General features: G+C 61.3%; 107 protein-coding genes and 2 pseudogenes (2 of these 109 cut by a window edge). 48 read left to right on the plus strand and 61 right to left on the minus strand.

The window, feature by feature from the left end:
• The 6 genes from PKE98_RS09410 to PKE98_RS09435 all read right to left on the minus strand — a co-directional run.
• Window positions 1-893, minus strand: the 5' portion of a protein-coding gene (locus PKE98_RS09410) for an FUSC family protein (RefSeq protein WP_271195022.1). It extends 193 nt beyond the left edge of the window; 893 of the gene's 1,086 nt are visible here — the first part of the coding sequence; it begins with the start codon at window positions 891-893; its stop codon lies beyond the left edge, outside the window.
• A 20-nt stretch (window positions 894-913) separates the two neighbouring features.
• Complete coding sequence (locus PKE98_RS09415) at window positions 914-2,245, minus strand: deoxyguanosinetriphosphate triphosphohydrolase (RefSeq protein ID WP_271195023.1); 1,332 nt, start codon at window positions 2,243-2,245, stop codon at window positions 914-916.
• Window positions 2,246-2,482: 237 nt separating this feature from the next.
• Entirely contained in the window at window positions 2,483-3,646 is a 1,164-nt protein-coding gene (locus tag PKE98_RS09420; RefSeq protein WP_271195024.1) for an EAL domain-containing protein, read from the minus strand.
• A gap of 122 nt (window positions 3,647-3,768) precedes the next feature.
• Window positions 3,769-4,077, minus strand: coding sequence for a hypothetical protein (locus PKE98_RS09425; protein ID WP_271195025.1), 309 nt, complete (start codon window positions 4,075-4,077; stop codon window positions 3,769-3,771).
• Window positions 4,074-4,460 carry a phage holin family protein gene (locus tag PKE98_RS09430; protein ID WP_373877831.1) on the minus strand — a complete coding sequence of 129 codons (387 nt, stop codon included), beginning with the start codon at window positions 4,458-4,460 and terminating at the stop codon, window positions 4,074-4,076. Before PKE98_RS09430 ends, PKE98_RS09425 begins: the two co-directional genes overlap by 4 nt.
• Window positions 4,461-4,474: 14 nt before the next feature.
• A complete protein-coding gene (locus tag PKE98_RS09435) occupies window positions 4,475-4,789 on the minus strand; it encodes an ElaB/YgaM/YqjD family protein (RefSeq protein ID WP_271195027.1) in 315 nt (104 codons plus the stop codon).
• A 364-nt stretch (window positions 4,790-5,153) separates the two neighbouring features.
• Here PKE98_RS09435 and PKE98_RS09440 point away from each other — a divergent pair, with 364 nt between their 5' ends.
• Window positions 5,154-6,362, plus strand: a complete 1,209-nt coding sequence (locus PKE98_RS09440; protein ID WP_271195028.1) for an ammonium transporter — start codon at window positions 5,154-5,156, stop codon at window positions 6,360-6,362.
• 120 nt (window positions 6,363-6,482) lie between these two features.
• On the opposite strand, the gene PKE98_RS09445 is transcribed toward PKE98_RS09440, so the two are convergent.
• The 3 genes and pseudogenes from PKE98_RS09445 to PKE98_RS27065 form a co-directional block, all read right to left on the minus strand.
• Window positions 6,483-7,097, minus strand: a complete 615-nt coding sequence (locus PKE98_RS09445; protein ID WP_271195029.1) for a hypothetical protein — start codon at window positions 7,095-7,097, stop codon at window positions 6,483-6,485.
• Between the two features lie 7 nt (window positions 7,098-7,104).
• Complete coding sequence (locus PKE98_RS27060; protein ID WP_373877837.1) at window positions 7,105-7,935, minus strand: methyl-accepting chemotaxis protein; 831 nt, start codon at window positions 7,933-7,935, stop codon at window positions 7,105-7,107.
• Between the two features lie 27 nt (window positions 7,936-7,962).
• Window positions 7,963-8,739, minus strand: a pseudogene (locus tag PKE98_RS27065) (cache domain-containing protein); the annotation flags it as partial.
• Window positions 8,740-8,988: 249 nt separating this feature from the next.
• Here PKE98_RS27065 and PKE98_RS09455 point away from each other — a divergent pair.
• The 6 genes from PKE98_RS09455 to PKE98_RS09480 all read left to right on the plus strand — a co-directional run bounded on the left by PKE98_RS09455 (window position 8,989) and on the right by PKE98_RS09480 (window position 14,761).
• Window positions 8,989-9,819, plus strand: coding sequence for an undecaprenyl-diphosphate phosphatase (locus PKE98_RS09455; protein WP_271195031.1), 831 nt, complete (start codon window positions 8,989-8,991; stop codon window positions 9,817-9,819).
• Between the two features lie 17 nt (window positions 9,820-9,836).
• Entirely contained in the window at window positions 9,837-10,664 is an 828-nt protein-coding gene (locus PKE98_RS09460; protein WP_271195032.1) for a helix-turn-helix domain-containing protein, read from the plus strand.
• A gap of 91 nt (window positions 10,665-10,755) precedes the next feature.
• Window positions 10,756-12,165: an NAD(P)/FAD-dependent oxidoreductase gene (locus PKE98_RS09465; RefSeq protein WP_271195033.1), complete on the plus strand. Its 1,410-nt coding sequence runs from the start codon at window positions 10,756-10,758 to the stop codon at window positions 12,163-12,165.
• Between the two features lie 324 nt (window positions 12,166-12,489).
• Window positions 12,490-12,834 (plus strand): cupin domain-containing protein, encoded by a 345-nt coding sequence (locus PKE98_RS09470; RefSeq protein WP_271195034.1) that lies wholly within the window; start codon window positions 12,490-12,492, stop codon window positions 12,832-12,834.
• Window positions 12,835-12,884: 50 nt separating this feature from the next.
• Entirely contained in the window at window positions 12,885-13,958 is a 1,074-nt protein-coding gene (locus tag PKE98_RS09475) for a polyamine ABC transporter substrate-binding protein (RefSeq protein WP_271195035.1), read from the plus strand.
• A gap of 107 nt (window positions 13,959-14,065) precedes the next feature.
• Entirely contained in the window at window positions 14,066-14,761 is a 696-nt protein-coding gene (locus PKE98_RS09480; protein ID WP_271195036.1) for a DUF1294 domain-containing protein, read from the plus strand.
• A 74-nt stretch (window positions 14,762-14,835) separates the two neighbouring features.
• Here the strand turns inward: PKE98_RS09480 and PKE98_RS09485 are convergent, their stop codons facing one another.
• The 3 genes from PKE98_RS09485 to PKE98_RS09495 form a co-directional block, all read right to left on the minus strand.
• Complete coding sequence (locus tag PKE98_RS09485; protein ID WP_271195037.1) at window positions 14,836-15,585, minus strand: carbonic anhydrase; 750 nt, start codon at window positions 15,583-15,585, stop codon at window positions 14,836-14,838.
• A 118-nt stretch (window positions 15,586-15,703) separates the two neighbouring features.
• On the minus strand, window positions 15,704-16,063 hold the full coding sequence (locus PKE98_RS09490) for an MmcQ/YjbR family DNA-binding protein (RefSeq protein WP_271195038.1): 360 nt from the start codon (window positions 16,061-16,063) through the stop codon (window positions 15,704-15,706).
• A 28-nt stretch (window positions 16,064-16,091) separates the two neighbouring features.
• Window positions 16,092-17,000, minus strand: coding sequence for a LysR substrate-binding domain-containing protein (locus PKE98_RS09495; protein WP_271195039.1), 909 nt, complete (start codon window positions 16,998-17,000; stop codon window positions 16,092-16,094).
• 161 nt (window positions 17,001-17,161) lie between these two features.
• On the opposite strand from PKE98_RS09495, the gene PKE98_RS09500 reads away from it, so the two are divergent.
• On the plus strand, window positions 17,162-17,770 hold the full coding sequence (locus tag PKE98_RS09500; protein ID WP_271195040.1) for an FMN-dependent NADH-azoreductase: 609 nt from the start codon (window positions 17,162-17,164) through the stop codon (window positions 17,768-17,770).
• Between the two features lie 57 nt (window positions 17,771-17,827).
• Here the strand turns inward: PKE98_RS09500 and PKE98_RS09505 are convergent, their stop codons facing one another.
• On the minus strand, window positions 17,828-19,747 hold the full coding sequence (locus PKE98_RS09505) for an autotransporter domain-containing SGNH/GDSL hydrolase family protein (protein ID WP_271195041.1): 1,920 nt from the start codon (window positions 19,745-19,747) through the stop codon (window positions 17,828-17,830).
• 402 nt (window positions 19,748-20,149) lie between these two features.
• Here PKE98_RS09505 and PKE98_RS09510 point away from each other — a divergent pair, with 402 nt between their 5' ends.
• Window positions 20,150-21,100, plus strand: a complete 951-nt coding sequence (locus PKE98_RS09510; protein WP_271195211.1) for an alpha/beta hydrolase family protein — start codon at window positions 20,150-20,152, stop codon at window positions 21,098-21,100.
• A gap of 56 nt (window positions 21,101-21,156) precedes the next feature.
• Here the strand turns inward: PKE98_RS09510 and PKE98_RS09515 are convergent, their stop codons facing one another.
• The 8 genes from PKE98_RS09515 to PKE98_RS09550 form a co-directional block, all read right to left on the minus strand.
• A complete protein-coding gene (locus PKE98_RS09515) occupies window positions 21,157-22,335 on the minus strand; it encodes an MFS transporter (RefSeq protein ID WP_271195042.1) in 1,179 nt (392 codons plus the stop codon).
• 195 nt (window positions 22,336-22,530) lie between these two features.
• The gene (locus PKE98_RS09520) at window positions 22,531-24,117 is read right to left on the minus strand and encodes an ABC-F family ATPase (protein WP_271195043.1); all 1,587 of its coding nucleotides are present in this window, start codon (window positions 24,115-24,117) and stop codon (window positions 22,531-22,533) included.
• 254 nt (window positions 24,118-24,371) lie between these two features.
• The gene (locus PKE98_RS09525; protein WP_271195044.1) at window positions 24,372-24,833 is read right to left on the minus strand and encodes a YbaK/EbsC family protein; all 462 of its coding nucleotides are present in this window, start codon (window positions 24,831-24,833) and stop codon (window positions 24,372-24,374) included.
• Window positions 24,834-24,852: 19 nt separating this feature from the next.
• Window positions 24,853-25,329, minus strand: a complete 477-nt coding sequence (locus PKE98_RS09530; protein ID WP_271195045.1) for a helix-turn-helix domain-containing protein — start codon at window positions 25,327-25,329, stop codon at window positions 24,853-24,855.
• On the minus strand, window positions 25,326-25,652 hold the full coding sequence (locus tag PKE98_RS09535; RefSeq protein ID WP_271195046.1) for a type II toxin-antitoxin system HigB family toxin: 327 nt from the start codon (window positions 25,650-25,652) through the stop codon (window positions 25,326-25,328). The genes PKE98_RS09530 and PKE98_RS09535 overlap by 4 nt, the downstream gene beginning before the upstream one ends.
• A gap of 331 nt (window positions 25,653-25,983) precedes the next feature.
• Window positions 25,984-26,424: a hypothetical protein gene (locus PKE98_RS09540; protein WP_271195047.1), complete on the minus strand. Its 441-nt coding sequence runs from the start codon at window positions 26,422-26,424 to the stop codon at window positions 25,984-25,986.
• Window positions 26,421-26,753 (minus strand): hypothetical protein, encoded by a 333-nt coding sequence (locus tag PKE98_RS09545; protein ID WP_271195048.1) that lies wholly within the window; start codon window positions 26,751-26,753, stop codon window positions 26,421-26,423. Before PKE98_RS09545 ends, PKE98_RS09540 begins: the two co-directional genes overlap by 4 nt.
• 141 nt (window positions 26,754-26,894) lie before the next feature.
• Complete coding sequence (locus tag PKE98_RS09550) at window positions 26,895-27,155, minus strand: DUF3077 domain-containing protein (RefSeq protein WP_271195049.1); 261 nt, start codon at window positions 27,153-27,155, stop codon at window positions 26,895-26,897.
• Between the two features lie 416 nt (window positions 27,156-27,571).
• On the opposite strand from PKE98_RS09550, the gene PKE98_RS09555 reads away from it, so the two are divergent.
• From PKE98_RS09555 to PKE98_RS09600, 10 genes are all read left to right on the plus strand, one after another.
• Entirely contained in the window at window positions 27,572-28,810 is a 1,239-nt protein-coding gene (locus PKE98_RS09555) for a SpoIIE family protein phosphatase (RefSeq protein WP_271195212.1), read from the plus strand.
• Window positions 28,803-29,378, plus strand: coding sequence for a SiaB family protein kinase (locus PKE98_RS09560; protein WP_271195050.1), 576 nt, complete (start codon window positions 28,803-28,805; stop codon window positions 29,376-29,378). The genes PKE98_RS09555 and PKE98_RS09560 overlap by 8 nt, the downstream gene beginning before the upstream one ends.
• Before the next feature lie 19 nt (window positions 29,379-29,397).
• Complete coding sequence (locus PKE98_RS09565) at window positions 29,398-29,784, plus strand: DUF1987 domain-containing protein (RefSeq protein WP_309298748.1); 387 nt, start codon at window positions 29,398-29,400, stop codon at window positions 29,782-29,784.
• 16 nt (window positions 29,785-29,800) lie between these two features.
• The gene (locus PKE98_RS09570) at window positions 29,801-30,556 is read left to right on the plus strand and encodes a GGDEF domain-containing protein (RefSeq protein ID WP_271195052.1); all 756 of its coding nucleotides are present in this window, start codon (window positions 29,801-29,803) and stop codon (window positions 30,554-30,556) included.
• 145 nt (window positions 30,557-30,701) lie between these two features.
• Entirely contained in the window at window positions 30,702-31,733 is a 1,032-nt protein-coding gene (gene pstS, locus PKE98_RS09575; RefSeq protein ID WP_271195053.1) for a phosphate ABC transporter substrate-binding protein PstS, read from the plus strand.
• 83 nt (window positions 31,734-31,816) lie between these two features.
• Window positions 31,817-32,782 (plus strand): phosphate ABC transporter permease subunit PstC, encoded by a 966-nt coding sequence (pstC, locus tag PKE98_RS09580; protein ID WP_271195054.1) that lies wholly within the window; start codon window positions 31,817-31,819, stop codon window positions 32,780-32,782.
• Window positions 32,782-33,675, plus strand: coding sequence for a phosphate ABC transporter permease PstA (gene pstA, locus PKE98_RS09585; protein ID WP_271195055.1), 894 nt, complete (start codon window positions 32,782-32,784; stop codon window positions 33,673-33,675). Before pstC ends, pstA begins: the two co-directional genes overlap by 1 nt.
• 76 nt (window positions 33,676-33,751) lie before the next feature.
• Entirely contained in the window at window positions 33,752-34,513 is a 762-nt protein-coding gene (gene pstB, locus PKE98_RS09590) for a phosphate ABC transporter ATP-binding protein PstB (RefSeq protein WP_271195213.1), read from the plus strand.
• Between the two features lie 82 nt (window positions 34,514-34,595).
• Entirely contained in the window at window positions 34,596-35,297 is a 702-nt protein-coding gene (locus PKE98_RS09595) for a hypothetical protein (RefSeq protein ID WP_271195056.1), read from the plus strand.
• Window positions 35,294-35,890 (plus strand): hypothetical protein, encoded by a 597-nt coding sequence (locus PKE98_RS09600; RefSeq protein ID WP_271195057.1) that lies wholly within the window; start codon window positions 35,294-35,296, stop codon window positions 35,888-35,890. Before PKE98_RS09595 ends, PKE98_RS09600 begins: the two co-directional genes overlap by 4 nt.
• A gap of 121 nt (window positions 35,891-36,011) precedes the next feature.
• On the opposite strand, the gene PKE98_RS09605 is transcribed toward PKE98_RS09600, so the two are convergent.
• Window positions 36,012-36,941, minus strand: coding sequence for a LysR family transcriptional regulator (locus PKE98_RS09605; RefSeq protein WP_271195058.1), 930 nt, complete (start codon window positions 36,939-36,941; stop codon window positions 36,012-36,014).
• Between the two features lie 115 nt (window positions 36,942-37,056).
• Between PKE98_RS09605 and PKE98_RS09610 the strand changes: the two genes are divergently transcribed.
• Window positions 37,057-37,458: a RidA family protein gene (locus PKE98_RS09610; RefSeq protein ID WP_271195059.1), complete on the plus strand. Its 402-nt coding sequence runs from the start codon at window positions 37,057-37,059 to the stop codon at window positions 37,456-37,458.
• An 87-nt stretch (window positions 37,459-37,545) separates the two neighbouring features.
• Here PKE98_RS09610 and PKE98_RS09615 read toward each other — a convergent pair whose 3' ends face one another.
• Window positions 37,546-40,965 carry a PAS domain S-box protein gene (locus PKE98_RS09615; protein WP_373877832.1) on the minus strand — a complete coding sequence of 1,140 codons (3,420 nt, stop codon included), beginning with the start codon at window positions 40,963-40,965 and terminating at the stop codon, window positions 37,546-37,548.
• Between the two features lie 331 nt (window positions 40,966-41,296).
• The gene (gene aroA, locus PKE98_RS09620; RefSeq protein ID WP_271195060.1) at window positions 41,297-42,568 is read right to left on the minus strand and encodes a 3-phosphoshikimate 1-carboxyvinyltransferase; all 1,272 of its coding nucleotides are present in this window, start codon (window positions 42,566-42,568) and stop codon (window positions 41,297-41,299) included.
• A gap of 294 nt (window positions 42,569-42,862) precedes the next feature.
• Here aroA and PKE98_RS09625 point away from each other — a divergent pair, with 294 nt between their 5' ends.
• The gene (locus PKE98_RS09625; RefSeq protein WP_271195061.1) at window positions 42,863-43,744 is read left to right on the plus strand and encodes an alpha/beta fold hydrolase; all 882 of its coding nucleotides are present in this window, start codon (window positions 42,863-42,865) and stop codon (window positions 43,742-43,744) included.
• 126 nt (window positions 43,745-43,870) lie between these two features.
• Here PKE98_RS09625 and PKE98_RS09630 read toward each other — a convergent pair whose 3' ends face one another.
• Both PKE98_RS09630 and PKE98_RS09635 read right to left on the minus strand, forming a co-directional pair.
• On the minus strand, window positions 43,871-44,638 hold the full coding sequence (locus PKE98_RS09630; protein WP_271195062.1) for a sulfite exporter TauE/SafE family protein: 768 nt from the start codon (window positions 44,636-44,638) through the stop codon (window positions 43,871-43,873).
• 88 nt (window positions 44,639-44,726) lie between these two features.
• Window positions 44,727-44,957, minus strand: coding sequence for a hypothetical protein (locus PKE98_RS09635; protein ID WP_271195063.1), 231 nt, complete (start codon window positions 44,955-44,957; stop codon window positions 44,727-44,729).
• A gap of 357 nt (window positions 44,958-45,314) precedes the next feature.
• On the opposite strand from PKE98_RS09635, the gene PKE98_RS09640 reads away from it, so the two are divergent.
• Window positions 45,315-46,247 (plus strand): NADP-dependent oxidoreductase, encoded by a 933-nt coding sequence (locus PKE98_RS09640; protein ID WP_271195064.1) that lies wholly within the window; start codon window positions 45,315-45,317, stop codon window positions 46,245-46,247.
• On the opposite strand, the gene PKE98_RS09645 is transcribed toward PKE98_RS09640, so the two are convergent.
• A complete protein-coding gene (locus tag PKE98_RS09645; protein ID WP_271195065.1) occupies window positions 46,244-46,438 on the minus strand; it encodes a DUF2986 domain-containing protein in 195 nt (64 codons plus the stop codon). The two genes, PKE98_RS09640 and PKE98_RS09645, sit on opposite strands and share 4 nt — an antisense overlap.
• A gap of 34 nt (window positions 46,439-46,472) precedes the next feature.
• Window positions 46,473-47,093 (minus strand): LysE family translocator, encoded by a 621-nt coding sequence (locus PKE98_RS09650; protein ID WP_271195066.1) that lies wholly within the window; start codon window positions 47,091-47,093, stop codon window positions 46,473-46,475.
• A gap of 90 nt (window positions 47,094-47,183) precedes the next feature.
• Between PKE98_RS09650 and PKE98_RS09655 the strand changes: the two genes are divergently transcribed.
• On the plus strand, window positions 47,184-48,080 hold the full coding sequence (locus PKE98_RS09655) for a LysR family transcriptional regulator (protein ID WP_271195067.1): 897 nt from the start codon (window positions 47,184-47,186) through the stop codon (window positions 48,078-48,080).
• Here PKE98_RS09655 and PKE98_RS09660 read toward each other — a convergent pair.
• The 3 genes from PKE98_RS09660 to PKE98_RS09670 all read right to left on the minus strand — a co-directional run bounded on the left by PKE98_RS09660 (window position 48,077) and on the right by PKE98_RS09670 (window position 52,223).
• Window positions 48,077-49,510: an aldehyde dehydrogenase family protein gene (locus tag PKE98_RS09660; RefSeq protein WP_271195068.1), complete on the minus strand. Its 1,434-nt coding sequence runs from the start codon at window positions 49,508-49,510 to the stop codon at window positions 48,077-48,079. The two genes, PKE98_RS09655 and PKE98_RS09660, sit on opposite strands and share 4 nt — an antisense overlap.
• Window positions 49,507-50,700, minus strand: coding sequence for an iron-containing alcohol dehydrogenase (locus tag PKE98_RS09665; protein ID WP_271195069.1), 1,194 nt, complete (start codon window positions 50,698-50,700; stop codon window positions 49,507-49,509). Before PKE98_RS09665 ends, PKE98_RS09660 begins: the two co-directional genes overlap by 4 nt.
• A gap of 65 nt (window positions 50,701-50,765) precedes the next feature.
• The gene (locus tag PKE98_RS09670) at window positions 50,766-52,223 is read right to left on the minus strand and encodes an APC family permease (RefSeq protein WP_271195070.1); all 1,458 of its coding nucleotides are present in this window, start codon (window positions 52,221-52,223) and stop codon (window positions 50,766-50,768) included.
• A gap of 406 nt (window positions 52,224-52,629) precedes the next feature.
• Between PKE98_RS09670 and PKE98_RS09675 the strand changes: the two genes are divergently transcribed.
• Together PKE98_RS09675 and PKE98_RS09680 are read left to right on the plus strand one after the other, a co-directional pair.
• On the plus strand, window positions 52,630-52,899 hold the full coding sequence (locus tag PKE98_RS09675; protein ID WP_271195071.1) for a hypothetical protein: 270 nt from the start codon (window positions 52,630-52,632) through the stop codon (window positions 52,897-52,899).
• 71 nt (window positions 52,900-52,970) lie between these two features.
• A complete protein-coding gene (locus PKE98_RS09680; protein WP_271195072.1) occupies window positions 52,971-53,942 on the plus strand; it encodes an ATPase in 972 nt (323 codons plus the stop codon).
• Between the two features lie 11 nt (window positions 53,943-53,953).
• Here the strand turns inward: PKE98_RS09680 and PKE98_RS09685 are convergent, their stop codons facing one another.
• Window positions 53,954-54,394 carry an EF-hand domain-containing protein gene (locus PKE98_RS09685; RefSeq protein WP_271195073.1) on the minus strand — a complete coding sequence of 147 codons (441 nt, stop codon included), beginning with the start codon at window positions 54,392-54,394 and terminating at the stop codon, window positions 53,954-53,956.
• Between the two features lie 91 nt (window positions 54,395-54,485).
• Entirely contained in the window at window positions 54,486-55,397 is a 912-nt protein-coding gene (locus PKE98_RS09690) for a LysR family transcriptional regulator (protein WP_271195074.1), read from the minus strand.
• 205 nt (window positions 55,398-55,602) lie between these two features.
• Between PKE98_RS09690 and PKE98_RS09695 the strand changes: the two genes are divergently transcribed.
• On the plus strand, window positions 55,603-56,229 hold the full coding sequence (locus PKE98_RS09695; RefSeq protein WP_271195075.1) for a hydrolase: 627 nt from the start codon (window positions 55,603-55,605) through the stop codon (window positions 56,227-56,229).
• Between the two features lie 144 nt (window positions 56,230-56,373).
• Window positions 56,374-56,826 carry an L-alanine exporter AlaE gene (gene alaE / locus PKE98_RS09700; protein ID WP_271195076.1) on the plus strand — a complete coding sequence of 151 codons (453 nt, stop codon included), beginning with the start codon at window positions 56,374-56,376 and terminating at the stop codon, window positions 56,824-56,826.
• Between the two features lie 93 nt (window positions 56,827-56,919).
• On the opposite strand, the gene PKE98_RS27070 is transcribed toward alaE, so the two are convergent.
• The 7 genes and pseudogenes from PKE98_RS27070 to PKE98_RS09730 form a co-directional block, all read right to left on the minus strand.
• Window positions 56,920-57,762 carry a methyl-accepting chemotaxis protein gene (locus PKE98_RS27070; protein ID WP_373877838.1) on the minus strand — a complete coding sequence of 281 codons (843 nt, stop codon included), beginning with the start codon at window positions 57,760-57,762 and terminating at the stop codon, window positions 56,920-56,922.
• Window positions 57,763-57,825: 63 nt separating this feature from the next.
• Window positions 57,826-59,013 (minus strand): annotated as a pseudogene (locus PKE98_RS27075) (cache domain-containing protein); the annotation flags it as partial.
• Window positions 59,014-59,061: 48 nt separating this feature from the next.
• Window positions 59,062-59,448, minus strand: a complete 387-nt coding sequence (locus PKE98_RS09710) for an addiction module antidote protein (protein ID WP_271195078.1) — start codon at window positions 59,446-59,448, stop codon at window positions 59,062-59,064.
• Window position 59,449: 1 nt separating this feature from the next.
• A complete protein-coding gene (locus PKE98_RS09715) occupies window positions 59,450-59,752 on the minus strand; it encodes a type II toxin-antitoxin system RelE/ParE family toxin (protein WP_271195215.1) in 303 nt (100 codons plus the stop codon).
• A gap of 445 nt (window positions 59,753-60,197) precedes the next feature.
• Entirely contained in the window at window positions 60,198-60,899 is a 702-nt protein-coding gene (locus PKE98_RS09720; protein WP_271195079.1) for an SOS response-associated peptidase, read from the minus strand.
• 72 nt (window positions 60,900-60,971) lie between these two features.
• Window positions 60,972-61,283, minus strand: a complete 312-nt coding sequence (locus tag PKE98_RS09725; RefSeq protein WP_271195080.1) for a helix-turn-helix domain-containing protein — start codon at window positions 61,281-61,283, stop codon at window positions 60,972-60,974.
• The gene (locus tag PKE98_RS09730) at window positions 61,270-61,662 is read right to left on the minus strand and encodes a transcriptional regulator (protein ID WP_271195081.1); all 393 of its coding nucleotides are present in this window, start codon (window positions 61,660-61,662) and stop codon (window positions 61,270-61,272) included. Before PKE98_RS09730 ends, PKE98_RS09725 begins: the two co-directional genes overlap by 14 nt.
• Before the next feature lie 266 nt (window positions 61,663-61,928).
• Here PKE98_RS09730 and PKE98_RS09735 point away from each other — a divergent pair, with 266 nt between their 5' ends.
• From PKE98_RS09735 to PKE98_RS09745, 3 genes are all read left to right on the plus strand, one after another.
• Window positions 61,929-62,441 carry a sigma-70 family RNA polymerase sigma factor gene (locus PKE98_RS09735; protein ID WP_271195082.1) on the plus strand — a complete coding sequence of 171 codons (513 nt, stop codon included), beginning with the start codon at window positions 61,929-61,931 and terminating at the stop codon, window positions 62,439-62,441.
• A complete protein-coding gene (locus PKE98_RS09740; protein WP_271195083.1) occupies window positions 62,438-63,385 on the plus strand; it encodes a FecR domain-containing protein in 948 nt (315 codons plus the stop codon). Before PKE98_RS09735 ends, PKE98_RS09740 begins: the two co-directional genes overlap by 4 nt.
• A gap of 67 nt (window positions 63,386-63,452) precedes the next feature.
• On the plus strand, window positions 63,453-65,855 hold the full coding sequence (locus PKE98_RS09745) for a TonB-dependent receptor (RefSeq protein ID WP_271195084.1): 2,403 nt from the start codon (window positions 63,453-63,455) through the stop codon (window positions 65,853-65,855).
• Between the two features lie 112 nt (window positions 65,856-65,967).
• On the opposite strand, the gene PKE98_RS09750 is transcribed toward PKE98_RS09745, so the two are convergent.
• From PKE98_RS09750 to PKE98_RS09765, 4 genes are all read right to left on the minus strand, one after another.
• A complete protein-coding gene (locus PKE98_RS09750) occupies window positions 65,968-66,153 on the minus strand; it encodes a hypothetical protein (protein WP_271195085.1) in 186 nt (61 codons plus the stop codon).
• 195 nt (window positions 66,154-66,348) lie between these two features.
• Entirely contained in the window at window positions 66,349-67,731 is a 1,383-nt protein-coding gene (locus tag PKE98_RS09755) for a substrate-binding domain-containing protein (protein ID WP_271195086.1), read from the minus strand.
• Between the two features lie 125 nt (window positions 67,732-67,856).
• A complete protein-coding gene (locus PKE98_RS09760; protein WP_271195087.1) occupies window positions 67,857-68,591 on the minus strand; it encodes a TorF family putative porin in 735 nt (244 codons plus the stop codon).
• A gap of 226 nt (window positions 68,592-68,817) precedes the next feature.
• Window positions 68,818-70,563: an amidohydrolase gene (locus PKE98_RS09765; RefSeq protein ID WP_271195088.1), complete on the minus strand. Its 1,746-nt coding sequence runs from the start codon at window positions 70,561-70,563 to the stop codon at window positions 68,818-68,820.
• Window positions 70,564-70,668: 105 nt separating this feature from the next.
• Here PKE98_RS09765 and PKE98_RS09770 point away from each other — a divergent pair, with 105 nt between their 5' ends.
• On the plus strand, window positions 70,669-71,601 hold the full coding sequence (locus PKE98_RS09770) for a LysR family transcriptional regulator (RefSeq protein ID WP_271195089.1): 933 nt from the start codon (window positions 70,669-70,671) through the stop codon (window positions 71,599-71,601).
• A gap of 440 nt (window positions 71,602-72,041) precedes the next feature.
• On the opposite strand, the gene PKE98_RS09775 is transcribed toward PKE98_RS09770, so the two are convergent.
• The 3 genes from PKE98_RS09775 to PKE98_RS09785 form a co-directional block, all read right to left on the minus strand.
• Window positions 72,042-74,570, minus strand: coding sequence for a TonB-dependent receptor (locus PKE98_RS09775; protein WP_271195090.1), 2,529 nt, complete (start codon window positions 74,568-74,570; stop codon window positions 72,042-72,044).
• Window positions 74,571-74,684: 114 nt separating this feature from the next.
• Complete coding sequence (locus tag PKE98_RS09780) at window positions 74,685-75,644, minus strand: FecR family protein (RefSeq protein WP_271195091.1); 960 nt, start codon at window positions 75,642-75,644, stop codon at window positions 74,685-74,687.
• Complete coding sequence (locus tag PKE98_RS09785) at window positions 75,641-76,210, minus strand: RNA polymerase sigma factor (protein ID WP_271195092.1); 570 nt, start codon at window positions 76,208-76,210, stop codon at window positions 75,641-75,643. Before PKE98_RS09785 ends, PKE98_RS09780 begins: the two co-directional genes overlap by 4 nt.
• 181 nt (window positions 76,211-76,391) lie before the next feature.
• Here PKE98_RS09785 and aceK point away from each other — a divergent pair, with 181 nt between their 5' ends.
• Together aceK and PKE98_RS09795 are read left to right on the plus strand one after the other, a co-directional pair.
• A complete protein-coding gene (gene aceK / locus PKE98_RS09790) occupies window positions 76,392-78,113 on the plus strand; it encodes a bifunctional isocitrate dehydrogenase kinase/phosphatase (RefSeq protein ID WP_271195093.1) in 1,722 nt (573 codons plus the stop codon).
• A gap of 21 nt (window positions 78,114-78,134) precedes the next feature.
• Complete coding sequence (locus tag PKE98_RS09795; RefSeq protein ID WP_271195094.1) at window positions 78,135-79,145, plus strand: AraC family transcriptional regulator; 1,011 nt, start codon at window positions 78,135-78,137, stop codon at window positions 79,143-79,145.
• A 29-nt stretch (window positions 79,146-79,174) separates the two neighbouring features.
• Here PKE98_RS09795 and PKE98_RS09800 read toward each other — a convergent pair whose 3' ends face one another.
• From PKE98_RS09800 to PKE98_RS09825, 6 genes are all read right to left on the minus strand, one after another.
• Window positions 79,175-80,029: an ABC transporter permease gene (locus PKE98_RS09800; RefSeq protein ID WP_271195095.1), complete on the minus strand. Its 855-nt coding sequence runs from the start codon at window positions 80,027-80,029 to the stop codon at window positions 79,175-79,177.
• A complete protein-coding gene (locus PKE98_RS09805) occupies window positions 80,026-80,982 on the minus strand; it encodes an ABC transporter substrate-binding protein (RefSeq protein ID WP_271195216.1) in 957 nt (318 codons plus the stop codon). The genes PKE98_RS09800 and PKE98_RS09805 overlap by 4 nt, the downstream gene beginning before the upstream one ends.
• A gap of 450 nt (window positions 80,983-81,432) precedes the next feature.
• Complete coding sequence (locus PKE98_RS09810; protein WP_271195096.1) at window positions 81,433-81,960, minus strand: sigma-70 family RNA polymerase sigma factor; 528 nt, start codon at window positions 81,958-81,960, stop codon at window positions 81,433-81,435.
• 196 nt (window positions 81,961-82,156) lie between these two features.
• Window positions 82,157-82,939: a phosphate/phosphite/phosphonate ABC transporter substrate-binding protein gene (locus PKE98_RS09815; protein WP_271195097.1), complete on the minus strand. Its 783-nt coding sequence runs from the start codon at window positions 82,937-82,939 to the stop codon at window positions 82,157-82,159.
• Window positions 82,912-83,889 carry a fatty acid desaturase gene (locus tag PKE98_RS09820; protein WP_271195098.1) on the minus strand — a complete coding sequence of 326 codons (978 nt, stop codon included), beginning with the start codon at window positions 83,887-83,889 and terminating at the stop codon, window positions 82,912-82,914. Before PKE98_RS09820 ends, PKE98_RS09815 begins: the two co-directional genes overlap by 28 nt.
• A gap of 92 nt (window positions 83,890-83,981) precedes the next feature.
• Window positions 83,982-84,710 (minus strand): GntR family transcriptional regulator, encoded by a 729-nt coding sequence (locus tag PKE98_RS09825; protein ID WP_271195099.1) that lies wholly within the window; start codon window positions 84,708-84,710, stop codon window positions 83,982-83,984.
• A gap of 120 nt (window positions 84,711-84,830) precedes the next feature.
• Here PKE98_RS09825 and PKE98_RS09830 point away from each other — a divergent pair, with 120 nt between their 5' ends.
• Genes PKE98_RS09830 through PKE98_RS09845 form a run of 4 tightly spaced genes read left to right on the plus strand, consistent with a single transcriptional unit; the run spans window position 84,831 to window position 89,820 of the window.
• Window positions 84,831-85,655 carry an ABC transporter ATP-binding protein gene (locus PKE98_RS09830; protein WP_271195100.1) on the plus strand — a complete coding sequence of 275 codons (825 nt, stop codon included), beginning with the start codon at window positions 84,831-84,833 and terminating at the stop codon, window positions 85,653-85,655.
• A gap of 11 nt (window positions 85,656-85,666) precedes the next feature.
• A complete protein-coding gene (locus PKE98_RS09835; RefSeq protein ID WP_271195101.1) occupies window positions 85,667-86,656 on the plus strand; it encodes an ABC transporter substrate-binding protein in 990 nt (329 codons plus the stop codon).
• Between the two features lie 8 nt (window positions 86,657-86,664).
• Window positions 86,665-87,414, plus strand: a complete 750-nt coding sequence (locus PKE98_RS09840) for an ABC transporter permease (protein WP_271195102.1) — start codon at window positions 86,665-86,667, stop codon at window positions 87,412-87,414.
• Window positions 87,415-87,450: 36 nt separating this feature from the next.
• Window positions 87,451-89,820 carry a CehA/McbA family metallohydrolase domain-containing protein gene (locus tag PKE98_RS09845; protein ID WP_271195103.1) on the plus strand — a complete coding sequence of 790 codons (2,370 nt, stop codon included), beginning with the start codon at window positions 87,451-87,453 and terminating at the stop codon, window positions 89,818-89,820.
• Window positions 89,821-89,878: 58 nt separating this feature from the next.
• On the opposite strand, the gene PKE98_RS09850 is transcribed toward PKE98_RS09845, so the two are convergent.
• Entirely contained in the window at window positions 89,879-90,913 is a 1,035-nt protein-coding gene (locus tag PKE98_RS09850; RefSeq protein WP_271195217.1) for an MFS transporter, read from the minus strand.
• Window positions 90,914-91,074: 161 nt separating this feature from the next.
• Complete coding sequence (locus PKE98_RS09855; protein WP_271195104.1) at window positions 91,075-92,484, minus strand: sigma-54 interaction domain-containing protein; 1,410 nt, start codon at window positions 92,482-92,484, stop codon at window positions 91,075-91,077.
• Window positions 92,485-92,713: 229 nt separating this feature from the next.
• Between PKE98_RS09855 and PKE98_RS09860 the strand changes: the two genes are divergently transcribed.
• A complete protein-coding gene (locus PKE98_RS09860; RefSeq protein ID WP_271195105.1) occupies window positions 92,714-94,132 on the plus strand; it encodes a short-chain fatty acid transporter in 1,419 nt (472 codons plus the stop codon).
• 94 nt (window positions 94,133-94,226) lie between these two features.
• Here PKE98_RS09860 and PKE98_RS09865 read toward each other — a convergent pair whose 3' ends face one another.
• Entirely contained in the window at window positions 94,227-95,111 is an 885-nt protein-coding gene (locus PKE98_RS09865) for a DUF2242 domain-containing protein (RefSeq protein ID WP_271195106.1), read from the minus strand.
• Window positions 95,112-95,361: 250 nt separating this feature from the next.
• Between PKE98_RS09865 and PKE98_RS09870 the strand changes: the two genes are divergently transcribed.
• The 8 genes from PKE98_RS09870 to PKE98_RS09905 all read left to right on the plus strand — a co-directional run bounded on the left by PKE98_RS09870 (window position 95,362) and on the right by PKE98_RS09905 (window position 103,931).
• Window positions 95,362-97,029: an AMP-binding protein gene (locus tag PKE98_RS09870; protein WP_271195107.1), complete on the plus strand. Its 1,668-nt coding sequence runs from the start codon at window positions 95,362-95,364 to the stop codon at window positions 97,027-97,029.
• 12 nt (window positions 97,030-97,041) lie between these two features.
• Window positions 97,042-97,485: a hotdog fold thioesterase gene (locus PKE98_RS09875; protein WP_271195108.1), complete on the plus strand. Its 444-nt coding sequence runs from the start codon at window positions 97,042-97,044 to the stop codon at window positions 97,483-97,485.
• 272 nt (window positions 97,486-97,757) lie between these two features.
• Window positions 97,758-98,558: an alpha/beta fold hydrolase gene (locus PKE98_RS09880; protein WP_271195109.1), complete on the plus strand. Its 801-nt coding sequence runs from the start codon at window positions 97,758-97,760 to the stop codon at window positions 98,556-98,558.
• Complete coding sequence (locus PKE98_RS09885; protein WP_271195110.1) at window positions 98,555-99,418, plus strand: alpha/beta fold hydrolase; 864 nt, start codon at window positions 98,555-98,557, stop codon at window positions 99,416-99,418. The genes PKE98_RS09880 and PKE98_RS09885 overlap by 4 nt, the downstream gene beginning before the upstream one ends.
• Before the next feature lie 58 nt (window positions 99,419-99,476).
• Complete coding sequence (locus PKE98_RS09890; RefSeq protein ID WP_271195111.1) at window positions 99,477-100,142, plus strand: glutathione S-transferase family protein; 666 nt, start codon at window positions 99,477-99,479, stop codon at window positions 100,140-100,142.
• A 24-nt stretch (window positions 100,143-100,166) separates the two neighbouring features.
• On the plus strand, window positions 100,167-100,988 hold the full coding sequence (locus tag PKE98_RS09895; RefSeq protein WP_271195112.1) for a DUF4892 domain-containing protein: 822 nt from the start codon (window positions 100,167-100,169) through the stop codon (window positions 100,986-100,988).
• Window positions 100,989-101,138: 150 nt separating this feature from the next.
• Entirely contained in the window at window positions 101,139-102,206 is a 1,068-nt protein-coding gene (locus PKE98_RS09900; RefSeq protein WP_271195113.1) for an AI-2E family transporter, read from the plus strand.
• A 126-nt stretch (window positions 102,207-102,332) separates the two neighbouring features.
• Window positions 102,333-103,931 carry a YdgA family protein gene (locus PKE98_RS09905; RefSeq protein WP_271195114.1) on the plus strand — a complete coding sequence of 533 codons (1,599 nt, stop codon included), beginning with the start codon at window positions 102,333-102,335 and terminating at the stop codon, window positions 103,929-103,931.
• Window positions 103,932-104,068: 137 nt separating this feature from the next.
• Here PKE98_RS09905 and PKE98_RS09910 read toward each other — a convergent pair whose 3' ends face one another.
• From PKE98_RS09910 to PKE98_RS09930, 5 genes are all read right to left on the minus strand, one after another.
• Window positions 104,069-104,995, minus strand: a complete 927-nt coding sequence (locus PKE98_RS09910) for a GGDEF domain-containing protein (RefSeq protein WP_271195115.1) — start codon at window positions 104,993-104,995, stop codon at window positions 104,069-104,071.
• A gap of 321 nt (window positions 104,996-105,316) precedes the next feature.
• Window positions 105,317-106,057: a YciK family oxidoreductase gene (locus PKE98_RS09915; protein WP_271195116.1), complete on the minus strand. Its 741-nt coding sequence runs from the start codon at window positions 106,055-106,057 to the stop codon at window positions 105,317-105,319.
• 26 nt (window positions 106,058-106,083) lie between these two features.
• Complete coding sequence (gene mupP / locus PKE98_RS09920) at window positions 106,084-106,755, minus strand: N-acetylmuramic acid 6-phosphate phosphatase MupP (RefSeq protein ID WP_271195117.1); 672 nt, start codon at window positions 106,753-106,755, stop codon at window positions 106,084-106,086.
• Window positions 106,755-107,453, minus strand: a complete 699-nt coding sequence (gene ubiG, locus PKE98_RS09925; protein ID WP_271195118.1) for a bifunctional 2-polyprenyl-6-hydroxyphenol methylase/3-demethylubiquinol 3-O-methyltransferase UbiG — start codon at window positions 107,451-107,453, stop codon at window positions 106,755-106,757. Before ubiG ends, mupP begins: the two co-directional genes overlap by 1 nt.
• 42 nt (window positions 107,454-107,495) lie before the next feature.
• A complete protein-coding gene (locus tag PKE98_RS09930; RefSeq protein WP_271195119.1) occupies window positions 107,496-108,827 on the minus strand; it encodes a TRZ/ATZ family hydrolase in 1,332 nt (443 codons plus the stop codon).
• A gap of 173 nt (window positions 108,828-109,000) precedes the next feature.
• Between PKE98_RS09930 and mtnA the strand changes: the two genes are divergently transcribed.
• Complete coding sequence (mtnA, locus tag PKE98_RS09935) at window positions 109,001-110,077, plus strand: S-methyl-5-thioribose-1-phosphate isomerase (protein ID WP_271195120.1); 1,077 nt, start codon at window positions 109,001-109,003, stop codon at window positions 110,075-110,077.
• Window positions 110,078-110,357: 280 nt separating this feature from the next.
• Window positions 110,358-112,393: the 5' portion of a DNA gyrase subunit A gene (gyrA, locus tag PKE98_RS09940; protein ID WP_271195121.1), read on the plus strand. The gene runs 784 nt beyond the window's last position; 2,036 of the gene's 2,820 nt are visible here — the first part of the coding sequence; its start codon is at window positions 110,358-110,360; its stop codon lies off the right edge, out of view.

Genomic DNA, 112,393 nt, shown 5'->3' on the forward strand with positions numbered 1-112,393 from the left:
AAACACAGGGTGGTCTGCAGCACGAACAGGCCGTAGTGGTTGGCCTGAAAGGCGCGACTCATGGCAATCAGCGGCAGCATCACCGCCACCATGACAGGCGGACTTTGCAAGCTATGGCCGAAGTAGATCAGCAACGAGGCCGCGCAGAAGCTGGCGATGCTGGCCTGCAGCGCCCGTACCAGGCTGCCCTGGAATTCCAGTTGCAAGGTGGCCAGCACGGCGATGGTCAGCCAGTATCCGCGCGGCAGTTGGAATAGCTCGACGGTCAGACCGGCCAGGGAGAACGCCAGGGTGCAATTGGCCGCATGCAGCAGCCATTGGCGCCGGGGTTGGCGTTGCGCGTGGCGGCGCAGCACTTTCAGAATGCCCACCAGACGCGGCATGCGTGGCCACATGCGCAAACCATGTACACCCCGCAGGGCAAAGGCCAGCAAGGTCACCCACAGGCCGCCGAGAATAAACAGCATGGCCACGGCATAAGGGTTGGTAAGGTTGCCGCCGCCATGCTGGCCCTGGCCCAAGCACAGGCAGATAGCGAGGCCGATGCCGAGCTTGCCGGCCTCGGCGCCGAAGCGTTGCAGCCAGGCCAGCAGAAAGCCGAACACGGCAAACAGGCCGAGGCTGATCAGCGGATGGTCGGCGCCCCAGAAGCCCAGGCCTGCGCTCCAGGCCCCGAGGCCAATCAAAAGCAACATGCGCAGCATGCCGAAGCGGTGCAGCGGGTTGGCTTTGGCCGCTTGAAAGGCACCCACTGCGGCCCAGAGAAACCCCGGGTGGCCGCTGAACAAACCAAGAATCAGCGGCAGGGCGCACCCGAGCATGGCGACCATGGCCGGGCCCCACGCCGGCGGGCCGGATTGCCAGGTAAACACTTGCCGCAAAAGCTTGACCATACGCGTCTCTGTTTTCGTCGTTACACCGGGCTGGAGCGCCCAGTCATTTCGGCCGCCATTTCGGTGGCGTAGCTGTCAGTCATGCCGGCGATAAAGTCGATCATGCGCAAGAACGAGCGGTGCAGCGTCCATTCTGCTTTCGGCGCGTTGTAGCCGAGCAAATCGAGAATGCGCTGGTTCTTGAACGACAGGCCGTTGCCCGCGTGCAGTTCGAGGGCCGCACCGCAGAAATTGTTCAGCAGAATTTCGAGTGTGGTGTAGGCGCCGATCTCGTGCAGGGTTTTACGTTTGTCCTGAAAGATCTTCTCGCGGGCCATGTTCTTGGCGCCCAGTACGCAGGCCTTGGCTGGGCCGTGCATATGTTCCACCAGGTCGCCGTGCAAGGTGCCCGCGAGCAACGCCTCCTGCTGCTCGACGAAGGCGCGGGCGGCGGCATTGGTCAGGTGCTCGATGGCCTTGCCGCGCAGAATCGCCAGCTTGCGCCGCTGGGAGTCGTGGGGGCCGAGCAGGCGGTAGGTTTCGGGGAGGTCATCGCCCACCAGGCCGAGCAGCACGGCTTCCACTTCCGGGTAGTCGAGCAACTCCATTTCCAGGCCGTCTTCCAGGTCGATGAGGCCGTAGCAGATGTCGTCGGCCGCTTCCATCAGGTACACCAGCGGGTGGCGTGCCCAGCGCTCGTTTTCTATCTGCGGCAAACCGAGCTTGGCGGCGATTTGTTCCAGCAGCGGCAGCTCACTGCGGTAGCAACCGAACTTGTGTTTTTTATAGCCCAGCGCTTCGGCGTGTTGCGACGTCCAGGGGTATTTGAGGTAGGTGCCGAGGGTGGCGTAGGTCAGCCGGGTGCCGCCGTCGAACTGGTGGTATTCCAGCTGGGTGAGCACGCGAAACCCCTGGGCGTTGCCTTCGAAATGCAGGAAGTCCTGGCGCTCCACTTCGCTCATGCCATCGAGCCAGCCGCGCCCGGCGGCCTGCTGGAACCAGTGGCGAATCGCGTCTTCACCCGAGTGGCCATAGGGCGGGTTGCCGATGTCATGGGCCAGGCACGCAGACTGCACGATCATGCCCAGGTCATTTGGCTCGCACCAATCGGGCAGGTCATCGCGCAGCATCTCGCCCACGCGCATGCCGAGGGAGCGCCCCACGCAGCTGACTTCCAGCGAATGAGTCAGGCGGGTGTGGATATGGTCGTTGCTGGAAACGGGGTGCACCTGGGTTTTGCGGCCCAGGCGGCGGAAAGCGCCGGAGAAGATGATGCGGTCGTGGTCTTTGTGAAACGGGCTGCGGCCCAGTTCGGCAGCGCTATGGGTAGGTTTGCCGAGTCGTTCGCGGTTGAGCAGTGTGTGCCAGTCCAAGGCCAGTCCTCGCCGTTCAGTGGCTGATGGGGGCTTAGCTTCCCGGTTCTACGGGTGGGCTGCAAGGGGAATAGTGTCTGCGGCGGCCCTCTCCCCCAGCCCCTCTCCCGCACGCGGGAGAGGGGAGCCCAGCGGCGTAGGGCTAGGAAATGGGGGAAAACGGCACACCTCGGTCCAGTCCCCTCGCCCCCTTGGGGGAGAGGGTCAGGGTGAGGGGGTAAGGCAGGCGACGCTTAATCACAGCCCGGCAACGTCGATATCCAGCAACAACAACCGCTGCCCGTTATCAATAAATTGGCCCGCCGTCAGGCAGTACTGATTGCTGGTAGCGTCGCGGTAGGTAGAAGACAGAATCAGCCGACGCTCATCCCAGCCTTCGGCCAGCAGTTGGTAGAAGTACGGCCGCCACGACCAGTTGTGGCCCAGGTAGCGCCCGTCTTCGCGCCAGCCGCTGCCGGTCCATTCCAGGTTGGGCGTGAGCTGGGTGCCATTCGGGTCGCATTGGTATACGCGCAGCAGCCACGGGTAGGCCGTGGGCGCCGGCAGGCTGGCCAGCGGCACATCAGCTTCGGCCCAGGCCTTGAGGCTGTTCATCAGCCCGGTGAGCTGTTGGCGCAGCGACATCAAGCGTGCACGCTCGGCCAGCTTGTTGTGCACGTAACGGTTACGCAGTTGGGCAAAACGGTCGACAAAGGCATCGGCCGGGAAGAAGTCGCGATCGGGCTTGGCGAACAGGTAACCCTGCACGTAGCGCGAGCCACACTCCAGGGCGAAGTCCAGTTCGGCTTCGGTTTCCACACCTTCGGCGATGATCCAGCAGCCGGTTTTCTCGGCCATCTGTGCCAGCGCCTTGACCACTTCACTGCTGGGGCCGCCACGGGCGGCTTCCTGGAACAAGCGCATATCCAGCTTGAGAATGTCCGGTTGCAAAGCCAATACGCGGTCGAGCTGCGAGTAGCCGGCACCAAAGTCGTCGATGGCAATGCGCGCACCCGCTTCGCGGTAGCGGGCAACCACTTCTGGCAGGCGCAGGCTGCCGCCGCCCAATTCGGTGATTTCAAAGACGATTCGCTCAGGCGCCACACCGTGTTTTTCCAGCTGTTTAAGGCTGGGCAGCGGCTGGTTCGGGCGCAGGCGGCCGATCCAGCGCGGGGAAATATTGATGCTCAGAAACCAGTCTTCGGGAGCGGCGTGAAACTGCTGCAGGGCGTCGGCGCGAATTTCCCGGTCCAGACGGCGCAAGGCGGTCATGGGGAATTTGGGGTCGGCGAACAGTGGCCCCACCGAAGCGAGACGGCCGTCGGCCTGTTGCAGGCGGCCCAATGCTTCGACTCCGGCGATACGGCCGGTGGCGGTATCAATAAACGGCTGGAAGCAGGCAAGCGGTTGCCCGTCGATCACAGTCACATCCTTAGTTACGGTTTGCTGTTCCGCCTGCACAGGGCAAGGCGATGAACAGCGCTGATTTGCTGTTCATCACATTTGCATAGCAAGAAGGTGGCCAGTTGTAGGACAGACGGTAGTTACCGCGGGGGACGGCTCTTCAGGGCGACCGAAATCACGGGGTAGAGGCTCAAGCCGATTTTCAGCCAGCGGCTGAGCTTCTTGGTTTTGGCGCCAAAAAAACCTAAGGCCGTAACCGCTGCCATGCCCCAGGCTGGGGCATGGACACTGCTCAACGTGCCTTGCCAGGTTTTCGCCGAACCGCGCATTTGCCGCAGCGGCTGCAGCAACTGGTGGGTTTCGTGGCGCAGCTCGTGGCGATGCATTTCCATGCGCAGCCGAACCAGCTGTTTGCGCAATTCTTGACGGGTGGGTTTGGTAGCACTCATGGCATCAGGCGCTCCCGGTCGCGGGCCAGCTCTTCGAGCGTTGCGCTGAAAGGGGAGTGTTCATCGGTTACCTGATTGCGCAAGGCGAACGCGCAGAACAGGGTCGCCAAGGCATAAAACACGCACAGGCCAATGACACCGGGAATGCGGTAACTGTCCCAGACCAACATCAGTACCAATGCCGAGAGCCCCAGCAACAAAAGCAGGGCAAACACCAGCGCGAAGCCGGCGAATAACAGCAAATTGAGGGTGCGGCTTTTCTGCTCCTGCAGTTCGATGCCGAACAGTTCGACATGGCTATGCAGCAAGCCGAGAAAGGCCGCCGTCAGGCGTTTGGGCGAGGGGCCACGCCCTTGCAGGGGTGGTGGGGGTAGGGCGTCCATTCCGTCTCTCATGCTCAGCGGCGCGAGGCCAGAAGGCCAAGAAGGAAGCCAACGCCGGCAGCAATGCCGACCGACTGCCACGGGTTTTGCTGCACATAGGCTTCGGCGCTGGCAACAGCCTCTTCGGCGCGTTCGCGTACGGTGTACTCGGTGAGTTGCAGCGTGTCGCGGGCACGTTTGAGGCTATCGTGGATGCTCAAACGCAATTCGTCTGCTTCATCGCCGGCCAGTTCAGCGGTATGCGCGAGCAGTTTTTCGGTATCGGCGATCAGCGCGTTGAACTCGGCAATAAGCTCTTCCTGAGCGCGTTCGTTGGCCTTGCTAACCATAGTGAGTCTCCATAAGTGAGGGGCTTTGCATTTCGAGTGGTGGGTGGGGTGATGGTTCCATCTATCCCAACAGCGACGCCTCAGGATGCCGCTGGTATAGCGCTTGCATTGTGCTGGTGCGTAACCAGCGGGTTTTGCGCCCTTATCGCGCATTCCCGGATGGAAAAACGGTGGCAACAGCGTTGCTCAACCGAATGAAAAATAAAGAAAAGACCTGATCGCTCAAATTTTCTGCCCGTTTACCTGGTACTAAATCGGTTCGCTCGCCTGAGCAGAACTGGTGCGTTGCGGCGTCATCATGGTGCGTGGTTGCAGGGCTTTGAGCTGCTTTGGTGCTTTTTTCGCTGCCGGAGTCGCTTTCTCGATGGAAAACCTCAACAGCGCCGTGCAATCGCTCATTCACGGCTCCAACACGGTATTCATTCTGCTCGGTGCCGTCATGGTGCTGGCCATGCATGCCGGCTTTGCGTTTCTGGAAGTTGGCACAGTCCGGCAAAAGAACCAAGTAAACGCCTTGTCGAAGATCATCTCCGACTTTGCCATGTCGGCGTTGGCCTACTTCTTTATCGGCTATTGGGTAGCCTACGGTGTGACCTTTATGGTGCCGACCCAAGAGCTGACCGTCGACCACGGCTATGCCCTGGTGAAGTTCTTCTTTTTGTTGACCTTTGCTGCAGCCATTCCGGCGATCATTTCCGGTGGCATTGCCGAGCGCGCCAAGTTCGGCCCTCAGTTGTGCGCCACCTTGTTGATCGTGGCGTTCATCTACCCGTTTTTCGAGGGCCTGATCTGGAACGGCAACTTCGGCCTGCAGGCCTGGCTGGGCGAACGCTTCGGTGCCAGTTTCCACGACTTCGCAGGTTCCGTAGTGGTACACGCCATGGGCGGCTGGCTGGCGCTTGGCGCGGTGTTGCTGCTGGGCAAGCGCAATGGTCGCTACCGCGATGGAAAGCTGGTGGCGTTTGCGCCGTCCAATATTCCATTTCTAGCCTTGGGCTCGTGGATTCTGATTGTCGGCTGGTTCGGCTTTAACGTGATGAGCGCGCAAACCATGGAGGGGGTCAGTGGCCTGGTGGCGGTGAACTCGCTGATGGCCATGGTGGGCGGCACGGTGGCGGCGTTGTTCGTCGGCCGTAACGACCCCGGCTTTCTGCACAACGGCCCGTTGGCCGGCCTGGTGGCGATTTGCGCCGGTTCCGACCTGATGCACCCGGTGGGCGCATTGATCACCGGCTTGGTGGCGGGCGCGTTGTTTGTCTGGGCGTTTACTGCCACGCAGGTGAAGTGGCGCATTGACGATGTGCTCGGCGTGTGGCCGTTGCATGGCTTGTGCGGCGTTTGGGGCGGCATCGCTTGCGGGATTTTTGGCCAGCAAGTGCTCGGTGGGTTGGGCGGGGTGAGCCTGATCAGTCAGTTGATCGGCACCGGCCTTGGTGTGGCGGTGGCGCTAGTGGGTGGCTTGTTGGTGTATGGCGTGTTGAAGGCCACGAGCGGCATTCGCTTGAATCAGGAAGATGAGTATTACGGCGCGGATCTGGCGATTCACAAGATTGGCGCAGTTAGCCAGGACTGACGTCCTAGCGCCTTACCCCGTAGGAGCCAGCTTTCTGGCGAATTGCGCAAACTCCGATCACCGAGGTTTCCACGGTTCGCCAGCAAGCTGGCTCCTACAAGATCAAAAACATCGTAGTTGTCAGCAAACCAGGCTATCGGCCTGGCGATACAACATCAGCATCTTGCGCGTGATGGTCTGGTGAATGTCGTCGCGCTCGAAGGTGGACAGGTGCGTGAGCTTGTTCACCTGCAAGCGGTGCAGGTGGATGTAGGGCATCTGCTGGTCGAACTCGCGCAAATCGCCTTTCATCATGATCGGCAAAAACACATCACCAAGCTTCTTCTGACTGCTGATGATCTGTGCCAGCGCCGGCTTGAACGGCATGGTCTTGGGCACGCTGCCGTCGTCTTTCATTTCTGTGCTGAGCAGCAACCCCGGCTTGCCCACCAACACGCCTGGCAACACGCACAATCCGGTTTTACGTACGGCCGCCGCGTCGATGCCGTGCAGGGTGTCGTGGAAGGCATAGGCGTTGGGTAGCACCACCATCTTGCGGCCCAGGTCGGTGGGAAAATGCAGGGTGTAGTTGGTGTACAGCTGGCGCACCGACTCGGAATACACGCAGAGGCGGTTCTCGAACAACCGGATGAAGCGCTCAGCCAGCTCGCGCCGCGCCATGCTCTCCATATCCCAGATCAGGTCCTGGTTTTGCGGTTGTTGGAGATTGATCTCCTGGTGTTCCATGCTCGTCATGCAGCCCTCATACGCGGAATTGGCGCAATAGCCGGTTCAATTCATCGGCCAGTTGGTTCAGGTGTTGGCTGGCGCTGCTCGATTGCTCGGCGGCCATCGCCGTGTTGTGCGCCAGGCCGGCGGCGTCGGTCACGTTCTGATTGATGTCCTCAACCACATGCGCCTGCTGCAATGTTGCGCTGGCGATGGAGGCATTGAGGCTGGTCAGGTTGCGTAGCGACTGGCTGATCTGGTTCAGGCTTTCCCCCGCCTGGCGCGCCTGTTCGACGGTCAGTTGCGAGGCCTTGCTGCTTTCGTTGATGACGTTCACCGCTGCTTCGGAGTTCTTCTGCAGGCGTTCGATCATCACGTGAATCTCGGCCGTGGACTTCTGCGTGCGCTGGGCCAGCAGCCGCACTTCGTCGGCCACCACGGCAAAACCGCGGCCCTGTTCACCGGCTCGCGCGGCCTCGATGGCGGCGTTCAGGGCGAGCAGGTTGGTCTGTTCGGCGATGGAGCGTATCACTTCCAGCACGCCGCCGATCTGGGTTGTTTCCTGGGCCAAGGTTCGGATGACTTCCACGGCTTCATCGATGGTGCCCGAGAGCGTGTCGATCTGCAGCAGGCTGCGCTCGATATGGGCCTGGCCCAGTTTGGCGTTGGCCTCGGCACCTTGCACTTCGCCCGAGGCTTGCTCGGCGTTCTTGGCTACATCCTGCACGCCGTAGGTGACTTCATTGATGGCGGTGGCCACCTGTTCCATCTGCATGGCTTGCTGCTGGCTGTCCTGCTGCGACCTGGTGGCCACGCCGCCCAGGGTGTCGGCGGACTGGTTGAGTGCGGCGGCCGCTTGCAGCATCTGGCCGATTACCGAGCGCAGCTTGCTGGTGAAGGTGTTGAAGTGGTTGGCCAGTGCGGCCAGTTCGTCATTGCCGTCGCTGTGCAGCGTGCGGGTGAGGTCGCCTTCGCCGCTGGCGATATTGGCCATGGCGCCCACCACCTCATTCAGCGGCCGGGTGATGCTACGGCTTATATAGAGCACCAGCAGCGCCATCAATACGGCAATGCCCAGGCCAATAAACGAGGCACGAACGGCCTGCTCGCGGAACTCGGCCTGCATGTCATCGATATACACGCCGGAGCCGACGATCCAGTTCCACGGCTGAAACAGCTGCACGTAGGACACCTTGGGCACCGGGTCGCTGGCGCCCGGTTTCGGCCAGCGGTAGTCGACCATGCCAGCGCCTTTGGCCTTGGCGATGGCCACCATCTCGTTGAACAGGAATTTGCCGTCGGGGTCTTTCAGGCCGCTCAAGTCCTGGCCCTCCAGCTTGGCGTTCATGGGGTGCATGATCATCTTCGGACCCAGGTCGTTGATCCAGAAGTAATCATCCTTGCCATAGCGCAGCACGCGCACCGCATCCATGGCCTGTTTCTGCGCCTGTTCACGGGTGAGGGTGCCAGCCGCTTCCAGGCCCTGAAAATAAGTCAGCACGCCGGCGGCACTTTGCACCACATGTTGGGTCTTTTGAACCTTGGCGCTGTGCAGGTCGTGGTTGATCTGCTGCAGCATCAGCAAGCCAAGACTGACAAGCATGACCAGGGCAACGCCCAGAATCAGCCACAGCCGACTGTGAATCGGTAGTTTGCGCAGGCTTTGCATGAGGCGTTACTCCAAGCGTTTTTGTTGTTGTGCTGCCTTGAAAGTAGGCGTTGGCGATGGCTTTGCAACACTACCGGTGAAATGTGCTTAAAGGCAGCAGCATCGGTAGGCGTTGTCTGCTACATTTCGGCGCCAAAGCGGCATTCCCAAGCGCCTGCAGCTCGGTTGGTCTTTGGTTTTTTCTGCCGACACCTTTTGGTCGACAACATTTATCTGGCGGTGCGGGGCACCGCATATTGGGGGATTTGCATGGATCTTTGGAGCGCTGCGCAGGCGTTGATTCTGGGTATTGTCGAGGGGCTCACCGAGTTCCTGCCGATTTCCAGCACCGGGCACCAGATTATCGTCGCTGACCTGCTGAATTTTGGCGGCGAGCGGGCCATGGCCTTCAACATCATCATCCAGCTCGGCGCCATTCTGGCGGTGGTCTGGGAGTTCCGGAAAAAGATCTTCGATGTGGTGCTGGGCCTGCCCAACGACCGCCAGGCGCAACGCTTTACCGGCAACCTGCTGATCGCCTTCTTCCCGGCCGTGGTGCTCGGGGTAATTTTTGCCGACCTGATTCACCACTACCTGTTCAACCCCATTACCGTGGCGGCCGCCCTGGTGGTGGGTGGTGTAATCATGCTGTGGGCCGAAAAACGTCCGCATGTGGTGCATGCTGAAACAGTCGATGACATGACCTGGAAAGACGCCCTCAAGGTTGGTTTTGCCCAGTGCCTGGCGATGATCCCAGGCACCTCGCGCTCCGGCGCCACCATTATTGGCGGCCTGCTGTTCGGCCTGTCGCGCAAGACCGCCACCGAGTTCTCGTTCTTTCTGGCCATGCCGACCATGGTCGGTGCGGCGGTGTACTCGGGCTACAAATACCGCGACCTGTTCCAGCAGAGCGATCTGCCGGTATTCGCCATCGGCTTCGTCACCGCGTTTATCTTCGCCATGATTGCCGTGCGCGGGCTGCTGAAATTTATCGCTAACCACAGCTACGCGATGTTTGCCTGGTACCGCATCGCCTTTGGTTTGTTGATTCTGGCCACCTGGCAGTTTGGTTGGATAGATTGGAGCGCGGCCCAGCCGTAGTTAGTCAGGTAGAAAAGATGACCCGCAGCCCCAGCTTTCCGGTTTCGCCCACCGAGCGTTTCGACAGCCCGGAGCAAACCGATATCACTCGCGATGTGGTGCTGCGTTATCACTACTGCTGGAAATACCGCGACCTCGACGGGGTGATGGCGCTCTATCACCCTGACGTCGAGTACAACGACTTCTTCCAGAACCGCGTGCTGCATCTGCACGACCTGCGTGAATACGTACGCGCCACCATGCCCCGTGACCCCGAAGAGGCGCTGGAGCACAGCGACCGCATTCGCATGGACGGTGACACGGCCTTCATTCAATACCGCATCACCTTGCGCGGCGGGGAAGGGCTGGTGTCGTTTCGCACCAGCGAGGCGATTACCGTGCGCGACGGGTTGATCTGGCAAGTGAACGAATACGCCTCCCTGATGCACGAAGCCAGCGCCGCCAACCCCGAAGCCAGCGACTCGCGCCCGGCCATCAGCCGCCTGGGGCTGTCGGCGCGGCAGTTGGGGTTTCTAGCCGACGATTTGCAGCACTATTTCCAGCAACACCAGCCGTATCTGGACGCTGAACTGAACCTGCAACAGGTGGCTACGGCGACCGGCTACAGCCGCAACCAGATTTCCTACCTGCTCAACCAGGTGCTGGGGCAGAGCTTCTACCGCTATGTAAACCAAGCACGCCTGCAGCACTTGCTCGCGGCGCTCGATAGCGCGCCCACCCCGGTGCGTATTGATGAGCTGGCGTTTGCCGCCGGTTTCAATTCCCTGTCGGCGTTTTACAGCTGCTTTCGCCAGCACACCGGCCTTACGCCCAAGGCCTACCTCAAAGAACGCGCCGCCCGCTAAATTTCTTCGCGGGCCCGCGCGCAAGACAAGCCCTGAATCTAGCCTCTAGTCTCTGCGCCATTCGTTGGTGAACAAGTGACTGGAGCTGGGCATGAGCGCGTGGCGCAATGTGAGTCTGTGGATGGATCAGGTCGATGAACCCCTGATTCCGCGTGCGCCTCTGATCGGCGCGCAGGAAGCCGACGTGGTCATCATCGGCGCCGGTTACACCGGGCTCTGGACCGCCTACTACCTCAAGCGCCAGGCGCCTGAGCTGCGCGTGGTTATCGTGGAGGCCAACATCTCCGGCTTCGGTGCCTCGGGCCGTAACGGCGGCTGGCTGATGGGCGCCATGCTCGGAGAAGACCGCCTGCTGGCCGATCTGTCGCCGGCCGCCCGGCATGAATCCCATGAACTGCTACACGGCATTCCGGACGAAGTCGCCACCGTGCTGCAACGCGAGGGCATCGATTGCGACTACCGCAAGGCCGGCGTGCTTTATACCGCCGCGCGTTACCCTGAACAGGAAACCAGCCTGCGCGAGCAATTGCGCGGCTTGCATGCCCAGGGCCATACCGAGGCCGATTACCGCTGGCTGTCGGTGAATGAACTGAACGAGCAACTGCGCGTTGCCACGCCTTACGGCGCCATCTTCACCCCCCATTGCGCCACGATTCAGCCAGCCAAACTGGTGCGCGGCCTGGCCCGTACCGTGGAACGCATGGGCGTGCAACTCTTCGAACAAAGCGCCGTGACCCAGTGGTACCCAGGCGTAGTGCGCACCGCTCAGGGCGAAGTGCGAGCCGAGTGGGTGGTGCCGGCGATTGAAGGGTATTCCGTCACGCTGCCGCCGCTGGGCAACCACCTGCTGCCGGTGCAAAGCCTGATCGTTGCCACTGCGCCATTGCCGGCGTCCACCTGGGCCGAGATCGGCCTGGAACGTGGCCAGGCGTTTAGCGAAGCCAGTCGGCAAGTGACCTACGGCCAGCGCACGATGGACGACCGCCTGGTATTCGGCGCCCGTGGTGGCTACAAATTCGGCGGCAAACTGCGCCCCGACGCCAACCTGACCGACGACGAAGTAAGCCTGCGCCGCTACCTGTTTGGCGAACTGTTCCCAATGCTGAAAAAGGTGCCAATCACCCATTCCTGGGGCGGCAACCTGGGCATGTCGCGCAGTTTTCACCCCACCATGCTTTGCGATCGCAAAAACCAGGTAGCCCTGGCCGGCGGTTACGGTGGTGAAGGCGTAGGCGCCAGCAACCTGGGTGGGCGCACCGTGGCGCAACTGATCCTTGGCGAAACCAGTGCGCTCACCCGCCAGCCCTGGGTGCAACAGGACAGCAGCATTAAACAAGGCCTGCGCACCTGGGAGCCCGAACCCTGCCGCTGGCTGGGCTACAACGCCATCATCAAAAGCTTCGTGCATGAAGACCAGGTGCTCGCCAACCCGGTCAGCGCGCCCTGGCGGCGGCGGTTTGCCTGTGGGTTGGCGGGGTTTATGGAAAGTTTTATGAAGTAACCAAACAAACTCACATTGCTCTGCACCCCTCTCCCACTTGTGGGAGAGGGGCCGGGGGTGAGGGCAGGGCCAAACAAACTCACATTGCTCTGCACCCCTCTCCCACTTGTGGGAGAGGGGCCGGGGGTGAGGGTAGGGCCAAACAAACTCACATTGCTCTGCACCCCTCTCCCGCGTGCGGGAGAGGGGCCGGGGGTGAGGGTTGACGCAAATCCCCCGTCCAGCGCAACACCGCTCCCTCACCCTCACCCTCACCCTAACCCTCTCCCACAAGTGGGAGAGGGGACTAGACCACCTTTAATCGAACACACGAGTACACCCCCAATGAACATCACCCACTTCAAAAACACCCCAACCGCCGTACTCGAAGAGTCCTTCCCGGTAGCCGTGCCCTTGAGCGAAGTCGTAGCGGTGGCCTCGACCACCAGCGTCGAGCGCACCGACGGCGTGGAAACCGGCATCTGGGAGTGCACCCCGGGCGTCTGGCGTCGGCAGATCGTGCAACAAGAGTTCTGCCACATCATTTCCGGCAGCTGCACCTTCACCCCCGAAGGCGGTGAGCCCATGGAAATCAAGGCAGGCGATGCCCTGATGATGCCGGCCAATACCCTGGGCGTCTGGGATATCAAAGAGACCGTGCGCAAAACCTATGTCTTGATCTTCAAGTAATCCAAGCAAGCCCTCGTACCGCTACACGCCAAAAACAAGAGAAAACTTCCATGTTCAAACTTATCGCTCCGCTCATGCTGGTGGCTTCGGTCAGCCAGGCTGCCGATACCGTGAAGGTCTACAACTGGTCCGATTACATCGCGCCGGACACCATGAAGAACTTTCAGGCGGCCACCGGCATTGCGCCGATCTATGACGTCTACGACAGCAACGAAACCCTCGACGGCAAGCTGATGACCGGCAAATCCGGGTACGACGTGGTGTTTCCGTCCAACCACTTCATGGCCCGGCAGATTCAGGGCGGGGCGCTGAAGAAGCTCGACAAGAGCCAGCTGCCGAACTGGAACAATCTCAACCCGGTACTGCTCAAGGCGCTGGAAACCAACGACCCGGGCAACGAGCACGGCTTCCCGTACCTGTGGGGCAGCACTGGCATTGGCTACAACGTGGCCAAGGTAAAAGCGGTACTGGGCGATGTGCCTCTGGATTCCTGGGACCTGATTCTCAAGCCCGAGAACATGAAAAAACTCAGCCAGTGCGGCGTGGCCATTCTCGATAACGGCCCGGAAGTCTTGCCGATCACCCTGCATTACCTGGGCTTGCCGCACCACAGCAAAGACCCGGCCGACTACAAAAAGGCCGAAGCCACGCTGATGCAGATTCGCCCGTATGTACGCTATTTCCATTCCTCCAAGTACGTGAGCGACCTGGCCAATGGCGAGATTTGCGTAGCCGTCGGTTTCTCTGGCGACATCATGCAAGCGGCCAACCGCGCCAAAGAAGCGAACAACGGCGTGGATATCGGTTACGTGATTCCCAAGGAAGGTGCGCCGATGTGGTTCGACATGGTGTCCATGCCGGTCGACGCTCCGGATGAAAAGGCCGCCTACGCCTTTATGAACTACCTGCTCGACCCGAAAGTGATGGCTGGCATCAGCGACTACGTGCGCTACGCCAACGGCAACGAAAAGGCCGATGGCCTGGTGAGCCCTGAGCTCAAGGCCGACACCAAGGTGTACCCAAGCGAGGCGACCATGAAAACCCTGTTTGCCCTGGAGGCCATGCCACTGGCTACCGACCGCATCCGTACACGGCTGTGGAACAAGATCAAATCGGGTAACTAAGCTGCCGGTAAAAAAGAAACGGCGCCCCTCGCAAGAGCGGCGCCGTTTTTTTATCCCTCACCAATCTATTACCCTGCGCAACAACGCTAAGGGCAGGAGCCAGGGGCATGGAGCTACGCGGCTCAATCAAGAGTTGGAACGACGACAAGGGTTTTGGCTTTGTCACCCCCGAGGCCGGCGGCCCGGCGGTGTTTGTGCATATCAGCGCCATGCGTGGCGAACGTCGCCCGCAGGCCGGCGATGAGGTGTTCTATATCGCCAGCAACGACGAAAACGGGCGACTGCGTGCCGAACATATGCGCCTCAAAGGCTTGAGCCTGGATGAGCCCTCCATTCGCATCAAGCCCAAACAGCGCGCACCCCGTACGGCAAAACCCCAGAAACCGCCACGTCAGCGGCGCTCACCAACGATGGCTATGCCGCAGCACCTGGGCTTCAAACTGGTGCTGTTTGCGCTGCTGTGTACGACACCGTCGCTGGGCGTGTGGCAGCTATTTGAACAGCACCGATGGCTCTGGGTCTTGGCGCTTTACCCCGCGGCCAGCGTGCTGACGCTGGGGTTCTACGGCTATGACAAACACCGCGCCATTGCCGGGCAGTGGCGCACGCCGGAAAGCAGGTTGCATCTGCTGGAGCTGCTCGGTGGCTGGCCGGGCGCCTTGCTGGCGCAACAGCTGTACCGGCATAAGACGCGCAAACTCGATTTTCAGCTGGTGTTCTGGGGGATTGTGCTAGCCCATCAGGCGCTGTGGCTGGAGTGGCTGGTGTTTGGCGGGGAACATCTGCGGGGGGTGATGCGCTAATCGTATAGGGGCAGGGCAGTCGCAGCTAAAGCTCCTACGGTCATGCGTTGACCGTAGGAGCGGCACGCTGTTGATTAGTGACTCACTTCGATCACCCGACCATTAAGCGGTTGCACGGGACGAGCATTCATCGGGTACAGCGCGCGGAATGCGGCGATCTGCTCCTTGGAAACTTCCACCGGTTGACGCAGTACTTGCCAGCTCACACCGTCGCTGCATGGCGGGGTAGTCAGCGAGCCCATAAAGCGGTAGTACGTGCGGTCGCTCGGCAGCAGCAATGCTGGGTCGAAGGCCTCGATAGCGTGGTTTTTACCGGCGGCGGGCAGCGCGCTTAGAATCGGTTTCAAGGCCTGGTTTTCATTGCCTTCTTCAAACAGCACGGCCACTACAGACAGTTTGCCGTCGGCAGTCTTGTGCACCAGGTGCGCATCCATGGGGTAGGTTTTGCCGTCGAAACGTTCCTCGCTCGGCGCATGGAAATGAAACTGCAGCAGCTCGGCGCTTACATCGCCAACCTTCAGTACGCTGCCAGCCGGCAGGTTGACCTGCACGGTATGGCCGTTGTTCACCACATCGGCACTGCTGCTTTTGTAGTCGAAGTCCAGCGTTGGCAGCGCTGCTCGCTGGCTTTCTCCTGCCTTGATATCTACGGGGGACTGTTGCTGGCTGGCACGGCAGGCCGCGTTGGCGGGGTCGAGTTCGGCCCAGTGCTCCGGGCCGCCTGCGCCTTCGTAGCCCCAATGAGCATGGTCGTCGGCCTGGGCGTTGCCCAACATTACACAGGTGGCCAACAGCGTGGCGGAGAAGGCAAATACACGTTTCATGAGACGCTCCAAGAGAAATGAAAAAAGCCGGGCAATCATTTCTGTTTGGGCGTCGGAGCTATGTAGGAGGTGAGGTGAGTGTTTGTCGGAAAATACTTACTCTGGAAAGATGTCGGCCCTACCTCTGCTCAGGATCGAGCAGTAATCCTATCTGATGTATTTTCGGCAACTTTCGCACTACTAGCTGATGGGAGCGGGTGAGAAGGTCTTGAAGTTCCGCACTGCTGAGCACCTCGGGCCGATCCAGTCGTATCCACTGGGCACGGGCCAGGTACGGGGCAGGGCGTACGCCCGGACGGTCAACGTAGCCGAGGAACAGGTCTTTATCGACCTTGAACGCCAGGCCCTCGCCCATAAAGTTGAGCACCGCCACCATCTTGTTCTCCTTGATCGAGAACACGCGGTTGTCGCCCCATTTCAGGTCTTCCCGCACACCCGGTAGTTGCAGCAGAAAGGCGGTGACTTGTTCGTTGTTCATGGGCAAATTCCTTGTCGGTTGCCAGGGTTCAGACCGGGTGCGGCCAGTCGCCACGAAAGGCTTCGGTAATGTGATCGATCCAGGCGCGCACGGCCGGCAGCATGCCGCGTCGGTGCGGGTACACGGCCTGCAGGAAGCCGCCGGGCAGGTTCCATTGCGGCAGCAGTTGCACCAGACGGCCGTCGGCCAATTCCTCATGGCAATTCATCAACGGCAGCATGGAAAACCCAAGGCCGGCCAGGGCAGCAGTTTTGCGCACCATAAAGTCTTCGATGGCCAGGCGCGGTTCCAGGGCGATTTCGCGTTTGTTGCCCTGGGTGTCCACCAGGCGGAAATGCACCTTGCGGTCGGTGTCCAGGGCTCCGAGCACCGGCAGCGTGTGCAGGTCTTGCAAATTGGCGATCTGCCGCCCGGCGAGCAGGGTAGGGGCCGCTACCAGCACCGCCGAGGCCGGGCGCAATTTGCGCGCGATCAATGCGGGGTCTTCATCGCCTTCATCACGCACCCGCAGCGCTACATCGATGCCTTCGGCCAGCAAGTCGACGCGACGGTTCAGCAGCACGATCTCCAACTGCACCTGCGGGTAGCTGGCGAGAAAGTCGATGATGATTGGCGACAGGTACGACTCGGCCAGCGCCGTGGGGCATGACACCCGCAACCGCCCGCGCGGCTCGCTGGAGTGCGTGGCTACCGCTTCGTCGGCCATATCGGCGGCCAGAATCATGGTCTGGCAGTGGCGGTAATAGTGCTCACCAATTTCGGTGAGGGCCAGTTTGCGTGTGCTGCGTTGCAGCAAGCGGGCGCCCAGGCGGTCTTCCAGTTCGGCAATACGCCGCGACAGCCGCGACTTGGGCACGCCCAGCACGCGCCCGGCCGCCGCGAAGCCGCCGGCTTCCACCACTTTGGCGAAGTAGAACAGGTCGTTGAGATCTTGCATGGCGTCTCGAATATGTAGGCATTGTCCTATCAGTAGGACGAACTATCACATTTTTGCTGACTACTGGGCTATTGGTTTCATCCGTAGGCTTAGCCCCATCGAACGTAAGCCCCATCGACCTACTTAATGCCCAACGGCCATACCTACTCGGAGAACGTCCCATGAAACTTCTGCATATCGATTCCAGCATCCTTGGCGACAACTCGGCTTCGCGCCAACTGAGCAGCGCCGTCGTTAACGCCTGGAAAGCCAGCGACGCCAGCATTCAAGTGAGCTACCGCGACCTGGCCGACGATGCCTACAGCCACTTTTCCGCTGCCACCCTGGTTGCTGGCGGCACCCCGGCTGAGCTGCGCGACGCCGCGCAAAAGCATGAAGCCGAGCTGGGCGAAGCCACCCTCAACGAATTCCTGGCGGCTGATGCCATCGTGATTGGTGCTCCGATGTACAACTTCACTGTGCCGACCCAGCTCAAAGCCTGGATCGACCGCATCGCCGTTGCTGGCAAAACCTTCACCTACGACGAGAACGGCCCTAAAGGCCTGGCCGGCGGTAAGAAAGTGGTGATCGTTTCCACTGCAGGCGGCATTCACGCAGGTCAAGCGAGCGGCATCGCTCACGAAGACTACCTGCAACTGGTGCTGCGTTTCCTGGGGATCACCGATATCGAAGTGGTTCGCGCCCAGGGCCTGGCCTATGGCGAAGAGCCTCGTGCCCAAGCGCTGGCGGCGGCTAACCAACAGGTTGCCGATCTGTTTGTCGCGGCGTGACACATACCGAATAAAAAATCCCCGCAGAAGCGGGGATTTTTTTTGCTGGCGTAGGGCTTAGAAACTCAAGCTTAGGCCCAGGTTTACACCTTGTTGGCTGAGGTCATCGGTTTTGTGCAGTGAATAGCCGGCCTGCATGGCCAACTGCTCGGTGAGCTGCTGATGAACCCCCAGACTCAGGCGGTTGTGCTGTTTCGCCGGGCGGTAGCCGTCCAGGCGATAAGCAAGGGTTGGCAGGGCGTTCTGGTTCATCGTCACCGTCTGGGTGTCGGTGTTGAACTCATGCTCATGCGCTACTTGCGCCAATAGTCGCGTGCCCGGCAGCGGCTGTAGGCTGCCGCGGATTCCCACCCCCAAGCGTTTGCTGCTGACTTTCTGGCTATCGACTGTCAAGGCTGTCGACCGTTGGCCTTGTTCGCGATAGCCGTCGACCCAGATGCGCGAGTAATCGGCACTCAAAAAAGGCGACAGTTGCCAGACACTCGAGTTGGCTGCCAGGTTGTAGCCCAACTGTGCGCCGGCGCCCCAGGCGGTTCCGCTGGTGTCGCCCTGCTCGGCACGCCGATGGGCGCCCAGAACAATATTGCGTTGCAGGTCACGGTAATCCAGATGGCCGCCGGTCAGCGCTGCATCTGCCCACCACTGTTCATGCTCGAACTGCACAAATGCGCTGGCCAGGTAACTGTCGAGCTTGTAGCGCGAGTCGTTGTCGCCGGCTTTGAGGCTTTGTCGGTAAGCACCGGCCAGTAGGCCCGCGCGCCAGTCTTCACTGAGTCGGTAGCTGCCACCAACCTGCACGTCGGTTTGACGGCCGTCCGCCTCGGCGGCACCGCGCTGCTGCTGGTAGTCCTGGCGCTGGCCGCCTGCATTTGCGATGGCACGCCAGCCGTTTACGGGTTGCCACGCTCCAGCGTCGGCCTGCCACGCCTGACTCAAGGCTGCGTCGTGGGCACTGAGGGCGGCGCTGGCTATTTGCGGCAACAGGCTCAGCTCCGATGGGGCCACCAGTAGCGAGTAAGCGTAGTCGGCGATGATTCGGTGGGCGGCGCTGGTGGGGTGCACGCTGTCGTTGAACAGCAGTTTGTCTGGCGATGGGTTGCTGCCGCCCAGGCCGTAAGTCGGGTTGGCCGTGCAATTGCTGCCGCTAAAACAGGTTGAGAGCAGCGCCGTTGTGCCAAGCATGCCGAAGCTTTCGGCAGAGGCGACGATTTCACTGAACAGCACCGGCACATTGAGCGGGATGACTTGCGCGGGCACCCGTTCCAGGTCACTTACCAATGCCTGATTGAACGCCGCGCTCAGTTGGCTGAGGGGCGTTTGCCCGGGTGTGCCGTAGTTGAGCGGGGTCAGGCCCAGGTCCGGTAGCAGCCACACCATCAGGTAACGGGCGCCGGCCTGCTGCAGGGCATGAGCGCTGTCGGCCAGGCGACCGCCTGCAGCGCCTGCGTCCGTTGGGTTGGTTACCAGCCCCTGGAAGAAGTCGTTGGCACCTCCGTTGAGGTAGTACAACGCATTGGGGTCGGCGGCAAATGCGTTCGACGCCAGGTAGCCAGGCCGCTCGCGAATCACCACACCGCCCGCACCGCTAACTGACGAGACGCCTGTGATTGAGGCAAGGATCTGCTGCGTGGTATAGCCGCCTGTGGCCCAGTTGTTTCCGTCGGGCACGCCCTGTTGCGGGCCGAGCACGGAGGTGGATGCACCGAGTTGGCCGGCGTTGATGCCCATTTTTCCGCCCAGCAGCGTCGCGTTCACCGGCGCATAGGGTTCGTTATTGTTGTTTGCGTAGTCGGGGCCGGTGCGATTGGTAAAGCGCAGCGAGCTGCCGGGTGGGCCGCCGGCATCGGGAAACTGGCCAGCGTCGTTAAGGCTGTCGCCAAACACGATCAGGTTGGAGTAGGGCAGGCGCGCCGCTTGGGCATTGGCGCACGCCAGTGTCAGCAAACAAACCGCCAGGGGTCGAAAAGCCTTCGTCATGTCTTCAGTCCTCAAATCCAGTGCTAGGCACTGTCGTCAGGGGCACTCAAGCAGGCGGGTGCAATGGCGACAGCGAGGACCTTGATGATTGGGCTGGGCGAATCGGTAGCACTATCGGAGCAAGCGCTTTCTCTGCGTGGAAAGCGCTTGCTCCTTTGCAGCCTTACGCCGATGGCGCGCAGGCGCGACTGCGTATTGGCACAAGTCATGCTTTTGTAATCAGCATGTGTTTGCACAGCAGTGACTTCGAGCTCAGGCTTGGCACTCGTGGGCAGGCGTTTACCGTATTTGGTTGCAAAAGTGGAGGTGAGGGTGAGCACCTTTTTCGCCCGTGCAGTGGTGCTGTTGCTCGGTTTGGTGGCCGCCACGACGGTTGCCGAAGCGGCGACGGTTAGCGGGCGTATGACGGTGGGGTTCCACCAGATGACCCTGCGTGACCCGCTCGATCAGCAACCCATGCAGGCCGTGGCCTTTTACCCAGCCTTCGCCCGTGCCACGGTTAGTAACATTGGCCCCTACCATATTGCTGCCGGCCAGGACGCGCCTGTAGCGCCCGGTCACTATCCGTTGCTGGTGCTGTCCCATGGCAACAGTGGCAGCCCGCTGGCCCAGCATGACCTGGCTACCTACCTGGCCAAGCATGGCTTTGTGGTGCTGGCGGTGGTGCACCCCGGCGATAACTACGCCGACCAGAGCCGGCTGGGCACCGTCAGCAACCTCTACGGCCGCCCTATGCAAATTTCCCAGGCCATTTCCGACGCTTTGCAGGACCCCTGGCTGGCGCCGTTTCTCGATGAGCAACGCATTGGAATGATCGGCTATTCGGCCGGCGGCGAAACCGCGCTCATCGTGGGTGGCGCGCAGCCGCAAATGCAGCGGTTGCGTGATTACTGCCAAGCCCACCCCGGCGATCAAGACGCCTGTCGCACCCAGGGCGAACTGCTGGTGGACCGTGACGACCTGGTGGCCGAAAGCGACCCCCGGGTAAAAGCCCTGATGCTGCTGGCGCCGCTTGGCCTGATGTTCGGCAAGGAAGAACTGCAGGATGTGCAAATGCCGGTGCTCATGTACGCCGGCGACAACGACCAGTTGCTGGCCATTGAAACCAACGCCCTGGCCCTTAGCCGCAGCCTACCGCAGCCACCGAACTACCGGCTGCTCGATGGCGCCGGGCATTTTATTTTCATGTCGCCGTGCTCGGCCGAGCAGGAGCAGATGATGCCGATGCTCTGCAAAGACGACGACGGCGTAGACCGGCAAAAAATCCACCGGCGCATGAATGCCGAGGCGGTGGAGTTTTTCAGTACGGTGCTGGGGCCGGATCTCACCGATCATCAAGCGTCGTTGCATTGATTGGCCTGGGCGCACGGGCGTCCTTTTCCTGCACCGAGAATCGGCGGATAACCGCCCTACGACCTTGCTCGTGCCGCGAGCCATAGGCTCAGGGCAAGGCCAGCAACCGAGAGCAGGGCGGCAGCGAGAAAAATCCCGTTGTAGCCAAAGCCATAGGCCACTGCACCCATCAGCGGCCCGGCAATCGCCAGCGCCAAATCGAAGAACACCGCGTACGCGCTGAAACCGGCACTGCGGCTGCTGTCGGGAATCTGCTTGATCGCTTCTACACCCAGCGCCGGGTACACAAGCGACAGCCCGCAGCCGGTCAGAGCCGCCCCCGCCATTGCCCACAGTGGCGTCGGGGCGAACCACAACAACAGTAAGCCCAGGGTTTCGATGCCCATGCAGCAGATGGCCACGGTGTAGCCGCCGTAATGCTTGATGGCATCGATGAGCAACACCCGCGCGCCAATAAACGCCACGCCAAAGGCCGACAGGCTATAGGCCGCGCCGCTCCACCCCTTGCTGGCGAAATACAGCGCGACAAAGGTGGTTAACGTGCCATAGCCAATCGAGCCCAATGCCAGGCCCAGACCATAAGGAGCAATACGCCCCAGCACCGTGCTGAACGGCAAACGCTCACCTTTTAGCACCGGCGCCGAAGCCCGTTTGCGAATCAGTAGCAAGCCCAGCAATGCCAGGGTGGTGAGCGCGCAACCCATGGTCCAGTAACCCCAGGCATCCACCATCAACACGCCTACCGGAGCGCCGATGGCGATAGCGCCATAGGCGGCAATACCGTTCCAGGAAATAACCCGTGCGGTGTGCTCGACACCTACCTGATTAATGCCCCAGCTGATGGTGCTGACGCCTAGCAAACCTTGTGTCACGCCAAGCAACAGGCGAGCGGCCAGCATGATCAACAAGCTAAGCAGCGGCAAGTGGCTTACTTCGGTAGAAAGCCAGGTTAGAAAGCCACTAATGGCGATGCCGGTGAGGCCGTATACCAGCGCCGGCTTGGTGCCCAGGTTATCGGCAAGGCGTCCGGCCAGCGGGCGAGTGAGCAGGGTAGCCAGGTATTGGGACGCGATCGTCAAGCCGGCAATCACCGAGCCATAGCCCAGCACGTTGTGCACAAAGCCCGGAACTACCGCAATGGGAATACCGATGCAGAGAAAACCGAGAAAGGTATAGAACACGATGGCCAGAATCTGGCCCGTTACCGCCAGGGAGCCGGGGACTTGGGTTTGCATGTGTACGCTTCACCGAAAAACCTGCGGCCATGATGGCGCCAGTCAGGTGAGAAAGAAAGGCAGCTAACGATTGCATAAGGGCCGCGAATAAGCGCAATTGCGGTCTGATCAGGCACTACGGCTTCAGTCTGATTGTTCTGCGCCAAACAAAACGCCCCGCAAAAGCGGGGCGTTTGGTACAGCGCGAAGCGGGGTTTAAATCACCACACCCTGGCTACGCAGGTAGTCGTCATAGGTGCCGCTGAAGTCCACTACACCACTGGCCGACAACTCGATGATGCGAGTGGCCAGCGACGATACGAATTCACGGTCGTGGCTGACGAAAATCAGCGTGCCCGGGTAGTTTTCCAATGCCAGGTTAAGCGCCTCGATGGACTCCATGTCCAAGTGGTTGGTCGGTTCGTCCATTATCAACACGTTCGGCTTTTGCAAAATCAGCTTGCCGAACAGCATGCGGCCTTGTTCACCACCGGAAATCACTTTGACCGACTTCAAAATCTCGTCGTTGGAAAACAACATGCGGCCCAGGGTGCCACGAATCATCTGCTCGCCTTGGGTCCACTGGCCCATCCAGTCGAACAGGCTCACGTCATCTTCGAAATCATGGGCGTGGTCCTGGGCGTAGTAGCCCAGCTCTGCGCTGTCGGTCCATTTCACATGGCCGGCATCGGGAGTCAGCTCACCGACCAAGGTGCGCAGCAAGGTAGTTTTGCCAATACCGTTCGGGCCAATGATGGCCACGCGCTCGCCAGCTTCGACCTGGAAGCTGAAGCCCTTGAACAGGGTTTTGCCGTCAAACCCCTTGGCCATGTTTTCCACCATCACAGCCTGGCGGTGCAGCTTTTTGGTCTGTTCGAAACGAATGAACGGGCTGACGCGGCTGGACGGTTTGACCTCGGCCAGCTGGATCTTGTCGATCTGCTTGGCGCGCGAGGTAGCCTGCTTGGCTTTCGAGGCGTTGGCCGAGAAGCGGCTGACGAAGCTTTGCAGCTCGTTGATCTGCGCCTTCTTCTTGGCGTTGTCGGCCAGCAGTTGCTCACGCGACTGGGTGGCAGCAGTCATGTACTCGTCGTAGTTGCCGGGGAACAGACGCAGCTCGCCGTAATCCAGGTCAGCCATGTGGGTGCACACGCTGTTGAGGAAGTGACGGTCGTGGGAAATGATGATCATGGTGCTGTTACGCGCCGTGAGGATGTTTTCCAGCCAGCGGATGGTGTTGATATCCAGGTGGTTGGTCGGCTCATCGAGCAGCAACACTTCAGGGTCCGAGAACAGCGCCTGGGCGAGCAATACACGCAGTTTCCAGCCCGGCGCCACTTCGGTCATCGGGCCAAAGTGCTGCTCCAACGGAATACCCAGGCCCAGCAACAGCTCGCCGGCGCGCGACTCGGCGGTGTAGCCGTCCATTTCGGCGAACTCGGTTTCCAGCTCGGCCACTGCCATGCCGTCTTCTTCACTCATTTCCGGCAGCGAGTAGATACGGTCGCGCTCGGCTTTAACCTTCCACAGCTCCTCGTGGCCCATGATCACGGTATCGATGACGGTGAACTGCTCATACGCAAACTGATCCTGACGCAGCTTACCCAGGCGCACGTTTGGCTCGAGCATCACCTGGCCGCCAGACGGATCGAGATCGCCACCCAGAATCTTCATGAAGGTCGACTTGCCGCAGCCGTTTGCGCCAATCAGGCCGTAACGGTTGCCGTTGCCGAACTTGACGGAAACGTTTTCGAACAGCGGCTTGGCGCCGAACTGCATGGTGATGTTAGCGGTGGAGATCAAAGGGCTTACCTATCAATAACTTAGAGGTGTCAGGATTTGCCTGATACCGATTACATACCGATATTAAGCTTTTCCAGTTCGCTCAAATGGGAGCGGTTGTCGGGGCAGCGGGCATAGGTCGATGCAGCCTCTGCGCGTGTTGGGCGCGGCTGCACGGCTATTTAATGCGGAGTTCGTGCCAAACAGGGCGCGCATTGTCGCATAGGTGTGACGACAGTTGTACGGCGGCCGATAACCGTTGCGCAGCGGATTACTTAGCTACGGCACGCATCAACCCACTGCGCGTTGACCAACCCGGCCAAGCGCTCGGGAGTCAGGCAAACAGCGCTGTTGGACGAACCTGCCGCCGGGTAGACCTCGGCGTACTGCTGCAACGACACATCGCAGAAGACAGGAAGCTCGGTCAGCAGCCCGAACGGGCACACACCACCCACGCGATGGCCTGTCAGCGCAAAGGTCTCATCGGGGCTTAGCATTTTTGACTTTGCCCCGAACGCGGCTTTGGCTTTCTGGTTGTCCAGCCGCGCATGGCCAGCGGTAACCAGCAGCGCGTAGGTATCGCCGAAACGCAGGGCCAAGGTTTTTGCGATCTGACCTTCTTCAACGTTCAACGCAGCGGCCGCCAGGGCAACGGTTGCCGTGCTCACCTCGTATTCGAGCACGATAACGTCGGGTGCATGTGCAGCGAAAAATGCCTTCACGGATTCGATCGACATGGTCTCTCCTGGGAGGTGCTCACACCACCGGATAAAAACTGCCCGGGTTGAGGTGAAAGCGTTGCGCCAGCGCCTGAATGTCAGAGCTGCTCAATGTGCGCTTGCCGTTGAGGGTGCGCGATACCACCGTTTTATCGCCGATTTCCGGCAAGTCAGAGCCTGTCAGGCGGTTTTGCTCCATCAGAAAGCGCAGCAGCTGTATGCCACTGGTGGCTGCCACGCCGGCATTGAAGTCAGCGAACTGCGGTGCACGTTCTTCGTAGCGTTTGATTGAGGCGCAGAGCTGGTCGATAAGGGGCTCGGTGAGCTGGCTTGGGCGGTCGGATTCGGTCAATTCGTCAAGCAGGGCCAGGGCGCGCTCGTAATCCGCTTCGCTGGTGATTTCTTGAATGAACGTGCCGCGCAGGTGTTCCAGCGTTTGCTGGATTTCGATAAGGCGCTGGGCCAGTTCGACGATGGCGCTGGGCTCAGTGCGCCGGGCGTTGGCTGCACTCATGGCATGACTCCTTGGTTTTGCGGGTTGCGATACCACCGGTTGGCCTTGTCATAGTCGGCATGGTTGAACAGGTGTTTGACGTAAACCCGCTGTTTGGCAAAGTCGATAGCGGCGATCAGGCGTAATTCATTTCCACCGATATCGACGACCCACCAGCCGCTGCGTGGGGTGAAATTATCCAGTGTCGATAGTGCCTGTCTCAATTCCAGTGGGGTGGTGGCCACTGACATATCCAGCAGTTTGTACAACGCCATGATGCTGGCCGCCTTCACCGGGTACTGAAGACAGGCTTCGCTAAAGGTTTTCTTCTTGAAAACGTGCATACACGTCCTTGTTGAAGTTTTAGCAACTTTAAGAGGTGGTTGCTAAATTGTCAACTTATGGGGAGGGGAAAAGGGTGAGTGAAAAGGCTGTACCTGTATGGGCGCGAGCGCCATCCCCTGCCTTCTCCTCATGCGATGTGTGTTTTCACCAACGCCTTAAAGGCGTTTCCACATTTTGACGCGCTATAGGAGCACTCGCTCCAATCGTTCATCCCATCTCAATCTAGATGCCTTGCTTGCGCTAGCTTTGAGCAACAGCGCGCCCGGGACTCCGTTTCTGCAAGCGTCGCCTGTCTTCCGATTGGGCGTTGACGCTACGCATCGGCCAAACCTACTGCGCGTATTCAGCCGTAACCCGCTCCAACATCCGCGCGTTCTCTTCAAGCCCACGACGGGTATCCGAGTCAAGTGAGTCCAAGGTTTCTGGCTCCGCCCACTTGGTTGGATGCTCTTTTCTATACGTAGCAGCGCGGGCGAGGCCGCGTTGTCCTATCGCTTTGTATTCCCCGGCGACCATCTCGGGCCACAGGTAAATCGAAAGCCCGTTCTCGCCTTCTCCATGCCGGATAAGCGCCAGGTCCCGGTCGAACTCCAGTGCCTCGCGCAGCCGTTCGAGGTTGCCGCTTTCGAGGTCTTTGAGCTTTGTCGTGGTTAGCGAGGCGATAAACTTGGCGTCGGCTTGAACGTGCCCCGTCGCCCCCATGCGGGTACCCAGCACAAAGGCGCCGATGGCAGTAAACAGCACAAGTGCGACTACGGCCCTGATCTTCATTTATTCACCTTAACCGCCAACAGCGCGCGCTCTTCGGTGAGCGGTTGGATTACGCCCGGCGACCCTGGTGTGTAGAGGTAGAGGAAATACTGGCCGCTGTGGGTACGGAGGATTCGGTACACCCCGCACTGCTGATTTCCGTTCGGCAGCTTTATTTTTTCCAGCAGGATTTCGTGGCTGTCGATGCGCAGGCGTTTCAGGGCCGCCTCAAAGTCGGCGCTCACTGTGCGCTTCCAATTGCGCTGATAGTGGTGCGCTAGAAACAGGGCCAGGATAAAGGCAAGCAGCATAAACCCGACTGTGAAAGCGGGCTCGTTCGGCGACGGCATAGGGACCTCCATGTCAGGTAATTGCGCGCCAGGCAGGCACGTATTCTGAACAAAAGGCTCGGCATATGCCCGAGTCTTTTTCGGGCGGTAAAACGAAAGAAGGGGACTCAAGTCCCCTTCGTTGCACGCTGGCGAATTACCTCAAGGCGCGGCGTTGGCGGCCTGTTTTTTGCTGGCGTTGAGCAGTGCCTTGGCCATTTCACTCAGGGTTTGAATGATGGCTGCCTCAAGGCTTTTATTGATAAACGCATCGGCCGCGGCCAGCGATTCGACATACAGCATCAAGTCGGCTGCGCGTTCCAGTGCTTCGTCGATGGGCACGCCGGGGTTCACGGAGAAGAGCGGGGCGCTTTCCAGGTTGTCGAAGTGTTGGCGGGTGGTTACAGCAATTTTGTCGCTCATAGATGAAGCTCCTATACGGTTGAGTTACCACCCCCTTCTGCGGCCAAGCAAAAGGGTGGCAGCTGCACGCAGGTTGGCCGACCGGGTATAGGAACCGGCACACCCGAAGGTGTCCCGCGTACAGCTGCCATAAAGCAGGTGAAAACCTAGCTCTTATAGCAGACGCATGTACCCCTATAACATCCCGGCGACCAAACCGGTGTCGCTGAACATTCAGCGAGCGGCAACTCTAGTCCTCAGCCCGGCGCAAATCTGTCGGCTGTGGCGGGCAGACGCGAAGGACGCTTGCCGCGAAAAGAGCGTTAACCGCAACGCGCCGTCACCCAACTGCAACAAAGCCTTAATGTCTCTTTGACATCATGCCGTCTCCTCGTTTTCGCGATGGCTCCAGCATGCTCACTGAAACCCAGCAATTTATGCGTCCGCGGTTGCCGAAAGATCATCGCTGTGCCGGTGATTTATGCGTGGAAGCGCCCGCTATCAGTGCCGACACCACCAACTCGCTGGTGATGGAAATCTTCGCGGCGCAAAAAGAAGAGTTGGTGTGCCTGGCGGTGGTGGAAAACGGCCGGCCGATTGGGCTTATCAACCGCAATATTTTCCTGTCGCAGATGAGTAAGCCCTTTCACCGGGAAATCTACGACAAGAAAAGCTGCATCGCGTTTATGGATAAAGAACCGCTGGTGGTCGATGCCGACATGAGTATCGAAGACCTGTCGTTCAAAACCGTGGAGTACGGCGAAAAGGCGCTGGCCGACGGTTTTATCGTTACGCGCGACGGTGCGTTTATGGGCCTTGGCAACGGCCTGCGCCTGATGGGCGTGGTGGCGGCCATTCAGGCCGAACGCAATCGCCAGATGATGCAGAGCATTGAGTACGCCAGCGTAATTCAGCGCGCCATGCTGCGGGCGTCGCGCGATGCCTTGGCCTCGACGCTCAATGATGCTGCCCTGGTGTGGGAGCCACGGGATGTGGTCGGCGGCGATTTCTATCATTTCACGGCGTACCACGATGGCTGGTTTGGCGCGATTGCCGACTGCACGGGGCACGGCGTGCCGGGTGCGTTTATGACCATGATCGCCTCGTCGTCGCTCACCCAGGCCTTGGCTCAGCACGGCCCGCGCGACCCGGCGCAGTTGCTGTCGGCGGTAAACAGAAGCGTGAAAGGGTTGCTGGGGCAGGTGAACGGAGTGGACGACACACCGGAGTCGGATGACGGGCTGGATGCGGCCTTTATCTGGTTTGACAGCGCCGCCTGCACCTTGAGTTTTGCCGGCGCCAACCTGGGCTTGCACATTCTCGCGCCGGGCGCCGAGCAGTTCGAAAGCCACGCTGGCCAGCGCATGGGCGTGGGCTATGTAAACAGCGACCTTGATTACCAATGGCCCATCAGCCGCATCGCCGTGGCGCCCGACAGCCTGGTGTTTATCACCACCGACGGGCTGATTGATCAGGTGGGCGGGCCGAAAAGAATTTCCCTCGGCAAACGCAATGTGTTCAAGGCGATTGTCGAGCACCGGGAACAACCCACTGCCGAGATTTGCAGTGCCTTGCAGCGAACGCTGGCAGGTTGGCAGCAAGGCCAGACTCGCCGCGATGACGTGACTCTTTTCTGTGCCCGGCTTTTAGTTACCAGCAGGAACAACGATGAATAACCCGTACACACACTCAGCAACCCAGGACTGCACGTTCTTCGAACTGGCCAAACAGCGCGATGTGATTTTTTATCACATGGGCTATTTCTCGCAGAACATCATTGCCGCCATGGCGGAGGTGGTGAAGCTGCAGTTGGAGATATCCGGGGTCAACGGCCCCACGCGGCGCAAGCTGTTTTCTTCGTTTATCGAGCTGTCGCAAAACATCATTCATTACTCGTCCGATTCGCTGAACGAGCAGGTGTCCAACGCTTCCTTGTTGCGCCAGGGGGCGGTGTGCATCAGTGCCGAAGGCGACCACCACCTGATGCTGTGCGCCAACCCCATTGCCAGCAAAGACGTGGAGCGCCTGCGCGAAAAACTCGAGCCGCTGCGCACCATGTCCGAGGAAGAAATAAAGCAGGCCTACAAGCTCACGTTGCGCGCTGAAACGCCCGAGGGCAGCAAGGGGGCGGGGCTGGGTTTTCTGACCATGGCCCGCGATGCGTGCTCGCCGTTGGAGTTCAGTTTCCAGACGCTGTCGGACGACCCCGACACCACGCTGTTCTGCCTTAAATCCGTAATATGAAATGAGCGACACTAAAGCCATGGAAAATTTTTACATCGAAGCAACCGCTACCTCGCCCGAAGTCGATTTCAAATTCGACAGCCATCAGCTGACGCTACGTGGCGAGTCTTACCCGGAGAATGCGGCGGCCTTCTATGCCCCCATCACCCAGCAGTTGCGCGCCTACCTGGCCAGCCTGCAGAGCACGAGGGTGACCGTTGACATCGCCCTGGCCTATTTCAATAGCTCGAGCACCAAGATGCTGTTCAGCATTTTTGATGCGTTGGATGAGTCGGCGAAGAAGGGCAATGCGATTCGCGTGAACTGGTATTTCGATGAAGAAGACGAAACCATTTTCGAGTTTGGTGAAGAGTTGAAGGCGGATTTCGAAGCCATTGAATTCAACGACTGCCCCATCGCCGTCTGATTAAGGGGTTATGGCTATGCCTGCGTCCGTTACTCCCGTCGCCCCAGGTGATAAAACCGCGCATGCGGTTGATCTGTTCAGCAGTGAAGCCGAGGCGCTTGAGCGCGTGCGTTCGGTGTTGGCACTCTCGGAAGTGGGGCCGGAGCTCTACAAGAAAACCCTGGCAGAGCTTTTGGTGCATTTCGAGCGGCTGATGCGTGAAACCAGGCGCCTGATCGGGCGCAGCGACCGCGCCGAGCGGGAGATGAATACGCTCAACGTGCAGTTGCAAACCCTCGCTCATCAACTGGAATACCGCGCCACGCATGACGCGCTGACCGGCGTGTTGAACCGCGGCGCGGTGATCGAGCACACCATTGTGGCCCTGCAACAGTCCGGGGCGGTGATGGTGGTGCTGGACATCGATTACTTCAAACAGGTGAACGATGACTTCGGGCATCCGGCGGGCGATGCGGTTATTCAAGGCATTGTCGGCTGCCTGCGGCGCATTGTTGGTGAGCGGGGAGTGGTCGGCCGGGTAGGGGGCGAGGAGTTTACGGTGCTGCTTCCCGCCGGCGATTTGCAGCAGGGCGTGGCGCTGGCAGAAGCCATGCGCCAGGCGATTGCCGAGCATGTGTTCGACGCGCCGGTGAATCGGCGTATTACGGCGAGCTTTGGGGTGAGTGCCAGCGCTGTTGGCACCAGCTTCGAGACCGCCTATGGCCTGGCCGATAGTGCGCTGTACCGGGCGAAGAAGGGCGGGCGCAATTGTGTTGAGGCGGCTGACGCCTGACACCTGCGATTGCAGGAATAGAGGCTTTAGCCTTGATGCTTTTGCCGTTCTAAATCGCTCTGCCCCCACATTTGACACGCCACGTTCATAAAACCTTAACAGCCTTACGGCACGCTTGCGGGACCCTTTGTATGGAGCTCCGCTGATGAAAGGTTTGATGAAGACTGCTGTGCTAGCCGTTGCGGTATCCCTTGGTGCAACGTCTGTGTCGTTCGCTGAGGAAAACGTCCGCCTGACCGGCTCCGGCGCCAGCTTCCCGGCACCGATCTACCTCACCTGGTTCAAAGACTTCAGCAAAAAATCGGCTGGCGTCACCGTTGACTACCAGTCCAAGGGCAGCGGTGCAGGTGTGCAGGATTTTCTGAACAAGACCGTTGATTTCGCCGCCAGCGACTCGGCGATGAAAGAAGAAGACATGGCCAAGGTGGCCGAAGGCGTACAACTGCTGCCGATGACCGCCGGCGAAATCGTTCTGGCCTACAACCTGCCAGGCAGCCCGAAAGGCCTGAAGCTGCCGCGCGATGTGTACTCCAATATCTTTCTGGGCAAGATCACCAAGTGGAACGACCCGCAGATCGCCGCTGCCAACACTGAGCTGAAGCTGCCTGATCTGCCCATCACCGTTGTTGTGCGCGCTGACTCCAGCGGCACCACCGCCGTGTTCACCAAGCACCTGGCCGCCATCAACGAGGCCTTCAACAAGGAGCTGGGCGAGGGCAACACCGTTAACTGGCCAGCCAGCGACAAGTTCATCAAGTCGCCGAAAAACGATGGCGTGACCGCCACCGTACGCCAGACCCCCGGCGCCATCGGCTACATCGAATACGGCTTTGCCAAACTGGCCAAGGTCGACTTCGCCGAGCTGCAGAACAAGGCCGGCAAATACGTTGTGCCGAACGCCGAGAGCGGTGCTGAAGCCCTGGCGGCAGTGAAGATGCCGGAAAGCCTGGTGGCCTGGCTGCCGGACCCGGACGGTGCCAAGTCGTACCCGATCACCTCGTACACCTGGATGATCTTCCGCAAGCACAACGACAACCCAGCCAAGGCCAAGGCCATGCGTGAAATGGTTGAGTACGGCCTCACCGAAGGCCAGAAAATTGCCGATTCGATGGGCTACATCCCATTGCCGAAATCGGTCGTTGATCAGGTTCGTGCCGCTTCTGCCAACATCCAGTAACGCTCGCCCAGCCTCTGCCCGGCGTGCGCGCCGGGCGGGGTTACCCCTTACGGGGGCCAGCCTCCACGTTCCGGAATGAGCCAATGAACAAACCTTTTGCAGTCCCGGTGAATCCGGGCTCGGCGTGCAAACCACCTTCCACGAAGGATTTTCTGGTTGACCGCACCTTCCGTGCGCTCGCACGTGTGGGCGTCGTGTTGATTCTTGCGCTGGTATTTGCCCTGGTATTCGAGGTGGGTCGCAAGGCTGTTCCAGGCATGGAGAAGCACGGCCTGGACGTCATTTTCGGCAGTGTGTGGGACGTTAACCAGAACAAATACGGCATTCTGCCGGCCATTTGGGGCACGCTCTACAGTGCCCTTATCGCGTTGCTGATTGCCGGCGTGTTCGGTGTGAGCATGGCGATTTTCCTCACTCAAGATTTTCTGCCGCCCAAGCTCGCGGCCATTTTTCGCACCATTGTGGAATTGCTCGCAGCCATCCCCAGCGTCGTGTACGGCCTGTGGGGCATCTACGTGGTAATTCCAGCCATTCGCCCGCTGGCCGGTTGGCTGAACAGCGAACTGGGCTGGATACCGTTTTTCAGCACCAGCCTGAGCGGCCCCGGTTTGCTGCCCGCGGCCCTGGTGCTGGCCATCATGATTCTGCCGACGATTGCCGCGGTGTCGCAGGACGCCCTTACGGCCGTACCGATGAAAACCAAGCAGGCGGCCTACGGCATGGGCACCACCCACTGGGAGGCGATCCTGAAGGTGATGGTGCCTTCAGCCGCCACCGGCATTTTCGGCTCGCTGGTATTGGGCCTGGGCCGGGCGCTAGGGGAAACCATGGCGCTGGCCATGCTGGTCGGTAACTCGAACCAGATTGCCCTTTCGCTATTCGCACCGGCCAACACCCTGGCCGCCTTGTTGGCACTGAACTTCCCCGAAGCCGGGCCGAACGAGGTGGAGGTGCTGATGTACGCCGCCCTGATCCTGATGCTGATCACGCTGATTGTGAACGTCATCGGCTCCATGATCATGGTCTACGCCCAGCGGGGAACCAAGTGATGACTGACCTCACAGCTGCCAAAGTCGCGTTGCCCAGCCTGCAACGCACATTTGAAGGCCGCGCTCTGCGTAGCCTGGTACTCACCACGCTGGTCTGGCTGTTTGCCGTCCTGGCCAGCGTGCCGCTGTTTTCGGTGCTGTACATGCTGATCACCCGCGGTGGTGCACGCCTGAACCTGGAAGTGTTCACCGAGCTGCCACCCACCGGGTTCGAAACCGGCGGCGGTTTCGGTAACGCGCTGGCCGGTACCTTTGTGATGGTGGGTATAGCGGCCGCCATTGCGGTGCCGGTCGGCATCATGGCGGCCATCTTCCTGGCTGAACTGGGGCCCACCAGCAAGCTGGCCAACGCCGCGCGCTTCGCGGCCAAGATGCTCACCGGGTTGCCTTCGATTCTGGCTGGTGTGTTTGCCTATGCCCTGGTGGTGGTTACCACCGGCACCTACTCGGCCCCGGCCGGGGGTGTGGCATTGGCGGTGCTGATGCTGCCGATCGTGGTGCTGACGGCTGAAGAGTCGATGCGCATGGTGCCCAAAATCATGAAAGACGCCGCGTACGGAATGGGCTGCACGCGCTCGCAAGTGATCTGGAAAATCATCCTGCCCACCGGCATGCCGGCGATTCTCACCGGTGTGATGCTGGCCGTGGCCCGTGCAGCCGGTGAAACCGCGCCGCTGCTGTTTACCGCGCTGTTCAGTAACTACTGGATCTACCACCAAGGCGAACTGGCGGCCATGAACCCGACGGCTTCCCTGGCCGTACTGATTTACAACTTCTCCGGCATGCCGTTTGACAACCAACTCGAACTCGCCTGGGCGGCCTCACTGGTACTGGTGATGATCGTTCTGGTCGTAAACGTCGTCAGCCGTATTTTCGGCAAACCCAAGTTTTGAGAGCGGGAGCATCTGAATCGTGAACGCACTATCTGCGCAACAACCTGCCTCGGTTGATACCCAAACGCCCGTGGTCATGGACTGCAAGCTGGACAAGATTTTCTACGGCAACTTCATGGCGGTGCGTGACAGCCATGTGCCGATTGAAAAAAACAAGATCACCGGTTTTATCGGGCCCTCTGGCTGCGGCAAAAGTACGGTGCTGCGCAGCCTTAACCGGATGAACGATCTGGTGCCGGGCTTCCGCTTTGAAGGCCACGTTCACTTCCTCGGCCAGGACGTGTACGGCAAGGGCGTAGACCCGGTGGTGGTGCGCCGTTACATCGGCATGGTGTTCCAGCAGCCGAACCCGTTCTCGATGAGCATCTACGACAACGTGGCGTTCGGCCTGCGTCTGAACCGCTACAAGGGCGATATCGGCGACCGCGTAAAGCACGCGTTGCAAGGCGCCGCGTTGTGGGACGAGGTCAAAGACAAACTGAAGGTCAGCGGCCTGTCACTGTCCGGCGGCCAGCAGCAACGGTTGTGCATCGCTCGCGCCATCGCCACCGAGCCGGAAGTGCTGTTGTTGGATGAACCGTGCTCGGCCCTCGACCCCATTGCGACTCGCCGCGTGGAGGAGCTGATGGTGGAGTTGAAGAAGGACTACACCATCGCGCTGGTGACCCACAACATGCAGCAGGCCATTCGTGTGGCGGACAACACGGCGTTCTTCTCCGTGGATATCTCGCAGGGCACGCGCACCGGCTACCTGGTGGAAATGGGCCCGACGGCGCAGATCTTCGACAACCCGCGTGAACAAATGACCAGCGACTACATCAGCGGCAAATTCAGCTGATCCATCGCGCGTTCCAGGCCGTATGCAGCCTGGCGTTGCATGCGGTTTTTTCCGTTTAAAACCGCTTTTTTCAGGAATACCAATGCCAGCGAAGCGTCGCCTTGATTTGCCTGCGATTGAAGACGCGCTGCGTAATGTGCAGCAGCGCTTCACTGAACTGAGCAGGTACTTTACCGAGCCGCGTGACCCGTTCACCGACGAAGTGTTGCAGAACGTCCTCGCTGGCTATGCGTTGATTGACGAATACGTGGCCCGTGACGTCGACCTGTTCGATCTGCAGCAGATAAACCTGATGCTGGAAATCAACGCCACCGTGCTCTGTGGCAGCGACCCGGCCGCCCGGGTGGAGTTTGCCGAACACCTGGCCGCCACCGAGAAGCACTTTTTCAATAACACCGAAGGTGGCATCAAAGACCTGTATCACTGGTACAGTGCGCACCACGGCGAATCGGTGTGGAAGCGTGCAGCGGGCTGTTATGTGCGCATTCTCAGCCGGCCGCAGCTGTTTCTCGAAGGCAACAACCGCACCGGCTCGCTGATTGTCAGCTACCTGCTGATGCGCGCTGGCAAGCCGCCGTTTGTACTGTCGCTGGCCAACGCCGAGGGTTACTTCAACCCGTCGTCGGTTATCCGTAATTCGGCCAAGCATGGTGTAAAGGCGCTTTACGAGTTACCCAAAATCAAGAAAAAATACGCCGCCTTTCTGGAAGAGCAGTCTCCGAATCCAACGGAGTTTTTTCTAAGGGACAAACACTCGCCTCTTTTTCAGGGAAGTATCAAATGAGCGCCCATCCAACGCTCACGCCATTGCAGCGCTTGACCCGCCAGCTCTCCAGAGGCGCGCGGCGCCTGCTGCCAGCTCCGGTGTTTAGCCATCCGCCTATCCGCATTTCGTTCGATGTGGATGACACCCTGGCCTGCCAACCCCATCACTCCGCCGCTGAACACAGCCGGTTACCGGCCGTGGTGCACCGCTGGCTGGGCGAGCCGCTGCGCACCGGCACCCGCCGGCTGACGCGCGAGTTGCGCAAGCAAGGGTGCAGCATCTGGGTGTACACCTCGTCCGGTCGCACCCCGTCGTACATCCGCCGCTGGCTCTTGCTGTACGGCGTGCATGTAGACGGCATCGTCAACAGCGTTCGCCATAGCGAAGCGCTGACCGTGCACGGCTTTGCCAACTCGCCCTCGAAGTTTCCGCCGGCGTTCGGTATCGACCTGCACGTGGACGATTCCGAAGGCGTGAAGCTTGAAGGCCATGAACACGGTTTTCGCGTGGTGGTGGTTCGCCCCGATGACGAGCACTGGGTGCAGCGCGTTATCGAGGCGGTGGCGCAGGTAAGGGCAGGGTACGCACGCGGTGCCAGAAGCGGATGCTGATGATCCGAACGCGAGTTGCCTTTGGTAGGGTGTGCTCCGCGCACCAAGCGATAGCCCGGCAAACGCTTGGTGCGCGGAGCACACCCTACAAAAGCGGACCTGTGATGCCTCAACCTCGCTCTTATGGCGCTCGCGGCAGCGTTACCTGCGGCACATTGCTGGCCATCAACTCAATCACCCACTCCATAAACACCCGCAGCTTGCGACTTACACGGCGGTTGGGCGGGTAGGCCATATACAGCGGCATCGACACGATGTCCCACGCCTCGAACAGCGCGACCAGCTCGTTGTTTGCCAGCGCTTTGGCGGCCATATAACGCGGCAGCCACAAGATGCCCAGGCCAGCCTGCCCGGCGGCCAGGTACGCATTGCCATCATCGACCGCCAACGTATGTCGCCCTTGCACCTGTAAGGTTTCGCCCTCGCGCGTGAAGGCATAGCCAAGCGGCTTGCCCGTACGCGCCCAGCGGTATGCCACCACGTGGTGTTCGCCGTCTTGCAGTTCACGCGGGTGGGTAGGGGTGCCATGGCGGGCCAGATAAGTGGGCGCAGCGTAAACGCCCAGCGGCAGGTCGGCGATATGCCGAGCGATAAGCGAAGTGTCGGTGATTTCGCCGCCGCGAATCACGCAGTCCACGCTCTCATCGATCAGGCTGACCGGGCGATCGCTTACGCCCAGGTCCAGCTGGATGTCCGGGTAACGCTCCTGAAAGCTCGCCAGCGCCGGAATCAGCAGCAGCCGCGCCAGCGGGCTCGGTACATCCACCCGCAGCCGGCCACGGGGTGCGGTGGCGGCGTTGGAAAGCGCAGTTTCGGCATCGTCCATCGCCGCCAACAGTGCCTGCACTCGCTCGTAATAGGCAGCACCATCGGCGGTAACGTTCACCTTGCGCGTGGTGCGGTTGAGCAGCTTCACGCGCAAACGTGCTTCCAGTTGCTGCACCAGCTGGCTCACCGTGGTTTTACTTATGTGCAGCGTCAGCGCCGCCTGGGTAAAACTGCCGGTTTCCACCACACGGGCGAAGGCCTGCATGGCATCGAAACGGTCCATTTGCACTCCTTATTGTTTGGGAATCACAAACAATCCTGGCCAGCATTGCGTGTTTATCGGGCGGGAGCAAGGCCCCTACAGTGGCCACGTTCCTTACTCACCCTGGAGATTTGCAATGAACCAACGTGATGTAGTTTTCCCTGCTGGGCGCCAAGCGCTGTATGAACGCAATCGTTACTCCGCCGCTGTACGTGCCGATGGCCTGTTGTTTGTGTCGGGCCAGGTCGGCAGCCTAGAAGACGGCTCGGTCGAGCCAGGCCTGAAAGCCCAGGTGCGCCGCGCTTTCGAAAACCTCAACGCGGTACTGGCCGCCGCCGGTTGCACGTTCGATGACGTGCAAGACGTGACAGTGTTTATGGTCGAGCCGCAGAAGATTTTCGAAGAGGTGTGGGAGGTGGTGCCCGAGTACTGGGGGCAGGCGCCGTTTCCGTCGCTGACGGCGGTCGGCGTTACCTGGTTGTATGGGTTTGATGTGGAGATCAAGGTGGTGGCGAAGTTGCCGGAGGGCGTGCGCTAGCCTTACGGGCTAGGCGCGTTTATTCAGCGGGCTTGCCACACTGATAAGCCGGCTCGGGCTCTTTTTCTGGAGCAGAGGGAAGCCGTCTTACATTCCGCCGCCGAGTTCGGCCAGACTCAGCGCCAGCTCGTTTCGGCGAAACGGTTTGGCAAGCCGTGGGAGATCGGGGTCAAGCCCTGCAAGTTCGGCATAGCCTGAGACGAGCAGGATCGCAGTTCCCGGCCGCGAAGTACGAACTGCCCTGGCTAGATCGGTGCCATTGATGCCCGGCATGAGGTGGTCGGTGACGAGCAGGTCGAATGGCTGTCCGGCGTTCAGCAGCCGCAGAGCCTCCTCGCCTGACGCCGCCTCGATCACTCGATAACCCAGCTCGGCCAGCATGTCCGATGTGCTGGCACGTACCAGTTCTTCATCGTCGACAAGCAGCACGACTCCACGCGCCGGCCTCGGCTCTGGCGCCACGGCAGGGCGAATTTCCGCTTCCAGCACTGTCATGCTGCGCGGAAGCCAAAGCTCCACATTCGTCCCGAGGCCCGGGGAGCTTTGAAGCGTCAGCGCGCCGTTCAGTTGCGAAGCCAGACCATGTGCCATCGACAGGCCCAGCCCCGTTCCTTTACCGACCCCCTTGGTTGAAAAGAACGGCTCGATCGCCCGAGCGAGCGTGGCCGCGTCCATTCCTATGCCCGTGTCGGCGACAGACAGGCAGAGATAGTCGCCTGCCGGCAACCTCGAACGGTGCCCCGCGCTCACTGTCTCGGCGCTCGCTGATATGCGCATTGTGCCGCCCTCGAGCATGGCGTCCCGGGCGTTCACGCAGAGGTTCAGAAGCGCCATTTCGAGCTGGTTGGAGTCGGCGATAGCCGCGGGGAGATCTTCCCGTGCATCGATGACGACCCTGATTTGCGGCCCGCTGGTGCTGGCCACGAGCTCGCCCATGTCTCTTACCAGCTTCACCACGTCGACCGCAACGGCCTGCAGCGGCTGACGGCGGGCGAAGGCGAGTAAGCGCTGCACCAGGGTCTTGGCACGATCGGCCGATTGCATGGCGCCGGAGATCAGCCGTTGTTCCCGCTCGCCACCTACGCCCCGTCGTTGGAGCATGTCGAGCGTGCCGACGATGGGGGTGAGCAGGTTGTTGAAGTCGTGGGCCACGCCACCGGTAAGCTGGCCCATGGCCTCCATTTTCTGACTCTGACGCAGCGCCGCCTGCACTTCTTCCCGTTCGGCGATGGCCTTGGCTACCCGGCCTTCGAGATTGGCGTTGAGCTCGCGCAGCTCTTCCTCGGCGGCCTTGCGAGCGCTGATATCCACCGCCGTGCCAGTCACACGCAGGCAGCGGCCTGCTGCATCGAACACGCCCCGGCCCTTTGCCGCCACCCAGCGAATCACCCCATCTTCCTTGCCGATGGTGCGATAGTCGACGTCGTACAGTGCGCGGCGTTCGGGGTCGCTGGCCGCGGCGAAGGCCTCGGCTGTCGCCTCCCGATCTTCGGGGTGCAGGCCATCGTAGAAGTCGGTCATTGTGACGGGCACATGTGCCGAGATGCCGAACAACGCCTTGGTCCGAGGCGGCCAGATCAGGGTGTTCTGCACATTGTCCACGTCCCAGAAGCCAACCTCGGCGTGATCGACGGCAATACGCAAACGCTCTTCGCTTTCGCGCAGGCGCATCTCGGCGCCGACCCGTTCGACATGCGCCCAGCAGCGCTCCACCACTTCCTTGACCAGGGAAATCTCAGCGTTCGACCAGTCTCGAGGGCGATTGTGGTGAACCGCCATCATCGCCGTCAGCCGGCCATCCTTTACTAATGGGCAGCAAATTATTGCGTCGATGCCGATGGTGCGAAACGTCTCGCGCCCCTCACCGTCAACAAGCTCTGCGATAACGTCGCGCACGACTAACGTTCTGCCGCTACGCATGTCCGCCGCAGCCCTTGGGCCGAAGAGATCAAGACTGTAGGCGCCGACCGAACTCGGGATGCCGGGTGCCGTGTAGTCACTGCGAATCCAGAAGCGGTCGTGATCGATATCGACATCCGCATAGGCGCAGCGCGACACCTTGAGCCTGCGTCCCAGTAACCCGGTGGCAGCGAGCATGGCGTCTTCGGCACTGTGGATATTAAAAAGCTGGCTGTCGAGTTCATCAAAAAAACGCAGCCGTGCCGCGCTCTCTTGCAGCGCCGCTTCGGCCTCGTGTTCGGCCGTACGGTCGCGGAAAAATTTCACGAAGCCGCCATGGTCCATGGCCAGCGGCATCATCAATCCCGAACCCCAGAAGCGCGTACCGTTGTTGCGTACATGCCAGCGCTCGTTGACGGCCCGCCCTTGATCCCTGGCGTGTTCCAGCTCGCCGTAAAATACTCGTTCGGCCCGATCCGCGGCTGTGTAAAACAGGTCGCCTTCGCGGCCCATGACGTCCTCGGCACGGTAGCCAACGATGCGCTGGGCGCCGGCGTTCCAACTGGTGACCAAGCCCTGTGCGTCAAAGGTGATAATCGCGAAGTCCTCGGCGCCCTCGACGATCTGGCGGTAGCGTGCCTCGCTGACACGGATCGCGGCCTGCGCTTGCGAGCGGTGCACGAGAAGGCCGATGGTCCGGACCACGAAGTCAACGATTTCGAGGTCTGCCGACAGCGGCGTGCGCGGCTCCTGGTGATACAGAACAAACATACCAAGCACGGCGCCCTGTGCCGAACGGATAGTCGTGCACCAGCAGACGTGCAGGCCGTGGCTTGCGGCCTTGGCGCTGAACTCGGCCCAGCCCGGGTTATTCGCAATGTCTGACGCCGCCTCAAGCTCGGCGTCTGTGCGCAGGCTGAAGGCGATGCCTTCCAGGGCCTGTGTAAACCCACTCGGCAGGCCCGGCCCTGCGCACTGCCGCAGCCGGTTGTCCTCGTCCAGCAGCAAGATGCTGCCCAGCAAACGCGAGGTGGAAAGCGCGTCCACCTCACGGACAATCGCCTCCAACGCGACGTGGAGGGGCGTTTCCTCGACGGCCAGTTCCAGAATGCGGTTCTGTGCAGCACTCAGTGCTGCCGCGCGATTACGGGCCTGGGTAAGGCGCGCATTCTCAATGGCAATGGTCGCCAGACGCGCCAGGCTTTCCAGGCGTTTGATCGTATCGGGGGCGTGGTCGCGCACCTCGGACCAATAAGCGCCGAGCGCCGCGACCGGCACAGGTTTACCAATGGGCACCATCACCAGGCTGCGGACGAACGTAGGCGCGTAGGCCTTCTGAGGAATGCGCGGATCCAGCCGGACATCAGCGATGGCGACCGTCTCACCGTGACTCATGACCCATCCGGAAATGCAGTGGTCGGCGGGAAAGCTCTGGCCTTGCCAGAGGGCAGAGACAGCATCTTCCGCTACATACGAACAGTACTCGCCATTTGCAATGACGACTGCAATGCCCTGCGCGCCGACCGTGGCACGCGCGGTGTCGCGCAGCACTGCAACGACCTCGTCCACCGACCCTGCCATGACCAGTCGCTCACTGGCATTGAGCATATGGGACAAGCGCTCGTCGCTGTCTGTATTTACCGGAACACTAGGCAAACCGATCTCCTGACAACAGCCACAGATGTCTTCTTTGCATCCTGGCTCAAAATGAACGTAGCGAGAGAGGCATCTCCCTCTTGCTCAGCATGGTCCAATTTCAGCGTCTCAGAAATGCGGTCATCGAGCACCTGTTACGTTCTGGCGCCGAATTCCACGACACGAATAGCATCGTTCAATGTTAAGGCGCTTTTGCGGCTCGTGCGTTCTGGGGGGCGGCGTCGAAGAGAACGCGATCAAAGCCTGTGTCTATCGCGTGGCTTCTCACTGCCTCTACCAAGGCTCAGGCTGAACGTTCGGCCATGTTCACCGTTACGCCCAACGAGCGCAGCGCATCCCAGTAACCTGGGTAGGTCTTGCCCACGCATTCCGGGTCCAGCAGCCGAATGCCACTGACCTTGAGCCCAGCCAGGGCGAAGCACATGGCCATGCGATGGTCGCTATGGGTGTCTATCAGTGCGTCGCAGTGCGAGCCTGCCAATGCAGGGTCTGCCGCCACCAGCAGGTCGTCACCTTCTACCGTCGCCAAGCCGGGCCGAATGGCGTTGAGGCCGTCGTGCAGCGCCTGTACGCGGTCGCATTCCTTTACCCGCAGGTTGGCCAACTCGGTGAAACGTACGGGCGTGTTGTTGAAGGCTGCCAGCACGGCGAGGGTTGGCACCGCGTCTTGCATTTGCGAGCCGTTGATGACCGCCGGCATGGCAGGGTAGGCGGCGATAACGCGCTGGGCGCTGGCGTCTGGCTGGGTGAAGCAGTCGTCTGGCACGCCAAGGTCGATCGCGCCGCCGGTCAGCGCCTGGGCGGCCCACAGATAGGTGGCAGCCGAGGCGTCCGGTTCAATTACGTAGTCGCAGGCGTGATAGCCAGTGGCGGCGATGCGCCAGGTGACGTCGTCGACTACCTCTACGCTGGCGCCGAAGGCTTGCATGCAAGCCAGGGTCAGGTCGACGTAGCCGCGTGCGCCGATGTCTTTGCCGGTCAGTTTCACGTCGATGGCGGCAGTGCCGCAGGCGGCCAGCATCAACAGGGCAGACACGTATTGGCTGGACAGCCCACCGTCAATTTCAAACGTTTTTGCCGTAAGGCTACCGTTGCCCTTTACCACCACCGGCGGGCAACCGGTGGCGCTGGAGACTTCAATGCCGCCGGCGCGCAGGGCATCCAGCAGCGGGCCGATGGGGCGTTTTTGCATATAGGCGTCGCCGTCGAGTGTGACGTCGCCGTTCACGGTGGCCACGGCGGCAGTGAGAAACCGCATGGCAGTGCCTGCATTGCCCAGAAACAGCGGCCCCTCAGGCGCTTGCAGGTAACCGCCGCTGGTGACCACGAAGGTGGTGTCATCCGGTTCGTCCACGGTCACGCCCATTTGCCGCAGTGCGTTGGACATATGGCGGGTGTCATCGCTTTTCAGGGCACCGGTCAAGCGGCTGGTGCCGTTGGCCAGCGCGGCCAGCAGCAGCGCGCGGTTGGTGATGGACTTGGAGCCCGGCGGCGCCACCTTGCCCTGCAGGGCAAAGCCAGGTGGAACAACGGTAGCGGTGTGCGGCGCGCCCATGACAACAGTTCTCCGAATAAGAAATGGCGCCCGGCGGCGCGCAAAGGGGGCCAATGGTGCCATTGATGAAATGGCGGATGAAGCCCTGGGCTGAAAATCAGATACCTGACGGCTGAAATCGCTACTAGGCAACCATGCGAATCTATACAGAAGTGGCTTCAGTCGCGCCGTGATTGAGCCTTACACCCGGCTAAATCGCTGGGCATCGTTCGCCGATGCAAGCGTGTAAAGTCGGGCGCATTGCCCAACGTTCAAGGGCGTGGATAGTTAACGTTTCAGCCATCAGGAAACCCCATGCGCACAGGTACCGCCCGCTGCAAAGAAGTCGATCTGGTTTATGAGGATTGGGGCGATATCAGCGCGCCGCCGCTGCTGTTGATCATGGGGCTGGGGGCGCAGATGGTGCTGTGGCCCGACGACTTCTGCGCAAGCCTGGTGGGGCGCGGTTTTCGCGTGATTCGCTTCGATAACCGCGACGCCGGTATGTCGGGCCGCATCAACAAACCCTTCAATACGCCCATGTGGAAGCTTTTGGCCCGCGCCCAACTCGGGCTGCGCTCGCCTGCGCCGTATACATTGGAGAACATGGCCGATGACGTGGCGCAACTGATGGACCACCTCGAGATCGCCTCTGCCCATGTGGTCGGTGCTTCCATGGGGGGCATGATTACCCAGGTATTTGCCGCCACTTACCCCGAGCGGGTGCGAGCGCTGACTATTCTGTTCTCGTCTACCAATCAACCACTGCTGCCGCCGCCAGCGTTTGGTGTGTTTCGCAAGCTGATTTCGCCGCCGAGAAAAGGCGCCCCGGCTGATGAGATCGTAAAGCGGCAGAAAGCGCTGTTCCTGGCCATCGGCAGCGCCGCCCACCCGATGCCCGAGGCGGAACTGGACGCCCTGATTCGCCTGCAAATCGCCCGTGGCGCCGACTTCAAAGCTACCGCCCGGCAATTCGCCGCCATCCTCGCTACCGGCGACTTGCGCCGCTACAGCCAGCGCATCCAGGCCCCTACCGTGGTGATTCACGGGCTGGCCGACAAGCTGGTACGCCCTGCAGGCGGCAAGGCGATTGCAAAGGCGATTGCCGGGGCCAGGTTGCAGTTGGTCAAAGGCATGGCCCATGACTTGCCGCGGGCATTGTGGCCGCAAATTATTGAGGGGATTGGCGATCGTTAAACGTTGGGGGGGTGAGAAAAGCGACGTGGACGCCCATGGGGTGTTCGGCGACGAGCTACGGAGCTTCTGATGGCTCAGTTCGCCGTACTCAAGAACACCAATGCCACTACCAAGGCGGCCGTGCCCTTACAGACTGAAATACCGCCCAATCAAGGCCACGCCACTGGCCAGCACCAGCCAGGTCACCAACCGGATAAAGGCCTCGCGCGACAACCGCCGCGTGAGCTGCCGCCCGGCCCATAACCCGGCGAACATCACCGGCAGCAGACACGCGGCCAGCAGCAACAGCGCCGTGTCGGCATACACCCCGGCTAGTAAAAACAGCCCCAGCCTAACTACCGTGCTGCAACTGATCAGTGCGCTCTGGGTAGCACGTGCCTGCTCGGTGGCGCTGAGGCGCGCATTCAAATACAGCGCATACAGGAAACCGCCGCTGCCAAACAGTGCGCCAAATAGACCACCCACCGTGCCCGCCGGCAGCGCCCACCAGGCGTTCAGCTGGGTAGGGCGTGTTTTTACCGCCAAGCTGTAAGCTGCATAACCGCTTACAAACAGGCCCATCAGCAACAGCAATACATCGGCTTTGAGCTGCAGCAAAAACACCACGCCCAAGGTGCACCCCACCGCCATAAAGGGCAGCAACCTGAGCAGCTCATCCCGTGCCACCGCCTTGCGCGCCGGCAGCCAATTGCCGAAGGCGGCGACAAAGTCGAGCAGTACCAGCAAGGGGATGATCCGCGACAGCGGCATAAAGTGAATCAGCACCGGCCCGGCCACCAATGCCGTGCCAAAACCAGCAATGCCAAACACCACATAGGCGGCCGTGATGCCGAGCACGATTACCAGCCAATCCACGGCAGAGAAGGGCAGCAGCGTAAGAACAGGATCCAGCATTAATAACCCTTAGCGAATGGACGCAGGTCGGGTAAGCCGAAGAGGAATTGGGACGACTTGTTGAAGCGACGATGTCGATTTGAAGCGGTTACTGCACTGCGCGAGCGAGGCCGAAGGCGATCGTGGCGAATAGCGCCGACATGCTGGTGGCGACGGCAATGAACTTCCAGGTCTGCTCGTTAAGCGCTTTGTGCAGGTAGGAACCCATTTCATGCAAGTCAGCCTTGCTGACGGTCTGATCAAGCCGCACTTCGATACGCCCCAGGCTTACCTGAAGGTCCAGAGAGACTGCGTTGAGTTTCTCTTCAAGTTTGTCCACTCGCTTTTCCAATCGACTGCCTTCCGGTGGTTGACGACCGCCAGTATGGTTGCCGCCAATTCCTCTGTCACGTCCATGTAGAGCTTCGTTTCTCATGTTTTTTATTTCCCGCAGAACTAACTTCGCGCCAACGTTGCCCCATCCTACTCACCTTCACACTAGACGCTATCGCCCACGTCCAATTGTTCGCCTTGCCTTTTCAGCCAAGCCATAAAGGCGTTTCCCTGCTTCAGCCGTCTAAAACGTGCTGACAACAAGCGCTGCTTCACCACCCGTCGCCGCCCTCAATAAATTCTCTAAACCTTGCACACCCATATCCTTTCTACACCTCATCTCTCGACCAACAGGATGAGCCCTATGATAGCCATACGAATTGCTCGCTTCGGTAACTCGGACGTGATGTCGGTAGCCGAGGTGGATGTGCCCCAAGCCCAGGCCGGCGAGGTGCTGGTGCGGGTGATGGTGGCAGGCACTAACCCGGTGGATTTCAAGATTCGCGAAGGCGAGTTTCCGGACATCACCGAGAAGAATTTGCCGCTGACGCTGGGCCGCGAGGTAACCGGTGTGGTCGAGCAGGTTGGCAGCGGTGTCAGCGCTCTCAAGGTAGGCGACCGGGTGTTTGGCATGATTGGCGCCGATGGCGGCTTTGCTGAATTTGCGCGGGTAGCGGCGAACAATCTGGCGAAGATTCCACCGTCCCTGAGCTTCGAGAAGGCCGCCGGCTTGCCATTGGCCGGGCATACGGCCTGGCAGGCGCTGGTTACCCACGGCAGCCTGGAAGCAGGGCAGAAGGTATTGATTCATGGCGGCACAGGCGGGGTGGGGCACCTGGCGGTGCAGTTTGCCAAGGTCAAAGGCGCCCAGGTGTACGCGACGGCCTCTACCGACAGCCTGACCTTTCTCAAGTCATTGGGGGTGGACCGCGCCATCGATTACAAGAAGGAACGGTTCGAGGACATCTGCAAGGACTTCGATCTGGTCATCGACCTGATTGGCGGTGAAACCCAGGCGCGCTCGTGGCAGGTATTGGGTGAAGGCGGCAGGCTGGTGTCGACCCTGGAGATGCCCGATGCCCATCACCCTGATGCTGTCGGCAAAACCGGCACATTTTTCTTGGCCGACCCCAATGGCTTGGAGCTCACGCAGATTGCCGGGTTGGTGGAAACGGATGAGGTTTCACTGGTGATTGCCAAGGTGTTCGAGTTGCCCGAGGCCGCGCAAGCGCTGGATTACCTGGCCAATGGGCATGTGCACGGCAAGGTGGTGTTACACGTTCAGGATGAGCGTTAAGGCTCGTTAGCGAGGTGAGGGGCTGCTGTGGAATCAGCCCCCGAACTAGCGGCGGCTTGCGCAGCCTCCTGTTCCAGCTTCAGGCGATCAGCCTTGCAGATGTACTTGGGCTTGCTCTTGGGCGCCAGTTTGGCGCTGGCCTTTTTGGCGTGGGCCTTGAGCAGCTGATTGATTTTCTTGCGACGGTTCATGGCGGTGTGCTCGGTAAAAAGGGCCGTGTGAAGCTCAACGTCTACTGAACGCCAGCCGGGCGGCGAATAGTACAAAAACCAGGCCCGTGGTGCGATCCATCCAGGTGATCACCCGCTTGCGCCGTAGTACGCCAGCCAGTGGCCGGGTGGCGGCAATCAGCGCCAGCGCCCAGAGCAGACTGATGGCCACATGAATGCTTACCAGGCCAAACGTCCAGGCAATTGGTGAGTGGCCCTGGGGGATGAATTGCGGCAGAAACGACACGTAGAACACCCCCACTTTCGGGTTGAGTACATTGCCGAGCATGCCTTTCAGAAACCAGTTCGAGCTCGGCGTGGCCTGGGCCTCAACCGGCGCCAACGAACGCCGTGGGCGCAGCAGCATATTTAGCCCCAGCCAAGCCAGATAGGCCGCGCCGCAGTATTTGAGCAGGTTGAACGCCAGCTCCGACATGGCAATCAACGCACCCAGGCCGAACGCCACCGCCGCGCCCCACAGCAGGCAGCCGGCATTGATACCCAACGTGGCGTGCACGGCCTGGCGTTTGCCCTCCACAGTGGCGGTGCGCAGCACCAACGCGGTGTCGAGGCCCGGCGTAAGCGTCAGCAACGTGGCGGCAAAGGTGAAGGCAAGAAGGTTATCGGTAATGGACATGGCGACATGTGCAATTGAACGTGTTTGCCGAAGGCCGGCCCGCTGATACCCTGCGTGGCACTGTTTTTTGCCCGCTTGCGAGAAGTGCCTGTGCTTAGAAATGTGACGGACCTGGACCTGCGATTGTTGCGCATTTTCGCGACGGTGGCGAAGTGCGGCGGGTTCACCGCGGCGCAGGCCGAATTGAATATGAGCCAGTCCAATATCAGTACGCATATTTCCGGGCTGGAAAAACGTTTGGGCTATCGCCTGTGCGAGCGCGGTAAAGGCGGCTTTCGCTTGACCGAAAAAGGCCAGCGCATTCTCGCTGCCTCAGCGTCGTTGTTTGGTGCGGTGGATGCCTTTCGCGATGAAGCGCAAGACCTAACCGGGCGCCTGGTGGGCGACCTGTATCTGGGCCTGGCGGATAACGTCACCACCTTGCCGGCGGCGCGAATCGATGCGGCCATTGCGCGGTTTTATCAGCGCGAGCAGGACGTGCACCTGCATATCTTCGTTAACTCGCCCACCGAGCTGGAGCTGGCGGTAATCGATGGGCAACTGGATATGGCCATTTCCTTCTTCAGCCGACCGTTGCCGACCCTGGCCTACCAGCCGCTATACGTTGAAGAAATCGGCGTGTTTTGCGGGGCCCGCCATCCGCTGTTCGCCAGCGACACGCCGAGCATCGAACAGCTGGAGGCCAGCGACTGGATCAAGCACGGCTTTCTGCCCACCGACCAGGTGCTGCCGGTAACGCCGAGCCACGCCTCGGCGACCGCTTACCATATGGAGGCGGTGGTGCATGCCATTCTGGCGGGCACGCACCTGGGCTATTTACCCGCCCACTACGCCAGCCCGTGGGTAGCCAGCGGTAAGATGCGCGCCTTGCACCCGAGCACCCTGCGCTACGACGTGCAGCACAGCCTGATCACCCATCTGGGCCACCCGCAAAGTGAGGCGGTGCGCGCCTTTATCGCTGACCTGATTGCCGAACACGCCGCTTAAACACGCGGGCGGGTGACGTGCTTGATCGACTGATAGGCCGCCAGTGCCCATGGCCCCAACTCACGGCCAATGCCGCTGCCCTTGGTGCCGCCCCAGGATGTTTCGACAAACACCGCTTGTACCGAGTTGATCCACACGTGGCCCACCTCCAGGGCATTGGCCACGCGTTCGGCGCGGTCCAGGTCCTGGCTGATCACCGTGGCCACCAGGCCAAAGCGGCTGTCGTTGGCCAATGCAATGGCCTGTTCTTCGCTGCTGAAGCGCTGGCTGCACAGCACCGGGCCGAAGATTTCCTCGGTCCATAACCGGCTGGTGGCCGGCACGTCGGTGTACAGGGTGGGCGCCACAAACCAGCCGTCTTCCTGCAGGGTGTGGCCGCCGGCCTGGCACTGCAAGCCTTCGCTTTCGGCGATGGCGAAATACTCCAGCACTTTGGCGCGCTGGGCCGCCGTGGTCAGCGGACCCATATCCACTTCACCGGCAAAGGGGTTGCCCACGCGCAGTTTTTCCAGGGCGGCGACCAGGCGCGTTGTCAGGGCGTCGGCAATGCTCGCGTGAACCAGCAGGCGCGAGGTGGCGGAGCACATCTGCCCGGCGTTCCAGCAGATGCCGGCGATGATCCAGTCGGTGGCCTGGACCAGGTCGCTGTCTTCGAACACCACAATGGCGGACTTGCCGCCCAGCTCCAGCGTCACCGGCCGGCAATGCGCGGCGGCGCTGCGCATCACCTGGCTACCCACGGCGTTGCTGCCGGTGAACGACAGCTTGTCCAGGCCCGGGTGATTGCTCAGTGCAGCGCCGGTGTCGGCTTTGCCGATGACGATATTCAACACCCCGGCCGGCAAGCCGATGGCATCGGCAATCTGGCCGTAGGTTTGCTCGATCATTGGAGTGATTTCCGAAGGTTTGAGTACCACGGTGCAACCGGCGGCCAGAGCCGGGGCGAGCTTCCAGGCGCTGGTCACCAGCGGGAAATTCCACGGCACGATCAGGCCGACCACACCCACTGCTTCAAAGCGGGTGCGCGAGTGGTAATCGGGGGCGGCCAGGGTCACTTCACGGTCTTGCTGGGGCGCCTGGTCTTCCACCAGTTGCGCGTAGTAGCGGAAGGTGCCGATGGCGTCCTCGATATCGACAGCAGCCTCTTGACGGGGCTTGCCGTTGTTCTGCATTTGCAACTCGATCAGGCTTTCGCGGCGCTGTTGCAACTGCTCGGCGAACTGACGCAACACCGCCGCTCGCTGTTGCGGCGTGGTACTGCGCCAGGCCGGTAACGCCTGGCGGGCAGCGGCGATGGCCGCGTCCACCTGCGGGCTGCTGGCACTGGTGAACTGGGCAATAGGCTGACCGAGCGATGGGTCGAACACAGTGATGACGTTGGCACCGCTGCCGGTCTCCCAGGCACCGTTGATGTAGTGGGCCAGGCTCATGCGTGCGCTCCTGGCAGGTCGCCGCGTACGGCGTTGCGGAAAATCTGGCTGTACTCGGTGGCGGTCAGCGGGCGGGCGTTGGTGTCGGACGACGAAATATCGGCCAGCGCCTGTTCGCCTACCCACTCGGCGTGTTCATCGGAAAGGCCAATCTCCGCCAGCGAGTGGGGAATGCCGACCTGTTGGCGAAGCCCCAGCACCCAGGCCAGGAAACCGTCGAAGTCGGCCTTCGGCAGCTCCAGGTAGCGGGCCAGGCGGGCGATATCGCTGCTGATGGTGGAACGATTGGCGACCAGCACATAGGGCAACAGAATGGCGTTCAGCAGCCCGTGGTGTTTGTGATAGCGCGCGCCCAGCGGGTGGGCGAGGGCGTGTACGCCGCCCAGGCCTTTCTGGAACGCCACTGCCGCCATAGCCGAGGCCACCAGCATGCCTTCGCGGGCCACCAGGTTATGGCCTTCGGTGTAGGCGGCCAGCAGGTGCTGCTGAATCAGGCGCACCCCTTCTACCGCCACGCCGGCCGACATCGGGTGGTACAGCGGCGAGCAGAACGCTTCGATATGGTGGGTGAGGGCGTCCATGCCGGTGGCGGCGGTAAGGGTAGGCGGCAGGTCGCGGGTGAGCACCGGGTCGAGAATCACCGCGCTGGGCAGCAGCTCGGGGTGGCTTACCACGCGCTTGATTTGCTGCTCGGTGTCGGTCAACACCGCTTCGCGGCCCAGCTCCGAGCCGGTGCCTGCGGTGGTTGGTAAGGCGATCAGGCGCGGCAGTTGCAGCGTTTCGAAGGCTTGCAACGTCGGGTAGTGCTGAAGAATCTGCGACCACTCGAAACGCTGCAAACCGTCGACATCGACACTGGCCAGGCTAATGCCCTTGGCCGCATCCATGGCACTGCCGCCGCCCAGGGCGATAAGGGCATCGTGCTGGCCCGCCTTGAATGCCGCCACGCCTTTGGCTACATCGTTGAGGCTCGGGTTGCTGGCGATGTCGCTAAAGACGCCAAACTCTACCTGCGCCGCAGTGAGATGCGCTTTTAGCAGGGCCAAAGGCGCGAGGGCCAACATGCCGGGGTCGGTGACGATCAGCGGGCGGCGCATGCCCAGCAAGGCGCAGCGCTCGGCCAGGGTATTCAGCGCGCCGGGGCCGCAGAAAATCTCGGTGGGGTAGTTCCAGTAGTGAATCGCAGACATGACAAGGCTCCAGGCGCCAGGTGCGGCACCTGGCGCGGCAAGAAAAAAGAGGGAGGTAGGCGGGGTTACTTGAACGCGCGGTTATAGGGCTTGGCCCAAACCATATAAACAAGGCCCAGCACGGCGAGCGCCGAAAACACCAGAATCACCGCCCATACCTGAAACCACGGGGCATCCGGTGGCGCCAGCGACACCCGTGGCCAGGCGACGTTGATGCTTTCAAACAGCAGCCAGACAAACGCCGCCAGGTTGACCGGCACGCCCCAGCGCCCAAGGGTGAAGGCGCCGACTTCGGGTTTCCACTTGCCGGTAAGGCGCGCGAGCAGGGCGCAGGTGACCACGATCAGAAACACGAAGAAAAAGCCGCCGCTGCCGAAGGCGATCAGCGTGCCCACCGCCGTGGCATTCAGGCCCAGCGCCAGTCCCAGGCTGGCCAGCAAGGTGCTGACCACCATGGCGGCAAACGGTACCTTGCGTTTGTCGACCCGGCGCAGCAGGCCCGAGGCCGGCAGGATGGAATCGCGTGCCATGCCGAACACCGCGCGGCCGATATAGGTTTGCACCGACACCACGCAGGCGATAAAAGCCACCAGCACCACGCCCACGAATGGCCGTTCTGCCCAGGCGCCGAATGCATCGACCACCGCCGGGGTTACTGGGTCGATCACTTGGCCTGAGACCATGGCTGCCGTGTCGGTATAAGACAGGGTGACGGCGAAGGCGGTGAGCATCACCGTCAGGCCCACCAGAATCATCGAACGCAGAATGGCCCGAGGTGTGGAAGTGCGGGCATCGGCGGTTTCTTCCGATACCTGCGAGCACGCATCAAAGCCCAGAAACGCCCAGCCGCCAACGGCCATGGCCGTCAGAAACCCGCTCAGGTAGGAGCTGTCGGTGGTGGCAGTGGCGCTTAGCCCTTCGAACACCAGCGAGAAATCGTGATTACGGAAGAACACCAGCAACAACACGCCAATGCCGATGGAGGCGATGGCCTCGGCGACGATGCCGGCGTTCACGAAATATTTGAGCGGGTTGATGCCGAACAGGTTAACCCCAAGCCCCAGCAGCAACAGCGCGGCACCGCTGACCACCTGGGCATTGGCTGACGGCGGTTGGCCGGTAAAGAACAGCCACAGCCAGAACCCCCCCAGATAGGCCACGGTTGTCAGCGAGGCCAGGGCCGAAGCCAGGTACATAAACCCGGTAAACCAAGCCCAGCGCTCGCCGGCCAACCGCTTAACCCACTGGTAGCACCCGCCGGCCAGCGGGTAGTTGGATGACAACTCCGCATACACCAGGGCCACCAGCAATTGCAGGGCCAGGCACAACGGCACAATCCACACCCACGATGGCCCCACGCTCATGGCGCCCAGCGACATCACCGAATAGATGCCCACGACAGGGGAGACCGTGGCAAAGCCTACCGAAAACGAGGACCACAGGGACAGGCCGCGATGCAGTTGCTGGTCGTAACCCTGGCGCTGCAGCAATTGTTCGTCGGCGTTATGCACAGGGAGCGTCATTGCCCACCTCCAGCCAGCGCGTGGGCGCATCTAGTGGAATGAAAGCTCGCGAAAATGGAGGCCATGGTTTTTCCTTGGGTCGGCAGACACATTATTTTTAGGATGGCGCCGCTGTTTCAGACGCACCGACAACACACGCGGCGGCTGGCGCTGCGGTGACGAAGGATAAGAGAGGAGAAACATTGGGAAAAATATATGGTTTTGTATGCCGGTATATGATTTTTTATATGTAAGGTGGGTAAGCTTCACGTGTGGCAGCAGCGGCTGGCTACAAACGTTTTCGTTTGGCCAAAAAGTGCACATTTAGGGCCGCTAAACTGCAACTCTGCTCTTTCTCTCTTGCGCTGGTACTGAGACCATGCAGCAACGCTAACACTGGCTTTGAACCCCCGGAGTATTGCTACACATGCAGTTGACTGAAATTGAAATGCGTCGAGCACTTGGATTGGAGCCCGACGATAAAGCAGTCAAGGAAGAAATAAGAAAAGAGAAGCGGGTGTTTCCCCACACCCTGATTACCTACAGCGTGCGCAGAGCGGACGGCGGCCCTACTTTCAAGTTCGAGCACAAGTCCCGCTCCATCAGCATCGACATCGCCAAGCTCGAGGCCGAGAAAGAGATCAAGCGCAAAGGCCTGGTGGTATGGGCGCTGCTGGATGTTGAGCAGATCTCCTGAGGCAAGCGCGCGGCGGGCGGTCGCCGCAAGGCGTCTGATGTGACGTCTGGTTTGTAGCAGAGATACTTTGCATGCCGACTAAAACGCGCATAACACACGCTTACTGCGTGCAATTGAACAAAGAACTTTCCATTACGGACGCGCGGCGCGAGTTCTTCTCGCTCGAAGAGCCGCGCACGCGCTTCGAGTTCCTGTGCGCCACCCCAGCGTGTCGTGAGCTGGCGGTAAACGCCAAGATCACCGCGGTCAATTACGACAAACAGCCGAACGACACTTACCGCGCCGCGCACTTTCGTCAGAACGAAAAGTACGCGCACGCCCCCGACTGTGAGTGGATGCTCGATGAGGACGCCGACGAGGTCGATGGCAAGCTGCCTGGGGAGTCAGCCACCGATGCGTTCGTGCGCCGGGCCAAGCGCAAGCTGCATGACTACGTCGATGTGTTTGCCCCCGACGTAGAACCGGCCAGTGGAGGTAGCGAGGGCAGCGTAGCAGCGGGTGCAAACCCGGCGGTTGAACGTGCGGGCCGGGGTGCAAAACCAGGGCGCAACCACAGCTCCCGCAGCCTCGAACGTCTGGTCGAATACTACCGGCAGGCGCGCAAGGAACTGTCGGAGGACGAATTTAAAGCCCTGAAGTTGCGGGTGGCGGGCGAGGGGGAGATGCCCCTGTCCTGGTACTTCAAGAATGTCGCTTACGCGAAGCTGAGGCCTTTGAACCGGGTCATCCACGGCGGGGCAATGCTGGTCGACCGCTACGGCGCTGGTTTCAAACTCAAATTCTATGACCGCCTCGATGGCAAGCCGGTCTTTCTCTACGTGTCCAAAGAACAGATGGGCGAGTACCGCTTTCGCGGCTACCTTGACGGGCTGCTGCGCGGGGAAGATGTGGACTATTTTCGCGTCTTCGCACTGGGCGAGCTGGCCCTTTCTCCCAGTGGCAAGAGCATCAATTTGCAGGTCGATGATCTGAACAAATTGGTCCTGCTACCGGGGCACAAACAGGCCTCTGGCGCCGAACCTGCGTCGGAAAAACAAGGCTGACATCGCGAGTTTCAGGGCTTGACCGGTTCGCCTCGAAAGCGCTGCAACTCTTCACGGCTTACCCGGCGATCACCGTCGGTGTCCGCCAGCAGCATCAGGGCAACGGCAGCCTCGGTGTACTCCTGCTCGGTTACCTTGCCGTCGTGATTGCCATCCCACATCTCAAGCGTGCTTTTTGAAATGGCCGCCAACGCCTGGGCGGGCCACGCCATATCCGACTTGCTTTCAGAGACTGTCCACGCGGCGATGTCGTCTGCCGAAATATATCCCTTGGCGCCCCGGTCGATGGCGCGAAAGTCCGCGGGCGCAGCCGCGCGGGCCTCTTCGACCGACAGGGCGTTATCACCGTTGGTATCCTGCGTGCGGAAAATCTCATCGATCTCGGCCGCTGTCGCCTGGGTGGCTACGAAGGCGAGAAGCAAGCTGCTGGAAAACATCCGTGTAAGCGCCATGGTGAAACTCCCTGATGGTGCATGGCCATTGCGGCCTGCCTCGGTGCGCACCTTAGCGGCGGTGAGGGCGCGGCTCCATAGCTCATATGTGCTATGCCTCGGCGGGCTGCGCTGGCTGCAGCCCGGCAAAATGCGGGGATTTGCCGAAGTACTGAATCAGCAGTTCGCTGAGCACGCGGATCTTCTGCGCCGGGTGCTGTCCCGGTGGGCGCACCAGATACGCCCCGGCCGGAGGCGGTGGGCAGGCGGTCATGATCCGCACCAACGCCCCGGAGGCGATGCTGTCATACGTCAGGCAATCGGGCAGGTACGCGACGCCCAGTCCGGCTACTGCGGCGGCCACCAGTGCAACGCCGTTGTCGGCCTTGAAGCGCCCGTGTGGCCGCACCGAAACAACCTTTGCGCCGTCGAGGAATTGCCACGTTTCGGTGCTCTGCATTACCGCTTGGTGAGCAACAAGTTCCTCCGGCCGCTGCGGCGAGCCATTGGCCGCGATGTAGGCGGGGCTTGCTACCAGCGAGACTTCGATTGGGCCAATGCGCTTGCCGATCAGGTTGGAGTCGGGAAGGTAGCCCACGCGAATGCCGCAGTCGTAACCCTCGGCGATGAGATCAACGAAGCGATCGCTGTAACAGGTCTGGATTTGCAACTGCGGGTGACGCCGCGCCATTTCCGCCAGCACCGGCGCGAAGTGCGTCGGGCCAAACGAAAGCGGCACGGCCACGCGCAAGCGGCCCCGCAGGGCGCCGGCGGGCAGAATCGCTTCACGCGCCATTTCCATTTCGGCACACACCCGGGCAGCAGAGTCGCGAAACGTAGCGCCGGCTTCTGTTAGCGCTGCGCCACGTGTGGAACGCGCTAGCAGCTGTACGCCAAGCTCGGCTTCCAGTCGCGCCAGGCGGCGGCTGACGATCGACTTGGCCACCCCGAGCCTGAGCGCAGCAGGTGAAATACCGCCGGCATCAGCCACTTCGACAAACGTCTGCAGTTCTTCCATATCCACTTAGGCGTTCCTCTTTTTGCGACACAGCTAGCCGCGCAATGCTACTACCGGTGCACAACCAGGAACAGCAAGATGCCGTTGCTCAGGCAATGGCGCCGCTGACGCCTCGCCCTACAGCCGTGCGGCTGATTGGCGACCTTGGCCTGAGTACCTGCGATATCCAGCCGAAGCACATGTGTGCATCACCGCCTAAAAGGATCCAGCAATGGCCAGTGAAACTATCCGCAACCCCCACACCGACGCACTGCTCACACCCGATAACTGCGCGTTGATCATCATCGACTACCAACCCATCCAGGTGTCTTCGATCCGCTCGATGCCCCGTGACGAGCTGGTGTTCAATATCACCAGCGTTGCCAAGGCAGCGCTTAACTACAACCTGCCTATCATCCATTCCACCGTCAACGTTGGCACCGGTCGCAACAAGCCACCTATCGAGCAACTGCAGGCGGTACTCGGCCACCTCCCCACCTACGACCGCACCTCCATCAATAGCTGGGAAGACACCGAATTCAAGCAGGCGGTGAAAGCCCTGGGTCGTCGCAAGCTGATCATGACGGCGCTCTGGACCGAAGCCTGTCTGACCTTCCCGGCACTGGACGCCATTGCGGAAGGCTTCGAGGTGTATGTTCCGGTGGATGCGGTAGGCGGCACCTCGTTGGCCGCCCACGAAGCGGCCCTGCGCCGTATGGAGCAGGCGGGCGTCAAGCTCATAAGTCGCGTGCAGATGTACTGCGAGCTGCAGCGTGATTGGGCACGTGAGGCGACCGTTCCAGGCTTTATGGGCGTGTTCGATAACTTCGATGGCTTTAATGCTGAAAAGGCCGTTTGAGTCGGGCCTTGGAAGAGGGAGGCGCCTGCGAACGCGGGCGTCACCTGCTCGGGTGCAATCAGTGTGCACCCGCACCCGGCGCTCGGGTCAAACCTCACTGACCCTTCCGGCGCGCCGCGCACCGGAAATGCACGGAGGTAAGTGATGTTTTCTCACCGCCATCGATGGCGCTCGTTTGCCGCCGACACCTTGGCATTGCTGCTGTTCTTCACCCTGACCGGGGTACTCAACGAACACTTCGTTGCTGGCCTGGCCTTGGACCAAGTACTTCATGCACGCCTTCTGGGCGCGTTGCTTATGGTGGTGTGCGGCCGGCCCTACGGGCTCTGGCGAGACTGGCTGCTGGGCTTTGCCAATAGCCGGCGTCGTTCGCAGATTCTGTGGGACTCGTTGGCGCTAGTCAGTTTTCAGGTACCGATTTACGCCGCGATATTGCTCATTAGCGGCGCCAGCGGTGAAGAGCTGCTGCGCGGCGTGCTGGGCGTCACCGTGATCATGCTGGCGTTGGGGCGGCCCTATGGGGCGTTTTTGAACGTCGTCAGGCGGTGTTTCGGGCTGGAGGCCGGGGGAGAAAAGCCGATGTCGTTGAGCGTTTGAGGAAGGCGAGGGCATTTACCGCCTGATGCGAAATTAAAAGCTCGAGGCTGAAGCCTCTCCTACACCGCGGAATGTAGGAGAGGCCGCTGTCAGCTACACCTTGAACCGCCGTACCACGGCAATCAGCTTGTCGTTGGAGGCCGCCAGCGCGGCGGTGCTCTGTTCGCTTTGCGCGCCGCCGGCCACCAGCTCTTCAACGATATGGCGCACCGCGACCATATTGCGGTTGATCTCCTCGCTGACCGCGCTTTGCTCCTCGGCGGCGGTGGCAATCTGGGTGCTCAGGTCGCTGATTCGCACCACCGACTCGGTCATCACATCCAGACCTTCGTTCACCTTGGACGTTTTGGTCACCGTGGCCTGGCAGCTCTGCTTGGTTTTTTCCATGGCCACCACGGCAGCGCTCACGCCTTGTTGCAGACGGGCGAGCATCTCGTTGATTTCGGACGTGCTGGCCTGAGTGCGTCCGGCAAGGGCGCGAACTTCGTCGGCCACCACCGCAAAACCTCGGCCTTGCTCACCGGCGCGTGCCGCTTCGATGGCGGCGTTGAGCGCCAGCAGGTTGGTTTGGCCGGCGATTTCGCCAATCACGCCGAGCACCGAGTTGATCCGCCCGGCGTCTTCCTCCATGGACCGCACCTTGTCGGTGGCCAGCTCCACTTCGCTGATCAGTTCGCGGACGCTGTTGGAGGCATCGTCCACCACCACCTTGGAGTGCCGTGCGTTTTCGTTGGCGGTTTGCGTCATGCTGGCCGTTTGCGCGGCGCTGCGTGCCACCTCATCGGCCGTGGAGCTCATTTGGGTAATGGCAGTGACGGCTTGATCGGTCTCGCTCGCATGGCGCACCAGGATCTGGTTAGTGCCACGGGACTGCCCGCGCAATTGCTCGATGCCCTGGGCGATGACCGTGGAAGACTCGGACACCTCGCTAACCATCTTTTGCAGATAGACGATAAAGCGGTTGACCGATTCGCCTACCGCGCCGACTTCGTCGTCCGCGCGAATGATAATGCGCTGGGTCAGGTCGGCATCGCCGGCCGAGAGCTTGTCGATGTTGGCGCGCAGGACATTCAAACGCTTCATCAATTGGCTTAGCGCGAACACCGTGACTAGCAGCAGCACGATCACCAGCGGAATCTGAATGGCCGCCAGCGTCGTCAGCACGTTGCTGCTTTGCGCGGTCAATACGCTTGTTTGCTGCGCTACCGCCAAGGTCCACGGCGTGCCTTCGATGGCCTGCAGAAACAGGTTGTACTCCTGGCCGTCGCTGTCCTCGTAGGTGCTGCGGGCAACCTTTTCAGCCGAGCGCTTTTGCAAGGCCTGCTGCACGGCGGCGGCAAAGGGGTATTGAGCGGCCAGGTCAGACACATTTTTCAACACGTTGTTGCCGGAGATCTCCGGTTGGTTGCTGAGCACCTTGCCGTCGCTCTCGACAATCATCAGTAGCGCGTGCACTTCCTGTTCTTTCTGCGCAACCAGGTCGTTGAAGAAGCCCAGGGTTACGTCGATGGTGGATACGCCAAAGGCCGCGCCATCTTTGCTGATGGCCATGGCGCAGTTGGTCCGGGGCTCGGGGCTGGCTTCATCGCGGTAGGCGTTGGCCCAGTTGCATTGCCCGGCAGGCGCTTTCAGGCCGCCGAGAAACCAGGGCTGCTCGAAATAGTTCAGCGACTCGGCCGAGTTCCAGTGGGTATTGACGATCAGTTTGCCGCTGCTGTCGCGGTGGTAGAACGTGCTGTATTTGGCCCGCCCGTCTTCGCGCTTGTTGGGCAACGGCCAGATCCCGCCGCCGAACACTTTGGCCTCGCCGTACTGGTTGACCAGGGCGGGCAACAGCCGGTCGATGCTGTCGTTATCCAGTTGCGGCACTGTTTCGGTGATAACCCGTTGCTGAGCCTGCACGCGGGCCAGCTCGGTTTTGATCACATCACCGATTTCCGAGGCCTGTGCGATCAACTGGCGTTGGTCGGTGGCGGTCAGGCTCGGGGTGATCCACAGGTTGATACCCAGCGCGGTCAGCGCGCCAATCAGCAAAACGAAGAGCACGAGCGTGGCTGTGTAGCGCGCCTGGATAGTTTTCAGCATGTGCCGTATTTCCGGGAAAGTGGGCGGGTCAGTGCTTATCGGCTGGGCGCGCCATTGCTGTATAGGGCTAGTGCTTTTTTTCGCTGTCCGTGGCCAGTTCATTCTTTCCCGAGGGCGCCAGTTTTGCCGGCACGGCTGTGTTGCCGGGGCTTACTCGCCAGCAGGCGTTCCACGTTTGGCTTTTTGCGGGTTCGCGGCGCCTGCTGTCATCGGCTGTACGGTGAGCTCCACACCCAGTGCATTCATCAATTTCTGAATGGTTTCAAATCGGGTTTTGGCACCGCCTTTCAGCGATTTGTACAGGCTCTCGCGATTGACGCCGGCTTGCTGCGCCACTTTGTTCACACCTTGGGCCTTGGCGACTTCGGCCAGGGCTTGCATGAACAGCTGCGGGTCCTTGGCTTTCATGCTTTCGGCCAGGTAGGCGCTGATGGCTTCAGGGCTGTCGAGAAAGCGGGAGGCTTCGTAGGAACTGGTGCCGGAGGTATCCAGTTCGAGGATCGGCAGGGCCTCAGGGTTGAATGTAGATGCGCTCATTTCAGATACCTCGCAGGCTATCAAGCAGCGCTTTGGCGCGCCGGATGCCTCGTTGTTGATCGGTTTTATCGCTGCCCCACAACACCAGAAACGCCGTGCGCCCAGTGCGCACGAAATAGAGTCGGTAGCCCGGGCCGACGAACACACGCATCTCGCTTATGCCTTCGCCTACCGGTTCGCAATCACCAAAGTTGCCATGCTCAGCGCGGTCCAGGCGCGACAGAATTATTGCCTTGCCCTGTGTATCCCTGACGCCATCCAGCCACGTATCAAATTCTGGGGTGGTGTTGAGTGTGTAAAGCATAGTCTCACCTGTAGCCAATTGGCTACTCCTTGTTGGCGACAGCGTTGCTCAAGCGATTGGCGGCAGTGCGCCGGTCCTTGGCGGTTAGATGTGCGGCCGAAGGCTGTCCTGCTCGGCGGCCCTATTTTTTGGCTGCCGAAGGCTCAGGTCTGAGCCTCGACGCTCGATGCGGCGCACGCTCGGAACTGGCTGTACAGACAGGGGCGCGAGTTGACTGAGGTGCAGGGGATTAGGCGCGACTACGCGCCGTGGGGAGGCGTGCCCCACAGGGATTTTGGGCTCCTGGGCGTGGCGCGGTAGGAAGAGTCGGACAACGACGGGGAGGGCTCGGTACGGGTCTATCTGCGTGTAACTCCGCCAACAGGCGCAGGGAAAAGATGTCCGGACCGCCGTACCGTCTTCGTCATCAACGAAGCAGCGGGTTGGATTAATCAAGCTCCGAAAATCAGAGCACGGGGTCGTCGATTTCCTCGATCAACTCCGCGCCCTCATTTCTGGGATTGCCTACGGCCTTACCGACCGGGTGCCAGCGAAACGCTGCCGCGCCCAGGCCGTGCTCGGTGGCAATCTCCAGGGCTCGGGCGGGTTCGGTGTGCGGGTCCAGCCATTGGGCTGCCAGTTCAGGCGCCAGTACCACCGGCCGCCGATCATGGATATCCAGCAGCCCGGTGTCGGCTGCTGCCGTAATGATGGTGAAGCCATCACTTTCGTGTTGCTCCAACCCTTGTGTGACCTGACACAACGAGGCGAAGAACAACGGCGAGCCCTCTTTGGCCTGGATGTAATAGGGCTGCTTGATCTTCGGATCCGTCGGGTGTTTCACCCATTCATACCAGCCATCGGCCAACGCCAGCGCACGTTGCTGCCAGATGTCGCGAAAGAACTTGCCACTGGCCACCGTTTCCACCCGCGCGTTGATCGCCGGCGGCATCTTGCGCGCCTTCGCCCAGTGCGGCGCCCAACCCCAACGCACCGCTTCTGCGGCCAGGCCGTGACCGGTGTTGTAGAAGAGGGGCGCACGGGTGCTGGGCGCAATGTTGTAGCGCGGCCCGGCGGCCGGGTCGGTGCGATTGTCGATGGGTTGCATGATGGCGAGCACGTCGCGCCATCTGTCGAGGTCTTGAGTGTTGGTGTATCGGCCACACATAGCTTCCCCTTCGACGTCGCCTGAACGCACTGTTTGGCTAAGGCACTACGAGAGCAAGTGTTGGCCAAAACGCTACTGCGTCAACACGTCACGGAAAACATCTGGACGAGATGCAGCGATATGCAACAGCGACCGTGCCGCGCCCGAGGGAGTGCGTCGCCCTTGCTCCCACTCCTGCAGTGTACGAACCGATACCCCCAGTAGCTCGGCAAACTTCGGTTGGGACAGGCCTGTCTTGCTACGCGCCTGTGCGGCTTCAGTGGGCTCGATTTTGTGAACAGCGCCATGGCGGCCAGCCTTGACGTCTCGGATGGATTGCAAAAGTTCTTCGCCGATGTCCCGTTTGGCATCGCGCGCGATCAATTCTTTTTCAGTGAGGGGCATGGTTCAGCTCCTTGGCGATTTTGAGTAGTACATGTGCAGGAATGGTCTCGGTAGTGCCCTTGCCATAGATGATCAGCGCGACCAAGGCACCACTGCCGAGCTGAGCCGTATAGACAATCCGCACGGAGCCGCTTTTGCCTCTGCCGTCCATGCTCCACCGTACCTTGCGGCAACCACCCGAACCTGGCACCACGGCGCCGGCGTCTGGGTTGTTGGCGAGAAAGGACATGAATGCGCCATGTTCTTCCTCCTCCCAATAGTCTGGCCAACGTTTGGAAAACAGGGGCGATTCGATGATCGTCACCATTGGTGATGGTACGTCTTTGACGTAGATCTCGGCAAGTTCTGGTGTTGGGTACGTGAAGGGATTTTTTTTCATGATGGGCGGCCTCTCCCTGGCCAACGGCAGTTGAAGAAGGAAGCGCCCACATTGAAAGGGTGGCCCTCGCTCTGCTATCGCCTCGTTCCTTTCCCGGCCGGGAGTTTTCGGCCAAATCTTGGCTGTGTTTCCGTGTTTTGCGCCCAGCACGCAAACCGTCGCAAAAAATTAACGGGCATTGGCGAGCACAAACAAATCTCTTGGTATGAGGCAGAGTCTTAAATAGAATCTATTCTCATTTGTTTTTGTGGATAGGCCTTCAAGCCATGATTGATGCCGCTACACCGCCGGACTACAGCCTGAGCACGTTGTACCGCGACCACCGCAGCTGGCTGGAAACGTGGCTGCGGCGGCGGGTGGGCAATGCCTGGGATGCGGCCGATCTCAGCCAGGATACGTTCCTGCGGGTGTTGGCCAGTTCGCAGTCGCTGGCCGAGCTGCGCGAGCCGCGGGCGTATCTGCTGACGGTGGGCAAGCGGCTGCTGAGCAACTTTTACAGTCGCCGAAGCCTGGAACAGGCGTACCTGGAAGCGCTGGCGCTACTGCCTCAGGAGTGCGTGCCCTCGCCGGAACAACGGTGGGTGGTGTTGGAAACCTTGCATGCACTGGATGAATTGCTCGACGGTTTACTGCCTCAGGTACGTCGCGCATTTCTGTTGAGCCAGTTGCATGGCCTGGGCTATCGCGAGATTGCCGAGCGCCTGGAGGTGTCGGAGCGCACGGTGAAGCGTTATATGGCGCAGGCCTACGAGCATTGCCTGTTGGTGGACCTCGAGTGAGCACGTCACCGCCTACTGAGGCACTCGAAGTTGCGCGTGCGGCGGCCCGGTGGTTGGCGCTGCTGGAGTCCGGCGCGGCGACCGAGGAAGACCATCGGCGTCTGCAACAGTGGCGCAGCAGTAATGGCCGCCACGAAAGCACCTGGCAAAAAGCGCAGCAATTGCGCCAGCGCTTTGCCAGCGTGCCGTCGGAGTTGGCCATGGCGACGCTGGATCGCCCCGACCTGGCACGCCGCGCTGCATTGAAACGAGCCCTGGGCATTGCCGCGCTGGTGCCTGCCGGTTGGCTGCTGACTCGGCAATTGCCGTTGGCGGCCTGGACCGCCGACCTGCATACCGCCACTGGCGAGCGCAAACGGGTAGCACTGGCCGATGGCAGTTCGTTGCTGCTTAGCACCGATACGGCGGTCAATGTCGACCTCGCCGCCGGCCGCCTGACCTTGCTGCGCGGCGAGATGGCGTTGACGGTGGCCGAACGCTCTACGCTGACCATCGCATCGCCCTATGGCCAGGTCCTCGCCAGCGGCAGTGACGTGTGTGTGCGCCTGAATGAGCACGACTGCCAGGTATCGGTAATCAGTGGCGCGGTGCGGGTACAGCCGCTATCGGGCGCAGAACTGCTGGTGGTCCAAGGCCAGCAGCTCCGCTTGCAGGCCACTGGTGCCAGCGCTATCGGCAGCTTCGATGTCGCGCAACCTGGCTGGCGCGACGGTGTGTTGATTGCCGAAAACCAACCGCTGGGGGATTTTCTTCGCGAACTGAGCCGTTTTCGCCCCGGCCTGTTGCGCTGGGCGCCTGAACTGGAGGCGCTGCGCGTGACCGGTAGTTTCCAGGTGGATAACACCGACCAGGTTTTGACTTTGCTGGCAGCCAGCCTGCCGGTGGAGGTGGTTTCGCGCACGCGTTACTGGGTTACGGTGGTGCCGCGAAAAAATAGCGTCTGAAGCGTGTCCCCTTTTTTGATCTCGCCGGTCATTTCAGGCAAGTGAATAAAATCGAGAGCTTCTTCCTATGTCCGCAGCATTGCCTCGTCGAACGTCATACGTGTTACGTCCGTTGTCCCATCTGGGCCTGATGTTGAGCCTGGCCAGCCTTCTGTTCAATTCAAGCTGGGCCGATGACGCCCGGCGCAGTTATGAGGTATCTGCTGGCACCTTGAGCAGCGCGTTAACCCGTTTTGCCAGCCAGGCCGGCGTCAGCCTCTCGGTAGATCCAGCCTTGGTCAGCGGGCGTCGCAGTGAGGGGTTGTCGGGCACGTACGCGGTGCAAGAGGGGTTTGCCCGCTTGCTGCGCGGCAGCGGTTTGCGGCTGCAGCCGACAGGCGAGGGCGCCTACACCCTGGTGCCGGCGCCCTCCGGGGCTGCGGAAATTGCTCCGGCGACTATTTCCGCCAACGCCGACAGCAGCGACGGCGAGCGCTATGCCGGTGGCCAGGTGGCCCGTCGCGGCTCGGTAGGCCTGCTGGGTTCGCGCGACTTTATGGAGACGCCGTTCAGCGTCACCACCTACACCAGCCAGACGGTGAAGAACCTGCAAGCCCGCACGCTCAACGATCTGGTGGCCAGCGACCCGTCGGTGCGCGCCACCAACCCGGCCGGTGGCCGCTACGAGCAGTTCACCATTCGTGGCCTCAGCCTGTTTAACACCGACGTCTCGTACAACGGGCTCTATGGCGTACTGCCCACGTATTCCATCGACATGGAAATGGCTGACCGGGTCGACGTGATCAAGGGCCCGACGCAGTTGATCAACGGCATCTCGCCGCGCGGCAGTGTGGGCGGTGGCATCAACGTGGTGCCCAAGCGCGCGGGCGACAAACCGCTCACCGAATTTACCGGCAGCTATGCCTCCGACAGCCAGGTTGGCGGTGCCGTGGATATTGCTCGTCGGTTCGGCGAAGGAGAGCAGTTCGGGCTGCGTTTCAACGGCGTCAAGCAGTCCGGTGACACCACCTGGGACCACCAGAGCGTTGACCGCGAAATGGCCGTACTGGGCCTGGACTTTCGTGGCGAACGCTTGCGCCTGTCTACCGATATCGGCCACACCGAACGCGATACCGATGCCCCGCAAGAACGCGTACTGATCGGCGCCCTGGCCAAGGTGCCGGATGCCGAGGATGTGCGCCGCAACTACGCGCAAGCCTGGAGCAAGGCACGCACCAACGACACCTTCGGTACGCTCAATGGTGAATACGACCTCAGCGATTCGCTGCTGGCCTATGCCGCCGCCGGCGCGCGCGAAAGCAATCACACCTTCCTGCGCCATAACGTGCCCATCACCAATGACGCCGGCGACTTCAGCGTGCAACCGCGTGATTTCACCCGCGATGAATCGGTTCGCACGGCCATGGCCGGGGTGCGTAAATGGTTCAACACCGGCGCTGTCAGCCATGAAGTGAACCTGGCGGCCAGCTACTTCTACATGGACTTCACCAACGGCGGTGCCCGCTATGCAGCCTCGCCAAGCAACTTGTACGACCCGGTGCCAACGCCAATCCCCGTCACCCCGATCCGGCCCGATGCCAAGGTGTACACCGAGAACCGCTACAGCGGCCTGGCACTGTCCGACACCCTGGGTTTGTTCGAGGACCGTCTGCAGTTCACCCTCGGCGCGCGCTGGCAGCGCGTGAAGGTGGATGACTGGAACAACAATGCCAAGGGCGATACCGCCTACGACGAAGAGAAGGTGTCGCCTTCCGGTGGCGTGCTCTACAAGGTCAATGATCAGGTGTCGGTGTACGCGAGTTACATGGAGGGTTTGAGCCAAGGGAAAGTAGCGCCGTCGACGTCCAGATACCCGGACGAAATCTTCCCGCCCTTTATCAGCCGGCAAGTGGAAGTGGGCGCCAAGCTGGATGTGGGCAGCTTTGCCTTTACCGCCAGCGCCTTCCGCATCAAGCAACCGGCGTACGAAACCAACGCCACCTCGCGGGTGTTCGGCCCCAACGGCAAACGGGAAAACAAAGGCATTGAGCTGACGATGTTTGGCGAGCCGCTGCAAGGGTTTCGCGTGCTCGGCGGCTTGATGTACATCGACAGCCAATTGCACGGCACGGTGGGCGGCGCCTCGGACGGCAATCGCGCACCGGCCACGCCTGAATACAACGTTAACCTCGGCGCTGAGTGGGATGTGCCGGGTTTGGCGGGGTTAACCTTGACCACCCGCGGCATTCATTCCAGCTCGCAGTACCTGGACCAGGCCAACAGCAAGAAAATCGATGGCTGGGAACGCTTTGATGTGGGCGCGCGCTACGCCTTTAAGGCTGGCGAAAAGGACATTACCGTTCGAGTGGGTGTCGAGAACGTGCTGGATGATCGCTATTGGAGCTCGGCAGGTGCCTCCGATGACAGCGAGCCGGGGCTGACGTTGTCGACGCCCCGCACGTATCTGGTATCGGCTACGGTGGGGTTCTAACGGCGTAAACACATTCCGTAGGAGCGAGCTTGCTCGCCAAGCTCTTGGGGCGATCACCGTTTCCAGGGTTCGCCAGTAAGCTGGCTCCTACGGGACCGCGATCGACACGGGCTCAATCGTCCTCGTCGAGCTCGCCGGCGTTTTCTCTCGCGCGCAACCACGTCAAACGCTGGTGCAACTGTGCGGCGAAGGTACGGGCGGCCAGTTCTTCCTGAAAGGTCACGCCCCGATAGCCGATACGTACGCGCCAGCATTGCTGACCGCGTAGCCTTACATATTCGACATGCACGTTATTCATAACTGCTCCCTGTTCACGGCCCACAACGCCGCAGCGCGAAGAGTAACGAGCTGAGTGACAGCTCGCAAATGCAGGCGTTTGTAGGGGCGTTGTTACGTGGAGGCGATGTCGCTGGGAGCGATGGGTTGGTCGTGGACGAAACAGGGTAGGGCGGATATCCCTTGGGCGACATCCGCCGAGTTCAACGAGTAACCCTCAATACACCCACACCTCAACTCGGCGATTCTTGATCCGGCCGTTTTCGGCACTGTTGGCCGCCACCGGCAGTTCGTCCCCCAAGCCGTCGATATCACGGAACATCACGCCCTGTTTGGCCAGCTCACGGCGCACGGTCATGGCGCGCAATTTCGACAGCAAGGCAGCACGCGCGGGGTCGGCCTTGGGGTCGCCGAAACCGAGCAACACCACTTGCCGGTTCAGCTTGTTGTTGTCGTTGATGTAGTCCATGACGCGCTGCAGGTCGTAGTGCGATTTGTTGTCCAGCGTGGCGCTGCCTTCCTGGAAGCGGAAGTTCACCGACAGACGCTGGGCGTTGCGCGCCAAGTCCTGGTAGCTCTTAGGCATGTCGTCACTGGGGGCCACTTTGATGGTGTGCACGGTCTGCGCAATAAACCCGGTTTTAGCAACAATGGCTTGGCCCTCGGGGCTTTGCGCAAATTTCACCAAGGCGTCGGCCCAGGCATTCTTTACGGTCGGCGGCATGTAGAAAAACAGCCGGCGCGACAGCGGGTAATCTTCGGTGGCAATCAGGCTGGTGGACGGCGGCATGGCCTGCGAGTCGCCATCGGCAATGGCTACTGCCTTGGCTTGGCGGATATAGGGCAGACCAATAAAGCCGATACCGGCCGGGTCTTGCGCCACCTCATCCGACAATTGCTCGCTGGACTCAAATCGCTTGGCACCAGCTCCCAGGCTTTTGCCATGGCTGGCAAGCACCAGTTCCTTGAAGGTGTCGTAGGTGCCGGAGTTGTCATCGCGGGCATACAGGTGAATCGGGCCGCCTTTGCCACCCACGGCTTCCCAGGTTTTGGCGTCGCCAGAAAAGATCTGCGCCAGTTGCTCGGTGCTCAACGCGCTTAATGGGTTGGTGGGGTGCAGGATGATGGCCAGGCCGTCGATGGCAATAATCTGCTCGGCGCCTCGGGCTTTCAGATCACCCAGGCCGACAAGGTCGTTGTACTCGCTGTCCTTGATAGGTCGCGAGGAGGCGGCCAGTTCGGCGCTGCCATCTTTCAATGCTACGAAACCGGTGCCCGAGCCGTGGGCAGCCACGATAACCACCACGTTCTGGCCCTTGGCGTTCTGGCCGATCAGGCGTTGCTCGTTGTCGTTGCCGGTAGGTTCCATGCGGATATTGTTCAGGCCCTGTTGTTCGAACAGCCCTTTGACCAGCGCCGGCCCGAGTTTGGCGCCGATGGTGTTGGAGCCCTGAATGCGCAAGGCCGGTGTGTCATTGGCGGGGGTGGGCAGGGCGGCAAACACCGACCAGGGCAGGGCATAGCAGATAAACCCCAGAATCAGAAAGGTGACGGTGCGAATCCAGGTATCGCGTTCGGTTACAGCCAGGGCGCGCAGCATGCGGCAGGACCTTATTCTAGAGCGGCGGAAAGTGCCCGGAGAATAAGTCGGGAAGATTGCAGGAAAGTTACAGGGGCGGTGTAGGAGAGCGCGGCGCTTGTCAAAGAAGGCAAACGCCGCAGAAGTTAAAACGACTTGCTCACGCTGGCCACCACGGTCGAGCCGCAGGTGTCGGTAAAGCCGTAGTTACTGGCGCACTGGTCGTCGGAGAGGTCGGTGTCGATATAGCTCAGGCCCCAGGTGACATCGAACAGGTCATAGGTGAGTTTGGCTTCCCATTCGCGGTAGGAATCGCTGCCTGTGCCGTTGGCGCTGAAGTACAGCGGGTCTTTGAAATCGGCGCGGCCGTAGCGCAGCTTCAGGCCGATATCGGCGGGCAACACGGTTTCGTAACCGATGTAGCTGTAGAGCGTGTCCTGGTCTTTGCCGACGTAGTTGGGCGCATCGTTGGAGTAGTAAGCAGCGGCCTTGAAACCATAGGCGCTTAGGATGCCGTAGACCTCGCTCTGGTTGAACTGGCCTTCCTTGGGATAGGCGTACTTGATGTAGCCAAGGTCCAGGCTGACGTCGTCGTTGGCCTGCCAGAACCAGCCGGCGTAGTAGTCCACTTCCTGGCGGGTTTTAAGGCCGAAGCCGAAGTCGACATTGGAGGTCCACAGACCGGCATACAGGCCGCTGCTGTGCAGCAAAGTGACGCCGACCTGGGCGGCGGGATCGTTCTGGGTTTGCGAAATGCCACGGGTGCGGTAGTCACTGGCCAGGGTGAGGTCGACCTGTACGGCGAAGTCGTCATTCAAGGGAATGGCGGCGTGGCTGGCGAGCGGAAACAGGGCGAGGCCTGCGAGCAAAACGTGCTTCATGGTGTTATCCCAATGTTGTGTTTGTTATAGGGCAGTGCGAGGTCAAGACTCCGCCGCAGGCCTGGATGCAACAGGCCATTGGTGGAGCGGGGGTGAGGCTTTTTATTGGTTTTTTGCAGGTGCGACTGGACGGCATTCCGATTGGTGGCCAACCCTGGAACCTTCATTCGTGAAGGTCGTTTCCAGGGTTCGCCAGCAAGCTGGCTCCTACGGGAGCCGCGAGCTGTTAACGCGCATCGGGGGCGTAAACCTGCTTACCCGCAAAGTAGGTGTTGAGCACCTGGGTTTCCCCGAGACTCTTGGCGTCCACGGTGAACACATCGCGGTCAAGAATCACGAAGTCGGCGGCCTTGCCGGCTTTGAGCGAACCGATCTCTTTCTCCAAGCCAATGGTCCGCGCGGCGTTGATGGTGTAGGCGTAGAACATGGTTTCGCGGTCGATGCGTTCGTCCGCGTTGAGCACACCTTTTTCGCCTTCCCGGCTGATGGCCTGGGCAATAGCCAACCACGGGCTGGGGCTGGACACCGGCCAGTCACTGGCACCGGAAATCGTTGCGCCCTGTTTGAGCAGCGAGTGCGCCGGGTACTGGTAACGGTAGGCAAAGGCGCTGACGTACGGCTTGACCATATCAATGGTGTATTCATCCCCTGCGGCCCACAGCAATTGCATGGCGGCAATCACGTTGAGCGGCTTGAAGCGGGCAAACTCTTTCGGGTTTACCAGCTGCAAGTGAGTGATGGAGTGGGTCACGCCGCTGTTGCGGTCTTTGCGCGCCTGCTCGATGCCGTTGAGCGATTCGCGCACCGCGCGGTCGCCGATGGCGTGGATATGCACCAGCCAGCCACGGGCGTCGATGGCGCTGACCAGCTCGCCGAAGTGTTTCGGGTCGATCAGCAGCTCGCCGCGCTTGTTCGAGTTGGTGTACGGGTCAATCAACGCCGCGCTCTGCGCCGGGTATTCGATAACGCCGTCAGCGAAAATCTTGATACCCGGCAAGGTCAGGTTAGGGATGCCCTGGAACTGGTCCCGCACCTTGGCCAGCACATCCAGATCACTCGGCCGGCTTTTGCCGTTGGCGACCAGCAGCGCGGCGACATGGGCGGTGAGTTCGCCTTTTTCGGAAAGCGCTTTGTACACCGGCAGGATGCCGACCGATTTCTCGGTGGGGTGCATGGCAAACACGGCTTCACCGGGCGCGGCGTTGGCGGCGGGGTCCATCCAGGCGGTAATGCCCAGGCTGTTGTTGTATTTCACGGCGGCCTCACCGGCCTTCAGCAGTACGGCATCGCTGGGTGGCGGCAGCGCTTTGGCAGCGCGGTCCCAGCCGGCGTCTACCAGAAAGCCGTTGGGTTCGCCGTTTTTCAGTTTGCCAATGGTGTCGGCTTCGGCGGCCGGCAGGGTCTTGATCAGCTTGGCGTCGATGCCGGCCCGCTTGAGCATGGCGGCGTTGATCCAACCGGTGTGGTGGTCGCTGCCCATAAAGGCGATGGGCGTAGTGGCCCATTCCCCCTGGTTGAAACGCTTGCCCATCTCTTCGGCCTGGGCCCAGTAGGCCGAGTTCATACCGGCGACGGTGAGGACTTCGCCATGCCCGGCGCTGCCGTCGGCACGCCAGCCTTGCAGGCGTTTTTCCAGCTCGGCCAACGGTACTACTTCATCGGCCATATTGGCCGAGGCCATTTCCAGGCCACCGAACACCGCATGGGAGTGGGCGTCGATCATGCCGGGCATCAGCGCCTTGCCGCCCAGGTCGATGACCTGCGTGTTGGCGCCTGCCAGGGCTTTGATCTCGGCGTCGCTACCCACCTGCAGCACCCTGCCGTTTTCCACCGCCAGGGCCTGGGCCTTGGGCTGGCTGCTTTCGGCGGTAAATACCTTGCCGTTGAACAGCACCAGATCAGCTGCGGCCATCGATTCCATCGAGGAAAAAGCCACCGCCAACGCCAACAGGTTCGGAATGAACCTTTTCATGGAAAACCCCTTGTATTTATTGGTCTGGTGGCGAGACTAGCGACAACGTCGGGCCCGCAGAACGCCCAGGCTTCGCAAAACTCTTTTGCCTGATTGGAAAAACCCATGGATAAACTCAGCGCCCTAGGCATGTTCGTGGCCACCGCCGAACACGGCAGTTTCAGCCGCGCCGCCGAGCAACTGGGCAAGACGCCCTCGGCGCTGACCAAGGCGGTCAGCCACCTTGAGGCGGAGCTGGGCAGCCGGCTGTTCGAGCGCAGTACACGGCGCACCGTGCTCACCGAAGCCGGCCGGCTGTACCTGGAAACTGCGCGGCAGGTGCTGCAGCGCCTGCATGAGGTGGGTGAGGAAATCGGCCAGCTACAGCACGGCCTGCACGGCAACCTGCGCATCACCGCGCCGTTGGCCTTTGGCCGGGCGTTTCTGGATGAAGTGTGCGCAGGCTTTCTGGTGCAGTACCCGCAACTGACGGTGCACATCGATTTGAGCGATGCCTTTGTCGACCTGGTGGAAAGCGGCTACGACCTAGCCCTGCGCGAAGGCCCCAGCGATCTGCCGGGCTTGATTGCGCGGCGGGTAGGGCGCAACCGGATTTTTATCTGCGCCAGCCCCGAATACCTGGCCCGTAACACCGAGCCGCTGACGCCCTTCAACGTCAACGCGCATCAATGGCTGGTGTACCAGCATTCGGCCCTGGATAAATTTCTCTGGTATGTGGAGCGCGACGGCCAGCGGCTGACCCTGGCGCATCCGCTGGTGGCACGGCTGCGCAGCGACAACTACGATCTGTTGCTGGCGGGGGCATTGGCAGGCGCGGGGCTGTTGCACACGCCGGAATGGAGTGTGGGCCCTTACCTGGCCGATGGCCGCCTGGTGCGGGTGATGACCGATTACGAGATCGATCCCGATGCGTTCGGGCCGAATATTCTGGCCGTGTACCCGAGCCATCGCCGCGCTACCGGCAAGGTGCAGGCGTTTATTGATTTTCTGGCGGCAAGCCTGGCGCGGCGGGGGTTGGACGGGGAGTGGGTGCCTTGATGCTGCTGATCTCTATCTACCCGCACCTTTACGGATGCGCACCTAACGTCTCAAGCAAAGAGCCGTAGCGGTATCCAATTCAACGGAGGTCTTTTTTATCGCGTGCACGGGGCGTTTTGTTTCGCGCCTTACGCGCGAGTTTCTTTTTTCAGTCGTCGGAATGCCGCACCATAAAAAAGAAACCAAAAAATCTTGCCCCTACCTTGGGTCTCCGCTTTGCTCCGACTCCCCTCGCTACGTCGTTGCTCCAGGGGTCGGCAAAACGCGGCCATCCATGGCCCGTCTTTGCCTTTCGCGGCTCCTGCCGCTCAACCCCTTGCGCAACGACTGCGCTCGGCCTGCGCTGAAGGGGCGGCAGATCAAGATCAAAAGCCAGATCAAAAGCGGTAGATCTATAGCGCCAGGTCAAGAGCATCGCGAATGATTGGCCGGGGCGCGCATCAGAAGAAGCGGGTGATGCTGACCTTGGCGTTGCGGCCCTGGCTGCGTACGCCGTCGCCGCTCAGTTGCGGGATGTAGTCCTTGTTGAACAGGTTGTCGATGGTCAGGTTCACCTCGGTGCCTTTCAGGCCCTTCTGGTGGGGCTTCCAGTTGGCGAACAGGCTGTGTACGTCGTAGTTGTCGTTTTCGGCTTCGTCGTAGGGGAAGTCGCTGGCCCAGTCTTCGCTCGGCACTCGGTCGGTCTTGCGCACGAACTCGGCTTGCCAGCCGACTTGCATGTCCAGCGGCGGTATCTTGGTGCCCAGGGTGGTGACGAATTTCGGCGACGCAATATCCCGCGCCCACACGTCCGGACCCCACGGGTTGAGGTAGGCGCCGTCGTGTTTGCCGGTCATCCACGAGTAGGAAATGGCGCCGAATACCCAGTTGGAGTCGTAGAAGCTTTCCACTTCGAAACCCTTGATGGTGGAACCATTGAGGTTGCGGTAGATCGGGCGATTGCCGGCCGGGCAGCTGTTGCTGATGGTGCCGCCAGTGTTGTACTGGTTCTCGCAGTCGATGCCGAGGTTTTTGAAGATTTCGTCTTTGATCTCGTTGCGAAACAGCGTGGTGCGGATTTGCAGGTTGTCGCTGTCGACCACCAGGCGGTTGAGCGTCAACACGCTGCCGGCGCGCAGGGCGGTGATGCGCTCGGGGTCCAGGTCGCGGCTGGTTCGGTTGCGGGTGCTGGTAGGGCTTTGCACTTCGTATTGCTCATCGATCACCGGCGCGCGCCAGGTTTTGCTGTAGTCGGCAAAGAACGCCAGTTGTTGCAGCGGCGCCCAGTACAGCGACAGGCGCGGTGACCAGCCGCTGTAGGTCTGGCTGCTGTAGTCATGCACGCCGGGGGTGTTGTACAGCGGCGCGAGGTTTTTCTTGCCGTCGTTGCGCACTTCGTCGAAGCGCAGTGACGGGGTGATGGTCACATCGCCAATCGTCATCGCGTCCTTGATGTAGTAGCCCTGGCTGTCGACTTTGCCGCGCGGCATAAAACCGGGCTGGTAGTGGCCGTAGTTGTACTGCGGCTTGTCGTAGGTGGCGCCGGGCATATACATCAGGGTGTCGCGCTTGTGCTTGCGCAGTTGGCTGCCCAGGGTCAGCGCGTGGGCAAACGGGCCGGTCTCGAACAGGCTGGTATTGCGCAGTTCCAGCACGTCGTCACGGTAGGAGGTGTCCATCTTCTTGCCGCCGGTGGCGGGTTGGTAGAACGCGTTTTCGCCACGCTCGTCGGTCTGCTCGGTCTTGGAGTGCGAGTAGCTCAATGACATATCCACCAGCGGGTTATCCAGTGGCTGGTATTCATACTTGGCCGACCAGGTGGTGTCGATTGTGCTGCGGTCGGCCAGCAGGCGGCGCAGGGCGCCTTCGTAACCGTAGCGGGCAATGTTGGCGGCGGTGGGCGGCGTCGGGTAGCTGTTGGATGAGAACGGCGTCATGCGCTCGCTGTTGGAGCGGGTGTAGGACAGCCCCAGGCTGTGCTCGTCGTTGGGGTGCAAGTTGATCTTGAACAGCTCGGCGTCCAGGTCCTGTGCGCTGTTGGGTAAGCGCTTGGGGTTGATCGGGTAGCGGTTGTCCGGGTCGGGGCGTTGGGCGGCGAGTTTCAGATCGTCGCCGTCGCGCTTGGTGTAATACACCAGGGCGTCGGCCATGCCGTTGTCGGTGCGGCCATAGGCGGCGCCGGTGTAGATCTGCTGATGGTCGTTGCTGCTGTAGCCGTACTTGAGCATGGCGCCCGTGTCGCGGCCCTGTTCGAGCAGGTCGGGGGCATCTTTGGTGGTCATGTTCACCGTACCGCCAAAACCGCCGTTGCCGGTAAAGGGCGAATGCGGGCCTTTCTCCACCTCGATGCTTTTGATCAACTCGGGCTCGATAAAAATGGTGCCTTGCTGGTAACGCTCAAAGCCGGATTTGGGCGCGCCGTTGAGGGTCAGCGGCACGTCTTCGGCATCGCCCATGCCCCAGATGTTGAGGGTCTGGCCGCCGGGTTTGGGCGAGCCGCCGGCGGTAACGCCGGGCAGGGTGGACAGCAGGCTGCCGATGTTATTGGGCTGACGGCGGTCGATGTCGACCTGGCTCAGGGTGGAGCGGCCGACGCTGTTGGAGTCCACCTGGGCGCCGTCGCCGACGATGCTCAGGGCGCCGAGGCTCATGCCTTCTTCGTTGGCCGGCACTTCGCTGGCGCGCACCACAAAGGTGTTGTCCACTTTCACCAAGGTAAAGGCGCTGCCACGCAGCAAGTGGCGAATGGCGTCTTCTGCACCGAAGGTGCCGCTGAGGGCCGGTGCCTGCACGTTACGCAGCAGGGTTTCATCGAACAGCAGCTGCACCTGGGTTTGCTGGGCCACCTGACTGAGTGAGGTAGCCAACGGCTGGGCAGGCAGGTTCAGGGCAAAATCCTGCGCCTGGGCTTGCACGCTGAAGGCCACGCACAGGGCGACCAGCGAAGGGCGGGCGTAAGGGCTTTGCAGGTAGTGGTGCACGCGAAACATTTATTCCCCCAAAGTGGCCAACACGGCCATAAAAAGGTCTGCGCGGACGGTGCAGACAGGAGGAAGACGCGGGACGAACAAAAACCCTCATATGCGAATAGCAAATATTCGCATCTATTTTTTACGTGGCTGAATCCTGGCGCGCCCATCGCCGAGAATCACGGTTTTCACCGGCAGCAAGGCCGGTAGCGCGCGCAGCAGCGCGTCCGGGTCGTTGACGTCGAGGCTGCCGGACACCTTGTAGCTCGCCAGCGCCGGGTCAGTGAGCTGCACCGGCTGGTCGCGGTACAAGGCCAGCTCATCGACGAGGCTGGCCAGGTCGCGATTGCGGAACGACAAATGCCCGCTGCGCCAATCGGCCACCTGGCTGGCCTCGAGAACTGTCTGCTGCAGCTGGCCGCTGCGGTAGTCGTAGCTGGCGCGTTGCTGCGCCGTCAGCAACGTGGGTTCGCTGCCGGGTGTGGGAATCAGCGCGACCTGGCCGTGGGCGACGGTCACCACCAACTGGCGCTGGCCACGGCGCACATCGAACCCGGTACCCACCACCCGCACCTGAGCATCGCCGGCATGCACCCACAGCGGGCGCTCCTTGTCGGCGGCCACGTCGATATACAGCTGGCCTTGCAGCAGATGGATATCGCGGCGGTGCGCGGTGAAGTCGATCGTCAGCCGGGTGTTGGCATTGACGAACAAGGTACTGCCGTCGGGCAGTGGCAACTGGCGGCTGCCGTGAGCCTGGGCGGCTACTTGTTGCGTGTAGAGGGTGTGCGGCGCCCCGAGGTTCATGGCCAGCAGCGCGCAGAGCACGGCAGCGGCCACCGCCAAGGCTGGGCGCCAGCCACGGCGACTGCCCAGCTGCACCACGGGCGCGGGCTGGCGCACCGTTTGCAGCGCGCCCAATTCGCCCCACAGGGCTTCGAACTCGGCATAGGCCTGGGCATGGGCCGGGGTGGCCAGCCATTCACTGAATGCGTGCGGGTCGGCATTGGTGCCACGGTTGCGGCTGAACCACATGGCGGCCTGGGCGTCGACGCTGTTGTCGTCATTGAGTGGCGTTTCAACAGGCGCGTTCATTGCGACGGCTCCTTGCCGTGCTGCTGTGGCTGGTCGTGTTCATGGTCCAGCCGGCGCTTGCAGTGCAGCAGGGCGAAGGCGATGTGTTTTTCCACCATGCTCACGGAAATTCCCATGTGGTCGGCAATCTGGGCCTGACTCAGCCCTTCGAAGCGGTGCAGCATAAGGGCTTCACGCCGGCGCGGCGAGAGCTCATCAAGCACCTCGCCAAGGCGCTCCAGGTGTTGCTGCTGCTGCGCGCGGGCCAGCGGCTCATTGCTTGGGGTGATGGTCATATGCGCCTCGATGTCGCCAGGTTCACCCAACTGTTCGGCAAACACCCCTTGGCGCACCTTCTGCCGCCGCCAGTGGTCGCGTAGCAGATTGCGCGCCATCTGAAACAGAAACGCGCGCGGTTGCTCCACGCTGGCCTGGTCGCGGTAACCCAGCCATTGGGTGAAAACGTCCTGGGTCATGTCGGCCGCATCGCTGGCGTTATCTGTGCGTTTGCGCAGGTAATGCAGAATGTCCGCGTAGAAGCTGCGATAGGTTTGCGCTTCAGTGGCATCAGGTTTACGGCGGGACATGACCTTCCTTTTCACAGACGACGGAGCAGGGCGGCGGCGATCTTATCGAGAATGGTTAGCATTTGTCTCCCGGGAAATGCATTCCCAGGCAAATCTCTCTCGGCCGTAGCTTTCTCTTGTCGCCTCATCTGGCTAAGCTCGGCGTTCTTTGCTGCCTTAATTCAACTGCCGAGAGCTTCCTATGCCCCAGCAATGGCCCGCCGCCGATATCGCCCGGTTGATCCTCGACGGCTTCGACGACTATCGCGAGCATTTCAAACAGATCACCGATGGTGCCCGTGCCCGTTTCGAGCAAGCGCAGTGGCAGGAAATTCAGCAGGCCTCGGCCGCGCGGATCAACCTGTACGAAGAGAAAGTCAGCGAAGTCAGCCAGCGTCTGCACGAAAAACTCAAAGACGAAGTGCTGCTGGATGTGCACCTGTGGCCGCTGGTGAAAAGCGCCTATATCAACCTGATCGACAGCCGGTTCGACGATGAGCTGGCCGAAACCTGGTTCAACTCGATTTTCTGCGGCCTGTTCAGCCACGACCTGATCAGCGACGGCTGCATGTTTATTCATACCACGCGCCCGTCCTTGCGCAGCCACGAGCGCGGCGCGCAAACCCGCACCTATATGCCCCAGGTAAACCTGGCCGGCATGCTCGAACAGATATTTACCGACTACCAGTTCAGCGTGCCCTACGAAAACCTCAACCGCGACCTGGCGCGGTTGGAGGGCCAGTTGCGCGCCAACCTGCCGGACTGGGTGTGCAAAGACCCGGAGCTGTGCATCGAGCTGTTTTCCTCGGTGTTGTACCGCAACAAAGGCGCCTACCTGGTGGGCCGCATCTACACCCGTGACGAGCAATGGCCGCTGGTGATTCCGCTGCTGCATCGTGAGGAGCGCGGCATTCAGGTGGATGCGCTGATTACCGATGAAGCCGAAGTGTCGATCATCTTCTCCTTCACCCGTTCGTACTTCATGGTGGACGTGGCGATTCCGGCGGAGTTTGTCGGTTTCCTCAAACGTATTCTGCCGGGCAAGCACATTGCCGAGCTGTACACCTCGATCGGCTTTTACAAACACGGCAAATCCGAGTTCTACCGCTCGCTGATCAACCACCTGGCCAACACCGACGACCGCTTTATCATGGCCCCCGGTGTGCGCGGCATGGTGATGAGCGTGTTTACCCTGCCGGGCTTCAACACCGTCTTCAAAATCATCAAGGACAAGTTCTCGCCCTCGAAGAACGTCGACCGCGCCACGGTGATTGAAAAGTACCGCATGGTGAAAAGCGTCGACCGGGTAGGGCGCATGGCCGATACCCAGGAATTTGCCGACTTCCGCTTTCCCAAAGCCAAGTTCGACCCCGAGTGCCTCGCAGAACTGTTGGAAGTGGCGCCGTCCACCGTCGAGCTCGAAGGCGATACCGTACTGGTGCGCCACTGCTGGACCGAACGGCGCATGACGCCGCTCAATATCTACCTCGAACACGCCAACGAAGCCCAGGTGCTCGAAGCGCTGGAAGACTATGGCCTGGCCATCAAGCAACTGGCGGCAGCCAATATCTTCCCCGGCGACATGCTGCTGAAAAACTTCGGCGTCACCCGTCACGGCCGTGTGGTGTTCTACGACTACGACGAAATCTGCGCACTTACCGAAGCCAACTTCCGGGTGATTCCACCACCGCGCTATCCCGAAGATGAAATGTCCAGCGAGCCCTGGTATTCCATCGGCCCGCTGGATGTATTCCCCGAGGAATTCCCTCCGTTTCTGTTTGCCGACATGGGCCAGCGCAAACTGTTCAGCCAGTTGCACGGCGACCTGTATCAGGCCGATTACTGGAAAAGCCTGCAGGACGCCATTCGGGCCGGCAAGGTAATAGACGTGTTTCCGTACCGGCGTAAAGAGCAGTTGAACTGACAGCACGGGTTGTTTGTTGCCATGGCGGCTGAACCGTTTTTTTCGCGCTCTTCGTGGCTTAACTCGCTGCATATGTCCACGCTTACCGTGGCGCTGCTCCAGGCTCAGGGGCATGCGCCAGAAGCGGTGCTGGAAGGCAGCGGGATTTCCACCGACGACCTGCGCGCCATGAAACGCCTGATCGGCCCCGGCCAGGAGCAGCACGTGTTCGCCAATGCCCTGCGCCTCAGTGCCAAGCCGACGCTGGGTATTGAGTTGGGGCTACGCACCCGAATCTCCGCCTATGGCTTGCTCGGCTATGCACTGCTGTCGGCGCCGACCTTCGGCGAGGCGCTGCGCATCGGCTTGAGCTATCCGGTGCTGCTGGGCACCTATTTCAACCTCAGTCTGCATGTGGAAGGGCCGACCGCCTGGCTGGTAGCCACCGGCTATGGCGAAGACGAGGCGCTGCGGCCGTTCAACGTCGAGCTGTGCCTGGCCTCGCTGAAAGTGGTGTGCGGCGATCTGTTGGGCCAGCCGCTGCCGCTTAGGGCTGCGCAGTTCGATTACGGCGAAACCGCCGGCTACAGCAACGGCTTCGAGTGTCCGTTGCATTTCAACCAGCCCCGCAACGCCATCGGTTTCGCCGCGCACTGGCTGGAGCAGCCGCTGCCGCTGGCCGACCCCATCACCCACCAGGAAATGCTCGACCAATGCCGCCGGCAGAACGCCGAACTGGCCGCCAATCGTGCCTGGCTTGAACGTGTGCGGGCGCTGCTGGCCGAGCGCCTGCAAACCCCGCCGGGGCTGGAAGAACTGGCGCGGCAAATGAACTGCTCAGCCCGCAGCCTGCGTCGCTATTTGCAGCAACAACACACCAGCTACCAGCAACTGCTGGACGAGCTGCGCTTCAGCCGCGCCAAGGAACTGCTGCAACAGGGCGAACTGCCTATCTACCGCATTGCCGAGTTGCTGGGCTTTAGCGAAACCGCCGGCCTGCGCCACGCCTTCCAGCGCTGGAGCGGGCAGCCGCCGAGTTACTTTCGTGTGTAGGGCCTCTTCATACCTTCTTCCCTGCGGGCTCATTGCCTGACGCTACGTCGCCCATAATCCTGGGTGACGCGGTCGATGATCACCGCCAAGGCCACGATGGCCAGGCCGGCCTCGACCCCGCGTCCGACGTCCAGGGTCTGGATGCCGATTAGCACGTCTTCGCCCAGGCCCCGGGCGCCGATCATGGAGGCCACCACCACCATCGACAGCGCCATCATCACGGTCTGGTTCAGCCCGGCCATGATGCTTGGCAGCGCCAGTGGCAGTTCTACATTGCGCAGTACTTGCCAGCGGTTGGCGCCCAGGCAGCGAGCGGCTTCGCGTACCGACGGATCGACCTGGCGCAAGCCCAGGTCGGTCAGCCGAACCAGCGGCGGCAGGGCGTAGATCAGGGTGGCAAAAATTGCCGGCATCTTGCCCAGGCCAAACAGCATCAATACCGGTATCAGGTACACGAAACTGGGCAGGGTTTGCATCACGTCCAGCACCGGCATCAGCACCCGGCGAGCGGTGGGGCGATAGGCGAGCAACACGCCGAGGGGCACACCCAGCAGCACGCACAACCCCGTGGCTACCAGTACCAGGGCGCAGGTTTGCAGCAGTTTGTCCCACAGGCCCACCACGCCAATCAGGAACATCAACACCACCAGCGCCAACGCGCGTTTCCAACTGCGGCCGGCGTGCCAGGCCAGGGCGCCGACCAGCACCAGCAGCAGCCACCAGGGCAGGGCACGCAGGCCGCTTTCCAGCAGGGTGACCACTTGCAGCAGGCTGTCGGAGACTTGGCGCAGGTGGTCGCCGTAGTTCAACACCAGGCTGTCGACAGACCGGTTTACCGGCTCGGCAATGGAGTGGTGCAGGCCTTCCGGAAAGCTCGAACTCACAGGGCGGCCTCGACCTTGCTGCGCGCCTCATCGCTTACCCAGCCGTGCCAGACCTGTGGGTTGGCTTTGAGAAACTGCTCGGCGGCGGCGCGCGGTGATTGGCGGGTTTCGCTCATCTTGGCCAGGGTGGTGTTGAGCAGGTCGATGGGGAAGTCGACCTTTTCAAACACCGCGACCAGCTCCGGGTATTGCTGATGGAACGGCGCCGATACGCCGACTGACAAGCGCGCTGCCAGCGAGCGGGTGCCCCGTGGGTTGGGGTTCTTGGCGTCGGCCAGGGTTTTCCAGGCTTCGGCATCGAAGGCCGGTTCTTCCAGGCGGACTAGTTTGTAGCGGCCCATCAGCGGGGTGGGCGACCAGTAGTAGAACAGTACCGGTTTGCCGCGGCGGATGGAGGAGGTGATCTCGGCGTCCAGCGCGGCGCCGGAGCCGGTGCGGAAGTTTACGTAGGTGTCGGTGAGGCCGTAGGCCTTGAGTTTTTGCGTGTTGACCACTTCCGAGGTCCAGCCGGCGGGGCTGTTGAGAAAGCGGCCTTTTTCCGGTTGCTCGGCGTCGCGAAAGACGTGGGCGTAGCGGGGCAGGTCGCTGACTGAGCGAAGGTCGGGGGCCAGGGGTTTGATGCCTTTTTCGGCGTCGCCGTGAATGACGTAGTCGGGTACCCACCAGCCTTCGTCGGCGTTTTTGACGATATCGCCCAGGCCGAAGACTTTGCCTTCGGCTTCGGCTTTGACCCAGGCGGGGCTGCGGCCGGCCCATTCTTCGCCGATGACCTGGATGTCGTTGCGGGCCAGGGCGGCTTCCAGGCTTACGGTGCTACCGGGGAGGGTGTCGGTGGGGTAGCCGTAGCCTTTTTCTACGATCAGGCGCAGGACCTCGGTGATAAGGCTGCCGCTTTCCCAGGTGATATCGCCGAAGTGAATGGGTTTTGGGTCGGCGGCTTGGGCGCCGGCCATTGCCAGGGTCAGGGCGGCGGTGGTTAGCCAGCGGGTAAGTAGGTGCATTGTCGGGTCCTTTCGCGATTCTGTTTTAGTCGGGTCGGGCGATTGTTTTTCTGCTTCGTTACCGCGTTTGCTGGGGTTTTTGTTTCGCGCCTTACGCGCGAGCTTCTGTTGGCATTGCCGGATTGCCGGACCACCCAAAAGCACCCAAAAGGTCTAGCCCCCACCTTGGGTGGTTCCTGTAGGAGAGGCTTTAGCCTCGATGTTTTTGATTTGTGTGCTGCGTTAGAAATCGTAGGCCACTTTGCAGTGGTAGTGCGCCTTCTGGCGCCGACCAAAGCTTTAAACACTTTGGTAAAGGCTTGGTTCAAGTTCTGAGCGGTGGTCATAGGGTTGACCGGGCCGAACCGGGCAACAGTTTCGCCGGCGAGCGCAGTAGCACCCTCTTTCGGCCGGCCTGTTCCATCAAGGCCGATTAGGCGCGGCGGGTATGCTGCCTACTCGCAGGCAGCGTTGCAGTGCCCTGGTCATATAGTCGCTGACCGAGCGTTGCGAGATGCCCAGGGTGCGGGCGATTTCCGGGTAGGTAAGGCCGTCGACTTGCGCCAGCAGAAACGTAGCCTTGACCTTGGCCGGCAAGCCGTCGAGCAACAGGTCGATGCGGTGCAGCGTTTCCCTGAATTCGGCGGCCTGCTGGGGAGAGCGCTCGTCGGCGGCATCCGGGTTCAGGCTATCGAGGTAGGCGCGCTCCAGGTCGCGGCGGCGCCAGCGCTGATACAGCAGGCGGCGGGCGATGGTGGTGAGCAGGGCGCGGGGCTCGCGAATAGGCGCCATGGCGGGGCTGGCGAGCAACTGGGTAAAGGTTTCGGCGGCCAGCTCTTCGGCACTGGCCCTCGACTCCAGGTGCCCCCTCAGGCGGCCTTGCAGCCAGTCATAGTGCTGGCTGAACAGCAGGCCTACGTAGTGGCCATGGGAATTGTCGGCACCGGACATAACGGCTCCAGAATCTGAAAAGGCATGGGAGTCCGGTGTTCCGGTGAAGGCATGCTAGCAAGGGCACTTATTCTTTAAAAATAGCGTTATTGGCTACAGATATTCTTTTGTGGTCTATACGGGGTTTGGCTCTTGTAGGGTGTGCTATGCGCACCATTGCGTTTGCGGGGCTATCACTTGGTGCGCGGAGCACACCCTACGGGGCGTATACGCCAAGCTCGGCGGCGTGGCGCTCATAGGTAAGCAATACCTGGTAATCCGCTTCACTTGCGGGAAGCACCTGGCGAATGCGCAACACCTGCGCGGCTTCCGGCTCATCGAGCAACGCCTGGTTCAGCGCGGCCCGAATGCGCTGCGCCTGCTGCTCATCGGCGGCGGTGATATAGGGCAGGGTGGGGCTGGGCGCGCTGGTTTGTAGCAGGCGCAGGCCGGTCACTTCTTCGGCGGCATAGAGCGCCAGGTAGGCGAAGGTCACACAGTCCACGGCAATCAAATCCACGCGGCCTTCACGTAGCCACGCCAGGCTTTGTCGATGGCTACCGCTGAGCTCAAGGCTGGAGAAATAGCGCCCGTCTTGCTGCCAGGGCGCCAGCGCGTGACGCAACAGGTTCATACCCGTGTTGGAGTCCAGGCTATTGGCCGCACCTCGGCAGCCGCGCAGGGCTGGCAGGCTGTTGCGGGTTTCGTCTTCGCGGACCAACAGCAGGCTGCAGTGTTCGCCATTGTGGCTATGGGGCAGGTCGAAATCCGGCCGCCCAACCAACCGCACCTGGCCGCGTAATTGGGTCATGAGCGGGTAGCCGCAGGTTTGCGTCAGCAGCAGCTCGGGCGTGCGGAACAGGGCGTGCACATCGCTGCCGGCCCAGGGCAGGCGTTCGGCGTCGAGCAGTGCGAGTGTGCGCGTTAACCACTGTTCGCTGGCTTGGCGAACGGGCTCGGGCGCCGGGTACATCAACAGTTCGGCATGGCCGCGGGGCATGGCGGGTGGTCCTGCTGGCTAACCAGGGGGTGGACGGGGGTGTCGACCGGGCTTAAGCCGTGCTGGCGAACCAGCTGGCCATAACCATGGACCAGAAAACCGCCGCTACGTGCCACCCAGTACTCGCGCCGGGCATGGTAGATCGAGGGTAGCCGATACCACGGCAGCCAGGGCAGATCGTGGTGCACCAGGTGCAGGTTAAGGTTGAGGAACAACCAGCGCCACGGCCAGCCGGCTTCATTGAGCACACTGCGCTGCGCCGGTTCCGCCGCCGGGCGGTGTTCGTAGAAAGAGCGCAGCATGCCCACGGCCAACGCCGGTACGCTGACCAGCAGCACATAGTGCGCGGCCGACAAGACGCTGTAGTGCTGCACCCACAGCAGCAACGCCGCACACACCACGCCATGGCTGCTCCACATCAGCCACGCCTGGCGTTCAAAACGCAGCAAGCGCCGGCCTTCGCTTACGAGCAGGCCAGCCAGCGCCAACGGCGCGCCGACCAGCAACCGACCCAGCACGGTTTTATTCAGCCAATGCAGAGCGCGGGCGGCGGCGGGCAAGCGCTGCCACAGATCGGGGTGCAGGTAACGGCTTTCGGGGTCGACCTCGGGCAGGGTCAGGCTGTCATCGCGGTGGTGCGCCAGGTGGCTGTCGCGGTACAGCGTGTAGGGGTACCAGATCGCGTAGGGGCCGCAGGCCAACAGCTTGTTCAGCCACGGTAAGCGCGTGGGATGGCCGTGCAGCACTTCGTGTTGCACTGACATCCACAGGGTGACCAGCGGAATCAGCAGCGCAGTGCTCAGCCATACACCCAGGTGCGGGCTAAACCAGAGCACCTCGAACCACGCCGCCTGCACGCCAATCAGCAATAACCAGGTCGGCCATTCCTGGCGACCGAAACGGTCGTTTTCCAGGCTCGCGCGCAAGCGCTGCCAGTGTGTGTATTGCATACCGCGTTCCCCAAACGTTGCAGCGAATCAGCGCTGTCTAGTGAGGGTGTGCAGCGGGGCGGGGAAATCTTGCAGATCGTTTGGCAATAGCCTTATGCCTGGCGCGTTTTGAATACGCCGCTCAGCACAAATTCGTAACGTTCCGGGCGGATATAAAACGTGGTGCGGTCGCAGCATTGCTGGTCGTCGAACCACGAGGTGCGCTGCATCACCAGCAGCGCGGTGCCGCGTTTTACCCCCAGGTGCTGGGCCAAGGTCTTGTCCGCTTCGCGGGCGCGGATAGCCATGTCGGCGCGGCTTACCGGTTTGCCGGTGATGCGTTCCAGCACCGAGTACAACGGCTCTTGTGCGGCGGCGTGCCAGTCGACGTCGGCCAGCTCGGCGGTGAGGTAGCTGCGGGCGAATGCGATCGGTTCGTCGTCGACGATATGCAGGCGGTCGACGTTCACACACTGGCCGCTAAACAGCTGCGCCAACTCTTCCGGCACCTCGACGATTCGTTGCCCCAGCATCTTCATGCTCGGCTTGAGCCCTTGCAACACCAGGGAATCGTGAAAGCTGCGCAGGGCGTCGAGGTCGTGGCGTACCTGCTGGGCGGCAACGAAGGTGCCTTTGCCTTGTTTGCGCTCCACCACACCGTCGTCGCCCAGCTTGGCCAGCGCGAGGCGGATGGTCACCCGGCTGACCTCAAAGCGTTCCACCAATTCCGATTCCGACGGCAGTTTTCCCAGCGCGCCAAACTGGCCTTGCTGAATTTCGGTGAGCAGTTGTTGAGCGATTTGCTCGTACAGCGAAGTGGCGCTTTCACGTTGCAAAGTCACGGCGTGGGTGTCCGGTTCTGAGGCTGATTCTAAGGTTATGCCGTTTCGGTCTTGGGCTAACTTGTATTAATACGTATTATGACGGCCTTAGACAGTATAAATGACCTGACGCCCCTTGCCATGTCCCAGTTCCAAACCCAACTTGCCGCCCGTTCCGACGCCCTGCACATCGAGGCCGTCGACTTTGCCTATGCCAATGGCCACACGGTGTTCAGCAACCTGAACCTGCGTGCACGGCAAGGTGAGTTCGTGGCCATTCTCGGTCCGTCGGGGTGCGGTAAAACCACCTTGCTCAACTTGCTGTCCGGCTTTCAAAAACCCCAGGCCGGGCGCTTGCTGGTGGACGGCCAGCCGACGCGCCCGGAGCTGCCGGCCTTGGGCTACGTGTTTCAAAGCCCGCAGTTGTTTCCCTGGTTGAGTGCGCTGGAAAACGTACGGTTCGGGTTGCGTGTGGCCGGCGATAAAAACACCGTGCAGCAGTACGAGCACGCCATGCATTACCTGCGCCTGGTGGGCCTGGAAAACGCTGCACAGCGGCTACCCCGGCAGCTCTCCGGCGGCATGCAACAACGCGTAGCGCTGGCCCGCACTCTGGCGCTGGAGCCTCAGGTGCTGCTGATGGACGAGCCCTTTGCGGCGCTGGATGCCATCAGCCGCAACAGCATGAATGAAGAAACGCTGCGCCTATGGGCAGCGCTTGGCCAGACCGTTTTATTTATCACCCATGATATCGACGAAGCGGTGTTTCTCGCCGACCGCGTCGTGGTGTTGAACATTGCCCCCGGGGGTATTCATAGCGAGCTCGCCATCGACTTGCCGCGCCCCCGCACCAACCGTGAAACCCGCCGCTTGCCGGCCTTTCTCGACTATCGCAACGAGCTGATGGAACGCATCGGCGACGTCATGGCGCAGTCGTCGTCGCTCCTTGAGCCCACCTTCGGATAACGAGACTTTCCATGTTCAAAACACTGCTTCTGCCGGTCGCGCTGGCGGCCTCCACCTGGCTGAGCGGCGCCCAGGCAGCCGAACCGCTGCGCATCGGTTACGTGATGGCGATGGCCAATGCGCCGGTAATTGTTGCCCAGAAACTTGGCTACTTTCAGGACGAAGGCCTGGCGGTGGACGTCAAAGCGCTGGGCGATGGTCCGGTGATTCAGCAAGCCCTGGCCGCCCATGAACTGGACGTGGCCTACGTCGGCACGCCGCCGGTTTACCAGTGGTATGCACGGGGGTTGAAGAGCGTGATTCTGGCCAAGGTGAACTACGGCCAGGCCGCCGTGCTCACCCGCGCCAACGGCCCGATCAAGACCCTGGCCGACCTCAAAGGCCACAAGCTGGCCGGGGTGAAAAAGGGCAGTGGCATGGACGTGCTGCTGCGCGGCTATGTGCTGAAAGAAAACGCCAAGCTTGAGCCTGACACCGACGTGGAAATCGTCGACATGCCACCGGGCAATATGAACGCGGCGCTGGAGCGCGGCATTGTCGACGCCGCGTTCAGTTGGGAACCCTTTGTCAGCCAGGCGTTGTTGCGCGGCTCGGCGCGGCTGTTGCTGGATGTCAATCAGGCCCTGCCGCAGTACCCGTGGTACGTGGTGATTGGCCTGCCGGAAACCCTGCGTGATCGCCCTGATGATGTGGTGAAACTGCTGCGCGCCCACCGCAAGGCCATCGCCTTTCTCAACGAGCACCCGGCCGAGGCCAACACCATCATCGCCGAGGCCTTCAAGCTGGAAACCGTGCAGCGCGCCGATGGCAGCAGCGTCAGTGGCGAGGAAATCGTCGCCGAAGCACGCAAACGCCTGGGCTGGTCGGCGGAGTTGAAAGACGCGGACCTGCAATTTATTCAGCGCCTGATGAACTACTCCAATCAGCTGAAATTCATGGACGCGCAGATCCCCCTCAAAGATCTGGTGGACACCTCGTACCTGCAAAAAGCCGCGCGCTGAGCCTCGTCATGCATTTGCCAAAAGCCAATTGGGGCTGGGCCTCATTGCCGTTTCTGCTGCTGGTGTGGGTCGCACTGGCCAGCCGCTTTCCCAGCTACGTGCTGCCGCAACCTTGGGTGGTGGCGGCCGAGGCGCTGCGCTGGATTGAAGACGGTTCGCTGTGGAAGCAGTTCAGGGCCAGCGTGCTGGAAGAGCTGGCCGGCTTTTTCAGCGCGGTGGTGGTAGCGGTGGTGCTGGGTGGGCTGGCGGGGTTGTGGCGGCATTTTCGCGACTTTATCTCGCCGCTCAACAGCCTGTTTATGGCCATTCCGCCGATTGCCTGGGCGCCGCTGATTCTGATCATTTTCGGCTTTGGTTTTTTCTCCATCACCCTGGTGATCTTCATCGCCGCGGTGTTCCCCATGGCCGTGACCATCCAGGAGGGCGTGCTGGGCATTCGCGAGGGCGAAGTGCGCGCCGCACGCACCCTGGGCGCCAACCGCTGGCAACTGCTGGGCCTGGTGTACCTGCCGGCCTCGCTGCCGTTTCTGACTGCGGCCCTGCGCATCGGCTTTAGCCAGGGCTGGCGCGCGCTGGTGGCCGCCGAAATGATCGGCGCCTCCCAAGGCATCGGCTGGATGGTGTCGATGGGTGGGCAGATCGGCAACAGCAGCCAAGTGCTGCTGGGCATCGTGTTGATCGGGCTGCTGGCCTGGTTGATGGAAAGCCTGGTGTTTCGCCGTATCGAGCGGCACTACCAATCCTGGCGCGCGGCCTGAGTGCGCGCTGTTTAATTTCGTGCAGAGGACTTACCTGTGAGCCAGACCTTCGACCCCCGTGAAGCCGGGCATTACATCGCCCCTGTGGGCCTGTATGCGCGCAACAAAGCGCGGCCGTTTCTGGGCAGCATTCGCTGCGACCGCCAGACCCTGGTGGCCGGCCAATGGGACGAAATCACCTTCGTCTACGAAGTGGGCGCCAGCGGCCTGGCCGACGGCGCGTGGCTCAAGCTGGCCTTTAAGTTCTATTCCGACTGGGCGCTGTTCCAGACCTCCGATCCCAGCGCCGCCAACTATGTAAGCGCCGAATACCAGGCCGGCGAACTGGCCCCCGGGCAAAGCCCGGCCACGGTGCAACACCTGAACGTGCGCTTCGACCAGAAGGGCCATGAGCGGCCGTTTCAGAAAGCCATTTTGATCGACATTGTTGACGGTTACCTGAACCCCGGTGACCGCATCATTATTCGCATCGGCGATCGCCGTCAGGGCGGAGCGGGCACCCGGGTGCAGAGTTTTGTCGAAAAGGACTTTCGCTTTCGCCTGTTTATCGACCCGCTGGGCAGCTCGAAATTTGCCGAAGTACCGGGCGATTTGCTGCTCGATATCGTGCCTGGCGTGCCGGAGCGTTTGCTGGTGATCGTGCCGCGTCTGGTCGGCCAGGCGCAGCCGTTCGATGTGCTGATTCGTGCCGATGATGCCTGGGGCAATACCTGCCGTAATCTGCCGCTCAGTGGCAAGGTGCTGCTCAGCGGCCCCCAGGGCAGCAGCCTGGGTTTGCCGTTTACCCTGGCGAGCGACGGCTGGGCCATCGCCCGGTTGCCGGCGCTGAAGCTGGAAGAACTGGGCGAGTGGTCGGTCAGCGTGCAGGCAGCCGAGGCGGGCGTGGCGGCGGCTCAGGCCCATATCACTGTGGACCAGGCGCTGCCCGGCATTCGCCCGTTGTACGCCGACTTGCATGTGCACTCCGATGACACCGTAGGCACCAACGACACCCTCTACAACCTGAGCTACGGCCGCGATGTGGCCGGGTTGGATGTGCTGGGTTATACCGCCAACGATTTCAATATCACCGAGAAGCGTTGGGACGCTGCGGTTGCATTGATCGCCGAGCTGAACGAGGCGGGGCGGTTTGTTTGCTACCCCGGCACCGAGTGGTGCGGCAACTCCTGTGCGGGCGGCGACCGCAATGTGGTGTTCCTGCACGACGGCAAGCCCGAGTTTCCCTTCGATAACCAGGGCCGCCTGGTGCGCTCGTTCGAGTGGAACGAATTTACCGCCGGCACCATTAAGCCCGGCGCCTGGCCGGTGGATGAGCTGTACGCCGCCTATGCGAAAAACCCCGAAGGCCATTTGATGATGCCGCACGTAGGCGGCCGCCGATGCAACCTCGACTGGCACCATCCGGAGCTGGAACGCTTGATTGAAGTGGGCTCGGCCTGGGGGCAGTTCCATTGGGTGTATGCCGAGGCCTTGCAGCGCGGTTACCGCGTTGGCGCGGCAGCCAACAGCGATGAGCACCAGGGCCGTTGTGGCGGTGGAGTGCCGGCTACGGCGGTGTTTGGATCACGCGGTGGGCTGACCGGGGTGATCGCCGAGGCCTTCGACCGTGCGGGCGTCGGCAAAGCCTTGCGCGCCCGGCACACCTTTGCCACCACTGGTGAGCGCAGCGTTGCCGTATTGCGCCAGGGCGAGCACCTGATGGGCGATGTGGTGGCGGCTGCCGCCGGGCAAACGCTGGACTATCGCCTGCTCGGCGATGCGGGTTGGGAGCAGGTGGAATTGTTCGATGGCGAGCAGTGCATCTGGTCGCGCAACCTGCACGAAGAGGCCGGGCTGTCGAGCCGCCGTGTGCGGGTACGCCTGGGCGGTGCGCGGATCAAAGACCGTTATCGCGGCGCGTACTGGAGCGGCGAAATCGAGATTATCGGGGCCGTTATCAACGGCTTCCAGTTTCTTGGTGCCGACCACCCGGAGCAGACGGTCTGGCGCAAAAACGCCACCACGCTGGCCTTTCGCACCGACACCAACGGCGACACCGACAGCCTGGAGATCGAGCTGTCGCAACTGGCTGGCGCGCGCATCAGCCTGAACAGCCGGGTGGACAGTTACGTGAAAGTAGGCGACCCGTTGCAGCCACACCCCCATGTGCATGCGCCGACCGTGAGCGTGCAGGTGTTGGGTTCGCAATTGCTGGAGCGGGGCGCGGTGATCGAGAAGCTGGCCGGCGCAGAATTGCAGGTGGCGCTGGAGCGCATAACCGAGCAGGCGTTGCCACGGGAAGTGGAAGGGTTGATTGACGTGGATAGCCTGAACCTGGCACCGGGCCGTGAGCACCCGTTGTTTATCACCGCCCGCCAGCGCGATCAGTCGAGGGTATGGACGTCGGCGTTGTTTGTGACCCTGTAAACCGGTGTTTGCAGGAATCGAGGCTGAAGCCTCTCCTACACAGAAACTCGGAGAGGCTTTAGCCGCCAGCGTTTGGTCTGGGCGCCGGTGGCCATACCGAGAACACGGCCGACACCGCCAGCATCAAAGCGGCCGCGCTATACATCCACACACTCGGCACAATCGGCAACACGCTGCCGGCCAGCAGCGGGCCGGCACCGGCGCCGATATCGCGCCACACCGAGTTCGCCGCCAACGCCTGCACCCGCTCCGGGCCGGGGTTGCGCTGGGTGACCAGGGGTGCCACCAGTGGTAGTTGCAGTGCACGCAGCACCACGATGGCCGCCGCGCAGCTCCACAACCAACCGGCGCCAAAACCCACCAACATCACTGCCGTCAGCAGCGACAAACTCACCAGCAATTTCTGCGCGCCGTATTTATCGGCCAGGTGTCCACCCACTGGGCTTAGCAGTAACTCGCCCAGATACCGCAGCGCCATCAGCAAGGCTGCGGCCATCACCGCGCCGCCGGGAAACAGGTCTTTGCCCAGGTACGACAGGCCGATGATAAACAGGCCGTCAAGCGTGAGCCCTTCGAGAAACGACCAGAAGTCCAGGCGACTGGGCAGGCGAATGCCGCGTCGGGTGGTCAGCGCATGGGGTTGCATGGGCAAACGCCGGGCCATCAGCAAACCGGCTATGGCCACCAGGCTCAAGGCAAAAAAGATCGGCCGTGGGCCCAGCCATAACGCCACGGCAGCGCCCACCGGCAAGGCAAGCATCGGCCCCAGGGCGGTAAAGGCCCGCGCCCGTCCGGAGCGGCGCGCCACGCCCAGGGGCTGTGCGGTGGCGAGCACCTGAGTTGAGAGGTTTAGCGCCGCAAACGCCAGCCCCCACATCAGGCGCAATGGCAGCAACAGCCAGAGGCCCGAGAGCGAGGTGTAGCCCAGCGCGCAGATGGCGGCGGCAACCACGGCGAGGGTCGAGGTGAGGCGATCACCATGGCGGCCATAAAACCGCGACACGGCGCCGTAGCCGACGATGCGCACCAGACGATTGGCCGCCAGCAGTACCCCGACTTCGGCCAGGTTCAGGCCAAAGTCGCTGGCATACATCGGCAGCAGCAACTACAGCAGCACATCGGTAGGCAAGGCCATGCCCAGCGTGAGGGCGGCGAAGCGGGAGTGGCGGTCGGCGGTGCGTAGGGTGGCGTCGGTAAGGTCGGCGGGCATGTTCAGGGTGTCAGGCGTTCAAATGAGGGGCTGGGTTGTTCGGCTCATGGCGCGCCAATCCCCAGCGCCACCATCTTCTTGTACAGGGTCGAGCGACCGAGCCCCAGTTGCTTGGCGGCCTCCACCACATTGCCGTGATGCGCCGCCAGGCTTTGCTCGATCAATTGCCGTTCGAACGCGGCGCGGGCGCGGTAAAAGTCTTGCTCGCCGATAACGGCGGCGGTCGTGCCAGCCGGCAGGGGGGTAAAGCGGCCGATAGCGGTGCGCAATGCGGTGGCGGTCAGCAACGGCTCGTCACTGAGCAGTGCGCAGCGCTCCAGCACGTTGCGCAGCTCGCGAATATTGCCGGGCCAGGCGTGGCTGGCGAGCAGGGCCATGGCGTCGCTTGCCAGGTCGAAATGGCCGCGACCCAGGTCCTCGAGCATGGCATCGCACAGGGCCGGCAAATCATCCAGGCGCTCACGCAGCGGCGGCACCGAAATGGGCAATACGTTGAGACGGTAGTACAGGTCGGCGCGAAAACGGCCGTCGGCCACGGCATTTTCCAGGTCCAGCGAGGTGGCCGCGATCAGGCGGATATCGCTGCGCAGCATCTGGTTGGAACCCACCGGCTCATATTCTTTCTCCTGCAACACGCGCAGCAGTTTGCTTTGCAGGGCCAACGGCATATCGCCGATTTCATCCAGAAACAGCGTGCCGCCCTCGGCCAATTGCAGCTTGCCCGAACGGCCTTTGCGGTCGGCGCCGGTAAAAGCGCCGGGGGCGGTGCCGAAGAACTCGGCCTCCAGCAGGTTTTCCGGAATGGCCGCGCAGTTCACGCTGACGAAGGGTTTGTGTGCGCGCGTGCTGGCGCTGTGAATCGCATGGGCTAACAGCTCTTTGCCGGTGCCGGTCTCACCCAGCAGCAACACCGGCGACTCGCTGCCGGCCGCGCGGCGGGCGTGACGTTTTACCTCCAGGCTGCGGGCGCCGGTACCAATAAAGTGCGAGAAACTGTACTTGGCTTGGCGGGCTTGCAGCAGCGAGCGGGTGGAGGCCAGCTCTTTCTGGATCTGGGTAAAGCGCGTCACCAGCGGGGCAAGACGAGTGAGCTGGTCGAACAAGGCGAAACCGATGGCGCCGATTACCTTTCCGGCGGCGTCGTGGATCGGCAGGCGCATCACCACCAGCGGGCCGTTGGGGGTGTCGAGCATGTCCAGCAGGATGGGTTCGCCGGTTTGCGCCACCTGGCGCATCAGGCTGCCGGGAATGACGTTCTCCACTTCCTGGCCGACCGCCGCCTTGGCGCTGGGCTGCCCATAGCGCTTGGCGTAGCGCTCGTTCATCCAGACGATGCGCGCGTCCTTGTCGACAATCACCGTGCCCTCGCTGGACTGCTCGACGATCTCGAACAACGAACGGATCGCCAGCTGGCGTACCTGCCGGTAGTCCTTGAGGTTGTCGGCGTCTTTCATCGGGCGCGGGCCTTGTGGGGAGGAGGGGGCAAGGGTGCCAGAAATGGGGGTGGAGTGCAGCGTTTGGTGAGGGCATCGGTGTACGCCGCTTTCCCTCACCCCAGCCCTCTCCCTGAGGGAGAGGGGGAATCGGCGTGGCCCCTACCAAAGCCGCATGCCGGCAAGCGGAACTAAATCGCCAGTAACGCCACTACTTCCTAGGTCGCCACAACAACAATGAGGTTCCTGGATGAATACTCAAGTCGAAAAGAGCCGCTACGCGCGCTTCGCCATGCGCTGCTCGAACTGGGCAGAGCGTTGGTTTCCTGATTCCTGGGTGTTCGCCACGCTGGCCGTGCTGCTGGTGACGGTTGCCGTGCTGGCCATGGGCGCGCCACCGGCGCAGGCGGCCAAGGCGTTTGGTGATGGGTTCTGGAGCCTGATTCCCTTCACCATGCAGATGGCCTTTGTGGTGATTGGCGGCTATGTGGTGGCCAGCTCCGGCCCGGCCTCGCGACTGATTGATGTGCTAGCCAGGGTGCCGAAAAACGGGCGGTCGGCGGTGGCGTGGGTGGCGCTGATTTCCATGTCGGCCTCCTTGCTCAATTGGGGCCTGAGCCTGGTGTTCGGCGGCCTGCTGGTACGCGCGCTGGCCCGACGTGAAGAGTTGCATATGGACTACCGCGCCGCCGGCGCCGCGGCATACCTGGGCCTGGGGGCGGTGTGGGCGTTGGGGCTGTCGTCTTCGGCGGCGCAGTTACAGGCCAACCCCACCAGTCTGCCGCCTTCGATTCTGGCGATTACCGGGGTGATTCCGTTCACCGAAACCATCTTTCTCTGGCAATCCGGCGTGTTGCTGCTGGCGTTGGTGGTGGTGTCGCTGGTGATCGCTTATGTCACCGCACCGAGTGCCACCAGTGCGCGGGACGCCAAAGCCTGTGGCATTGATCCGAGCTTTAACGCAGCCAGGCTGGAAAAACCCACACGCCCCGGCGAGTGGCTGGAGCACAGCCCGCTGCTGATCATTTTGCTGGTGCTACTGGCTGCCGGTTGGCTGGCGCAGGAGTTCGCCAGCAAGCCGGCGATTGTCGCCATCTCGGGGCTGAACACCTACAACCTGCTGTTTCTGATGGTGGGCGCGTTGCTGCATTGGCGGCCACGCAGCTTTCTCGATGCGGTGGCGCGCGCGGTACCGACCACCACGGGCGTGCTGATCCAGTTTCCGTTGTATGGCTCGATTGCCGCCATCATGACCACCGTCAACGGCAGCGACGGCCAGACCGTGGCGCACCATATTTCCACCTTCTTTGTGCAGATCGCCTCCCATGACACCTATGCGTTGCTGATGGGCACGTACTCGGCGGTGCTGGGGTTCTTTATTCCCTCGGGCGGCGGCAAGTGGATTATCGAGGCGCCTTATGTGATGCAGGTAGCCAACGAGCTGCAGTACCACCGGGGCTGGGCGGTGCAGATTTATAACGCCGCCGAGGCGCTGCCGAATTTGATCAACCCGTTTTATATGCTGCCGCTGTTGGGCGTGCTGGGGTTGCGGGCGCGGGATCTGATCGGTTTTTCGTTTGTACAGCTGCTGGTGCACGCACCACTGGTGCTGTTTCTATTGTGGGCGTTGGGCACAACACTGCAGTACACGCCGCCGGTGGCGCCTTAGGCTTTTAAGGTCAAGGGCATCGAGGCTGAAGCCTCTCCTACAGGGGCGTACATTCCTTGTAGGAGAGGCTTCAGCCTCGATCTTTGATCTTCAGTTATTGCGCAGCAGGCGCTGCTTCTTCAGTACCGTCGACCGCCGGCGCCGGCTCTACCACGTCCGCCGGCGTTTCGGTCATTGGCTGTTCAACCACGGGCGGCGCAGCTTGCAGCGCGGCGGCATCCGGGGTGGTGTCGGCTGGAGCCGGGGTTGGTTCGCTGATGGGCAACTCCGGCGCCATGGGCTCCACCACAGGCTCGGTCACAGGGTCCACCACAGGCGTGGCAGCCGGCTCGATCACTGGCGTCACCACTTCCTGAGTCACCGGTGCAGTGGCAGGCGCCAATGCCTGGGGTTCCGGAATACCCAGGTCTTGCTGCGGGGCCGCCGGTGCCACGGGTTCAGCTGGTTTCACCTGTGGCGGCAAGAACAGTTCAACCAGGGCAAAAAAGCGCTCGTAGAACTTGGCCGAGGACACCGTTTCACTGGCCACTTTCACCAGCGAGTCGTCGGTGGAGCCGATCGGCATCGACACCGAACCCAGCACGCCCACCCCGAGGCTCGCGGAGTTGTTCAGCTTTTTCAGCGCATAACGGTCCTGCAGGGCGTTGGCGAACATGGTGGAGTGGTGGTCGCTGGTACCGCCATCGGTGCACACCACGTTGAAGCTGATTTCCAGGTGGTTGTCGCCGCTTTGCTGGAAGCTCTTATGGCCGCTGACCTGTTTGGGGTCGGCGCTGGTGATGATGTAGCCCTGGCTCAGCAGTGCGCGGCGCGCGGCCTCGCAAGACACCGCGTCGCTGCTGCTGTAGTTGCGCGAGAAGGTGCCGGAGTCGGCGAAGTCTTCGTGCTCATAGACGGCGGTGTTGTTCGAGGAACAGCCGGCAGCGCCTGCCAGCACCAGCGCCAGGGCGGCGCACTGCAGAGGGAATGGTTTGAACATTGAGGGTCCGGGCCAAAAGTAATGCTTGGCCTATTGTGCCTTAGAAAACTCCTACATGGTGTTTCGCTATTCATACAGATCGTAAGGCGCTAAATCCTACGCAGCGGTCCGGCTACAGTTCTAAACATTTCTCCTCTTGCGCGTTGCGGGCAGGGCGTGGAATAGTCCAACCAAGCAAGTGCTTGGTTTGGTTTTAAAACGTTCTGCTCTGCATGTTGTTTCCCCATAAAAATAATTAGGAGGAGGCCCTGTGACGAATGCTGCCGTTTTGCCCTTAGAGATTTTCTTCCAGCGCGAAGCGCGCCACCCGAACAAGCGCTATATGGTCCAGCCGCTGCCCGGCGGCCAGGTGCTGGAGCTGAGTTGGTCGGATGTCGGCGACCAGGCCCGGCGCGCCGCCAACTGGCTGCGGGCCCAGGACCTGCCAGCCGGTAGCCGCATTGCGCTGGTGTCCAAGAACTGTGCGCACTGGATCGTCACCGACCTGGCGATCTGGATGGCTGGTCATGTGTCGGTGCCGCTGTACCCCAACCTCACGGCCGACTCTGTACGCCAGGTGCTGACCCATTCCGAGGCTGCACTGGTGTTCGTCGGCAAGCTCGATGACTGGGCCGCCATGGCCCCGGGCGTCCCCGAAGGCATTCGCACCATCGCCTTGCCGCTGCACCCTGAGGGCAACTTCGATGTGCAATGGAGCGACTTGCAGGCCTGCACGCCGATTCGCGACAACCCCATTGGCGGCCACGACCACCTCGCCACCATCGTCTACACCTCCGGCACCACCGGCACGCCAAAGGGCGTGATGCATAACTTCGGCAACTTCGCCTTCGCCGCCGGCCATGGCACCGAGCTGTTCCAGGCCACCGAAGACGATCGGCTGTTGTCGTACCTGCCGCTGTGCCATGTGGCCGAGCGCATGTTCGTGGAACTGAATTCGCTGTATGCCGGCGAGACCGTGTTTTTTGCCGAAAGCCTGGACACCTTCCTGGTCGACCTGCGCCGCGCCCGGCCGACGCTGATCTTTGGCGTGCCGCGTATCTGGACCAAGTTCCAGATGGGCGTGTACAGCAAGATGCCCGCCGAGCGTTTGGATTTTCTGCTGAAAATCCCCTTTATCGGCAAACGCGTGGGCCACAAAGTGTTGGCCGGCCTGGGGCTGGATTCTGTGCGTTACGCGCTGTCCGGCGCCGCGCCGGTGCCCGAAGCCCTGCTGCACTGGTACCAGCGCCTGGGCCTGGATGTGCTCGAGGTGTACGGCATGACCGAGAACTGCGGCTACTCGCATATCTGCCGCAAGGGTAAAAACCGCCCCGGCTGGATCGGCCAGGCCAGCCCAGGCGTGGAGGTGCGTATCAGCGAGTTGGGCGAAGTGCAGGTGCGCAGCCCGGCAACCATGCAGGGCTACTACAAAGACCCGGAAAAAACCGCGGAAACCATTACCGAAGACGGCTTTTTACGCACTGGCGACAAAGGCGAGCAGGACAGCGAGCATTACCTGCGCCTGACCGGGCGGATCAAGGAAATCTTCAAGACCAGCAAAGGCAAATACGTGGCCCCGGCGCCCATTGAAAACCTGCTGGCGGTGCACCCGCGGATCGAGCAGGTGTGCGTGGTGGGCGATGGCATGCCGCAACCGATGGCGCTCTGTGTGCTCTCGGATGTGGGGCGTGAAGAAGCCTTGAATGGCTCGCGGCCGGCCCTGGAAGGCAGCTTTAAAACGCTGCTGGCCGATGTGAATGCCGCCCTGGATAAACACGAACAGCTCAGCGGCCTGATTCTGCTCAAGGAAGTGTGGGCAGTGGACAACGGCTTTCTGACGCCTACCTTGAAGATCAAACGCAGTGTGGTGGAAGACGCCTATGCCGGGCGCTTTGCCGAATGGTCCGGGCGGCGCGAAGCGTTGGTCTGGCATGATTGATAAGGAGTTGGCATGAGTCTGTGGCGCACCACCCCGGATTTGCAGGCACTGAACGACCTGCGCAAAAACACCATCAACGAGACGCTGGACGTGCGTTTCGATGCGTTTGATGAGGAGTCGATTACCGCCAGTATCGTGGTCGACGCACGTACTCACCAACCCTACGGCCTGCTGCATGGCGGCGCCTCGGTGGTGCTGGCCGAAACCCTGGGCAGCACCGCCAGCTACCTGTGCATCGACACCAGCCAGTTCTACTGCGTGGGCCTTGAGGTGAACGCCAACCACCTGCGCGGCGTGCGCAGTGGCCGGGTGACGGCGGTGGCGCGGCCGGTGCACTTGGGGCGCACCACCCACGTGTGGGACATTCGTCTGAGCGGTGAGGACGGCAAGCCCAGCTGCATTTCGCGGCTGACCATGGCAATTGTGCCGCTGGGGAATATGCCGCCACCGGTGTGAATGGACACGCATTTTTGGCTATCAACACCGTCATCCCTGCGCAGGCAGGGATCCAGAATTTCGGAGCGAGCTCCGTATTCCTGCAAGACGCTGGATCCCGAATCGTCGAACCGCGGCCTGTGCAGGGATGGCGCAGTTGGTCGATGGCACGGCACGCAACCCCGGGCTTATGCCCCTGGCCGTATCGCCATCATTCCCGGCAGTTACGGTCATTGCCGGCCACGGCCTGCATGCGGACAATCGCCTGAGTCTTGTTTCTGGAATTTCCGTGTATGCCGCAACCGGTATTTTTCGCCCACGCCAATGGCTTTCCTTCGGCCACCTACGGCAAGTTGTTTGCCGCCCTGGCGCCGGATTATCACGTGCTGCATTTGCCGCAGCATGGCCACGACCCGCGTTTTCCGGTGAATGACAACTGGGGCAACCTGGTCGACGAGCTGGTGCACCACCTGCGCGAATTAGCGGAGCCAGTGTGGGGTGTCGGCCACTCCCTGGGCGGTGTGCTGCATTACCACGCGGCCTTGCGCCACCCGGAGCTATACCGTGGGGTGGTGATGCTGGACTCGCCGGTGCTGACCCTGGCCGACCGCATCGTCATTCGCGCCGCCAAACGCTTCGGGTTTATCGACCGTATTACCCCGGCTGGCCGCACCTTGGGGCGGCGTGAGGCGTTCAGCGATTTTGCCGAAGCCCGTGATTATTTCTCGGCCAAAAGCTTGTTCCGCCGTTTCGACCCCGAATGCCTGGACGCCTATGTGCAACATGGCCTGCAGGCCGATGGTGAAGGCCTGCGTCTGCTGTTCGACGCGGCTACCGAAATCAGCATTTACCGCAGCGTGCCGCACCACAATCCTGGCCGCCCGCAGCAGTTGCAGGTGCCGCTGGCCATGGTGCGCGGCCGCCACAGCCGCGTAGTGTTGCCGCACCACACGCGCTCCATCCGGCGCCTGGCGCATTGCCAATACCTCACGCTGCCAGGCGGGCATATGTTTCCGCTGGAGCGCCCGCAAGCCACTGCTGACCTTTTGAAAACCCTGTTCGACCGTTGGCAAGCCCGCCTGGAGACCGCATGAATTATTCCTTCGAAGAAGTCCGCCTGAGCCTGCCGCATATCGAGCTGTCGGCCCACGTATTCGGGCCGGAGGACGGCAAGCCGGTGATTGCCCTGCACGGTTGGCTGGATAACGCCATGAGCTTTGCCCGCCTGGCGCCCAAGCTAAATGGACTGCGCATCATCGCCCTCGATTTCGCCGGCCACGGCCATTCTGACCACCGCCCGGCCGGCGCCCATTACCAGCTGTGGGACTACGCCTACGACGTGCTGCTGGTGGCCGAGCAGTTCGGCTGGCAGCGCTTTTCTCTGTTGGGGCATTCGATGGGCGCGATTGTGTCGGTGTTGTTGGCCGGTGCCATGCCCGAGCGCATCGAACGCCTGGCGCTGATCGACGGCCTGATTCCATTTACCGGTGAAGCTGAAGCGGCGCCGGCCAAACTGGGCTCGGCGCTGCGTGAGCAACTGGCGCTGGCCGGTAAGCGCAAACCGGTGTACGAGAAGGTGGAGCAGGCTGTTAAAGCGCGGATGAAAGGCGTCGGCGGTGTCAGCCTGGAAGCTGCGCAACTGTTGGCCCAGCGCGGCCTGATGCCGGTGCCCGGTGGCTATACCTGGCGCACCGACAGCCGCCTGACGTTGCCATCGCCGCTGCGTTTTACCCAGGCGCATACCGAGGTGTTTGTGCGCAGCGTGGCCTGCCCAGCCTGCCTGGTGGTGGCCGAGGGCGGCATGCTGCATGCGCAGCCGCAAGTGGTGAGTTCCCTGGAAGGCACGCCAATCAAGGTAGAACGTCTGGCCGGCGGCCATCACCTGCACCTGGATGACGAAGCCGGCGCGCAAGCGGTAGCAGACTGTTTCAATAGGTTTTTCGCTGCGCCTTGACTTGCCTGGGCCAACTGCGGAGGCTGGGCAGCTTCCGCTTGGCTGACAGGGAATTGCCATGATCGATCTCTACACGGCTGCTACGCCCAATGGCCACAAAGCTTCCATCGCCCTCGAAGAGCTTGGGCTGACCTACCAGACCCATATCCTCAGCTTCGACAAGAAAGAGCAGAAAACCCCCGAGTTTCTCGCCATCAATCCCAATGGCCGCATCCCGGCTATCGTGGACCGCAGCAATGATGACTTCGCGGTGTTCGAGTCGGGTGCCATTCTGGTTTACCTCGCCGAAAAGACCGGGCAATTGCTGCCGCAGGATGTCAAAGGCCGCTCCACTGTCATGCAGTGGCTGATGTTCCAAATGGGCGGCGTTGGCCCGATGCAGGGCCAGGCCAATGTGTTTTTCCGCTACTTTCCGGAAAAACTGCAAGGCGCCATTGACCGCTACCAACACGAAACCCGCCGGCTATACGAAGTGCTGGACGGGCAACTGGGCCGCCATGAATACCTGGCGGGCGCCTACAGCATTGCCGATATCGCCACCTATCCTTGGGTATTGCGCCACGAATGGGCCGGCGTTTCGGTAGAGGGGCTTGAGCACCTGCAACGCTGGTTGGCGGCAGTGGGTGAGCGGCCTGCCGTACAGCGCGGGTTGAATGTGCCGGCCACGACCATGGGCACGCCTGACAAGGTGGTGAAGTCCGCCCAAAGCATGCTGATCAAATGACATGCGGTTTAACGAGAAGAATTGATGCGACTGCTTAGCCTGTTGGCGCCTGTTTTATTAGCGAGTTCTCTGGCAACTACTGCCAGTGCTGCCGATCTGCCCGGTAGCCAGGATCTGGAAATACTGCCGCGTTTTCCCCGCGCCGAGATTGTGGATTTTCGCGATGTAGCCGTTCAGGAACGCATTTACCCGCTGGGCTCCATCCGCCGAATCAGCGGCACCTTGCGCTATGAGCGGCAAGTCGACAGCCAGGGGCGCATGCGCTCGGTGACTTACGAATTGCCGCCTGAACACACCTCCGGCCAAGCCTTTAACGCCGCCCGTGATGCGTTGCAGGCGCAGGGCGCCGAGCTGCTTTATTGGTGCGAGAGCCGTGAATGCGGCTCCGCGAGCCTGTGGGCCAACTCGGTGTTCGGTAACGCCAAGCTGCTAGGCGCCGAAGACCAGCAAGCTTATCTGCTGCTGCGCCTGGCCGAGCCCCAGCAAAACACGCTGGTGGCGCTGTACAGCATTACCCGCGGCAACCGCCGTGCGTATTTGCATGTGGAGCAACTCGATAACCAGGCCGCTCTCGGCGACTTGCTGCCCGGGCCCGCCACCTTGCTGCGCCAACTGCGCAATACCGGTGAACTGAATTTCGCCAGCCTTGATGGCGAGCCTTTGGCCGCTTGGGCCGAACTGCTGGGGCGCACGCTCAATCAGGACAGCACCTTACGCGTTAGCCTGGCGGGCAAATACGCTCAAGCGTGGCGCGACGCTTTGGTGGCCCAGCGGGTAAGGGCGGCACGGATGGAAATCGATTCAGCGCAAACAGACGGCCTATCCTTTAAGCTGCTGCGACCCTAAGTTTCCTCGAGCGCTTTTGGGCTAGAGTCAGGCAAGGCGAAATTACGTCAACACGCGCAACGTACTGCGGTACGTGAGAATTGTTGACCTGATTTCAACGCAGCATGACCGACGCCCAGAAGATCGTCCCAAACTGATTCGGAAATCCAGATGCCTAATAATGACCGCTTGCTGGTCCAGATTCTGCTGCTTGCTCTTCTAGGTTCGGCACTCTGGGTGTTGGCGCCGTTCTTCTCCGCCTTGTTCTGGGGCGCCGTGCTGGCCTTCGCCAGTTGGCCGCTGATGCCGTTGCTGACTCGCTGGCTGGGCGGGCGCACGTCGCTGGCCGCTGGCATTCTGACCGCAGGCTGGATGTTTTTGGTGGTTATTCCGCTGGTATGGCTGGGCTTTAACCTGTCGCACCATGTGCGCGATGCCGTCAACCTGGTCAAAGACCTGCAAGTGCAAGGCTTGCCCGCGCCGCCCGAGTGGCTGGGCGGTGTGCCGTTGGTGGGCGAGCGTCTGGTGGGCTGGTGGATGACCATCGACCAGCAGGGCGCTGCGGTGTTTGCCAGCGTAAAACCCTACCTGGGCGAAGTGGGCAACTTTCTGCTGGCGCGCAGCGCCAAGATCGGCGGCGGCATGTTGGAGCTGACGCTGAGCCTGGTGCTGGTGTTTTTCTTTTATCGCGACGGGCCGGCCCTGGCCGACCTGGTGCGCAAAGGCTTGCATCGGCTGATCGGCGAACGCGCCGATTACTATCTGCACCTTATCGCCGGCACCGTGCAACGGGTGGTCAACGGCGTGATCGGCACGGCGGCGGCACAAGCCGTGCTGGCGCTGATCGGCTTCTGGATTGCCGGTGTGCCGGGGGCGATTCTGCTTGGCATGCTCACCTTCGTATTCAGCCTGATTCCCATGGGGCCGCCGCTGGTGTGGATTCCCGCCACGGCCTGGCTGGCCTGGAAGGGCGAGTATGGCTATGCCATTTTCCTCGGCGTCTGGGGCACCTTTATTGTCAGCGGCGTGGACAACGTGCTCAAACCGTACCTGATCAGCCGCGGCGGTAATCTGCCGTTGGTGGTGGTGCTGCTCGGGGTATTCGGTGGCTTGCTGGCGTTTGGTTTTATGGGGTTGTTCCTCGGCCCAACCCTGTTGGCTGTGGCTTACAGCTTGCTGAGCGATTGGGTGAAAACCGACCCGACCACGCCTACAGTGAAAATCGTAGAACAGCGATAAGCGACACAGCGCGAGCAAGAGCGGCAGTGCTACTATCGCGGCCGCTTTCGCTGTGCCGCGCACCATGCGCGAAGGTTGTCTGCCAGGAAGGCACTACATAAACACGGACATTCGTTGAGTCGACTCATGAAAAAAGCAGCATTAGCGGTAGGCGTAGTGGTTGCCATTGGCGTGATCAGCGCAGCAGGCGCGTGGTACACCGGCACACAGCTGCCGGGCGTATTGAACAACGCCATCGTCGAAGCCAATCAGAAAAGCACCGATGCTCTGTTGGGCACCGGCATCACCAGCAAGCTGGAACTGCTGTCGCTGGACAGCCACCTGTTCACCAGCACCGCGCACTACCGCTTGACCCTGGATATGCCTTCCTCCGAAGGCGAAGCCCGCCATCTGGAAGTGTTGCTGGTGGACAATATCCAGCATGGTCCCTTGCCGGCCTCGCGCCTTGCCAAACTCAACCTGTGGCCGGTGCTGGCCACCAGCAACTACGCCCTGGAACCCAACGAGCTGACGCAGAAGTGGTTCGACGCGGCCAAGGGCCAGTCGCCGCTGTTCGGGCAGGTGAGCCTGGGCTACGACAACTCCACCACCGGCACCGTCGAACTGCTGCCGTTGGACTTCGCTCCGGCCGAAGGCCAGAACGTCAAATTTTCCGGCCTCAAGCTGAACGTGAAGGCCAGCGCCCACGCTGAAAAAGTCGCCATCGACGGCGGCATGGACAGCCTGGTACTGAACGGCACCGACGACAATGGCCAAGCCGTCAAGTTCGAGTTCAAGGACCTGAGCCTCGAAAGCGATCAGAAGCTGGGCAGCGGTCAGTTCTATCTCGGTGACAGCAGCGTCAAGCTGGCCAGCGCCGAATTCAAGATTGCCGACAAACCGCCCGTGCTGATCAAGAACATTGCCCAGAGCGGCACCTTCGAAGAAGCCGCCGGCAAGCTGGGCGGCCATATTTCCTACGATATCGGCCAGGTCAGCTTTGCCGGCAAAGACATTGCCGGCATGCAGATGCTGTGGCGCATCAAGGATTTCGACGCAGCCGCCACCCAGGCGTTGGTAGACGTGTACAAAAACAAACTGGCCCCCGCCCAGCAGGCCCAAGCCTTGGGCCAGGACATGCCGAAGCTGGACTTCAGCCCAGCCGAAGAAGAGAAGCTCAAGGCCGATATCGGCCAGTTGCTCGCCGGTAAACCGCACGTGGCCCTGGAAAAATTCAGCGTCAAAACCGCGCACGGCGAAGCGCTGTTCAGCCTGGCGCTGGACTTCAACAAGCCCGAAAACTTCGAGCTGCCGCCACCTGAATTGGCCCAGCAACTGATTGGCCAACTGGATGCCAAGCTGTCGGTAGACAAGGCCGTGATTGGTGACGGCGTGCGCGTACAAGCGGCCATTGCCGGCGAAACCGACCAGAAGGCCATCGACGACCAGGCTGCCATGTTCACCGAAATGGGCAGCGGCATGGCCCTGGCTACCGAGATGGTGGCCTTGAAAGGCGACAAGCTGGAATCGAGCCTGCACTACGCCAATAACGAAGTGACCTTCAACGACCAGAAAATGTCGGTGGAAGAGTTCGTGATGCTGGTGATGTCCAAGGCCGGCGGCCTGGGTGGCGCGGGTGGTGATGAGCAGCCTGAAGGTTATGTGCCGGATGAAGAGGCACCGGACGCGGGTGCACTGGATGAAGAAGCTCCAGAAGAGATGCCGGAAGAGGCGCCCGAGGAGTAGTAAACCGTAGGATGGGGCGGGCCGCGCAGGCAAGCGCGGCGAACCCCATCGATTCGTTTAACGGTGGACATTCGAAGCCATAAAAAAGGCCAGTCATTTGACTGGCCTTTTTTGTCGTCGGCATTTCGCGCTGGCGTTTAACCAGCCATGGTCAGGCGGTTGCGGCCGTCGCGTTTGGCCACATACAGCGCGCTATCGGCACGGCGCAGCAGGCTGTCGACCGATTCGCCTGGCAGCAGGCAGGCGCAGCCCAGGCTTACCGATACGTCTACATGTTGGCTTTGCGCGGTGCACTGCAGCTCCTGCACGGCGAAGCGCAGGCGCTCACCGACCATGGCCGCGCCTTCGCGGTTGGTGTTTGAGAGCAGCACCAGAAACTCTTCGCCGCCGAAGCGGAAAATCATATCGATATTGCGCAGCTGAGCTTTAAGGGTATCGGCCATGGCGCGCAGCACTTCGTCGCCAGTGCTGTGGCCGTAGGTGTCGTTGATGTTCTTGAAGTGGTCCACATCCAGCATCAGCACCGACAGCGGTTGCAGGTTACGCCGCGCCAGATCGACTTCGCGCTGCAAGGCCTGGTCCATGGCGATGCGGTTGCCGGTGTCGGTCAGTGGGTCACGCAGGGCGCACTGCACGGCCTTGCGGTAGAGCAGGGCGTTGCGCAGCGGGAAGAGCATGCAGGCCAGCAGCGATTCCAGCTGGGTCAGCTCTTCCTCGGAAAAACGCATATTGCGGCGGAAAATCAGTTCGCCCAGGTATTCGCCGTCGTGGTTCAGGCGGTAGCCGGCCGAATGGGTGGCCCGTACGCCAAGTTCCAGGCGCAGGTCGCTGGAGGGGTGCTGGTAAGCCAGGGCATGCAAGGGCACCAGGCGCTGCACTTCGCGGAAGAAGATATCGAGGATGCGCTCGACTTCCAGGCTGGTCTGCAATTGCAGGTTCAGCTTCTGCCGCAATTGCGCCAGCGACACCGGGCGCAGCGACTGCGTGCGATTGCTGGCGAAGCCCAGACGCTGCAGCTTGGCGGCATCAAAATCGATTGTGTTGGTTTTGCTTGGGGGGACCATACCGGGAAACCTCGAGCGCGGAATGCGGCGACAGCTTCCCTTTTGCGAATAGTGTGCCAGGTGTCACATTCGTGTTTTTTATCTAGTTAAATCAGCTAGTTATCAGCGTTGATACAGTGTAAGCGGCAAACATTTGCCGCTGTTTTGCCGGTTGTTTGGCGAGCGATGGCAAATTGCCGGTTGGCGGCAGAGGGGGATCGCCAAAATCTTGTCAGGAAGTACGTAGGGCGAATACGGCGAAGCGGTATCCGCCATCCGGCCGGCATCATTCGCAACGGCGGATACCGCCGATCGCGGTATTCGCCCTACGCTGCGCAGGCGTTACTGCGCGTCGAACGCCTGCCCATTGACGCCCTGGCTATCGGGCCCCATCAGGTACAGATACACCGGCATGATCTCGGCGGGCAGCGGGTTGTTCAGCGGGTTTTCGCCGGGGTAGGCGTGGGCGCGCATGTCGGTGCGGGTGGCGCCGGGGTTGATGCTGTTGGCGCGCACATTGGTGATGTCGGCCACTTCATCGGCCAGGGTTTGCATCAGGCCTTCGGTGGCGAACTTGGAAACACCATACGCGCCCCAGTACGCACGACCTTTGCGGCCAACACTGCTGGAGGTAAATACCACCGAGGCATCGGGCGCCAGCTTGAGCAGCGGCAGCAGGGTGGCGGTGAGCATAAACATGGCGTTCACGTTTACTTGCATCACGCGCATGAAGTTGTCGCCCGACAGCTGTTCCAGTGGTGTACGCGGGCCGATGATTGAGGCGTTGTGCAGCACGCCGTCAATATGGCCGAACTCGTTTTCGATCATCACCGCCAGTTCGTCGTACTGGTGCGCCAGGGCGGTTTCCAGGTTGAACGGGATCACCACCGGCTGCGGGTGGCCGGCCGCTTCGATTTCGTCATAGACCGCGCTCAGGTTGCTCTCGGTCTTGCCCAGCAACAGCACGGTGGCGCCATGGGCGGCGTAGGTTTTCGCGGCGGCGGCGCCAATCCCACGGCCGGCGCCGGTCACCAGAATGGTACGGCCCTTGAGCAGGTCGGGGCGGGCGGAGTAGTCGAACATCACAGATCTCTCTTTAAAGTAAACGGTCAGCATCTGCACAGCGCGCGGTCGAGCACGGCGCGCAGTTCGTGCGGGTGATCGACCACCACGTCAGCACCCCAGTGCGTGGGGTTGTCGTCGGGGTGGATATAGCCGTAGGTCACGGCAGCGGTCTTGGTGCCGGCGGCGCGACCGGATTCGATGTCACGCAGATCGTCGCCCACATACAACACGCTTGCAGGGTCCAGGCCCAGGCGCGAGCAGGCCAGCAGCAACGGCTCGGGATCGGGTTTACTGTTGGTCACGTGGTCCGGGCAGATAAGGATGGCTGAACGCTCGGCCAGGCCCAGTTGCTCCATGATCGGCGCGGCGTAACGCACTGGCTTGTTGGTGACCACGCCCCAGATCAGCTTGGCGTGTTCGATATCGGCTAGAAGCTCGGGGATGCCGTCGAACGGCTTGGTGAACACCGCGCAGTGGTCTTGATAGCGGGCGAGAAATTCCAGGCGCAAGGCCTCGAACTGCTCGGACATCGGATCGACATCGAACGCACGCAGCACCATGGCGCGGGCGCCACCGGAAACGTGGTCACGGATGTCCTTGTCGGCCATCGGCGCCAGCCCGTGGGCGGCGCGCATGGCTTGGGCAATGGCGATAAAGTCCGGCGCGCTGTCGAGCAGGGTGCCATCCATATCGAAAAGAACGGCTCGCAGGCGCATCAGGCTTCCTTCAGGGTCTGGATCATGTAATTGACGTCTACATCGTTGGCCAGTTTGTAATGCTTGGTCAGCGGGTTGTAGGTCAGGCCGATGATGTCTTTGACTTCCAGACCCGCCGCGCGGCTCCAGGCGCCCAGCTCGGAGGGACGGATGAATTTCTTGAAGTCGTGGGTGCCGCGTGGCAGCAAGCGCATCAGGTATTCGGCGCCGACAATGGCGAACAGATAGGCCTTGGGGTTGCGGTTGATGGTGGAGAAGAACACCTGGCCGCCGGGTTTGACCATGGCGTAGCAGGCGCGAATCACAGAGGCCGGGTCTGGCACGTGTTCGAGCATTTCCAGGCAAGTGACCACATCGAACTGCTCGGGCATTTCTTCGGCCAGGGCTTCGGCGGTGCACTGGCGGTATTCCACCTGCACGCCGGATTCGAGCTGGTGCAATTGCGCCACCGCCAATGGCGCTTCGCCCATGTCGATGCCGGTAACGGTGGCGCCACGCTGGGCCATGGCTTCGCTGAGAATGCCGCCGCCGCAACCGACGTCGAGCACTTTCTTGCCGGCCAACTTCACGCGCTCGTCAATCCAGTTGACGCGCAGCGGGTTGATGTCGTGCAGGGGTTTGAACTCGCTTTCACGGTCCCACCAGCGGTGGGCCAGGGCTGAGAATTTGGCGATTTCGGCGTGGTCGACGTTGCTCATACGGGTTTCCTCGAATCGAATTCTGGTGGCGGCCTGCGGCTTTCAGCTGCGGCTGGTGGCGATTTTCTGGCCCCAGGCGATGGTGCTGGCGTGCAGTTTTTCTTCGTCCATGCGGGTCAGACGGCGGTTGTCGAGCAACTGCTTACCGCCGACCCATACATGTTTGACGCTGTTGCGATTACTCGCATAAATCAGTTGCGACACTGGATCGTACACCGGTTGTTGCGCCAGCTCGGTGAGGTCAAATGCCACGATGTCGGCGGCTTTACCCAATTCCAGCGAGCCGATTTCATCGTCCAGACCCAGCGCGCGGGCGCCATTGAGCGTGGCCATGCGCAGGGCGCGGTGCACATCCAGTGCGGTGGCCGAACCCGCCACGGCCTTGGCCAGCAGGGCAGCGGTGCGGGTTTCCCCCAGCAGGTCGATGTCGTTGTTGCTGGCAGCACCGTCGGTGCCGATGGCGACATTGACGCCGGCTTGCCACAAACGCTCCACCGGGCAGAAGCCGCTGGCGAGCTTGAGGTTGGACTCCGGGCAGTGGATGACGCTGGCGTTGCTTTCTACCAAGAGCTGTAAATCTTCATCGTTGATTTGCGTCATGTGCACCGCCTGGAAGCGCGGGCCCAGCAGGTCCAGGCGCGCCAGACGCGCCATCGGGCGTTCGCCGCGCTGCTCCAGGCTTTGCTGCACTTCGAAGGCGGTTTCGTGCACGTGCATCTGAATGCCGGCGTCCAGCTCTTCGGCGAGCATGCGGATGTTTTCCAGCTTGTCGTCGCTGACGGTGTAGGGTGCGTGCGGGCCGAAGGCCACCTTGATACGCGGGTGCAGGCGCAGGTCGTCGAACAGGCTCAGGCCCTTGCGCAGCGCCTCATCGGCGTCACGGGCGCCGGGAATCGGGAAGTCCAGCACCGGAATGGTGATCTGCGCGCGAATGCCGCTGGTGTGCACCAGTTGGCTGGAGACTTCCGGGAAAAAGTACATATCGGAAAAACAGGTGATGCCGCCCTGCAACTGCTCGGCAATCGCCAGCTCGGTGCCGTCATGAATAAAGGCTTCATCCACCCACTTGGCCTCGGCGGGCCAGATATGGTCTTGCAGCCAGTTCATCAGCGCTTTGTCGTCTGCCATGCCACGAAACAGGCTCATGGCGGCATGGCCGTGGGCGTTGACCAAGCCTGGAGTCAGCAGCATGCCCGGCAGCTCGCGCACCTCGGTGGCCGGGTGGCGCAGTGCCTCGGCGCGCGGGGCAATCAGGGCGATACGGCCGTCGCGGATGCCCAGCCCATGTTCCTGCAACACCACGCCGGCGGGCTCGACGGGCACCAGCCAGGTGGGCAGGAGCAGCAGGTCGAGCGGGGCGGCGGCGTTGGGCATGGCGGTATCCGTAGTTTATAAAGACAGGACTTACATCAATGTAGTGTGTCGCCTGCACCAGGTTGAGAAGGGGTCGCCTGGACAGGTTTTTGCGCTGGCGAAGTATACCCGAGCGCTCAAGTCAGGGGCTCGCTATAATCCGCGGCTTTTCGCTTCTGAGTACGAGGATGGTCATGCGCGAGCAATTGTTGGCGGCAGAGAAGGTCAAGGCCATCGATTGGCGGGATGGCGCGCTGTACCTGCTGGATCAGCGCGCGCTGCCTTTTGAGGAAACCTGGGTGCGTTACGACTCGGCGGCAGCTGTGGCGCAGGCGATCAAGGACATGGTGGTGCGCGGTGCGCCGGCCATTGGTATTGCCGCAGCCTATGGCCTGGCCCTGGGCGTGCGGGCGCGTCTGGCCGAGGGGGATGACTGGCAGATGGCGCTGGAAGAGGACTTTGAGGTTCTCAACAACTCGCGCCCCACGGCGGTCAACCTGTTCTGGGCGTTGAACCGTATGCGCGAGCGTTTGTATCGCCTCAAGGACAGCGACGATGCGTTGGCGATCATGAATGCCGAGGCCGAGGCCATTCACGAGAGCGACCGCGAAGCCAACCTGACCATGGCGCAGCTGGGTGTCGACCTGATCCGTCGCCACCAGGGCAACCTGCAAACCCTGCTGACCCACTGCAACACCGGCGCCCTGGCCACCGGCGGTTTCGGTACGGCGCTGGGGGTTATTCGCGCGGCTTACCTGGATGGCCTGGTTGAGCGCGTGTATGCCGATGAAACCAGGCCCTGGCTGCAAGGCTCGCGGCTGACGGCCTGGGAGCTGCTGAATGAAGGCATTCCCGTCAGTTTGAATGCCGACTCGGCAGCGGCCCATCTGATGAAAACCAAGGGCATTACCTGGGTCATCGTCGGCGCCGACCGCATCACCGCCAATGGCGATGTGGCCAACAAGATTGGCACCTACCAGCTGGCCGTCAACGCCATGCACCACGGCGTGCGCTTTATGGTGGTGGCGCCGAGTTCGACCATCGACATGAACCTGGAAAGCGGCGACGACATTCCCATTGAGGAACGTGCTGGCAGTGAATTGTTGGAATTGGCGGGCAAGCGGGTCGCTGCGGACGTGGATGCGGTGAATCCGGTGTTCGATGTGACCCCGGCCGACTTGATCGATTTCATCGTGACCGAGAAGGGCGTGGTCGAGCGCCCTGATAAAGCCAAGATGGCCCTGCTGATGTGCCGCAAGCGTCTGCACTAACTCCTTCTTTTAATAGTGGTTCCAGGCGCTCAGGTGATGTCATTTAAATGGCGTTGCCTGACGCGTGGCGTGCTCTGCGGGGATAGGTTCGGGGCATTGGGTGTGGTACTCTCCGTCAGTTTTCAAGGGGGCCTGCCATGGCCACCCAAATTGCGCAGATCCATGCCATAACTCGTTGATTTGTCATGAGTCGTTGCTGGCCCCAAGGCCGCGACGGCGAGCTTCGTAGCATTCAGGATGAATGAGCGGAGTTTCACCAGAAAAAGGAACCAGGCTTCTCATGGGCGAACTGGCCAAAGAAATCCTCCCGGTCAATATCGAAGACGAGCTCAAACAGTCCTACCTCGACTACGCAATGAGCGTAATCGTAGGGCGCGCCTTGCCCGATGCACGTGACGGCCTCAAGCCCGTGCACCGCCGCGTGCTCTACGCGATGAGCGAGCTGGGTAACGACTGGAACAAGGCTTACAAGAAATCCGCCCGTGTGGTCGGTGACGTAATCGGTAAGTACCACCCCCACGGTGATACTGCGGTGTACGACACCATCGTGCGCATGGCGCAGCCTTTCTCCCTGCGTTACCTGCTGGTGGACGGCCAAGGCAACTTCGGTTCGGTAGACGGCGACAACGCTGCTGCCATGCGATACACCGAAGTGCGCATGACCAAGCTGGCCCACGAGCTTCTGGCTGACCTGGACAAAGAAACCGTCGACTGGGTGCCCAACTACGACGGCACCGAAATCATCCCGGCGGTCATGCCGACCAAGATCCCCAACCTGCTGGTCAACGGTTCCAGCGGTATTGCCGTGGGCATGGCGACCAACATTCCGCCGCACAACCTCACCGAGGTTATCGACGGCTGCCTGGCGCTGATCGACAACCCCGAGCTGTCGATCGACGACCTGATGCACTACATTCCGGGGCCGGATTTTCCGACTGCAGCGATCATCAATGGTCGCGCCGGCATCATCGAGGCCTACCGCACCGGCCGTGGCCGCATCCAGATTCGCGCCCGCGCCATCTTCGAAGACATCGACAAGGTCGGTGGCCGCCAGCAGATCGTCATCACCGAGCTGCCGTACCAGCTCAACAAAGCCCGCGTGATCGAAAAGATCGCTGAGCTGGTGAAAGAGAAGAAGCTCGAAGGCATTACCGAGCTGCGTGACGAGTCCGACAAGGACGGTATGCGCATCGTGATCGAACTGCGCCGCGGTGAAGTGCCAGAGGTGATCCTCAACAACCTCTACGCCCAGACTCAGCTGCAAAGCGTGTTCGGTATCAACGTGGTGGCGCTGATCGACGGCCAGCCGAAGATTCTGAACCTCAAGGATTTGCTTGAAGCGTTCATTCTTCACCGTCGTGAAGTAGTGACCCGTCGCACTGTGTACCTGCTGCGCAAAGCCCGCGAACGTGGCCATATCCTTGAAGGTCAGGCGGTTGCGCTGTCCAACATCGACCCGGTTATCGCCGTAATCAAGGCTTCGCCAAGCTCTGCGGAAGCCAAGGAAGCTCTGGTGTCGCGCGCCTGGGAATCCAGCGCCGTGCAAGGCATGGTCGAAGCCGCTGGCGCCGATTCGTGCCGCCCGCAGGACCTCGACCCGCAATACGGTCTGCGCGATGGCATGTACTACCTGTCGCCAGAGCAGGCACAGGCCATTCTGGACTTGCGTCTGCATCGCCTGACCGGCCTTGAGCACGAAAAACTGCTGGCCGAGTACAAGGAAATTCTGGAGCAGATCGGCGAGCTGATCCGCATCCTCACCAGCGCCACGCGCCTGATGGAAGTGATCCGCGAAGAACTCGAAGGCGTGAAAGCCGAATTCGGCGACAAGCGCCGTACCGAGATTCTCGACACCCGTCTGGATCTGACGCTGGGTGACCTGATCACCGAAGAAGAGCGTGTGGTAACCATATCCCACGGTGGCTATGCCAAAACCCAACCGCTGTCGGCCTACCAGGCGCAGCGTCGTGGCGGTAAAGGCAAGTCGGCTACCGGCGTGAAAGATGAGGACTACATCGAGCACCTTCTGGTCGCCAACAGCCACGCCACGCTCCTGCTGTTCTCCAGCAAGGGCAAGGTGTACTGGCTGAAGACCTACGAAATTCCGGAAGCGTCCCGCGCGGCCCGCGGTCGTCCGCTGGTCAACCTGCTGCCGCTGGATGAGGGTGAGTACATCACCACCATGCTGCAGATTGACCTTGAAGCCCTGCAGAAGCGTTCCGGTGCCGACGAAGATCTGGACGACGCCGAAGACGTGATCGAAGGCGAAGTGGTTGAAGCCGAAGAAGTGGCTGAAGTGGAAGAAGTGGAAGGCGA

The organism is Pseudomonas turukhanskensis, from assembly GCF_027922365.1.
GTDB lineage: Bacteria > Pseudomonadota > Gammaproteobacteria > Pseudomonadales > Pseudomonadaceae > Aquipseudomonas > Aquipseudomonas turukhanskensis.

Excerpts from the sequence above, each read along its gene's own strand:
- PKE98_RS09425 (WP_271195025.1), bottom strand. The coding sequence starts at position 4,077 with ATGAGTGCTACCAAACCCACCCGTCAAGAATTGCGCAAACAGCTGGTT.
- PKE98_RS09430 (WP_373877831.1), bottom strand. The coding sequence starts at position 4,460 with ATGGACGCCCTACCCCCACCACCCCTGCAAGGGCGTGGCCCCTCGCCC.
- PKE98_RS09435 (WP_271195027.1), bottom strand. The coding sequence starts at position 4,789 with ATGGTTAGCAAGGCCAACGAACGCGCTCAGGAAGAGCTTATTGCCGAG.
- PKE98_RS09440 (WP_271195028.1), top strand. The coding sequence starts at position 5,154 with ATGGAAAACCTCAACAGCGCCGTGCAATCGCTCATTCACGGCTCCAAC.
- PKE98_RS09445 (WP_271195029.1), bottom strand. The coding sequence starts at position 7,097 with ATGACGAGCATGGAACACCAGGAGATCAATCTCCAACAACCGCAAAAC.
- PKE98_RS27060 (WP_373877837.1), bottom strand. The coding sequence starts at position 7,935 with ATGCTGCAAGCGGCCGCCGCACTCAACCAGTCCGCCGACACCCTGGGC.
- PKE98_RS09455 (WP_271195031.1), top strand. The coding sequence starts at position 8,989 with ATGGATCTTTGGAGCGCTGCGCAGGCGTTGATTCTGGGTATTGTCGAG.
- PKE98_RS09460 (WP_271195032.1), top strand. The coding sequence starts at position 9,837 with ATGACCCGCAGCCCCAGCTTTCCGGTTTCGCCCACCGAGCGTTTCGAC.
- PKE98_RS09465 (WP_271195033.1), top strand. The coding sequence starts at position 10,756 with ATGAGCGCGTGGCGCAATGTGAGTCTGTGGATGGATCAGGTCGATGAA.
- PKE98_RS09470 (WP_271195034.1), top strand. The coding sequence starts at position 12,490 with ATGAACATCACCCACTTCAAAAACACCCCAACCGCCGTACTCGAAGAG.
- PKE98_RS09475 (WP_271195035.1), top strand. The coding sequence starts at position 12,885 with ATGTTCAAACTTATCGCTCCGCTCATGCTGGTGGCTTCGGTCAGCCAG.
- PKE98_RS09480 (WP_271195036.1), top strand. The coding sequence starts at position 14,066 with ATGGAGCTACGCGGCTCAATCAAGAGTTGGAACGACGACAAGGGTTTT.
- PKE98_RS09485 (WP_271195037.1), bottom strand. The coding sequence starts at position 15,585 with ATGAAACGTGTATTTGCCTTCTCCGCCACGCTGTTGGCCACCTGTGTA.
- PKE98_RS09490 (WP_271195038.1), bottom strand. The coding sequence starts at position 16,063 with ATGAACAACGAACAAGTCACCGCCTTTCTGCTGCAACTACCGGGTGTG.
- PKE98_RS09495 (WP_271195039.1), bottom strand. The coding sequence starts at position 17,000 with ATGCAAGATCTCAACGACCTGTTCTACTTCGCCAAAGTGGTGGAAGCC.
- PKE98_RS09500 (WP_271195040.1), top strand. The coding sequence starts at position 17,162 with ATGAAACTTCTGCATATCGATTCCAGCATCCTTGGCGACAACTCGGCT.
- PKE98_RS09505 (WP_271195041.1), bottom strand. The coding sequence starts at position 19,747 with ATGACGAAGGCTTTTCGACCCCTGGCGGTTTGTTTGCTGACACTGGCG.
- PKE98_RS09510 (WP_271195211.1), top strand. The coding sequence starts at position 20,150 with ATGACGGTGGGGTTCCACCAGATGACCCTGCGTGACCCGCTCGATCAG.
- PKE98_RS09515 (WP_271195042.1), bottom strand. The coding sequence starts at position 22,335 with ATGCAAACCCAAGTCCCCGGCTCCCTGGCGGTAACGGGCCAGATTCTG.
- PKE98_RS09525 (WP_271195044.1), bottom strand. The coding sequence starts at position 24,833 with ATGTCGATCGAATCCGTGAAGGCATTTTTCGCTGCACATGCACCCGAC.
- PKE98_RS09530 (WP_271195045.1), bottom strand. The coding sequence starts at position 25,329 with ATGAGTGCAGCCAACGCCCGGCGCACTGAGCCCAGCGCCATCGTCGAA.
- PKE98_RS09535 (WP_271195046.1), bottom strand. The coding sequence starts at position 25,652 with ATGCACGTTTTCAAGAAGAAAACCTTTAGCGAAGCCTGTCTTCAGTAC.
- PKE98_RS09540 (WP_271195047.1), bottom strand. The coding sequence starts at position 26,424 with ATGAAGATCAGGGCCGTAGTCGCACTTGTGCTGTTTACTGCCATCGGC.
- PKE98_RS09545 (WP_271195048.1), bottom strand. The coding sequence starts at position 26,753 with ATGCCGTCGCCGAACGAGCCCGCTTTCACAGTCGGGTTTATGCTGCTT.
- PKE98_RS09550 (WP_271195049.1), bottom strand. The coding sequence starts at position 27,155 with ATGAGCGACAAAATTGCTGTAACCACCCGCCAACACTTCGACAACCTG.
- PKE98_RS09555 (WP_271195212.1), top strand. The coding sequence starts at position 27,572 with ATGCGTCCGCGGTTGCCGAAAGATCATCGCTGTGCCGGTGATTTATGC.
- PKE98_RS09560 (WP_271195050.1), top strand. The coding sequence starts at position 28,803 with ATGAATAACCCGTACACACACTCAGCAACCCAGGACTGCACGTTCTTC.
- PKE98_RS09565 (WP_309298748.1), top strand. The coding sequence starts at position 29,398 with ATGGAAAATTTTTACATCGAAGCAACCGCTACCTCGCCCGAAGTCGAT.
- PKE98_RS09570 (WP_271195052.1), top strand. The coding sequence starts at position 29,801 with ATGCCTGCGTCCGTTACTCCCGTCGCCCCAGGTGATAAAACCGCGCAT.
- pstS (WP_271195053.1), top strand. The coding sequence starts at position 30,702 with ATGAAAGGTTTGATGAAGACTGCTGTGCTAGCCGTTGCGGTATCCCTT.
- pstC (WP_271195054.1), top strand. The coding sequence starts at position 31,817 with ATGAACAAACCTTTTGCAGTCCCGGTGAATCCGGGCTCGGCGTGCAAA.
- pstA (WP_271195055.1), top strand. The coding sequence starts at position 32,782 with ATGACTGACCTCACAGCTGCCAAAGTCGCGTTGCCCAGCCTGCAACGC.
- pstB (WP_271195213.1), top strand. The coding sequence starts at position 33,752 with ATGGACTGCAAGCTGGACAAGATTTTCTACGGCAACTTCATGGCGGTG.
- PKE98_RS09595 (WP_271195056.1), top strand. The coding sequence starts at position 34,596 with ATGCCAGCGAAGCGTCGCCTTGATTTGCCTGCGATTGAAGACGCGCTG.
- PKE98_RS09600 (WP_271195057.1), top strand. The coding sequence starts at position 35,294 with ATGAGCGCCCATCCAACGCTCACGCCATTGCAGCGCTTGACCCGCCAG.
- PKE98_RS09605 (WP_271195058.1), bottom strand. The coding sequence starts at position 36,941 with ATGGACCGTTTCGATGCCATGCAGGCCTTCGCCCGTGTGGTGGAAACC.
- PKE98_RS09610 (WP_271195059.1), top strand. The coding sequence starts at position 37,057 with ATGAACCAACGTGATGTAGTTTTCCCTGCTGGGCGCCAAGCGCTGTAT.
- PKE98_RS09615 (WP_373877832.1), bottom strand. The coding sequence starts at position 40,965 with ATGCTCAATGCCAGTGAGCGACTGGTCATGGCAGGGTCGGTGGACGAG.
- aroA (WP_271195060.1), bottom strand. The coding sequence starts at position 42,568 with ATGGGCGCGCCGCACACCGCTACCGTTGTTCCACCTGGCTTTGCCCTG.
- PKE98_RS09625 (WP_271195061.1), top strand. The coding sequence starts at position 42,863 with ATGCGCACAGGTACCGCCCGCTGCAAAGAAGTCGATCTGGTTTATGAG.
- PKE98_RS09630 (WP_271195062.1), bottom strand. The coding sequence starts at position 44,638 with ATGCTGGATCCTGTTCTTACGCTGCTGCCCTTCTCTGCCGTGGATTGG.
- PKE98_RS09640 (WP_271195064.1), top strand. The coding sequence starts at position 45,315 with ATGATAGCCATACGAATTGCTCGCTTCGGTAACTCGGACGTGATGTCG.
- PKE98_RS09645 (WP_271195065.1), bottom strand. The coding sequence starts at position 46,438 with ATGAACCGTCGCAAGAAAATCAATCAGCTGCTCAAGGCCCACGCCAAA.
- PKE98_RS09650 (WP_271195066.1), bottom strand. The coding sequence starts at position 47,093 with ATGTCCATTACCGATAACCTTCTTGCCTTCACCTTTGCCGCCACGTTG.
- PKE98_RS09660 (WP_271195068.1), bottom strand. The coding sequence starts at position 49,510 with ATGAGCCTGGCCCACTACATCAACGGTGCCTGGGAGACCGGCAGCGGT.
- PKE98_RS09665 (WP_271195069.1), bottom strand. The coding sequence starts at position 50,700 with ATGTCTGCGATTCACTACTGGAACTACCCCACCGAGATTTTCTGCGGC.
- PKE98_RS09670 (WP_271195070.1), bottom strand. The coding sequence starts at position 52,223 with ATGACGCTCCCTGTGCATAACGCCGACGAACAATTGCTGCAGCGCCAG.
- PKE98_RS09675 (WP_271195071.1), top strand. The coding sequence starts at position 52,630 with ATGCAGTTGACTGAAATTGAAATGCGTCGAGCACTTGGATTGGAGCCC.
- PKE98_RS09680 (WP_271195072.1), top strand. The coding sequence starts at position 52,971 with ATGCCGACTAAAACGCGCATAACACACGCTTACTGCGTGCAATTGAAC.
- PKE98_RS09685 (WP_271195073.1), bottom strand. The coding sequence starts at position 54,394 with ATGGCGCTTACACGGATGTTTTCCAGCAGCTTGCTTCTCGCCTTCGTA.
- PKE98_RS09695 (WP_271195075.1), top strand. The coding sequence starts at position 55,603 with ATGGCCAGTGAAACTATCCGCAACCCCCACACCGACGCACTGCTCACA.
- alaE (WP_271195076.1), top strand. The coding sequence starts at position 56,374 with ATGTTTTCTCACCGCCATCGATGGCGCTCGTTTGCCGCCGACACCTTG.
- PKE98_RS27070 (WP_373877838.1), bottom strand. The coding sequence starts at position 57,762 with ATGGTTAGCGAGGTGTCCGAGTCTTCCACGGTCATCGCCCAGGGCATC.
- PKE98_RS09710 (WP_271195078.1), bottom strand. The coding sequence starts at position 59,448 with ATGAGCGCATCTACATTCAACCCTGAGGCCCTGCCGATCCTCGAACTG.
- PKE98_RS09715 (WP_271195215.1), bottom strand. The coding sequence starts at position 59,752 with ATGCTTTACACACTCAACACCACCCCAGAATTTGATACGTGGCTGGAT.
- PKE98_RS09720 (WP_271195079.1), bottom strand. The coding sequence starts at position 60,899 with ATGTGTGGCCGATACACCAACACTCAAGACCTCGACAGATGGCGCGAC.
- PKE98_RS09725 (WP_271195080.1), bottom strand. The coding sequence starts at position 61,283 with ATGCCCCTCACTGAAAAAGAATTGATCGCGCGCGATGCCAAACGGGAC.
- PKE98_RS09730 (WP_271195081.1), bottom strand. The coding sequence starts at position 61,662 with ATGAAAAAAAATCCCTTCACGTACCCAACACCAGAACTTGCCGAGATC.
- PKE98_RS09735 (WP_271195082.1), top strand. The coding sequence starts at position 61,929 with ATGATTGATGCCGCTACACCGCCGGACTACAGCCTGAGCACGTTGTAC.
- PKE98_RS09745 (WP_271195084.1), top strand. The coding sequence starts at position 63,453 with ATGTCCGCAGCATTGCCTCGTCGAACGTCATACGTGTTACGTCCGTTG.
- PKE98_RS09750 (WP_271195085.1), bottom strand. The coding sequence starts at position 66,153 with ATGAATAACGTGCATGTCGAATATGTAAGGCTACGCGGTCAGCAATGC.
- PKE98_RS09755 (WP_271195086.1), bottom strand. The coding sequence starts at position 67,731 with ATGCTGCGCGCCCTGGCTGTAACCGAACGCGATACCTGGATTCGCACC.
- PKE98_RS09760 (WP_271195087.1), bottom strand. The coding sequence starts at position 68,591 with ATGAAGCACGTTTTGCTCGCAGGCCTCGCCCTGTTTCCGCTCGCCAGC.
- PKE98_RS09765 (WP_271195088.1), bottom strand. The coding sequence starts at position 70,563 with ATGAAAAGGTTCATTCCGAACCTGTTGGCGTTGGCGGTGGCTTTTTCC.
- PKE98_RS09770 (WP_271195089.1), top strand. The coding sequence starts at position 70,669 with ATGGATAAACTCAGCGCCCTAGGCATGTTCGTGGCCACCGCCGAACAC.
- PKE98_RS09775 (WP_271195090.1), bottom strand. The coding sequence starts at position 74,570 with ATGTTTCGCGTGCACCACTACCTGCAAAGCCCTTACGCCCGCCCTTCG.
- PKE98_RS09780 (WP_271195091.1), bottom strand. The coding sequence starts at position 75,644 with ATGAACGCGCCTGTTGAAACGCCACTCAATGACGACAACAGCGTCGAC.
- PKE98_RS09785 (WP_271195092.1), bottom strand. The coding sequence starts at position 76,210 with ATGTCCCGCCGTAAACCTGATGCCACTGAAGCGCAAACCTATCGCAGC.
- aceK (WP_271195093.1), top strand. The coding sequence starts at position 76,392 with ATGCCCCAGCAATGGCCCGCCGCCGATATCGCCCGGTTGATCCTCGAC.
- PKE98_RS09795 (WP_271195094.1), top strand. The coding sequence starts at position 78,135 with ATGGCGGCTGAACCGTTTTTTTCGCGCTCTTCGTGGCTTAACTCGCTG.
- PKE98_RS09805 (WP_271195216.1), bottom strand. The coding sequence starts at position 80,982 with ATGGCCGGCGCCCAAGCCGCCGACCCAAAACCCATTCACTTCGGCGAT.
- PKE98_RS09810 (WP_271195096.1), bottom strand. The coding sequence starts at position 81,960 with ATGTCCGGTGCCGACAATTCCCATGGCCACTACGTAGGCCTGCTGTTC.
- PKE98_RS09815 (WP_271195097.1), bottom strand. The coding sequence starts at position 82,939 with ATGCCCCGCGGCCATGCCGAACTGTTGATGTACCCGGCGCCCGAGCCC.
- PKE98_RS09820 (WP_271195098.1), bottom strand. The coding sequence starts at position 83,889 with ATGCAATACACACACTGGCAGCGCTTGCGCGCGAGCCTGGAAAACGAC.
- PKE98_RS09830 (WP_271195100.1), top strand. The coding sequence starts at position 84,831 with ATGTCCCAGTTCCAAACCCAACTTGCCGCCCGTTCCGACGCCCTGCAC.
- PKE98_RS09835 (WP_271195101.1), top strand. The coding sequence starts at position 85,667 with ATGTTCAAAACACTGCTTCTGCCGGTCGCGCTGGCGGCCTCCACCTGG.
- PKE98_RS09840 (WP_271195102.1), top strand. The coding sequence starts at position 86,665 with ATGCATTTGCCAAAAGCCAATTGGGGCTGGGCCTCATTGCCGTTTCTG.
- PKE98_RS09850 (WP_271195217.1), bottom strand. The coding sequence starts at position 90,913 with ATGTATGCCAGCGACTTTGGCCTGAACCTGGCCGAAGTCGGGGTACTG.
- PKE98_RS09855 (WP_271195104.1), bottom strand. The coding sequence starts at position 92,484 with ATGAAAGACGCCGACAACCTCAAGGACTACCGGCAGGTACGCCAGCTG.
- PKE98_RS09860 (WP_271195105.1), top strand. The coding sequence starts at position 92,714 with ATGAATACTCAAGTCGAAAAGAGCCGCTACGCGCGCTTCGCCATGCGC.
- PKE98_RS09865 (WP_271195106.1), bottom strand. The coding sequence starts at position 95,111 with ATGTTCAAACCATTCCCTCTGCAGTGCGCCGCCCTGGCGCTGGTGCTG.
- PKE98_RS09875 (WP_271195108.1), top strand. The coding sequence starts at position 97,042 with ATGAGTCTGTGGCGCACCACCCCGGATTTGCAGGCACTGAACGACCTG.
- PKE98_RS09880 (WP_271195109.1), top strand. The coding sequence starts at position 97,758 with ATGCCGCAACCGGTATTTTTCGCCCACGCCAATGGCTTTCCTTCGGCC.
- PKE98_RS09885 (WP_271195110.1), top strand. The coding sequence starts at position 98,555 with ATGAATTATTCCTTCGAAGAAGTCCGCCTGAGCCTGCCGCATATCGAG.
- PKE98_RS09890 (WP_271195111.1), top strand. The coding sequence starts at position 99,477 with ATGATCGATCTCTACACGGCTGCTACGCCCAATGGCCACAAAGCTTCC.
- PKE98_RS09895 (WP_271195112.1), top strand. The coding sequence starts at position 100,167 with ATGCGACTGCTTAGCCTGTTGGCGCCTGTTTTATTAGCGAGTTCTCTG.
- PKE98_RS09900 (WP_271195113.1), top strand. The coding sequence starts at position 101,139 with ATGCCTAATAATGACCGCTTGCTGGTCCAGATTCTGCTGCTTGCTCTT.
- PKE98_RS09905 (WP_271195114.1), top strand. The coding sequence starts at position 102,333 with ATGAAAAAAGCAGCATTAGCGGTAGGCGTAGTGGTTGCCATTGGCGTG.
- PKE98_RS09910 (WP_271195115.1), bottom strand. The coding sequence starts at position 104,995 with ATGGTCCCCCCAAGCAAAACCAACACAATCGATTTTGATGCCGCCAAG.
- PKE98_RS09915 (WP_271195116.1), bottom strand. The coding sequence starts at position 106,057 with ATGTTCGACTACTCCGCCCGCCCCGACCTGCTCAAGGGCCGTACCATT.
- mupP (WP_271195117.1), bottom strand. The coding sequence starts at position 106,755 with ATGCGCCTGCGAGCCGTTCTTTTCGATATGGATGGCACCCTGCTCGAC.
- ubiG (WP_271195118.1), bottom strand. The coding sequence starts at position 107,453 with ATGAGCAACGTCGACCACGCCGAAATCGCCAAATTCTCAGCCCTGGCC.
- PKE98_RS09930 (WP_271195119.1), bottom strand. The coding sequence starts at position 108,827 with ATGCCCAACGCCGCCGCCCCGCTCGACCTGCTGCTCCTGCCCACCTGG.
- mtnA (WP_271195120.1), top strand. The coding sequence starts at position 109,001 with ATGCGCGAGCAATTGTTGGCGGCAGAGAAGGTCAAGGCCATCGATTGG.